The organism is Nocardia sp. NPDC050710 (assembly GCF_040654375.1).
GTDB lineage: Bacteria > Actinomycetota > Actinomycetes > Mycobacteriales > Mycobacteriaceae > Nocardia.
The window spans coordinates 1-114,458 of record NZ_JBFAHV010000009.1; the positions used below are offsets into that span (position 1 = coordinate 1).

At 66.9% G+C, this 114,458-nt stretch carries 105 protein-coding genes and 5 pseudogenes (1 of these 110 running past the window's edge); 43 read left to right on the forward strand and 67 right to left on the reverse strand.

Annotated elements, in window-relative coordinates:
• Nucleotides 1-448: 448 nt before the first annotated feature.
• From tyrS to AB0H61_RS17590, 8 genes and pseudogenes are all read right to left on the reverse strand, one after another.
• Complete coding sequence (gene tyrS, locus AB0H61_RS17555; protein WP_357305253.1) at nucleotides 449-1,738, reverse strand: tyrosine--tRNA ligase; 1,290 nt, start codon at nucleotides 1,736-1,738, stop codon at nucleotides 449-451.
• Nucleotides 1,739-2,099: 361 nt separating this feature from the next.
• On the reverse strand, nucleotides 2,100-2,519 hold the full coding sequence (locus tag AB0H61_RS17560; RefSeq protein WP_357305255.1) for a DoxX family protein: 420 nt from the start codon (nucleotides 2,517-2,519) through the stop codon (nucleotides 2,100-2,102).
• A gap of 115 nt (nucleotides 2,520-2,634) precedes the next feature.
• Nucleotides 2,635-3,258 carry a DNA-3-methyladenine glycosylase gene (locus tag AB0H61_RS17565; protein WP_357305258.1) on the reverse strand — a complete coding sequence of 208 codons (624 nt, stop codon included), beginning with the start codon at nucleotides 3,256-3,258 and terminating at the stop codon, nucleotides 2,635-2,637.
• Between the two features lie 127 nt (nucleotides 3,259-3,385).
• Entirely contained in the window at nucleotides 3,386-4,534 is a 1,149-nt protein-coding gene (locus AB0H61_RS17570) for a low temperature requirement protein A (RefSeq protein ID WP_357305261.1), read from the reverse strand.
• A 66-nt stretch (nucleotides 4,535-4,600) separates the two neighbouring features.
• Nucleotides 4,601-5,191: a sigma factor-like helix-turn-helix DNA-binding protein gene (locus AB0H61_RS17575; RefSeq protein ID WP_357305263.1), complete on the reverse strand. Its 591-nt coding sequence runs from the start codon at nucleotides 5,189-5,191 to the stop codon at nucleotides 4,601-4,603.
• A gap of 136 nt (nucleotides 5,192-5,327) precedes the next feature.
• Nucleotides 5,328-5,489, reverse strand: a pseudogene (locus tag AB0H61_RS17580) (sigma factor); the annotation flags it as partial.
• Nucleotides 5,490-5,585: 96 nt separating this feature from the next.
• Nucleotides 5,586-6,770, reverse strand: coding sequence for an FAD-dependent oxidoreductase (locus AB0H61_RS17585; RefSeq protein WP_357305265.1), 1,185 nt, complete (start codon nucleotides 6,768-6,770; stop codon nucleotides 5,586-5,588).
• 118 nt (nucleotides 6,771-6,888) lie between these two features.
• Nucleotides 6,889-7,584 (reverse strand): NAD(P)H-binding protein, encoded by a 696-nt coding sequence (locus tag AB0H61_RS17590; RefSeq protein WP_357305267.1) that lies wholly within the window; start codon nucleotides 7,582-7,584, stop codon nucleotides 6,889-6,891.
• 94 nt (nucleotides 7,585-7,678) lie between these two features.
• Here AB0H61_RS17590 and AB0H61_RS17595 point away from each other — a divergent pair, with 94 nt between their 5' ends.
• From AB0H61_RS17595 to AB0H61_RS17615, 5 genes are all read left to right on the forward strand, one after another.
• Nucleotides 7,679-8,161, forward strand: a complete 483-nt coding sequence (locus tag AB0H61_RS17595; RefSeq protein ID WP_357305269.1) for a MarR family transcriptional regulator — start codon at nucleotides 7,679-7,681, stop codon at nucleotides 8,159-8,161.
• 157 nt (nucleotides 8,162-8,318) lie between these two features.
• Nucleotides 8,319-9,839, forward strand: coding sequence for a multicopper oxidase domain-containing protein (locus AB0H61_RS17600; protein ID WP_357305270.1), 1,521 nt, complete (start codon nucleotides 8,319-8,321; stop codon nucleotides 9,837-9,839).
• A gap of 181 nt (nucleotides 9,840-10,020) precedes the next feature.
• A complete protein-coding gene (locus AB0H61_RS17605; RefSeq protein WP_357305272.1) occupies nucleotides 10,021-10,752 on the forward strand; it encodes an ABC transporter ATP-binding protein in 732 nt (243 codons plus the stop codon).
• Complete coding sequence (locus AB0H61_RS17610) at nucleotides 10,749-11,531, forward strand: ABC transporter permease (protein WP_357305275.1); 783 nt, start codon at nucleotides 10,749-10,751, stop codon at nucleotides 11,529-11,531. Before AB0H61_RS17605 ends, AB0H61_RS17610 begins: the two co-directional genes overlap by 4 nt.
• Nucleotides 11,528-12,244: a TetR family transcriptional regulator gene (locus AB0H61_RS17615; RefSeq protein ID WP_357305278.1), complete on the forward strand. Its 717-nt coding sequence runs from the start codon at nucleotides 11,528-11,530 to the stop codon at nucleotides 12,242-12,244. Before AB0H61_RS17610 ends, AB0H61_RS17615 begins: the two co-directional genes overlap by 4 nt.
• 46 nt (nucleotides 12,245-12,290) lie before the next feature.
• Here AB0H61_RS17615 and AB0H61_RS17620 read toward each other — a convergent pair whose 3' ends face one another.
• From AB0H61_RS17620 to AB0H61_RS17635, 4 genes are all read right to left on the reverse strand, one after another.
• Nucleotides 12,291-12,518, reverse strand: coding sequence for a Trm112 family protein (locus AB0H61_RS17620; RefSeq protein ID WP_357305280.1), 228 nt, complete (start codon nucleotides 12,516-12,518; stop codon nucleotides 12,291-12,293).
• A 10-nt stretch (nucleotides 12,519-12,528) separates the two neighbouring features.
• Nucleotides 12,529-13,038, reverse strand: a complete 510-nt coding sequence (locus tag AB0H61_RS17625; RefSeq protein ID WP_357305283.1) for a GtrA family protein — start codon at nucleotides 13,036-13,038, stop codon at nucleotides 12,529-12,531.
• Nucleotides 13,035-15,278 (reverse strand): hypothetical protein, encoded by a 2,244-nt coding sequence (locus AB0H61_RS17630; protein ID WP_357305857.1) that lies wholly within the window; start codon nucleotides 15,276-15,278, stop codon nucleotides 13,035-13,037. Before AB0H61_RS17630 ends, AB0H61_RS17625 begins: the two co-directional genes overlap by 4 nt.
• Nucleotides 15,279-15,372: 94 nt before the next feature.
• Complete coding sequence (locus tag AB0H61_RS17635; RefSeq protein WP_357305860.1) at nucleotides 15,373-17,577, reverse strand: hypothetical protein; 2,205 nt, start codon at nucleotides 17,575-17,577, stop codon at nucleotides 15,373-15,375.
• Nucleotides 17,578-17,867: 290 nt separating this feature from the next.
• Between AB0H61_RS17635 and AB0H61_RS17640 the strand changes: the two genes are divergently transcribed.
• Both AB0H61_RS17640 and rffA read left to right on the forward strand, forming a co-directional pair.
• A complete protein-coding gene (locus tag AB0H61_RS17640) occupies nucleotides 17,868-19,028 on the forward strand; it encodes a glycosyltransferase family 2 protein (RefSeq protein WP_357305286.1) in 1,161 nt (386 codons plus the stop codon).
• The gene (rffA, locus tag AB0H61_RS17645; RefSeq protein ID WP_357305289.1) at nucleotides 19,018-20,157 is read left to right on the forward strand and encodes a dTDP-4-amino-4,6-dideoxygalactose transaminase; all 1,140 of its coding nucleotides are present in this window, start codon (nucleotides 19,018-19,020) and stop codon (nucleotides 20,155-20,157) included. The genes AB0H61_RS17640 and rffA overlap by 11 nt, the downstream gene beginning before the upstream one ends.
• Here the strand turns inward: rffA and AB0H61_RS17650 are convergent.
• From AB0H61_RS17650 to AB0H61_RS17660, 3 genes are all read right to left on the reverse strand, one after another.
• The gene (locus AB0H61_RS17650) at nucleotides 20,154-20,753 is read right to left on the reverse strand and encodes a methionine biosynthesis protein MetW (protein ID WP_357305292.1); all 600 of its coding nucleotides are present in this window, start codon (nucleotides 20,751-20,753) and stop codon (nucleotides 20,154-20,156) included. The two genes, rffA and AB0H61_RS17650, sit on opposite strands and share 4 nt — an antisense overlap.
• A 159-nt stretch (nucleotides 20,754-20,912) precedes the next feature.
• Complete coding sequence (locus AB0H61_RS17655; RefSeq protein WP_357305295.1) at nucleotides 20,913-23,900, reverse strand: acyl-CoA synthetase; 2,988 nt, start codon at nucleotides 23,898-23,900, stop codon at nucleotides 20,913-20,915.
• Nucleotides 23,901-24,100: 200 nt separating this feature from the next.
• Nucleotides 24,101-24,889 carry a hypothetical protein gene (locus AB0H61_RS17660; RefSeq protein ID WP_357305297.1) on the reverse strand — a complete coding sequence of 263 codons (789 nt, stop codon included), beginning with the start codon at nucleotides 24,887-24,889 and terminating at the stop codon, nucleotides 24,101-24,103.
• A 369-nt stretch (nucleotides 24,890-25,258) separates the two neighbouring features.
• Between AB0H61_RS17660 and AB0H61_RS17665 the strand changes: the two genes are divergently transcribed.
• From AB0H61_RS17665 to AB0H61_RS17685, 5 genes are all read left to right on the forward strand, one after another.
• Entirely contained in the window at nucleotides 25,259-26,665 is a 1,407-nt protein-coding gene (locus tag AB0H61_RS17665) for a family 2B encapsulin nanocompartment shell protein (RefSeq protein ID WP_357305300.1), read from the forward strand.
• 15 nt (nucleotides 26,666-26,680) lie between these two features.
• Nucleotides 26,681-28,243, forward strand: coding sequence for a family 2 encapsulin nanocompartment cargo protein terpene cyclase (locus tag AB0H61_RS17670; protein ID WP_357305302.1), 1,563 nt, complete (start codon nucleotides 26,681-26,683; stop codon nucleotides 28,241-28,243).
• 30 nt (nucleotides 28,244-28,273) lie between these two features.
• Complete coding sequence (locus AB0H61_RS17675; protein ID WP_357305305.1) at nucleotides 28,274-29,146, forward strand: geranyl diphosphate 2-C-methyltransferase; 873 nt, start codon at nucleotides 28,274-28,276, stop codon at nucleotides 29,144-29,146.
• Nucleotides 29,143-29,712, forward strand: coding sequence for an isopentenyl-diphosphate Delta-isomerase (gene idi, locus AB0H61_RS17680; RefSeq protein WP_357305308.1), 570 nt, complete (start codon nucleotides 29,143-29,145; stop codon nucleotides 29,710-29,712). The genes AB0H61_RS17675 and idi overlap by 4 nt, the downstream gene beginning before the upstream one ends.
• 301 nt (nucleotides 29,713-30,013) lie before the next feature.
• Nucleotides 30,014-30,364, forward strand: coding sequence for a hypothetical protein (locus AB0H61_RS17685; protein ID WP_357305310.1), 351 nt, complete (start codon nucleotides 30,014-30,016; stop codon nucleotides 30,362-30,364).
• 29 nt (nucleotides 30,365-30,393) lie between these two features.
• Here AB0H61_RS17685 and AB0H61_RS17690 read toward each other — a convergent pair whose 3' ends face one another.
• Nucleotides 30,394-31,128 (reverse strand): GntR family transcriptional regulator, encoded by a 735-nt coding sequence (locus AB0H61_RS17690; RefSeq protein ID WP_357305313.1) that lies wholly within the window; start codon nucleotides 31,126-31,128, stop codon nucleotides 30,394-30,396.
• A gap of 141 nt (nucleotides 31,129-31,269) precedes the next feature.
• On the opposite strand from AB0H61_RS17690, the gene AB0H61_RS17695 reads away from it, so the two are divergent.
• Nucleotides 31,270-32,445 carry a serine hydrolase domain-containing protein gene (locus AB0H61_RS17695; protein ID WP_357305316.1) on the forward strand — a complete coding sequence of 392 codons (1,176 nt, stop codon included), beginning with the start codon at nucleotides 31,270-31,272 and terminating at the stop codon, nucleotides 32,443-32,445.
• Nucleotides 32,446-32,517: 72 nt separating this feature from the next.
• Entirely contained in the window at nucleotides 32,518-33,738 is a 1,221-nt protein-coding gene (ilvA, locus tag AB0H61_RS17700; protein ID WP_357305863.1) for a threonine ammonia-lyase, read from the forward strand.
• Between the two features lie 47 nt (nucleotides 33,739-33,785).
• On the opposite strand, the gene AB0H61_RS17705 is transcribed toward ilvA, so the two are convergent.
• From AB0H61_RS17705 to AB0H61_RS17725, 5 genes and pseudogenes are all read right to left on the reverse strand, one after another.
• The gene (locus AB0H61_RS17705; protein ID WP_357305318.1) at nucleotides 33,786-33,959 is read right to left on the reverse strand and encodes a hypothetical protein; all 174 of its coding nucleotides are present in this window, start codon (nucleotides 33,957-33,959) and stop codon (nucleotides 33,786-33,788) included.
• A gap of 41 nt (nucleotides 33,960-34,000) precedes the next feature.
• A pseudogene (locus AB0H61_RS17710) lies at nucleotides 34,001-34,173 on the reverse strand (ATP-binding cassette domain-containing protein); the annotation flags it as partial.
• Between the two features lie 130 nt (nucleotides 34,174-34,303).
• Nucleotides 34,304-34,627: a multidrug efflux SMR transporter gene (locus AB0H61_RS17715; protein WP_357305321.1), complete on the reverse strand. Its 324-nt coding sequence runs from the start codon at nucleotides 34,625-34,627 to the stop codon at nucleotides 34,304-34,306.
• A 149-nt stretch (nucleotides 34,628-34,776) separates the two neighbouring features.
• Nucleotides 34,777-36,216, reverse strand: a complete 1,440-nt coding sequence (gene argH, locus AB0H61_RS17720) for an argininosuccinate lyase (protein WP_357305323.1) — start codon at nucleotides 36,214-36,216, stop codon at nucleotides 34,777-34,779.
• A gap of 328 nt (nucleotides 36,217-36,544) precedes the next feature.
• Entirely contained in the window at nucleotides 36,545-37,747 is a 1,203-nt protein-coding gene (locus AB0H61_RS17725; RefSeq protein ID WP_357305326.1) for an argininosuccinate synthase, read from the reverse strand.
• Nucleotides 37,748-38,035: 288 nt separating this feature from the next.
• Here AB0H61_RS17725 and AB0H61_RS17730 point away from each other — a divergent pair, with 288 nt between their 5' ends.
• Complete coding sequence (locus AB0H61_RS17730) at nucleotides 38,036-38,188, forward strand: hypothetical protein (RefSeq protein ID WP_357305329.1); 153 nt, start codon at nucleotides 38,036-38,038, stop codon at nucleotides 38,186-38,188.
• A gap of 1 nt (nucleotide 38,189) precedes the next feature.
• Nucleotides 38,190-38,564 carry a hypothetical protein gene (locus tag AB0H61_RS17735; protein WP_357305331.1) on the forward strand — a complete coding sequence of 125 codons (375 nt, stop codon included), beginning with the start codon at nucleotides 38,190-38,192 and terminating at the stop codon, nucleotides 38,562-38,564.
• An 85-nt stretch (nucleotides 38,565-38,649) separates the two neighbouring features.
• Here AB0H61_RS17735 and AB0H61_RS17740 read toward each other — a convergent pair whose 3' ends face one another.
• From AB0H61_RS17740 to AB0H61_RS17770, 7 genes and pseudogenes are all read right to left on the reverse strand, one after another.
• The gene (locus AB0H61_RS17740) at nucleotides 38,650-39,159 is read right to left on the reverse strand and encodes an arginine repressor (RefSeq protein ID WP_357305334.1); all 510 of its coding nucleotides are present in this window, start codon (nucleotides 39,157-39,159) and stop codon (nucleotides 38,650-38,652) included.
• A gap of 235 nt (nucleotides 39,160-39,394) precedes the next feature.
• Complete coding sequence (gene argF / locus AB0H61_RS17745; RefSeq protein ID WP_357305337.1) at nucleotides 39,395-40,339, reverse strand: ornithine carbamoyltransferase; 945 nt, start codon at nucleotides 40,337-40,339, stop codon at nucleotides 39,395-39,397.
• Complete coding sequence (locus AB0H61_RS17750; RefSeq protein ID WP_357305340.1) at nucleotides 40,336-41,550, reverse strand: acetylornithine transaminase; 1,215 nt, start codon at nucleotides 41,548-41,550, stop codon at nucleotides 40,336-40,338. The genes argF and AB0H61_RS17750 overlap by 4 nt, the downstream gene beginning before the upstream one ends.
• Nucleotides 41,551-41,611: 61 nt before the next feature.
• Nucleotides 41,612-42,511 carry an acetylglutamate kinase gene (argB, locus tag AB0H61_RS17755; RefSeq protein WP_357305343.1) on the reverse strand — a complete coding sequence of 300 codons (900 nt, stop codon included), beginning with the start codon at nucleotides 42,509-42,511 and terminating at the stop codon, nucleotides 41,612-41,614.
• Nucleotides 42,508-43,725, reverse strand: coding sequence for a bifunctional glutamate N-acetyltransferase/amino-acid acetyltransferase ArgJ (gene argJ, locus AB0H61_RS17760; protein WP_357305346.1), 1,218 nt, complete (start codon nucleotides 43,723-43,725; stop codon nucleotides 42,508-42,510). The genes argB and argJ overlap by 4 nt, the downstream gene beginning before the upstream one ends.
• Nucleotides 43,722-44,780 carry an N-acetyl-gamma-glutamyl-phosphate reductase gene (argC, locus tag AB0H61_RS17765; protein WP_357305349.1) on the reverse strand — a complete coding sequence of 353 codons (1,059 nt, stop codon included), beginning with the start codon at nucleotides 44,778-44,780 and terminating at the stop codon, nucleotides 43,722-43,724. The genes argJ and argC overlap by 4 nt, the downstream gene beginning before the upstream one ends.
• Nucleotides 44,781-44,814: 34 nt before the next feature.
• A pseudogene (locus AB0H61_RS17770) lies at nucleotides 44,815-45,682 on the reverse strand (cation:proton antiporter).
• A gap of 116 nt (nucleotides 45,683-45,798) precedes the next feature.
• Here AB0H61_RS17770 and AB0H61_RS17775 point away from each other — a divergent pair.
• The gene (locus tag AB0H61_RS17775; RefSeq protein ID WP_357305352.1) at nucleotides 45,799-46,572 is read left to right on the forward strand and encodes an isocitrate lyase/phosphoenolpyruvate mutase family protein; all 774 of its coding nucleotides are present in this window, start codon (nucleotides 45,799-45,801) and stop codon (nucleotides 46,570-46,572) included.
• 262 nt (nucleotides 46,573-46,834) lie between these two features.
• Nucleotides 46,835-47,599 carry a VOC family protein gene (locus AB0H61_RS17780; protein WP_357305354.1) on the forward strand — a complete coding sequence of 255 codons (765 nt, stop codon included), beginning with the start codon at nucleotides 46,835-46,837 and terminating at the stop codon, nucleotides 47,597-47,599.
• Between the two features lie 63 nt (nucleotides 47,600-47,662).
• Here AB0H61_RS17780 and AB0H61_RS17785 read toward each other — a convergent pair whose 3' ends face one another.
• Together AB0H61_RS17785 and AB0H61_RS17790 are read right to left on the reverse strand one after the other, a co-directional pair.
• Nucleotides 47,663-51,112, reverse strand: a complete 3,450-nt coding sequence (locus AB0H61_RS17785; protein WP_357305357.1) for an aminoglycoside phosphotransferase family protein — start codon at nucleotides 51,110-51,112, stop codon at nucleotides 47,663-47,665.
• A gap of 148 nt (nucleotides 51,113-51,260) precedes the next feature.
• Nucleotides 51,261-51,752, reverse strand: a complete 492-nt coding sequence (locus tag AB0H61_RS17790; protein WP_357305360.1) for a pyridoxamine 5'-phosphate oxidase family protein — start codon at nucleotides 51,750-51,752, stop codon at nucleotides 51,261-51,263.
• A gap of 63 nt (nucleotides 51,753-51,815) precedes the next feature.
• Here AB0H61_RS17790 and AB0H61_RS17795 point away from each other — a divergent pair.
• Nucleotides 51,816-52,802 (forward strand): annotated as a pseudogene (locus tag AB0H61_RS17795) (YafY family protein).
• Between the two features lie 53 nt (nucleotides 52,803-52,855).
• Here AB0H61_RS17795 and AB0H61_RS17800 read toward each other — a convergent pair.
• On the reverse strand, nucleotides 52,856-54,124 hold the full coding sequence (locus AB0H61_RS17800) for an epoxide hydrolase (protein ID WP_357305363.1): 1,269 nt from the start codon (nucleotides 54,122-54,124) through the stop codon (nucleotides 52,856-52,858).
• Between the two features lie 62 nt (nucleotides 54,125-54,186).
• On the opposite strand from AB0H61_RS17800, the gene AB0H61_RS17805 reads away from it, so the two are divergent.
• The gene (locus tag AB0H61_RS17805; protein WP_357305365.1) at nucleotides 54,187-55,155 is read left to right on the forward strand and encodes a WYL domain-containing protein; all 969 of its coding nucleotides are present in this window, start codon (nucleotides 54,187-54,189) and stop codon (nucleotides 55,153-55,155) included.
• Between the two features lie 8 nt (nucleotides 55,156-55,163).
• Here the strand turns inward: AB0H61_RS17805 and AB0H61_RS17810 are convergent.
• From AB0H61_RS17810 to AB0H61_RS17820, 3 genes and pseudogenes are all read right to left on the reverse strand, one after another.
• Nucleotides 55,164-55,786: pseudogene (locus AB0H61_RS17810) on the reverse strand (hypothetical protein).
• Between the two features lies 1 nt (nucleotide 55,787).
• Nucleotides 55,788-55,970 (reverse strand): hypothetical protein, encoded by a 183-nt coding sequence (locus AB0H61_RS17815; protein ID WP_357305367.1) that lies wholly within the window; start codon nucleotides 55,968-55,970, stop codon nucleotides 55,788-55,790.
• 14 nt (nucleotides 55,971-55,984) lie between these two features.
• A complete protein-coding gene (locus tag AB0H61_RS17820) occupies nucleotides 55,985-57,292 on the reverse strand; it encodes an amino acid deaminase (RefSeq protein ID WP_357305369.1) in 1,308 nt (435 codons plus the stop codon).
• A 144-nt stretch (nucleotides 57,293-57,436) separates the two neighbouring features.
• Here AB0H61_RS17820 and AB0H61_RS17825 point away from each other — a divergent pair, with 144 nt between their 5' ends.
• From AB0H61_RS17825 to AB0H61_RS17835, 3 genes are read left to right on the forward strand one after another with little or no spacing between them, the layout of a single operon-like run.
• Nucleotides 57,437-58,483 carry a sugar kinase gene (locus tag AB0H61_RS17825; protein WP_357305371.1) on the forward strand — a complete coding sequence of 349 codons (1,047 nt, stop codon included), beginning with the start codon at nucleotides 57,437-57,439 and terminating at the stop codon, nucleotides 58,481-58,483.
• A gap of 40 nt (nucleotides 58,484-58,523) precedes the next feature.
• Nucleotides 58,524-59,291: an IclR family transcriptional regulator gene (locus tag AB0H61_RS17830; protein WP_357305374.1), complete on the forward strand. Its 768-nt coding sequence runs from the start codon at nucleotides 58,524-58,526 to the stop codon at nucleotides 59,289-59,291.
• A 1-nt stretch (nucleotide 59,292) separates the two neighbouring features.
• Nucleotides 59,293-59,694, forward strand: coding sequence for a RidA family protein (locus AB0H61_RS17835; RefSeq protein WP_357305377.1), 402 nt, complete (start codon nucleotides 59,293-59,295; stop codon nucleotides 59,692-59,694).
• Nucleotides 59,695-59,792: 98 nt separating this feature from the next.
• Here the strand turns inward: AB0H61_RS17835 and ppc are convergent, their stop codons facing one another.
• From ppc to AB0H61_RS17870, 7 genes are all read right to left on the reverse strand, one after another.
• Nucleotides 59,793-62,558, reverse strand: coding sequence for a phosphoenolpyruvate carboxylase (gene ppc, locus AB0H61_RS17840; RefSeq protein ID WP_357305380.1), 2,766 nt, complete (start codon nucleotides 62,556-62,558; stop codon nucleotides 59,793-59,795).
• A 128-nt stretch (nucleotides 62,559-62,686) separates the two neighbouring features.
• On the reverse strand, nucleotides 62,687-63,106 hold the full coding sequence (locus AB0H61_RS17845) for a VOC family protein (protein WP_357305383.1): 420 nt from the start codon (nucleotides 63,104-63,106) through the stop codon (nucleotides 62,687-62,689).
• A gap of 210 nt (nucleotides 63,107-63,316) precedes the next feature.
• The gene (locus tag AB0H61_RS17850) at nucleotides 63,317-63,874 is read right to left on the reverse strand and encodes a sugar O-acetyltransferase (protein WP_357305385.1); all 558 of its coding nucleotides are present in this window, start codon (nucleotides 63,872-63,874) and stop codon (nucleotides 63,317-63,319) included.
• A 94-nt stretch (nucleotides 63,875-63,968) separates the two neighbouring features.
• Nucleotides 63,969-64,541 carry an ATP/GTP-binding protein gene (locus tag AB0H61_RS17855; RefSeq protein ID WP_357305865.1) on the reverse strand — a complete coding sequence of 191 codons (573 nt, stop codon included), beginning with the start codon at nucleotides 64,539-64,541 and terminating at the stop codon, nucleotides 63,969-63,971.
• A 28-nt stretch (nucleotides 64,542-64,569) separates the two neighbouring features.
• Complete coding sequence (locus AB0H61_RS17860; RefSeq protein WP_357305387.1) at nucleotides 64,570-65,013, reverse strand: DUF742 domain-containing protein; 444 nt, start codon at nucleotides 65,011-65,013, stop codon at nucleotides 64,570-64,572.
• On the reverse strand, nucleotides 65,010-65,447 hold the full coding sequence (locus tag AB0H61_RS17865) for a roadblock/LC7 domain-containing protein (protein WP_357305390.1): 438 nt from the start codon (nucleotides 65,445-65,447) through the stop codon (nucleotides 65,010-65,012). The genes AB0H61_RS17860 and AB0H61_RS17865 overlap by 4 nt, the downstream gene beginning before the upstream one ends.
• A gap of 19 nt (nucleotides 65,448-65,466) precedes the next feature.
• Nucleotides 65,467-68,379, reverse strand: coding sequence for a nitrate- and nitrite sensing domain-containing protein (locus AB0H61_RS17870; protein ID WP_357305393.1), 2,913 nt, complete (start codon nucleotides 68,377-68,379; stop codon nucleotides 65,467-65,469).
• A 571-nt stretch (nucleotides 68,380-68,950) separates the two neighbouring features.
• On the opposite strand from AB0H61_RS17870, the gene AB0H61_RS17875 reads away from it, so the two are divergent.
• The 6 genes from AB0H61_RS17875 (at nucleotide 68,951) to AB0H61_RS17900 (ending at nucleotide 73,304) form a co-directional block, all read left to right on the forward strand.
• Nucleotides 68,951-69,595 (forward strand): DUF3558 domain-containing protein, encoded by a 645-nt coding sequence (locus AB0H61_RS17875; RefSeq protein ID WP_357305396.1) that lies wholly within the window; start codon nucleotides 68,951-68,953, stop codon nucleotides 69,593-69,595.
• A gap of 18 nt (nucleotides 69,596-69,613) precedes the next feature.
• Nucleotides 69,614-69,997 carry a hypothetical protein gene (locus AB0H61_RS17880; RefSeq protein WP_357305399.1) on the forward strand — a complete coding sequence of 128 codons (384 nt, stop codon included), beginning with the start codon at nucleotides 69,614-69,616 and terminating at the stop codon, nucleotides 69,995-69,997.
• 277 nt (nucleotides 69,998-70,274) lie between these two features.
• Nucleotides 70,275-70,781, forward strand: coding sequence for a DUF3558 domain-containing protein (locus AB0H61_RS17885; protein WP_357305868.1), 507 nt, complete (start codon nucleotides 70,275-70,277; stop codon nucleotides 70,779-70,781).
• Nucleotides 70,782-70,800: 19 nt separating this feature from the next.
• Nucleotides 70,801-71,184 (forward strand): hypothetical protein, encoded by a 384-nt coding sequence (locus tag AB0H61_RS17890; RefSeq protein WP_357305402.1) that lies wholly within the window; start codon nucleotides 70,801-70,803, stop codon nucleotides 71,182-71,184.
• Nucleotides 71,185-71,188: 4 nt separating this feature from the next.
• Nucleotides 71,189-72,505 (forward strand): hypothetical protein, encoded by a 1,317-nt coding sequence (locus AB0H61_RS17895; RefSeq protein WP_357305405.1) that lies wholly within the window; start codon nucleotides 71,189-71,191, stop codon nucleotides 72,503-72,505.
• 25 nt (nucleotides 72,506-72,530) lie between these two features.
• A complete protein-coding gene (locus AB0H61_RS17900; protein ID WP_357305408.1) occupies nucleotides 72,531-73,304 on the forward strand; it encodes an ESX secretion-associated protein EspG in 774 nt (257 codons plus the stop codon).
• A 45-nt stretch (nucleotides 73,305-73,349) separates the two neighbouring features.
• On the opposite strand, the gene AB0H61_RS17905 is transcribed toward AB0H61_RS17900, so the two are convergent.
• The 4 genes from AB0H61_RS17905 to AB0H61_RS17920 form a co-directional block, all read right to left on the reverse strand.
• On the reverse strand, nucleotides 73,350-74,369 hold the full coding sequence (locus AB0H61_RS17905; protein WP_357305411.1) for a hypothetical protein: 1,020 nt from the start codon (nucleotides 74,367-74,369) through the stop codon (nucleotides 73,350-73,352).
• A 42-nt stretch (nucleotides 74,370-74,411) separates the two neighbouring features.
• Nucleotides 74,412-74,930: a hypothetical protein gene (locus AB0H61_RS17910; RefSeq protein WP_357305414.1), complete on the reverse strand. Its 519-nt coding sequence runs from the start codon at nucleotides 74,928-74,930 to the stop codon at nucleotides 74,412-74,414.
• Nucleotides 74,931-75,005: 75 nt separating this feature from the next.
• Nucleotides 75,006-75,773, reverse strand: a complete 768-nt coding sequence (locus AB0H61_RS17915) for an alpha/beta hydrolase (RefSeq protein ID WP_357305417.1) — start codon at nucleotides 75,771-75,773, stop codon at nucleotides 75,006-75,008.
• A 108-nt stretch (nucleotides 75,774-75,881) separates the two neighbouring features.
• The gene (locus AB0H61_RS17920; RefSeq protein WP_357305420.1) at nucleotides 75,882-76,172 is read right to left on the reverse strand and encodes a DUF427 domain-containing protein; all 291 of its coding nucleotides are present in this window, start codon (nucleotides 76,170-76,172) and stop codon (nucleotides 75,882-75,884) included.
• A gap of 262 nt (nucleotides 76,173-76,434) precedes the next feature.
• Between AB0H61_RS17920 and AB0H61_RS17925 the strand changes: the two genes are divergently transcribed.
• On the forward strand, nucleotides 76,435-76,626 hold the full coding sequence (locus tag AB0H61_RS17925; protein WP_357305423.1) for a hypothetical protein: 192 nt from the start codon (nucleotides 76,435-76,437) through the stop codon (nucleotides 76,624-76,626).
• Nucleotides 76,627-76,740: 114 nt separating this feature from the next.
• On the opposite strand, the gene pheT is transcribed toward AB0H61_RS17925, so the two are convergent.
• From pheT to AB0H61_RS17950, 5 genes are all read right to left on the reverse strand, one after another.
• Nucleotides 76,741-79,275 (reverse strand): phenylalanine--tRNA ligase subunit beta, encoded by a 2,535-nt coding sequence (pheT, locus tag AB0H61_RS17930; protein ID WP_357305425.1) that lies wholly within the window; start codon nucleotides 79,273-79,275, stop codon nucleotides 76,741-76,743.
• A 31-nt stretch (nucleotides 79,276-79,306) separates the two neighbouring features.
• Nucleotides 79,307-80,371 (reverse strand): phenylalanine--tRNA ligase subunit alpha, encoded by a 1,065-nt coding sequence (pheS, locus tag AB0H61_RS17935; RefSeq protein ID WP_357305427.1) that lies wholly within the window; start codon nucleotides 80,369-80,371, stop codon nucleotides 79,307-79,309.
• Between the two features lie 633 nt (nucleotides 80,372-81,004).
• Complete coding sequence (locus tag AB0H61_RS17940; protein WP_357305430.1) at nucleotides 81,005-81,319, reverse strand: type II toxin-antitoxin system PemK/MazF family toxin; 315 nt, start codon at nucleotides 81,317-81,319, stop codon at nucleotides 81,005-81,007.
• Nucleotides 81,316-81,570 carry a hypothetical protein gene (locus AB0H61_RS17945; protein ID WP_357305433.1) on the reverse strand — a complete coding sequence of 85 codons (255 nt, stop codon included), beginning with the start codon at nucleotides 81,568-81,570 and terminating at the stop codon, nucleotides 81,316-81,318. Before AB0H61_RS17945 ends, AB0H61_RS17940 begins: the two co-directional genes overlap by 4 nt.
• A 240-nt stretch (nucleotides 81,571-81,810) precedes the next feature.
• Nucleotides 81,811-83,235, reverse strand: a complete 1,425-nt coding sequence (locus AB0H61_RS17950; RefSeq protein ID WP_357305436.1) for an MFS transporter — start codon at nucleotides 83,233-83,235, stop codon at nucleotides 81,811-81,813.
• Between the two features lie 115 nt (nucleotides 83,236-83,350).
• On the opposite strand from AB0H61_RS17950, the gene AB0H61_RS17955 reads away from it, so the two are divergent.
• Together AB0H61_RS17955 and AB0H61_RS17960 are read left to right on the forward strand one after the other, a co-directional pair.
• The gene (locus AB0H61_RS17955) at nucleotides 83,351-83,905 is read left to right on the forward strand and encodes a TetR/AcrR family transcriptional regulator (RefSeq protein WP_357305439.1); all 555 of its coding nucleotides are present in this window, start codon (nucleotides 83,351-83,353) and stop codon (nucleotides 83,903-83,905) included.
• Nucleotides 83,902-84,804 (forward strand): aminoglycoside phosphotransferase family protein, encoded by a 903-nt coding sequence (locus tag AB0H61_RS17960; protein WP_357305441.1) that lies wholly within the window; start codon nucleotides 83,902-83,904, stop codon nucleotides 84,802-84,804. The genes AB0H61_RS17955 and AB0H61_RS17960 overlap by 4 nt, the downstream gene beginning before the upstream one ends.
• 73 nt (nucleotides 84,805-84,877) lie before the next feature.
• Here the strand turns inward: AB0H61_RS17960 and AB0H61_RS17965 are convergent, their stop codons facing one another.
• The 8 genes from AB0H61_RS17965 to infC all read right to left on the reverse strand — a co-directional run bounded on the left by AB0H61_RS17965 (nucleotide 84,878) and on the right by infC (nucleotide 89,105).
• Complete coding sequence (locus AB0H61_RS17965; protein WP_357305444.1) at nucleotides 84,878-85,156, reverse strand: hypothetical protein; 279 nt, start codon at nucleotides 85,154-85,156, stop codon at nucleotides 84,878-84,880.
• Nucleotides 85,157-85,221: 65 nt separating this feature from the next.
• On the reverse strand, nucleotides 85,222-86,373 hold the full coding sequence (locus AB0H61_RS17970) for a hypothetical protein (protein ID WP_357305446.1): 1,152 nt from the start codon (nucleotides 86,371-86,373) through the stop codon (nucleotides 85,222-85,224).
• Nucleotides 86,370-86,591 (reverse strand): hypothetical protein, encoded by a 222-nt coding sequence (locus AB0H61_RS17975; protein ID WP_357305449.1) that lies wholly within the window; start codon nucleotides 86,589-86,591, stop codon nucleotides 86,370-86,372. The genes AB0H61_RS17970 and AB0H61_RS17975 overlap by 4 nt, the downstream gene beginning before the upstream one ends.
• A gap of 71 nt (nucleotides 86,592-86,662) precedes the next feature.
• Nucleotides 86,663-86,791, reverse strand: a complete 129-nt coding sequence (locus tag AB0H61_RS17980) for a hypothetical protein (protein ID WP_357305452.1) — start codon at nucleotides 86,789-86,791, stop codon at nucleotides 86,663-86,665.
• A gap of 44 nt (nucleotides 86,792-86,835) precedes the next feature.
• Complete coding sequence (locus AB0H61_RS17985; RefSeq protein ID WP_357305455.1) at nucleotides 86,836-87,633, reverse strand: RNA methyltransferase; 798 nt, start codon at nucleotides 87,631-87,633, stop codon at nucleotides 86,836-86,838.
• 41 nt (nucleotides 87,634-87,674) lie between these two features.
• Nucleotides 87,675-88,055 carry a 50S ribosomal protein L20 gene (gene rplT, locus AB0H61_RS17990; RefSeq protein WP_039797323.1) on the reverse strand — a complete coding sequence of 127 codons (381 nt, stop codon included), beginning with the start codon at nucleotides 88,053-88,055 and terminating at the stop codon, nucleotides 87,675-87,677.
• A gap of 101 nt (nucleotides 88,056-88,156) precedes the next feature.
• Nucleotides 88,157-88,351, reverse strand: coding sequence for a 50S ribosomal protein L35 (gene rpmI, locus AB0H61_RS17995; protein WP_040706116.1), 195 nt, complete (start codon nucleotides 88,349-88,351; stop codon nucleotides 88,157-88,159).
• A 58-nt stretch (nucleotides 88,352-88,409) separates the two neighbouring features.
• Nucleotides 88,410-89,105: a translation initiation factor IF-3 gene (gene infC, locus AB0H61_RS18000; RefSeq protein ID WP_357305870.1), complete on the reverse strand. Its 696-nt coding sequence runs from the start codon at nucleotides 89,103-89,105 to the stop codon at nucleotides 88,410-88,412.
• Nucleotides 89,106-89,498: 393 nt separating this feature from the next.
• Between infC and AB0H61_RS18005 the strand changes: the two genes are divergently transcribed.
• Entirely contained in the window at nucleotides 89,499-89,840 is a 342-nt protein-coding gene (locus tag AB0H61_RS18005; protein WP_357305458.1) for a DUF1844 domain-containing protein, read from the forward strand.
• Between the two features lie 234 nt (nucleotides 89,841-90,074).
• Here AB0H61_RS18005 and AB0H61_RS18010 read toward each other — a convergent pair whose 3' ends face one another.
• Nucleotides 90,075-90,320 carry a hypothetical protein gene (locus AB0H61_RS18010; RefSeq protein WP_357305459.1) on the reverse strand — a complete coding sequence of 82 codons (246 nt, stop codon included), beginning with the start codon at nucleotides 90,318-90,320 and terminating at the stop codon, nucleotides 90,075-90,077.
• A gap of 360 nt (nucleotides 90,321-90,680) precedes the next feature.
• Between AB0H61_RS18010 and AB0H61_RS18015 the strand changes: the two genes are divergently transcribed.
• Together AB0H61_RS18015 and AB0H61_RS18020 are read left to right on the forward strand one after the other, a co-directional pair.
• Nucleotides 90,681-91,388, forward strand: coding sequence for an alpha/beta hydrolase (locus AB0H61_RS18015; protein WP_357305462.1), 708 nt, complete (start codon nucleotides 90,681-90,683; stop codon nucleotides 91,386-91,388).
• A 27-nt stretch (nucleotides 91,389-91,415) separates the two neighbouring features.
• Nucleotides 91,416-92,123, forward strand: a complete 708-nt coding sequence (locus AB0H61_RS18020; protein WP_357305464.1) for an alpha/beta hydrolase — start codon at nucleotides 91,416-91,418, stop codon at nucleotides 92,121-92,123.
• Nucleotides 92,124-92,398: 275 nt separating this feature from the next.
• On the opposite strand, the gene uvrA is transcribed toward AB0H61_RS18020, so the two are convergent.
• Together uvrA and AB0H61_RS18030 are read right to left on the reverse strand one after the other, a co-directional pair.
• The gene (gene uvrA / locus AB0H61_RS18025; protein WP_357305467.1) at nucleotides 92,399-95,371 is read right to left on the reverse strand and encodes an excinuclease ABC subunit UvrA; all 2,973 of its coding nucleotides are present in this window, start codon (nucleotides 95,369-95,371) and stop codon (nucleotides 92,399-92,401) included.
• Nucleotides 95,372-95,612: 241 nt separating this feature from the next.
• Nucleotides 95,613-97,712: a glycogen debranching N-terminal domain-containing protein gene (locus tag AB0H61_RS18030; protein ID WP_357305470.1), complete on the reverse strand. Its 2,100-nt coding sequence runs from the start codon at nucleotides 97,710-97,712 to the stop codon at nucleotides 95,613-95,615.
• Between the two features lie 368 nt (nucleotides 97,713-98,080).
• On the opposite strand from AB0H61_RS18030, the gene AB0H61_RS18035 reads away from it, so the two are divergent.
• Complete coding sequence (locus AB0H61_RS18035) at nucleotides 98,081-98,713, forward strand: response regulator transcription factor (protein WP_357305873.1); 633 nt, start codon at nucleotides 98,081-98,083, stop codon at nucleotides 98,711-98,713.
• A gap of 6 nt (nucleotides 98,714-98,719) precedes the next feature.
• On the opposite strand, the gene AB0H61_RS18040 is transcribed toward AB0H61_RS18035, so the two are convergent.
• A complete protein-coding gene (locus AB0H61_RS18040) occupies nucleotides 98,720-99,505 on the reverse strand; it encodes a sigma 54 modulation/S30EA ribosomal C-terminal domain-containing protein (protein WP_357305473.1) in 786 nt (261 codons plus the stop codon).
• Between the two features lie 139 nt (nucleotides 99,506-99,644).
• Between AB0H61_RS18040 and AB0H61_RS18045 the strand changes: the two genes are divergently transcribed.
• Nucleotides 99,645-101,390, forward strand: coding sequence for a GAF domain-containing sensor histidine kinase (locus AB0H61_RS18045; RefSeq protein WP_357305476.1), 1,746 nt, complete (start codon nucleotides 99,645-99,647; stop codon nucleotides 101,388-101,390).
• 10 nt (nucleotides 101,391-101,400) lie between these two features.
• On the opposite strand, the gene AB0H61_RS18050 is transcribed toward AB0H61_RS18045, so the two are convergent.
• Nucleotides 101,401-102,546 (reverse strand): beta-ketoacyl synthase N-terminal-like domain-containing protein, encoded by a 1,146-nt coding sequence (locus tag AB0H61_RS18050; protein ID WP_357305478.1) that lies wholly within the window; start codon nucleotides 102,544-102,546, stop codon nucleotides 101,401-101,403.
• A gap of 254 nt (nucleotides 102,547-102,800) precedes the next feature.
• Here AB0H61_RS18050 and AB0H61_RS18055 point away from each other — a divergent pair, with 254 nt between their 5' ends.
• The 3 genes from AB0H61_RS18055 to AB0H61_RS18065 all read left to right on the forward strand — a co-directional run bounded on the left by AB0H61_RS18055 (nucleotide 102,801) and on the right by AB0H61_RS18065 (nucleotide 106,900).
• Nucleotides 102,801-104,144: a diguanylate cyclase gene (locus AB0H61_RS18055; protein ID WP_357305481.1), complete on the forward strand. Its 1,344-nt coding sequence runs from the start codon at nucleotides 102,801-102,803 to the stop codon at nucleotides 104,142-104,144.
• Between the two features lie 12 nt (nucleotides 104,145-104,156).
• Nucleotides 104,157-104,495: an antibiotic biosynthesis monooxygenase gene (locus tag AB0H61_RS18060; RefSeq protein ID WP_357305484.1), complete on the forward strand. Its 339-nt coding sequence runs from the start codon at nucleotides 104,157-104,159 to the stop codon at nucleotides 104,493-104,495.
• 152 nt (nucleotides 104,496-104,647) lie between these two features.
• On the forward strand, nucleotides 104,648-106,900 hold the full coding sequence (locus AB0H61_RS18065) for an ATP-binding domain-containing protein (protein ID WP_357305875.1): 2,253 nt from the start codon (nucleotides 104,648-104,650) through the stop codon (nucleotides 106,898-106,900).
• Between the two features lie 101 nt (nucleotides 106,901-107,001).
• On the opposite strand, the gene AB0H61_RS18070 is transcribed toward AB0H61_RS18065, so the two are convergent.
• Complete coding sequence (locus AB0H61_RS18070; RefSeq protein WP_357305487.1) at nucleotides 107,002-107,454, reverse strand: universal stress protein; 453 nt, start codon at nucleotides 107,452-107,454, stop codon at nucleotides 107,002-107,004.
• 325 nt (nucleotides 107,455-107,779) lie between these two features.
• Complete coding sequence (locus AB0H61_RS18075) at nucleotides 107,780-108,670, reverse strand: helix-turn-helix domain-containing protein (protein WP_357305489.1); 891 nt, start codon at nucleotides 108,668-108,670, stop codon at nucleotides 107,780-107,782.
• Between the two features lie 52 nt (nucleotides 108,671-108,722).
• Here AB0H61_RS18075 and AB0H61_RS18080 point away from each other — a divergent pair, with 52 nt between their 5' ends.
• A complete protein-coding gene (locus AB0H61_RS18080; RefSeq protein ID WP_357305492.1) occupies nucleotides 108,723-109,214 on the forward strand; it encodes a VOC family protein in 492 nt (163 codons plus the stop codon).
• Nucleotides 109,215-109,337: 123 nt separating this feature from the next.
• On the opposite strand, the gene uvrB is transcribed toward AB0H61_RS18080, so the two are convergent.
• Nucleotides 109,338-111,506, reverse strand: coding sequence for an excinuclease ABC subunit UvrB (uvrB, locus tag AB0H61_RS18085; RefSeq protein ID WP_357305495.1), 2,169 nt, complete (start codon nucleotides 111,504-111,506; stop codon nucleotides 109,338-109,340).
• Between the two features lie 193 nt (nucleotides 111,507-111,699).
• On the opposite strand from uvrB, the gene AB0H61_RS18090 reads away from it, so the two are divergent.
• Nucleotides 111,700-112,950 (forward strand): hypothetical protein, encoded by a 1,251-nt coding sequence (locus AB0H61_RS18090; RefSeq protein ID WP_357305497.1) that lies wholly within the window; start codon nucleotides 111,700-111,702, stop codon nucleotides 112,948-112,950.
• 97 nt (nucleotides 112,951-113,047) lie between these two features.
• Here AB0H61_RS18090 and AB0H61_RS18095 read toward each other — a convergent pair whose 3' ends face one another.
• Nucleotides 113,048-113,596: an AAA family ATPase gene (locus AB0H61_RS18095; protein ID WP_357305500.1), complete on the reverse strand. Its 549-nt coding sequence runs from the start codon at nucleotides 113,594-113,596 to the stop codon at nucleotides 113,048-113,050.
• Nucleotides 113,597-113,916: 320 nt separating this feature from the next.
• Between AB0H61_RS18095 and AB0H61_RS18100 the strand changes: the two genes are divergently transcribed.
• A protein-coding gene (locus AB0H61_RS18100; protein WP_357305503.1) for a DUF402 domain-containing protein crosses the window boundary here: on the forward strand, nucleotides 113,917-114,458 show its 5' portion. The gene runs 91 nt beyond the window's last position; only the first 542 of its 633 coding nucleotides appear in the window; its start codon is at nucleotides 113,917-113,919; the stop codon falls past the right edge of the window.

Genomic DNA, 114,458 nt, shown 5'->3' on the forward strand with positions numbered 1-114,458 from the left:
GACCCCTACACACGGGGAGTGAGAGGCCGGAACCAATAAATAATTGGCACTGACATTCATCGACACACTATTGAGTTCTCAAAGAACACACGCACTCACATCCGTGCCGGTTTCTACCCGGTCACTTCTCTTGAGGCAACTTTTCCAGCCTAACCGTCCGCCCTCGCGAAGTCAAGTACGCTCGGTCGTCCGAGGTCCAGCCGTGTTCTCACATATTGGTCAGGCGCTCCTCGTCCTACCTCGTTTCCCGGTCCCTCTTTCCAGCCTCTGAGCTGGGCGTTTGGGCTCCGGGTCGGTGTCCGTGTCGCTCTGACCTGGATAAAGTTACGCGGCGGGGAACGCAACGTCAAATCCGCACTACACGCCTGTAATTCCGCAGGTCAGAGGCTTGCCGGAGGGCCGAAATCGGGCTTGGGTCACGTAAATGTGACCCAAGCCACCAAGATCATCAGGATTCGGCCCGGAGGACGCCCGCGATATTCCGCTTCCCGCGACGCAGCGCCAACCAGCGTCCGTGCAGGTAGTCACCCTCTTCGGGGGTCCATTCCAGATCCGCGACCTTCTGGTTGTTCACGTACGCGCCGCCTTCGTTCACCGCCCGGCGGGCCGCGCCGCGGCTCTCGGACAGCCCGCTCGCCACCAGCAGATCGACGATCGTGTTCGGCTCCCCCGCCCGAATCTCGGCGACCGCGCCGTCGACCGCGGTTTCCCGCAGCGCGGCGCCCAGCGTCGATTCGTTCAGCTCGCGCAGCTCGCCGCGGCCGAACAATGCCTGGCTGGCCAGCTGCACGGCCGTGGTGTGCTCCTCGCCGTGCACCAATGTCGTCATTTCGGCGGCCAGCCTGCGCTGCGCCTCCCGCGCGTGCGGCCGCTCGTCGGTCGCCTGCTCCAACTCGGCCAGTTCTTCCTGCGAGAGGAAGGTGAACCAGCGCAGGTAGCGCATGACATCCGCGTCGGCGGTATTCACGAAGTACTGGTACCAGGCGTACGGGCTGGTCATCTCGGGATCCAGCCACAGGCTGCCGCCACCGGTGGACTTGCCGAATTTCTTGCCGTCGGCGGAGGTCACCAGCGGCAATGTCAGCGCGTGCACGGACTCGCCGTCCACGCGGCGGTTCAACTCGACGCCCGCGATGATGTTGCCCCACTGATCGGAGCCGCCGACCTGCAACCTGCATCCGTAGGTGCGGCGCAGCTGCACGTAGTCGTTGGCCTGCAGAAGCATGTAGCTGAACTCGGTGTAGGAGATGCCCTCACCGTCCAGCCGACGCTTGACGGTGTCGCGCGCCAGCATCACATTGACCGAGAAGTGCTTGCCGATATCGCGCAGGAAGTCGACGGTCGAGAGCGGACCGGTCCAATCCATATTGTTCGCGATGATCGCACCGGTCGGCGAGTCGTCCAGATCGACGAAGCGCTCGAGTTGCGAACGGATCCGCTGAGCCCACTCGGCCACCGTGTCGGTCGAGTTCAAGGTCCGCTCGCCGACATCGCGCGGGTCACCGATGAGTCCGGTGGCGCCGCCTGCCAGCACGATCGGCCGATGCCCGGCGCGCTGGAACCGCTTCAGCGCCAGCAACGGCACCAGATGTCCGGCGTGCAGGCTGGCCGCGGTCGGATCGAAACCCGCGTACAGGGTCAGCGGGCCGTCGGCCAGCGCCGCGCGCAGGGCATCGAGGTCGGTGGACTGTGCGAGCAGTCCGCGCCAGGTCAGTTCGTCGATGATGTCGCCGCTCACGCCCGGGCCTCGCTGCCGCTCGGCACCGGCATGCGCGAGGCGCGCCGACACGTGGTTCGCTCACTTCGTTCGCTCACGCTGTCCCATCTTTCCGCACCCGTGTCCTGCGCCGATGCGCAGGTCGCCACTGATTGTCATGGACCGCCGTACCCACGATCGAGTGGTTTTCCATGGCGGACCCGGATCGTTTCGGCGGGTCGGTACCCGCGCTGATCACCCGGTCGGCGGCCCGACCACGGGCGCCGATCGGCTGGCCGCAGAGGACGATCTCTCCCAACCCATTACCAAGTGATCGTCGCCGGAGTACCTAACGCGACGACCGGCAGTCCGGCCGCCGATCGTCGGTTGTTCATCGAACTGTTCAGCGCGAAACCAACGCTCGCAGGGCGGCGATGCTGTCGCGGCGCCGGTAGGCGATCCAGGCGAACAGCCCGGCCAGCACCAGCGGGAAGATCGCCCCGGCGGGCGAGTCGAGGATGAACGCCTGGGTAGCGGCGGCGCAGACCGTGGTGATGGACAGGCCGACCGCGGCCGCCCCGCTCAGCCGGTAGATCAATAGGCCGATGCCGCCGGCCAGCTCGACCAGACCGGTGAAGTACATGAACCACGCGCCGATGCCTATCTCGCCGAAGATGCGCACCGCATCGGCCTGGCCGACGAACTTCGGGATGGCCGAGGCGATGATGAAGAACAAGCCGAGCACGATCTGCAGGGTCCACAGCGTTCGGTCGATGGCCAGGCCGGGGCGGGCGGCGGGCGGGGTCGCGGCGATGGCGGTCATGGTGGCTCTTCCTCCGGGTCGGTCGCGCCGGGTCGGTGGCGCGTTCACCGGATAGGACGGGGCACACCGCGAGAACTCATCGCTCGCCGCCGAATTCGCTTCTACCCGGGGGATGTCACGCGGATTCCGCCGTCGCGCGAGCGGCGCGCGGGCTGCGCCGGTAGACCGAGACCGCGGGCGAGGACGGGAGCCAGAATCGCCACGGCACGTCCGCGGCGGCGCTCACGCCGACGCGCGGGCCGCTGGCGATTGCCGCGATATCGACGGCCTCGTTCAGCTCCAGCCGGATCGGTGCGGACGGGTCGAACAGCTCGGTTCCGTAGTCGCTCAACGTGATTCCCAGTGCACTGCCGAGATTGCCCGGCCCCCTTGCCAGATCCGCGTCGGAGCGGGCAGCGGCGCGCCGGGCTCGGGCCTCATCCTGTCCGGCGATCACCTCGCCGGAGCGCACCAGCACCGCACTGGCAATTCCGTCCGGCCCGCTCGTCACGTTGACACACAGGTGCGTGCCATAGCTGAGGTACACGTACAGCACCCCGGCAGGCCCGAACATCACCGCATTGCGCTTGGTGCGCCCGCGCCCCGAGTGGGAGGCGGGATCCGGCCACGGTCCCGAGGGATCCCCGCCGTATGCCTCGACCTCGACGATCCGGACCCCGACCGGACCGGACCACAGTGTCGAGCCGAGCAGTCGCCGGGCCGCGACGGGCGGTTCGACCGCGAGTTGATCGGCATGCACAGCCGATCATTGTCCTCGATGGGGCCCGCGGTGGATACGGCGGCCGGTGCCTTCGGGCGCGGTCAATTTCCCGCTCTCGGTGTCGAGGCCGGTCGCAGCCGGGTGTCCCACGGCCGCCGAGCGCCGGTCAGATGTAGCTGCTGTGATGACCGGTGCGCAGGGTGATCACATCATCGATGATCACCGCCGCGTAGCCGACCGCGACGAGTGCCGCGAGCTGCGCCCACGCCACCCACGCGATACCGATCGGAATGGTCGCGCAGACCGCGGCTGCCGCGACCAGCCGCGTCCACGGCCGTGGCAATTTCAGCACGACGCGGAAACAGAACTGTCCGGTGAAATACAGTGCGACGCCGCCGGACAACGCAGCGGCCGCCGCCATCGAGGCGGGCTCGTCGCCGTGCGCGATGCTCATTTTGATGCCCGCCGCCGCCACGATGATGCCGACCAGCAGCGGATAGAGCGCATATCCGTAGGCGAGCACGGCGGGCCGCGACCGTTCCCGGTCCGACACCGCGGACAGCGCGTGCTCACCGCGTTCGTCATCGATGCCGAAGTAGGCCCACCACAGCACATACGCCAGGCACAGGCCGAGCGCGACATTGCCGACCAGCGGCACGGTCAACTTCTCCCCGGCCAGCCCGGTGCCGATGGCGACCACCGATTCGCCGATGGCGACGATGATGACCAGGCCGTGCCGTTCACAGAAGTGAGTAGCCCGCACCACGAAGTCGCGGGTGTCGACCAGGTACGGACTCAATATCTGAACCACGAATGCGGCGGCCCAGCACAGGTATTGCCACCGGCCGTGCGCGAATCCGCCGGCCAGCACCAATGCGGCCGCGAGCGCGTTCAGTGGTGCGATGCGTTTGATCGCGTTCGTCGCGGAGGAACCTCCGCTGCTCCAGAACAGCACGGTGTGCACGCTATTGACCAGGACATAGCCGAGTCCGAACGCGATGCCGGTGCCATGGAACGCGTCGGGGATCGCGAGCGCGAGGACGAAGAACCCGAACATGCCCGTCAGCAGCAGAGTGCGCCGCTGCGAATTGTTCGGCGCCACCTCGTTGGTGAGCCAGACGTATCCGCTGTACATCCACCAGATGACACCGAAGAGCAGCACCACCTGCGCCAAGGCCTCCCACCCCGGATGGTGGGTGAATACGTGGGTCAACTGGGTGATGGTGAAGACGAAGACGAGGTCGAAGAACAGTTCCAGGGTGGAGACTCGAACCTGCCCGCCATCCACATTCGATTTCGTGGTCTGACTGGTCACGGCAGAAGCGTAGATCGGCGGCCGGGATCCAGCGCGCCGGTCACTTCGGCCTCCGATCGGTCCGGTTCATCCGAGGGTGTCGGTGCCCATGTACAGCCCCCCGAGCTTGCTCGGATTGACCTGGAAGCGCAGGTTCTGGATGCGGCCGTCGACGATGTCGTAGGTGAAGGCCGCGACCGGGTTGCCGTCGATGCTGGCCAGCGCGCCGAGTTCGCCGTTGATATGCGCGGGCGACAGGACCACGCCCGCGACCGTCGGCTTGGCCAGCACACCGAGGAGCCAGCGCGCCACATGATCGGGGCCGTACAGCGGGCGCAACGCCGCGGTGACCACGCCGCCGCCGTCGGACCAGGAGGTCACGTCGGGCGCGAGCAGACCCATCAGCGCGTTCAGGTCGCCGCCCCCGCACGCGGCCATGAACTGTTCGGTGACATGTTCGCGTTCGGCCTTGTCGGTATCGAAGCGTGGGCGTCGCGACTGCACGTGCGCGCGGGCCCGGTGCGCGATCTGCCGAACGGTGGCCTCGGGCTTGTCCAGGGTGTCCGCGATCTCGGCGTGGGAGTAGCCGAAGACCTCGCGCAACAGGAAGACCGCGCGTTCGACTGGACTCAGGGTCTCCAGCACCACCAGCATCGCGGTGGAGACGGTGTCGGCCAACTCGGTCTCCTCCGCGATATTCGGTGGTCAGCAGTGGTTCGGGGAGCCAGGGACCGACATAGGTTTCGCGGGTGGCTTTGGCGGAGGTGAGTCGGTTCAGCGACAGGTTGGTGACCGTGCGCACCAGGTAGGACTTGGGATGCTGGACCGTCGACTTATCGGTGTCGTTCCACTTCAACCAGGCGTCCTGCAGGATGTCCTCGACATCGGTGACGGTGCCCAGCATCCGGTAGGCGGTGGCGAACAGGAGCCTCCGGTGCTCGAGGAAGGGATCCTGCCCGGGCATATCGTCAACCATGCGCCCATGCTCCACAGTCGGGTCCGAATTCGGCAATCGGACGGGATGACGGCCGCGGCCGCCCGGGTGGGGCGGCGGACGGCTTCGAATCGTGCGTCACGCGGTCACGCGGGTGGCCTTGCCGCCCTTGGACAGCTGGACCGACACCGTCATCTTCTTGCTCATGGTGAAGGTCGGCACCGGGCTGCTGCTGACGGCATCCTTGTACATGACCGCCGCCTTCCCCGTCAGGTGGAGCCGGCCCGGGGTGTCGTCGGCCTTGGTGAACTGGATGACGGCGTCCTTGCGCCCGAGGCTGACCGGCTGGTGGAAGTAGCCGAAGCGGAACGGCCGCACCTTCTTCCCGCGCAACTGCCGCGCGATGACATCGGCGGTATAGGCGGCGGTCGGCAATCCCGACTGACAGGTGCCGTGGATCAGGCCCCATGCCTGGCGCACCGCGGCCGCGTCGCCGATGGCGTGGATATTCGGGTGCGAGACCGACCGCAGGGTCTGGTCCACCACGATGAGGCCGCGCTCGTCGGTGTCGATGCCCGCGCGGGTGGCCAGCGGGGAGACGCGAACGCCGGTGGTCCACAGCGTCAGGTCGGCCGGGATCAGTTCGCCGCCCGCGAGTTCCACCGCGTCGGGCAGCACCTTGGTGACGGTCTGCCCGATCTCCCCGACGATGCCGAGCCGGTCCATGGCTGTGTTCAGGTAGGCGCGCGCCTTCTGCCCCATCATCGCGCCGGGCTCGGTGCTGCTGACCAGTGTGACCGTCGATCCCGGGTGCTGCTCGGCGATTTCGGTCGCGGCCTCGATGCCGGTCAAGCCGCCGCCGCAGACCACGATATGGCCGCCGTTGGCCTCGACCACCGCGAGTCGTTCGGCGAAGCGGTGCGCGGTGCGCGGATCGTTGAGGGTCCACGCGTGATCGGCGGCACCGGGCACCTTCGAGGTGTCGGTGCCGCTGCCCAGGGCGTAGATCAGCTCGTCATAGTGCAGTGTCGCGGTGCCGTCGATGTAGACCCGCTGGGCCGCGGTGTCGATGGAGGTGGCCCAGCCCTGGACGAATTCGATGCCGGTACCGTTCAGCAGCTTCGGGATCCGATGGTCGGCGAGCTCCTGGCCCGCGGCGATCTGATGCATGCGCAGCCGCTCCGTGAACCGGTCGGACGGGTTGACCAAGGTGATCCGCACGTTCAGCTTGCGGGTCCGCCGGGCCAGCCGGATCGCGGCCAGCATGCCGGTATAACCCGCGCCGAGGACGACGATCCGGTGTTCGGTGTTGTTGGCGTTCATGGCGTTCACTCCCGTTGGTCGATGTCACCGATTCGGTTCGCCGGGTTGGTGACGACCATGGGACAAACCACCGGAGCCGGACGTGACAGCCCGGCATGGTGACCTGAGTCACATCGAATCAATGCTTGCCGAGCGCCTCTGTTCGGATCAGCTGGAACAGGCTCGGATTGTCGATCGTCGTGACGACACTGACCACCTTCCGGATGAATCGGTCCTCGTCGGCCGACCGGAGCAGCGCCGCGGCCAAGTCGACGCGGGCGGTGTAGCGCCCGTCGGCCCATCCGTCCACCATCGTGTAGTCGGTGACGGCGGGCAGTTCGTACAGTCCGCCCGGCCGCACGATGGTCCAGTCGAGATCACTCGCCTCGAGCAGTGCCTCCATCCGGCGCATATCGTCATAGAGCGACTTGCCCATGACCCGCGTGATGTACGGCTGCAGTACCCGATTGAAGAGGAACCCCGCGTCCGGATACGGCTTCGGATCGACCGCGCTGGAGGAGACCACCGAGATCCGGCGCACGTCGTACTTGCGCATCGCCGCAACGATATTGGCGACACCCGCGGAGTAGGTGGTGATCGGTTCCTTGCTGTACGGCACGCCGAGCGCGGAGAGTACGGCGTCCCCACCCGCGACCGCGGTCTCGACGGAATCCGCCCTGAGCGCGTCACCGCCGAACACGGTCAATCGGTCGTGCTCCAGCGGGAACTCCCCCGGCTTGCGAGTGACGGCGACGACGTCGTGGCCCACGGCCAGGGCTTGGCCGGTCAGCAGCCGGCCGGTGGGTCCATTGGCCCCGAAAACAATGATGCGCATGTTTCTCCTGGTCACTCGATATGCCTTCGACGCCGTTCCTTGCGGGCGTCGTATCATATGAAAACCATACCAACTAATTTGAGAGTCATACAATATGGGAGACGTAACAAAAGGCGGCCGGGCACACCGGCGCGCGGTCAACGCCGTGAAGGATTCGCTGCGCGACCTGAATATCCAGCTCTCCCTGCTGAATCGGCAGTTCGGCGCGAAGGTCGAACTCAAGGACGCGGACTGGAGCTGCCTCGACCTGATCAACCGGCACGGCCCGATCGGCCCCGGAGCCCTGGCCAAACTGGCCGGCCTGCATCCGGCGACCATGACCGGCATCCTCGACCGGCTGCAGCGCGGCGGTTGGATCACCCGTGAACGCGACCCCGAGGCCACCGACCGCCGTGCCGTGACGATCCGCGCCACCCGCGACCGCAACCCCGAGCTGTATCGGATGCTCTCCGTCATGACTACCCGAATGGACGAGCTCTGTGACCGATACTCCCAGGAGCAGCTCGAACTGATCGCGGACTTCCTGCGCCGCACCACCGAGGCGGGACAGCAGGCCACCGCCGAACTCGCCGACTGACCGCGTCCGGCGGCGAATATGCCTGGTACCGAGTAGCTTTCGCCCGGATACCCCGATGCCGAACCGTCCGGCGGCGGCGCGGAATCAGGGGTGGACCGGGGCCGAAATGGGGACGGTCCCGGATGTGGGCGGATGTCCGGCACCTTATCTTCATGCCATGTCTTCGGTTCCTCGGTCGCGTCTATGGCGGCGCTTATTACTCGGTATCGGTTCGTTGGTGGTGCTCCTGCTTGCCACGGTGGGCGGGTGCGTCACCTGGACGTACACCAGCGCGACCGTATCCACCGTCGGACGTGTGGATTTCACCGAGGAACTCACTGTTCCACCCTTGGCGACGGGCACCGTCGCGGCAGACGGCACCCGAATTTTCGAGCTCGACATGCGGACCGGCCGCACGGAGTTCCGGCCCGGAAAGTTCACCGAGACATGGGGATTCAATGGCGATTACCTCGGTCCGACGCTGCGCGCGCGGCGCGGTGAGCGGGTCGAGGTCAGGATTCGCAATGGCCTGCCCGAGGATTCGACCGTGCACTGGCACGGTATGCACCTGCCCGCCGCGATGGACGGCGGACCGCACCAGATGGTGCGGGCGGGCGGCGAGTGGACACCGCACTGGACCGTGAACCAACCCGCGGCGACGCTCTGGTATCACCCACATCCACACGGCGCCACCGAATCCCACGTTCGGCGCGGGCTGGCGGGCATGTTCCTACTCGATGACGCGATCGCCGAATCCCTGTCGCTGCCGAGCAACTACGGCGTCGACGACCTGCCGGTCATCGTGCAGGACGTGAAGTTCAACGGCACCGCATTGGACAGCTCGCACCGAATCTTCCGCAATGCCGGATTCCTCGGCGATCAGACCATGGTCAACGGCACCTTGGCCCCCTACCGTGAGGTCGGCGACGAACTGGTCCGGCTGCGAATGCTCAATGCCTCGACCGCGCGCATCTACAACTTCGGATTCGCCGACGATCGCTCGTTCGCCCTCATCGGCAGTGACGGTGGATTGATGCCGCGTCCGATCACGATGAATCGCCTCCAGTTGTCGCCGGGCGAACGCGCGGAAATCGTGGTGCGGATGCAGCCCGGTGAGCGAACCGTGTTGCGCAGCAATGAACTCGATGCCGGTCTGGATTTCTGGAACCAGCGCTTCTCGGGCGGGGACGACAGTTTCGATCTGCTCGAACTGCGCGCCGCAACCACCCTTCGTCCCTCCCCCGCACTCCCGGCGGCCTTGGCCGCCCCGTCCACCCCCGACGGATCCGATTCGGTTCAGGAGCGCCGCTTCGAGTTGAACCTGGCCGGAATCAATAAGCAGCCGATGGCCATGGACCGCATCGACCTGACCGTCACCCGCGGCAGCGCCGAGACCTGGGTGGTGCAGAACGCCGACGGTATGCCGCACAACTTCCATGTGCACGATGTGCAGTTCCGGGTACTGACCGTGAACGACGCACCGCCGCCACCGGAACTGTCCGGACCCAAGGACACCGTCTTCGTGCCGCCGAACACGACCGTCCGACTGGCCATGCGGTTCGACGGACCCGCCGATCCGAATTCGCCGTACATGTATCACTGCCATCTGCTGTGGCATGAGGACCAGGGAATGATGGGCCAATTCGTGGTGGTCGACCCGGGACAGAGTGCCGGGAAGCCTGCCCATCACGGGCACTGACCGGACTGGGCGCGGCCGGGGGTCGCGCCCGGACGGCACCTTTCGATTCATGACCGACACGCCCAGCCACCGTCGACACACCGCACCATGACGCCGATGCACGGCCACCTCTTGTCGGCACGCGCTGGGCGCGCTAAATTCATCACACAGTGAATTCAACACTCGATGAATTGAGGCGATCATGTCGCAGCCCTCGTCATCCGCTGCCGTCGAGGTACGAAACCTGACCGTCCGACGCGGCAAACGCGAAGTCCTGCACAATATTTCGCTGACCATTCCGCGCGGCTCGATCACCGGTCTGCTCGGGCCGTCCGGATGCGGCAAGACCACGCTCATGCGCAGCATCGTCGGCACCCAGATCGTGGAGTCCGGCGAGATCTCCGCACTCGGACTTGCGGCGGGCTCCCCCGAACTGCGCAGGCGCATCGGCTACGTCACCCAGGCGCCCAGCATCTACCCCGATATCAGCGTGCGCGAGAACGTCGCCTACTACGCGGCGCTCTACGGCCGCGACCGTGATGACACCGATGTCGCCATCGCCGCGGTCGGCCTGCTCGACCATGCACGTCAGCGCGGTGACGAACTCTCCGGCGGACAGATGACCCGCGCCTCACTGGCCTGTGCCCTGGTAGCCCAACCGGATCTGCTCGTCCTCGACGAACCCACCGTCGGACTCGACCCGGTGCTGCGGGTGGATTTGTGGAAGCAATTCCACGAGCTGGCCGCCAACGGAACCACACTGCTGGTCTCCAGCCACGTGATGGACGAGGCCGAACACTGCGACCGGCTGCTGCTGATGCGCGAAGGCGACCTACTGGCCGAGCTCAGCCCCGACGAACTGCGCGCCCAGACCGGTGAGCAGAACCTCGAACAGGCCTTCCTCACCCTCATCACGATGGGACCGAAAGCATGACCGCCACCCTCGCCCCCGCGCGCCCGGCTCTGCGCCCCTATCTGGCGACCACCGGACGCATTCTGCGCCAGCTGCGCAACGATCATCGCACCATCGCCATGATTCTCGTGGTCCCCGCGCTGCTCATGACGCTGCTGTACTTCATCTATCAGGACGCGCCACACGCGCCACACGGTCCCTCGCTCTTCGACCGGGTCGGCATGAGCATGCTCGGCATCCTGCCGTTCATCGTGATGTTCCTGATCACCGCGATCGCCATGCAGCGCGAACGCACGTCGGGCACCCTGGAGCGGCTGCTCACCACACCGCTGTCGAAGATCGACCTGCTGGCCGGTTACGGCACCGCCTTCTCCCTTGCCGCCGCCGCGCAGGCGTTGGTGGCGTGCCTGGTCTCCTTCGGGTTGCTCGGGCTCGATGCCGCGGGCAGCCCCGCCTGGGTGGTGCTGATCGCGGTGGTCGACGCGATCTGCGGTGTCGCGCTCGGCCTGCTGGCCAGCGCCTTCGCCCGCACCGAATTCCAGGCCGTGCAGTTCATGCCGTTGGTGGTGGCGCCGCAGATCTTCCTGTGCGGCCTACTCGTTCCGCGTGATCAGCTGCCCGACTGGTTGCAGCCGATCAGCAATGTGATGCCGTTGAGCTACGCCGTCGACGCGCTGCAACAGGTTTCGGAGAATCCGGAGCCGACCGCCGAAATGTGGCGCGATATCGCCATCGTCGCGGCCTTCGCGATCGTCGCGCTGGGACTGGGCGCGGCCACGCTACGACGGCGCACCGCATGAGCGCGGGGCCGCTCGACGAGTCCGGAGCACAACGGCGCAATGGCGTGGGCAGCGCCGGGGCGGACTCCGCCGACGACAGACCCACCCGGTCCGGGCGCAGGCCAGGGCAATCCGGTGCGCGTGCGGCCATACTCGCCGCGGCCCGCGCCCGATTCGCCCAGGGCGGATTCGACAAGACCTCGATCCGCGCGGTGGCCGCCGACGCCGGGGTCGATCCGGCGCTGGTGCACCACTACTTCGGGACCAAACAGCAGCTGTTCGCCGCGGTCGTCGAACTGCCGGTCGACCCGGAAGCGACGCTGCGAATCATCGAGGCCGCGCCATTGGAGCAGCTGGGCGAAACCATCTTGCGGACGATCGTGTCCGTCTGGGATTCGCCCGCCGGTCCGGGCATTGTCGCCATGGTACGGAGCATGCTGACGGGCGGCGATCCGGCGCTGGCGCGCACATTCGTGATGGAGGTCGTGCTCGAACGCGTCCGCCAGCGCATCACCACGCCCGACGACGACGGTCGCCTCCGGGTTTCCCTGGTGGGCTCGCAGATGATGGGAGTCCTGGTGGCCCGCAAGATCATCGGCGTCGAGCCGATCGCCTCCATGCCCATCCCCGACCTCGTCGCCATGGTCGGTCCCACCTTGCAGCGCTATCTCACCGAGCCGCTGAACATCCCGACCGAGCGAGCGGACGAGTCGCCGTTTCGGGGCCACCGCTGAACGCGGCCGCCCCGAGTCACCGGCACGATGTCACGCCGGTGCGTGCTCAGGCGCCGGTGGCGGTGAAGGCCGCGTGCTCGGCGTCGGTGACGTCGCGGCCCTCGTCGATCAGCAGGACGGGGATACCGTTCTCGATCGGGTAGGCGCGGCGCAGGCGCGGGTTGTAGAGCAGGCTGCTGCCGTCGTCGGCGCGCACCAGCAGCAGTGGACCCTTGTCCTGCGGGCAGGCGAGCAGGCTCAACAGGGTGGCGTCCAAGGCGGTTTCGTCCGGCATGACCGATAACCTACCCGGCGGACCGGGTCGGCCGGGAACCGTCCGCCGCTACCGGGGCCGGACGGTGGAACGAGATGTAGCGGTGGCCGAAGAAACTGGCCACCGCGACCAGCCCCATCACCACAACGGCCGCCGGTTTGTCCGGGAAGTGCAGCACCGTGACCGCCAGCTCGAGCAGCACCACATTCAGCAGCAGGCCACCGGAATTCACCGCGACGAAGCGCAGGAAATCGCGCATCACGTGCCCGCGCACCCGGAATACCAGCGTGCGATGCAGGACGAAGGCGACCACGATGCTGATGGCGTAGGCGAGCACCACCGCGACCGAGGGCGGCGTATGCGGGCCGAGCACCGACAGCCAGGCCACCGTCAACGTCATGCCGAGCGCGGTATTGAAGCCGCCGACCACCGCGAAGGCGAGTTCCTGCCGCCGCACCAGGCGCAGCAGCGGGCCCGGATCCTCGGTTCCGGTCGCCCCCGCGTGGGCTCCCGCCTCGCCGCCGAGATGTTGGGCGCTCACCGGATCGCGCCCGCGAGATCGGGTGCCGGGCTGTCGGCACCCGGCGAGGCGGGCGTATCACCCTCGGGCTCGTCGTCGCCTCGCCTGCCGCGTAGGTAGACCCACTGCAACGCACCGGCTCCGAGCACCCCGAGCAGTCCGGCGGCCCCACCGATCTTCCAGCCCGGTGGGTGCCAGGCCAGTTCCAGATCGCCGTTGGTGGTTCCGGCCGGAATGTCCACGGCGACGAAGGTTTTCGCGACCGCCTGGAACGGGATCTCGCGACCGTTCAGCGTCACCCGGTAGCCCGGCCAGCCCAGCCGCGCGAATACCACCCGGCCGCCGTTCTCCGACGACACCCGCACCCGACTGGTCTGGTTCGTTTCCGAAACCGAGGTCGCCGTGCCGCCCGCCACGGCGGCGACGCGGCCGTTCCGGGTGGACAGCAGCCCATCCTCGCGCTCCAGCACCGCGATGTACTTCTCATGCCCCGGGTAGGCAGCCCACTGCCAGCCCGACGGCGGGGGCTGGGTGCCCGCATCCGGGTACAGCGCCTTCTGCAGCACCACCCGGTCCACCTTCATCAGATCGACAATGGTCTTGCCGGTAGACGGCTCCACCGCGAAGGCACGGCGGTAGGCGTCCGGGCAGACGCTGGTGTCCCAGCGCATGCACAGCATCTCGCCGAACCAGTAGTGCCCGTTCGGCGTGTAGCCGCTAACGTAGGTCAGCTCCAGATCCTTGGCGTAATTGCCGAAGACCAGCGAGCCGTAGGCGCCATCCAGCGTCCGCTCCCCCGGCGGGATCAGCCCGCGGTCACCCAATTGCAATGTGGTGCCCGCGAAATCGGGGAAGGCCGCCTTCATCTCGGAGCGCCGCTCCGGCAGGTTCCAGCTCATCGGCGTCGGCTGCGCGGCACGCACCTGCAGGAACGCGATCGGGAAGGCCGAGACGATGACCAGCGCACAAGCCGCCGCGGTACCGCGACGCAGCCCGAGCCACACCACCGCCGCACCGAGCGCCGCGATGCCGACGGCCGAGACCGCATGCCACACCACTTCGTTCGGCGCCGCCGAGAAGGACCGCAGCCACAGCAACGCGATCAGCACCGCCGCCGCGATACCGCGCTGTCGCCGGTTCTGGAAGGTCGCGTAGCGCCCGAGCAATACGCAGACCAGCACCAGCAGACCCAGCGCCAGCATCGGCAGCACCCGGGCGGGCCAACGCAGCGGACCGATGGTGCCGGGGCCCGCGGTCCACATCAGCGCCATGATCGCGAAGAGCGCGATCGCGGTGAACTCCCGCCAGTTCTCACGCACCTTGCGCCAGTCGATGAAGGCCAGCGCCGGGATCAGGAACCAGGCGATGTAGACCACCGGGAGCGGTTGCACATAACCCCACCAGGAGTTGTAGGCGGGCAACGTGCTCGGCAGGCTGGCATTGAGCGACTCCGACCACGGCACGGTCAGGAATTGGTCGTTATTGATCTGGGCGGTGCCGCGCCAGGTCACCTTCGCCGACAGCATGCTGGGCAGATAGGTCGCCAGCCCGACCACCGCCGCGCAGGCCGAGACCGCGAGCAACCGCAGCGACGGCTGCCACCTGCGCTGGTAGACGAGTTCCCCGACGGCGACCGCGCCGATCATCAGACCCGCCTCCACGGCCGGGAAGATGTACTGCACCGAGATGGCCAGGTACAGGAAGACGAAGGTGGGAATCGGGCCGCCGCGTCCGCGCGCGTACCGCACGCCGGAGGCCCACGCCTGCACCATCCACGCGGTGCCGGTGAAGGCGGTGTACCAGCTGGCCTCGTCGAAGAACAGCAGCCAGCCGGTGAACGGAATCGAGATGCCGGCGACCGCGGCCCACGGCAGCGCGGCCCCGTACTCCTTGCAGATCCGGTAGACGCCCAGCCCGAGAATGATCGCGAAGATCAGTTTGATCAGGGTGGCGTAGAGCGCGACATTGTCGACCGAGGGCGCGATCAGATCGATCAGCAGCTGCGGCGGGTTCAGCAGACCCGCCTCCTCGATGGCGTAGTTGCCCGCCATCCAGTGCTCGGGAACCACCGTGGGGAACTGGCCGTCGCGCAGATTCCGGCCGAGCATCACCCATAGCGGGGCGTACTGCGATTCGGTGTCGTCGGTATAGAAATGCCGGACGTTGGCGAAGAGAACGGCGACATATCCCGCAATGACACCGAGTGCGGTTATGAGACCCCACTTGTATACATCCCGCCGGGCGGGGGCGCTGCTTTCCACCACGAGTTCCAGACCCTACAGTGCCGCACCCGATGATCGACACCACCCGATGTCTCGGCGCCCGGCGGCTCGATCCGAGCCACCGGGCCCGCGGTCACGAGACGACGTCCGCCAGTTCGCGTTCGGGCTCACCGGGCACGGGATCGTCGCCGGGCGTGTCCGTATCGCGTCGCCGCGACCGCACGTACAGCCACTGCAGCACGCCGATGCCGACCAGCCCGGCCGCCATGGTGGCGATGCCGACCTTCCAGCCCGGCGGTCGCCAGGTCAGGACCAGTTCGGCATCCGTGGTGCCCGCCGGGATATTCACGGCGACAAAGGACTTGGCCACAGTGGTGAACGAGATCGAGTCGCCGTTCAGGGTGGCCCGGTAGCCCGGCCAGCCCAGCCGCGCGAAGACGATCCGGCCGCCGTTCGAAGAGGACACGCGCACCCGGCTGGTCGTGTCGGTCTCGGAGATCGATGTCGCGGTCACATCCTTCGCGTCGGCGACGCGGCCGTTCACCGTCGAGATCGGGCCGTTCACCCGCTCCAGCACCGAGATGTACTTCTCGTGGCCCGGATAGTCGACCCACTGCCACCCGTCGGGCGCCGGCCGGGTGTGCGCGTCCGGGAACAGCGCACGCTGGAGCACCACGCGGTCCAATTTCATCAAGTCGACCAGCGCTCGCCCGGTACTCGACTCCGGTGCGAACATCCTGCGGAAGGCGTCCGGGCAGACACTGCTGTCCCAGCGCATACACAGCAGCTCACCGAAATAGAAGTGTCCGGTCGGGGTGTAGCCGTTGACGTAATTCAGTTCCAGACCTCTGGCGTAATTGCCGAAGACGAGCGAACCGTAGGCGCCGTCGAGGCTCTTGTCGCCGGGTTGCAGCAGACCGCGATCACCCAACTGGATGGTGGTGCCCGCGAAATCCGGGAAGGCGGCCTTCGCCTCGGAGCGATGGACCGGCAGATTCCACGCCATCGGGGTCGGCTGAGCGGCGCTGACCTGGAAGTAGGCGATCGGGAACATCGCGACGATGGTCAGCACGCAGGCGGTGGCGATCCCGCGGGTACGTCCCAGGTAAACCACCCCGGCGCCCAGCGCCGCGATACCGGCGGCCGCGAGCACATGCCAGAGCACGTCGTGCGGGTCGGCGGAGAATGTCCGCACCCACAGCAGCCCGATCAGTACCGCGGCGGCGATACCGCGGTTCTTCAGGTCGCGGAAGGTGCCGTAACGCCCGAGCAGTACGCAGACCAGCACCAGCGACCCGATCGCGAGCATCGGCAGCACCCGGACCGGCCAGCGCAGCGGCCCGATCGAACCGGGTCCAGCGGTCCACATCAACATCAGAATCGAGAACAGCGCGACCGCGGTGAGTTCGCGCCAGGATTCGCGCGCCCTGTCCCAGTCGATGAAGGCCAGTGCCGGGATCAGGAACCAGGCGATATAGGTGACCGGCATCGGCTGCACATAGCCCCACCACGAGGTGAACGCGGGCAATGAGCTGGGCAGGCTGGCGTTCAGCGACTCCGACCACGGCACCGTCAGGAATTGGTCGTTGATGATCTGGGCGGTGCCGCGCCAGGTCACCTTCGCCGAGAGCATGCTGGGCAGGAAGGTCAGCAGGCCGGCGAGTCCGGCGCAACCCGCGGCCACAGTCAGCCGCATCACCGGCCGCCATTTGCGTTGGTGGACAAGTTCGCCGACGGCCACCGCGAACAGCATCAGCGCGGCCTCGACCGCCGGGAAGATGTACTGGGTGGAGATGGTCAGGTAGAGGAATACGAAAACCGGGATCGGACCGCCCTGGCCGCGGGCATAGCGCACCGACGACGCCCACGCGTGCACCAGCCACGCGGTGCCGGTCAACGCCGTCATCCAGCTGGCCTCGTCGAAGAACAGGAAGAATCCGGAGAGCGGGAAGGCCACCCCGGCCACCGCGGCCCAGGACGCCCGGCCACCGTAGGCCAGGCAGATCCGGTAGACGCCGAGCGCGGCGATGATCGAGAAGATCAGCTTGACGACGGTCGCGTACAGCGCCACATTGTCCACCGACGGCGCGATCAGATCGATCAACAGCTGGGGCGGATTGAACAGCCCCGCGTCATCCATCGTGTTGTTACCCGACATCCACTGTTCGGGCACCATTACCGGAAAATTTCCGTCCCGCAGCGACCGCCCGAGTCCCACCCACAGCGAGGTGTACTGGGATTCGGTGTCGTCGGTGAAGAAATGCCTGGCATTGGCGAGCAGTACCGCGACGTATCCCGCGATCACGCCGAGCGCGGTGACCGCGCCCCACCGCAGCACCTCGCGACGCGAATCGCGTTCGGTGACATGCGGATCGGATTCGGAGGCGGTCTCCGGTGTGACCACGGAGCGGCCCGCGCGCGCGGGGGTAGGTACTGCACTATCCGTCACGAGTTCCAAACCCTACAGGGCACCGCGGTGCTTGGCAGCGATCCTGGACGCCATGATGATGGTGTGATGATCTGCTCCGGAAACGCCCATCGGCACCGTGCTAAGGTTCACGGCGGCTCGGGCTCTGCTGTCCAGCGGGGAATTCCGGCACGCACCGTCATCGAAAGTCGATCCAGCTGATGCCGATTCCCTCCACACGCCCGTACCGTTCCGCCGAGGTCGCGTCGAACGGTCGCCCGAGCAGGCCCGGCGCCGACCGGCCGCACGCGATCTCCGTCGTCGTACCGGTGTACCGGGGCGAGGACACCATCGGCGGACTGGTCGCCGAACTGCACCGGTTGACCACGAACGGTGCGACTCCCTCGGGGACCCCGTTCGTCGTGGAAGAGATCATCCTGGTACACGACAACGGGCCGGACCGGTCCGATGTGGTGCTGCAGGAACTGGAGCGGACCTACGACGAGGTGCGCACCGTCTGGCTCAGCCGCAACTTCGGCCAGGACGCGGCGACCATTGCCGGAATGTCCGCGGCCAAGGGCGATTGGATCGTCACGCTGGACGAGGACGGCCAGCACGATCCGGCGTTCATCGGCACCTTCCTGGACGCCGCGCTGGCCGAACGCGCCGATCTGGTCTATTCGAAGCCGACCAATACCCGCCCGCACGGTTTCCTGCGCAATATCACCTCGCGCGGCGCCAAATTGGTGCTCGCCACGGTCTTCGCGTTCCCGGATTCCACCCGATTCGAGAGTTACCGGCTGATCCGCGGCGATATCGGCCGCCAGCTCGCCGAAGTCGCCTCCAACGGTGTGTACCTCGACGTCGCGCTGACCTGGGTGGTCGGCCGGGTCGCCCAGGTGCCGGTGGTGCTGCGGGCCGAGGGTCGCGAGGAGTCCGGCTACAACTATCGGCGCCTGTTCTCGCTGTTCTGGAAGATGGTGCTGTGTAGCGGAACCCGCGGGCTGCGGCTGGTCAGCCTGCTGGGTGTGACGCTGGCGCTCGGCGGGGCCGTGATGGCCGGGGTGGTCGTCTACGAGGCACTGACCGCCGACGACTGGGCGCCCGAAGGCTGGGCCTCCACCATCGTGGTACTGCTGCTGTGTTCGGGCGCGATCCTGTTCTCCCTCGGCCTCATCGCCGAATACCTCGGGGTGGCGTTGCATATTCTCGTGGGCAAACCGCTCTACCTGACCGTCGAAACACCGACACCGCGCCCGGCAGGTGGCACCGGTCAGGAGGAGGTAGCCTGCGTAACCACGCAGGGCCCCGCGACCGCAGCCGAAAGCCGGGAACTGTCCACGACCGCCGCCAGCAGGGGGACCGACCCGCTTGAGCACTGACCGCGTCATCTTCAGCCGCCCGTTCCGGGCGCGCCGCGAACTCGCCAATCTGGAGGCCGTGCTGGCCTCCGACCACAGCCACGGCGACGGGCAGTTCACCGCGGCGGCGACCGCGAAACTGAAGACCATCACCGGCGCACCGCACGCACTGCTGACCACCTCGTGCACCTCGGCCCTGGAAATGGCCGGATTGTTGCTCGAGCTCGGTCCGGACGACGAAGTGATCGTGCCGAGCTTCGCGTTCACCTCGACCGCGACCGCCATGGCGCTGCGCGGGGCCACCTGTGTGTTCGCCGATATCGACCCGGAGACCGGCAATCTGGATCCGGAAGCCGTCGCGGCGGTGGTGACCGAGCGGACCAAGGCCGTGGTCGTCATCCACTACGGCGGTGTCGCCGCCGATATGGACCGGCTGCTGGCCTTGGCGAACACGCACGGTTTCGCCGTTGTCGAGGACAATGCCCACGGGCTCGGCGGCACCTGGCGCGGCCAGCGTCTCGGCACCATCGGCACCATGGGCTCGCTCAGCTTCCACGACACCAAGAACGTGCACTGCGGTGAGGGTGGCGCGCTGCTGCTCACCGACGAGATCCTGATGGCGCGCGCCGAGATCATTCGGGAAAAAGGCACCGACCGCGCCCGTTTCCTGCGCGGCGCGGTGGATAAGTACTCGTGGCAGGACATCGGCTCCAGTTACCTGCCCAGCGAGCTGAACGCCGCGGTGCTGGACGCTCAACTGGACGAGTTCGACACCATCCAGGCGGGCAGGCACCGCGTGTGGGACGCCTACGCCGCCGCGCTGCCCGACTGGGCCGCCCGCAACGATATCCGGCTCATGCGGGTGCCCGCGGACCGCGAGCACACCGCCCACCTGTACTACCTGCGCACACCCACCGAACAGCGCCGAGACGACCTGATCGCGCACCTCGGCGCCCGCGGCATCTCCGCGCCCTTCCACTACGTGCCACTGGATTCCAGCCCGGCAGGACTCAAGCTGGGCCGCACCCCGGTGCCTTGTGTGCGCAGCGCCGAGTTCTCCGGCACGGTGGTGCGGCTGCCGCTGTGGCCCGACCTGAGCGACGCGCAGGTGGCGCGGGTGGTCGAGGCTGTCACGGCCTTCACCGTCTAGGCCGTCAGGACGTACAGCTTCTCCCGCCCACCCGCGATCACCGCCCGCTGCGCCACCCGCGCGTCGTAGTCACGGAACAGGTCGTCCAAGGTGGCCTCGGTGAACCGGTGTCGCTGCGCGCCGTCGCCCGCGTCGGTGAAGCGGCGGGCGATCGCGGCGAGCACCCGGCTGTTACTGGTGGCCAGATTGCGGATGGGTTCGGAGATGATCACCTGCTTACCCGCCGCGGCCAGCATGCGATCCAGGACGTGCGCGGGCTCAGGCAGGAAGTGGTACAGGCTGGCCTGCATGATGACGTACTCCGCGGTCGGCAGCGGGGTATCGGAGTGCAGATTCCACACCCGGCCGTGTCCGCCCGCCGCGATGAGTCGTTCGACGAAACCCTCGTTGAGATCCAGGCCCGTGTAATCGACGGATTTCGCGCGCAGATAGTGGGTGTACAGCGTCGCGGGCCCGCAACACACGTCGACCACGGCGGCTCCATCCGGAACCAGTTCCGCGATGGCCCGGAACCGAGCCGCGTAGTGCCGGCCGTACAGTCCCCGCATCAGCGCCTCGTAGGTCGTCCGGTTGCGGTAGATAAGGCTTGTTCTCACAGCATCCCCGAGAGTCGGTTGGACATCGTCCACACACTCGGATGCTACGGCCAGAATCCATCTCGCACACGGCGACGCTGTTCCGCCCTGGTGAAGCCGCTACTCGGCAACACGATTCGACCGCGCCGGGACATCACCGGCGCGGCCCATCACATCGGATCAGTCGCCGAGCAGTTTCCCAGCCTCGTCCGCGGTGAGCACTTCGTAGGCGTCGGACTCGCGGTTGTACCACCAGGTGTCGTGGCCCGGCTCCGGCCTGCCCGCGGCCTGCACGGCGCGGGTCGACGGGCGGTAGGTGGAACTGCGTGGGATGCCCTCGACCACGTACACCAGATCCGGCCGCTGATCGGGATCGAGGGCGCGCAACGCCTCGGTGACATCCTTGGGCTCCAGCCGGAAGCCCGTGCGCACGCTCACCGCTGCCACCGCGAGTGTGTGCCCGCCGGCCGGCAGGCCGTAGGCGACCTCCATATCGACGGCGGTGATGTCGTTGAGCGTGTCGACGATCGGCTTGGTGTAGACCGGGCCGCGCAGCGTCTTCATCACCGTATCCGTGCGATCCACCAGCCAATAGTCGCCATCGCTGTCGCGGCGGAACAGATTCTCCGTCGGCATCCAGGAATCACCCGCGGTGAATACCCCGCGCAGGCCGCCGTCGGAGATGTCCACCCCCTCGGAGGCCCTGCCGAGCAGCAAGCCGACCTCGTTATCCGCACAGCGACGGGCGAAGCCGGATTCGTCGGTGGCAATGCGCTCGGCGAGCGGGTCGTAGGCGACGAGCTCGACCTTCGCGGTGCCGGGCACCGGCCTGCCCTTGCAACCCGCCTTCGCGCCGGTCACATTGGCCAGCACCACGTCGCCCTCGATGGAGGCGTAGAACTCCAGCACCCGAGCTGGTTCGAACTGTTCGGTGGTGCGCCGCCACAGCCCCGCGGGCATGCCGGAGCCGATGAACAACCGGATGGGATGCGCGTGCCCGGCTGGGAAGACCTCGGCGTCGAGGATGTCGCGCAGCATGGTCCAGGTGTAGGTGACCACGGTGACGCCGTAGCGGTGCACCTCCTCGGCGAACCGCTCCGGATCCATCGAGCGGGCCAGCGCGATCCGGCTGCCGCCCGCGATGGCACCGCCGAGGCTGACCAGCAGCCCGGACGAATGATGCAGCGGCGCAAGGCAGTACACCGTATCGCGACGATCCAGATCGGCTGTGGTCGCGGTGCCGAATGCGGACAGCGCCCAGCGGTGGTTGGTGATGTATTTGATCTCCAACCGGTCGCCGGTGCCGGTGACCAGCATGAAGGCGAGTTCCCGGGCCAGGCCGGGATCCGGCCGGAACCACGCGGGCAGCCGCACCTGGGTGGGATCGATCTGCTCGAGGTCGATCACCTTGTCGCTCACCGGAATATCGAGCCCGCGCGCATCCCCGCCGCCGAGTACCAGCACCCGGGCGCCGGTTGCCGCGGCATACCGCAGGTTCTCCGGATCCGCGATGACGGTATGAATGCCGGTGAGCTCCACGGCCCGATCCAGTTCGCTGCCCGGGGCCAGCAATACCGCTACCGCACCGATCCGTGACAGCGCCGCGACCGTGGCCAGCGCGCTCGGCCGGGTCTCCATCACCACGCCAATCCGGTTGGCGGGACGGATGCCGACCGATATGAGCCCGCGCACCACGTTATCGATGCGGGTCTTGACCGCGGCATTGGTGTGCACCCGGTCGTCGAAGAGGAAGCATTCGCCCTGCGGCGCGCGCTCGGCCTGCTCGGCGACCAAGCGGCCCAGCGAAATCCGGGTGTTGGGCTGGATCATGCCGAGCCGGGTCAGCCGCGGCAGGGCTCGGGCGGCCTCACCGGCCAGCTCGACCGAGCCGCGCACGGTATTACTCGCGATCCCCTCCAGCGCCTTGCCGAACCCGGTGCCCGCCTCGGCCAATGTCGCGGCGGCGTGCACCACCCGGGTGGCCGCGGTGCGCGGACCCGTGGTCGGCACATGTTCGGCCATCGGGATGATCTCCCCTGGCAGCGTCTCGTCCCGATCCATCCAGTCGATCCACTGCCGGACCAGCGGCCAGGTGTGATTGGTCGCCATGCTGCCCGCCACCAGACCGAAATGCCCGGCCACCAGACTGGCCTCGTACACCTCGGCATTGGGCGCCGCCCGCACGATACCGCGCACCGCCGCGGGCTGACCGATATCGTCGACCTCACCGACGAACGCCAGGATCGGGCACTTCAGCTCGGCCAGCGAGATCGGCTGATCGCGAATGACGAAGCCGCCCAGCATCATCCGATTGTGCGCGACGAACTGTTTGAGCAGATCCGCAGCCGCGGGCCCGGCGTAGCCGACCCAGCCGTCGCTATTGAGGAAGCGGCGCTGGCGCTCCTTGGGCAGCAGCGCCTCCCGGTCGTGCAACTGCCGGAGGAAGTCGATGCGAGACTTGGCGGTCTTGACCGGATCCAGCATCTGGAAGCCGAGACGCACCATGGAATCGGTAATCGGCAGCCGGGTCACGACGTGGTCGGCCAGGAAGTCCGCGACATCGGAGACCAGCCCATAGGGCAGCCCGAACGGCATGCCCGCGACGATGTCGACCGGGCTACCGAAGGTCACGATGCTGGACACGCCCCTGCCGTAGCGATAGGCGGCGGTCTGGTAGGCGAACATGCCGCCCTGCGAGTATCCCATCAGGTGCACGCTGGAACCGGTCGCCTCGGTGACGGTGTCGATAGCGCTGTTCACCGCGACCACGTGGTCGGCCAGATCGCGCTCCCAGCCGCCCTCTTCGGTCGCGGGTGAGCCGAAATCGACCACCCAGCAGTCGATCCCGCCGCGGTTCAGGATGCCGACCGCGCCGGCCTCACCGTTCACATCCCAGATATCGGCATTTACCATCAGCGGCGGGACGAGCAGTGCGACCGGACGGTCCGGCGCGGCATTGTCGGGGAAATAGTGGCGGAGTCGATACATGCGTCTGCGCTCGACCACCTCGAACGGCGACGCTTCGACATCATGGGTCAAACCGCCGAAGCGGATGACCTCGAGTCCGTTCTGCGCAGTAGCCATCAACCGCTGCACCGAACCGACCATATCCTTCGCACTGAACTTCACGACCGCTCCTGGCCCTACCCTGAACGTGACCCATATCATCCGCGCACTCCGCCCAGTGCGCACTTCACCGGCAACCACTTGCGCACCAAAAGCGTGCTCAGACGAGCTTCCCACATCGTGTGTCCATTATGTGTCCGGTGTGACCGGATCCATGCACCGATAGGTCTTCGCTGTGACCGCGGGATAGCGGGGCGGCCGGTCGCGCCGGCCGAGCCGCGCCGTCGGCGCCCCGCATGGAGTCACTGCCGACCCATCACGTTCACGTACATACTTTCGAACGGCTCCGGACTGACGGTCAGATCACCCCGGAACGGGTAGTCCAGCGCGGCGATCAGAAAGATCATCGCGCCGAGGAAGAAGGCGAACAGCCCGCCGAGCAACAAATGCGCCCCGCGACTCAGGCTGAACAGACACAGCAACACCAGATTGATGAGCCCGCCGACGAGAATGACGCCCCACAACACGTCGGGTATCCCGCCGGCGGTGGCGTTGATCCGATGTCGGCGGTCCTGATCGAAGCGCGCGAACTGGTCGATGGTCGCCGCATGAACGATCTCCTCGGATTTGGTCCGCGGCTCGAAGTCGAGCAGATGCCCCTGGAACCTGTTGACCAATGCGGTACCGCCCATCGGCTCCTCACCCTCACGCAGCGCGGGGAAACAGACGTTGAGCATGTTGTCGGTGTACGCGATGAGATCCTGCTGCAGCACGGACCGTTGCGGTTCCGGATAGGCGCTCACCTCTCGGTACAGCGTGCCGACCGCGGCGGCCTCGTCGGCGACGAGACCCTGTGCCATATCGGCGGTTTGGTATGTGGCGGCCGCGATCAAACCCAGTAGCAGACCGTAGAAGACGCCACCGACGGTGAGCACCATTGTGACGGTGTCGTTCTTCCCCGGCTCCGGCCCGAAGACCTTCAGCACGTAGGGATGCGCGAACCAGATTCCCGCACAGGCGATCAGCACCGCGGTGCCCGTGATGATGATGAAGTCCAGCCAGGTGGGCAGCCCATGGATCCAGGTGAACATGGAAATCCAAGATAGCTACCAGGCAGACATCCGTCCGCGAATCCGGCATTCATCCCAGGACGTTACCCGCCGTTACCTCGATCGAACGCATGTCGTGACCATCCGAATCCGATCTTGGGATTATTCGAATTCAGCTGCGCCACAGCGGCTCTGCGGCCTACCATCGATCCGGTCCGGAACGCAGTGTTGCGTAAGTCAATTCGCTCGCACCGCAAACGGAAAACGGACCGCTCCGTCTGTGCCACCCTCCATTCCGAAGCAGCATCGATCCTCAATTGCAGTGCCCCCCTCGGTAACCGCTGTCGTCAGCAAACCAGTCGTTTTGCTTTTCCTTCCGTCTCGGTGACCACCACTAGGTGAGGACCACGCATGACCATCGAAATGCCACTCCAAACGGAAAACAACGCTCGCAAGAGCCTCAGCACCGGCGCCGCGCACCAGCTCGCCACCACCACCAAGTCCGAACCGCAGATGCAGGGCATCAGTTCCCGCTGGTTGACCCGTATGCTGCCCTGGACGCAGGTCAACGGCGGCGTATACCGGGTGAACCGGCGCCTGACCCATACCGTCGGTAACGGTGAAGTCGAATTCATCGTCGACGGCTCCCAAGCCCGCGTAATTCCATTGGAATTGCAAGAACTTCCGCAGTTGCGGGACTTCGACGACGAGGAAGTGTTGAGTGCGCTCGCGCAGCGCTTCGAACAGCGCGATCTGGAACCCGGCACGGTGGTTGCCGAATTCGGCAACCCGATGAATCAGGTCATGCTCATCGTGCACGGAAAGTTGAGCAAGATCGGCTCCGGAGAATTCGGCGAGCACACGAAACTCGGAATGCTCGGCGGCGGCGAATTCTATGGCGATGCAACCCTCACCGATCCGTCCGCGATCTGGCCGGTCACCATCAAAACGGTTACCAAGACGACCATGCTGGTTTTGCCCCGGCAATCGCTCGATGAATTGCTGGAACTCACACCGGCATTGCGTGAGCAATTGTCCAGAGTCGCCGCCGCACCGGTCCGGCCGCAGAATGCCAAGGGCGAGGCCAATATCCTCATCGCCTCGGGTCACGAGGGCGAACCCCTGCTGGAAGGCACCTTCGTCGACTACGACGCTTCGCCGCGGGAGTACGAGCTCAGCCTGGCGCAGAGTGTGCTGCGGGTGCACTCCCGCGTCGCGGACTTGTTCAACGACCCGATGAATCAGGTGGAGCAGCAGTTGCGGCTCACCGTCGAAGCGCTCTACGAGCGTCGCGAGCACGACTTGGTGAACAATACCGATTTCGGGCTTTTGCATAATTGCGATCTCAAGCAGCGGATCTACACCGAGTCCGGCCCGCCCACCCCGGATGATATGGACGAGCTGCTCAGCATGCGGCGCAGCACCAAACTCTTTCTGGCGCATCCGAAAGCGATCGCCGCCTTCGGTCGCGAATGCAGCAAGCGCGGGCTGTATCCGGATCCGGTCGAGATCGACGGCCACCGGGTACCCGCGTGGCGCGGGGTGCCGATCTTTCCCTGCGGCAAGATTCCGATCAGTGGTACCCAGACCACCTCGATCCTCGCGATGCGTACCGGCGAAAAGGATCAGGGCGTTATCGGACTGCATCAGACCGGCATTCCCGACGAATACGAGCCGAGCCTGAACGTGCGCTTCAAGGGCATCGACGACCAGTCGATCATCTCCTACCTCGTCAGCTGCTACTACTCCGCCGCGGTACTGGTACCGGACGCGCTGGGCATTCTCGACAACGTCCTGGTCGCCCGGCAGGCCGACTAGACCGGGAGATCAGCGATGTCGGTGCTCTCACGCGCCGCGGCCCCCGCCGCCACGCACGATGCGGCGGCCGCGATCGCCGCGCTACTGACCGTTCTCGACACCAGCGCGCCCGCTGACCTCTTCGCCGCCGCGTCGTCCTCCGCTGAGCCGGGGGACGAGGCGGCCCGCGCGGAGCAGGTCATGCCCGCGGTCACGCGCTTACTAGGCCCGCGCGGGCTCGGCGCCGCCGCACTGCGGCTGCCCGACCCGCCGGTGGCGGTCGCTCTCCCGGAGCCCGCCGAAACCGCATCGGGGGCACCCGAACCCGTTGCGGCGCAAGCACAGTCGGTTTCGATAGGAACAACGGACAATCAAACAGCTCACGACAATCACACACGGTCCATTACAACTCCCACACCCGCAGGCTCGCCCGAGACACCCGTCGGATCGGCGCAGGGGGCCGGTCCGGCGGGGTTACCCGCGGCACGAATCCCCTCCGGTCCTACCGGGTTGGGTTCGGCCTCGGCGATCATTCGCGGCCCAGGAACACCGATCTCGGTCGGGTCGAGCCAGCGGATGGCACCTATCCAGGACGGCGGCGGGACCGCCGCCACACCGATTCCGCCGCTGTATTGCCCGCCGCCGCTGCGCGACGACCCGGTCCTGGCGGCGGAGGTCAACGAGGGCCTGATCGGCTGGGCCCGCGAGATCGGATTGTACGAGGGCCGTTTGGACGAGCTGCGGGACGCCGACTTCGGCCGGCTGATCATGCTCGCCCATCCGGACTGCGATGACGCGGACCGATTGCTGGCTGCCGCCAAGTGCGCGGTGTCGGAATGGTCGGTCGACGACTACTACTGCGAGGAAGGAGCCGATGAACGCGCCCCGGACGGGTCGCCGTCCAGCGCCACCGCCGAACTCGGGCCGCGGCTCGAACTCGCCGCCGCCGCGATAGATCCCGTCCATCTGCCGGAGCAGTACACACCGCAGCTGGAGGCGGCGATGCGAGCCGATCCGATCCTGCGTGCGTTCCGTACCTCGTTCGATCACCTGTCCCGTTACGCGACCCCGGCGCAGCTGGCTCGTCTGCGCACCGAAATCGCGGGCTGGTTCATCGCATTGAGCGCCGAGGCGGGCTGGCGGGTGGCGGGCCGGATGCCACCGGTCTGGGAGTACTTGACCAACCGCCAGCCGCACAGCTTCCTGCCGTGTATGGCGCCGATCGACGCGGTCGGCGGCTATGAGCTCAACGCCGCCGAGTACACCGATCCCCGGGTGCGCCGGGTGGTCACCACCGCCGCCCTCGCCAGCCAGATGGTCAACGACCTGTACTCGATGGCCCGCGAGGACGAGGCCGACCACGTGGAGTTCAACCTCCCGACGGTGCTCGCCGCCGAGGAGAACTGTTCCCGTCGGGAGGCGGTCGTGCGCACCGCCGCCATCCACGACGAACTGGTCCATCGGTTCGAACGGGAGGCCGGGCCGCTCGCCGCGACCGGCTCGGCCGAACTCCGCCGATTTCTGATCGGGCTGTGGTCGTGGATGGGCGGCAACCGTGCCTGGCACGCAGATAGCAAGCGCTACAACGATTCCGATTAGTCAGTACCGCAACGAGGAGGGTGATCTCGAATGACCATGCTCAACCCGGAGACCGGCACCGTACTGCGCACCAGCTATCAGAAATCCGTTGCGGAGTACTGGAACAACAACCCCAATGACGATCGGGTCAACACCAAACTCGGTGAGGTGGACGGCCTCTACCACCACCACTACGGGATCGGCGATCCGGATCTGTCGGTCCTCGAGGGTCCGGAGGACACCCGACAGGGTCGCATCGTGGAGGAACTGCATCGGCTGGAAACCGCGCAGGCCGACCTGCTGCTCGACCACCTCGGTGACGTCCGGCCCGGTGACCACCTGATGGACGGCGGATCCGGCCGCGGCGGCACCAGTTTCATGGCCAATCAGCGCTTCGGCTGCCAGGTCGATGGCGTCACCATCTCCGAATACCAGGTGGGCTTCGCCAACGAGCAGGCCCGGCATCGCGGCGTCGCGGACAAGGTGCGCTTCCACTTCCGGAATATGCTCGACACAGCCTTCGATACCGGGTCCATGCGTGGTATCTGGACCAACGAGACCACGATGTACGTGGACCTTTTCGACCTGTTCGGGGAATTCTCGCGGTTGCTGGAGCCGGGCGGACGCTACGTCTGCATCACCGGCTGCTCCAACGATGTCACCGGCGGCCGTTCGTCCTCGGTGAGCTGGATCGACGCCCATTACGGCTGCATGATCCATCCGCGCAGCGAGTACTTCCGTGCCATGGCCCAGAACAATCTGGTGCCGGTCAATGTGGTGGACCTCACCGCGGCCACCATCCCGTACTGGGAGCTGCGCACCAAATCCGAGCTCGCGACCGGCGTGGAGAAGCCCTTCCTCACCGCCTACCGGGAGGGCAGCTTCCAGTACCTGCTCATCGCCGCCGATAAGGTGGGGCGGTGACCGACACCCTGGCCGACCCGCTCACCGATCGCGAGGCCCTGCCCGTCGAGCTCGTGGACGAGGCAGGCCACGCGATCGGTGCGTGCCCGGTGTCGGAGGCGCATCGCGCGCCAGGACTGCTGCACCGCGCGTTCTCGGTGTTGCTGTTCGACCAGTACGGCCGGGTGCTGCTGCAACAGCGGGCGGCGGTGAAGACCAGGTTCCCGCTGCTCTGGGCCAATACGTGTTGCGGGCATCCCGCACCCGGGGAATCGGTGACGACGGCGGCGGCGGCGCGGCTGGCCGAGGAGCTGGGGCTGGCCACCGAACTCTTCGAGGTCGGTGTGTTCCGGTATCAGGCCGAGGATTCGCGGACCGGACGGGTCGAACACGAATGGGACCACGTACTCGTCGGACAGCTGGACGGGGAGGAACCGCGTCCGGATCCCGCCGAAGTCGCCGACTTCGCGTGGGTACAACCGGAAGCGCTCCGCGCGGCGCTCTCCGCCGATCCCGCCAGTTACTCCCCCTGGCTCGGGGCCGTCCTGGAAATCGCCGACGAGGCGTATCCGCACAGCGAAAGGTAATGCCACCGGCCCGGCCGATTCGTGGTCGGGCCCGGGGCGATCCTCCTTGTGCTTTTGTTCCGGTGTGCGCGGGTGAGGGAAGCGGCAAATCCTGAGGGAATTACATGTCTCAATGCGCATATCTACGTATTCACATGTGTATTCGATGCCGCAATCCTGGCCTCCACGGGGATGGAACCGCACGTCACGGCGCCACCGCCGCGCAGAACCTTGGCGAAATCACAGGAACGCCTAAGCCTCACACCAGGCGTGGCGGCCATGCTGCTGGAGTACTGAGTTTCGAATGCTTGTGAGGTGCGCCATGGTCGAGGTCGAAGTCACAGACGACAAGGTGACGGTGAATGTGCTCGGCATGGACCGCCTACTGGCACTGCGGGAGCAGGTGACCGTCGACGTCGCCGACATCACCGAGATCGCCATCGCCGAGGTCGATCTGCGCCCGCCGTGGGTGCGCGCTCCCGGCACCTTCTTCCCCGGTGTCATCGCCGCCGGAACGTACCGCGGCCGGCATCGAAAGGAATTCTGGGACACCCGATTCGGCGGTCGCGCCATCCGGATCGACCTGGCCGGGCCCGGCTACACACGCATCGTCGTCGATGTGGCCGACCCCGACGCCGCGCTGGAGGAGCTGACCACGGCCGTCGCGGCATAGCGGCGCGGACGCCGAAATCGCCGGTGCGGTTATTGCCCGGCTATCGCACGAGAAATATCTTCCGTGGGGGCCAGCGGCCCGGTGTCGGTCGGCAGGGTTGCGATAACCGTCTCCAGCCTGCGGTGATGCCGCTCGGCGAGGAGCACCAACCGATCCACATCGCGGGACAGGAAGGCTTCCAGCATCAGCGCGTGGTCGGTATGGAGGCGCACCCGATCGGCGCGGCAGATATGCACCATCGACTGCACCGGCTCCGTCACATTCCACGTCGACTCCAGCATGTGCAGCAGCCGGAACATGCGCGAGGGCCGCGTCAGCGCCACGTGGAACTGGCGGGACCGGCGGTGGTAAGCGGCCGGGTCATCGTCCCGGATCGCCTGCTCCAGCAGGGCATTGACCTCCAGCAGCTCCGCACGATCGGCATCGGTCGCGTTCAGGGTCGCGGCCGCCAGCGACGCGGTCTCCAAAGTTTGCCGCACGACATACATTTCGCGCAGTTCGTCGGCCGTCAGCTGGGCGACGATGTAGCCGCCGGACGGCTGGTGGATGACAAGCCCCTCCCCCATCAGGGTTTTCAACGCCTCGCGCACGGGAATGTGGCTGACACCGAATAATTCGGCCACCTCGCGCAGCGGGATCACCGTGCTGGGCGGCACGGCTCCGTCGACAATCAGCCGGCGCAATTCGCCGAGAATCACCTGTGGCCTGCCCGGTTCGTCGACAACCAACCTCGCGAGCAGGGCCGAGCGTCTCCGTGGAGGCATGACGACCACGGTAGGGCAGCGGTGTTGCGATTTCGGTCCCGGATGTGACGCTCAGGAAAACGCACTGTCACGCGACGCGGCCGGTGAGGTGTCGCCGAATGGACCCCTTACGCTGTACCAGACGGAAGGCGAGTATCAACGATGACCACTATTCCGACAGCACAAACCGTGGACCGGCGCTTCGTGAGTCTGGTCGCCGAATTCGACCGGCTCTTCCGGCGTCCCGACGACGGCGGCGGCGCGCTCACGGTATACCTGCACGGTGAGCCGATCGTGGATGTCTGGGCCGGATACGCCCGCCCCGGCGAACTCTGGCAGCACGACACCGTCGCCATGGCCTACTCGACCGGCAAAGGTGTGGCCTCGACGCTGCTGCACCGGTTCGCCGACCGCGGACTGCTCGACTACGACGCGCCCGTCGCCGAGTACTGGCCGGAGTTCGCGGTCGCGGGTAAGGACCGCATCACCGTCCGCGAAATGCTCACGCACCGGGCCGGGTTGCACCGGCTGCGCGGGCTACTGCCCGGACCGGCCGAACGCTTCCTCGACGACCACGCGGTAACCGCGGCGCTGGCGGCCGCGGCCCCGGATCCCCGGCACCGGGTGACCAGCGGTTACCACGGCATCAGCTTCGGGCACCTGGTCGCCGAGCTGGTGCGCCGGGTCGGCGGCGCCGACTTCACCGAGCTGCTCCGCACCGAGATCTCCGAACCTCTCGGCGCCGAGGAACTATGGTTCCGAGTCCCCGCGTCGGAGCGGGACCGCATCGCCCCCAACTTTCCCCGCCTTACGGTCGCCGGCCTGAGTTGGGAAGGCGGTGCCCGACTGATGGGGCGCACCCGTTTCGCGGCCGCCGCCGACACCACCCCGGCGGGCTTCGCCGACCTGGTATCCGATCCGCGCCTGCACGATTCGGTGATGCCGGGCGTGAACGGTGTTTTCTCCGCCCGCGCGCTGGCCCGCATGTACGGCGCGCTCGCCAACGGGGGCAGCCTCGACGGATACCAGCTGCTGCGGCCGGAGACCATCGCGGCGATCACCACCCGACAGGTCTTCACCCCCGATTACGTCCTCGCCTTCCGCATTCCCTGGGGCCTCGGATACCACGGTGTTCCAATGAAACCCTCCAAAGCGGAACCGATTTCGGCCTTCGGTCATTTCGGTCTCGGGGGCTCGGGCGCCTTCGCCGACCCCGAGACCGGGATGTCGCTCGGCTTCGTCACCAACCGTCTGGGCGGCAAGCTGACGCCGCTGGGCGATGCCCGCCTGGCTCGTCTCGGTGCTCTCGCGCACAACCTGGCCAAACAGGTGTCGTGACCTGCGTCTGCCGTTTCGTGTGACAAACCACCAATGGTGGGACGAATGGTATTCGGCTGGCAGCATGGCGGCATGGAGTTGGTCGGGCTGGAGCAGATCGAAGCGGCGGCGGAACTGCTTGCGCCGGTAATGAGGAAGACCCCGATGGTGGCATCGCGGGTGCTGTCCGAACTGTCGAGTACGGATGTCTGGTTGAAGTGCGAGAACCTGCAGCGGACGGGGTCGTTCAAACCGCGCGGGGCCTACAACCGGATCGCCCATCTGCCGGCGTCGGACGGGGCGCGCGGCGTGGTCGCGGCGAGCGCGGGCAATCACGCGCAGGGAGTCGCCTGGGCGGCATCCTCGCTGGGCATCGAGTCGACGGTATTCATGCCCATCGGCGCGTCACTGCCGAAGCTGGCGGCGACCAAGGCCTACGGGGCCCGGGTGAAGCAGGTCGGTGAAACCATCGACGACGCGTTGGACGCGGCACTGGAGTTCGCCGAGCGGACCGGGGCCACGCTGATCCATCCCTTCGACCACGCCGATATCGTGGCCGGTCAGGCGACCGTGGCGCTGGAGATCCTGGAGCAGCTGCCCGAGGTGGGCACGGTGCTGGTGCCGACCGGCGGGGGCGGCCTGCTGGCGGGCGTGGCCATCGCGCTGCGTCATCTCGCTCCGCGGGTGCGGGTGGTCGGCGTGCAGGCGGCCGAGGCCGCCGCATGGCCCGGATCGCTGAGCGCGGGCAGGCCGGTGCGTGCGACGCGGATGTCGACCATGGCCGACGGCATCGCGGTCGGGCTGCCGGGCGCGGTGCCGTTCGCACACGTCGCCGCGCATGCGCCCACCGTCTTGACGGTGGACGAGGACGCACTGTCGAAGGCATTGCTGCTGTGCCTGGAACGGGCGAAGTTGATCGTCGAACCGGCCGGGGCCGCCGCCGTCGCCGCCTTGATGAGTTGCACCGCCGAGGAACTCGATCTACGCGGGCCGGTATGCGCGATCCTGTCCGGCGGCAATATCGACCCGCTGCTGCTGACCCGTTTGATCGGACACGGGCTCAGTGCGGCAGGGCGCTATCTCGCACTACGCGTGACGATTTCGGATCGGCCCGGTGGACTCAGCAGTCTGCTCACGGTCGTCGGGAAGACCGGGGCCAGCGTGGTCGACGTCGCGCATTCGCGCACCGGGACCTGGCTGGCGGTCGACGAGGTCGAGGTATCGCTGACCTTGGAGACCCGCGGACCGGACCATCGCGACGAGGTACTCGAGGCATTGACCGGTGCGGGTTACTCAGTGCGCGTGCAGGATTAGCGCGCAGGCTCGATGTCGGCCCCGGTGGGTCGCACTCTCGGCACCGCTCAGCATCTGCGCTTGTAGAAGTACCGGGAATTGGCATCCATATCGGCTCGGGTGATGGCGACCATATCGGTCCGGATGGTGCGGGTTACCGGTTTACCCTCGAGTGCCGCGGCGGCTTGGTCCACTCCCGCCGCGCCGATGCCCGCCGGATCCTGGGCGATAAGAGCTTGCACGGTACCGGCTTTCAGATCCTCGACCTGTTTGGGGCTGGCATCACCAGTGTCGATTTGCCCGCACCGTTATCCCCGATCAGTGCGACGACCTCGCCCGCCCTGACCTGAAAATTGACGCCCGCAACGCCTCGACGCCACCGTAGCGTTTGACCAGCCCGGCCGCCTCGAGCACCACCGCACCGCCGGTCGCGGCGCGCGGGCAATCATCCGACATCATCGTCCGCACCCCGTGGACCTCGCTGAGCAAACGTCCAGTCCATCGCCCGATGGTACGTTCGGGCCGGTACGGCCCGGGACCTAATCATCAAAATGCACAAGGCGCAACGGGGTCGCCACGACCGCGATCAGTGCACCCCACCGAGCTCCAGCGCGAGCACACCGAGAATCACCAAGGCGATGCCGCCCACCTGGACCAGTGTCAGCTTCTCGTCCAGGAAGAGCGCTCCGATGGCGGCGACCGCGGCCACGCCGATCGCCGACCAGACCCCGTAGGCGACGCCGATGGCCATGCCACGCTTCAGGGCCTGGGACAGGAAGAAGAAGGCGGCGCAGTAGCCGATCACCACGATGATCGAGGGAATCACCTTGCTGAACCCGTCCGAGAGCTTCAACGAAATGGTTGCCGAGATCTCGGAGACGATCGCCAACGCAAGGTACAGGAAGGTCATTGCGGCAGAATAGCGATGCGCCGGTCGCGGCTGCCGGGCAAGAACAACCGCGGCATCGGATCAACGTTCGCCCGGCTGCTACGGGTCGCCGACCTCCTCGGCCGCGCGGCACCGTATACCGGGCAACTGTGGGTGCGGTGAACGGCTGATCAGCGCAGCCAGTCGCGCCGTTCGGCCGCCGACCGGCGGATCTCATCGAGCTGCGCCGCGACCTGCACGCCGGCGGTGCCACCGCGGGCGTTGCGGGAGGCGATGGAACCCTGCACCGTGAGCACCTCGCGGACCTGCGGGGTGAGGGCCGGGTCGATGGCCCCGAATTCCGAATCGGTGAGTTCGTCGAGTCCGACGCCGCGGGCTTCGGCGGCGCGGACGCAGGCGCCCGCCGCCTCGTGCGCAACCCGGAACGGAACACCCTGGCGGACAAGCCATTCGGCGATATCGGTGGCCAAAGTGAAACCGGCGGGGGCGAGTTCGGCCATGCGGTCGGTGTGGAAGGTAAGGGTGGAGACCAGCCCGGCGATAGCGGGCAGCAGCAGCTCCAGCTGAGCGACCGAATCGAACAGGGGCTCCTTGTCCTCCTGCAGATCCCGGTTGTAAGCCAGCGGCTGCGCTTTCAGGGTGGCGAGCAAACCGGTGAGGTTGCCGATGAGGCGGCCCGCCTTGCCGCGGGTGAGTTCGGAGACGTCCGGATTCTTCTTCTGCGGCATGATCGAGGAACCGGTGGACCAGGCGTCGGCGAGGGTGATGTAGCCGAATTCCGGTGTGCTCCAGATGATGACCTCTTCGGCCATCCGACTCAGGTCGACGCCGATCATGGCGAGCACGAAGGCCGCCTCCGCCGCGAAGTCACGCGAAGAGGTGGCGTCGATCGAATTCGCCGCCGAGGCAGTGAAATCCAGCTCCGCCGCGATCTGTTCCGGATCCAGTCCGAGTGAGGACCCGGCCAGCGCACCGGAACCATAGGGCGAGATCGCCGCGCGCTTGTCGAAATCGCGCAACCGGTCGATATCGCGCAGCAGCGGGTGCGCATGCGCGAGCAGGTGGTGCGCCAGCAGCACCGGCTGCGCGGCCTGCAGGTGGGTCTTGCCCGGCATCACCGCGTCGGGGTGCGCGGCGGCCTGCGCGACCAGGGCGTCGACCACCTCGAGCAGGCCGAAGGCGACCCGGCGCACCGCGTCGCGCAGCCACATGCGGAAGAGAGTCGCGACCTGGTCGTTGCGCGAACGCCCGGCCCGCAGCCGACCGCCCAGTTCGGTGCCGACCCGGTCGATGAGTCCGCGCTCCAGCGCACCGTGTACGTCCTCGTCGGAATCGAGCGGGCCGAACACACCCGACTCCACATCCGCGGCCAGCCGATCCAGCCCGGCAAGCATTCCGGACAGGTCGGCGTCCGACAGCAGTCCGGCCTTGTGCAGCACCCGCGCGTGCGCCTTCGACGCGCGAATGTCGTAGGGAGCCAGCGCCCAGTCGAAGTGCGTCGACTTGCTCAGCGCCGCCATGGCGGCCGCGGGCCCGGACGCGAAACGACCACCCCAGAGCGCACCCTCGTTCGTGCCGTGCTGAGTCGATTGCTCGCCGCTCGATGTCATGGTGTGCGTTCTCCTCCTGGGTCGGGTGCGGTCATCGGTTCGTGTCGGCCGTCTGCACGCGCTGCGCGAGCACTCGCACGGGCGACCGACGAGTGCCTCGACCGGGTCGGCGTCAACTGCCCAGCCGTATCTATCGAACCAGTCGATCGGATGGCCGCCGTAGTCGGATCGGCCGGATGCGGGCACCGGAGACGACCGGCGGGCGCCGCGCACCTCCGTCGGGGTGCGCAGATGCCCGGCCGGACGACTGCGCTCACGGATGCCCCGCCCCGTGCGCGGCTCGGATCACCGGCGGTATCGGCCGCCGGTGTCCGTTGCTCGGCCGCGCTTACTTCTGGTTCAGATCCCGGCGCGCGGCGACCTTGGAGGACAGGCCGTGGATCTGCACGAAGCCCTTGGCCAACGACTGGTCGAAGGTGTCGCCCTCGTCGTAGGTGGCCAGGTTGAAGTCGTACAGCGATTGCTCCGAGCGGCGGCCGTTGACGACGGCCGAGCCGCCGTGCAGCACCATCCGGATGTCGCCGGTGACGTGCTGCTGGGTGTCCTGCACGAAGGCATCCAGCGCGCGCTTGAGCGGGGAGAACCACAGGCCGTCGTAAGCCAGCTCGCCCCAGCGCTGCTCGACCTGCCGCTTGTAGCGACCCAGCTCGCGCTCGATGGTGACGTTCTCCAGCGCCTGGTGCGCGGTGATCAGTGCGATGGCGCCCGGCGCCTCGTAGATCTCGCGGCTCTTGATGCCGACGAGCCGGTCCTCGACCATATCCAGGCGGCCGACGCCCTGGCGGCCCGCCCGGTTGTTCAGCTCGACGATGGCCTCGAGCACGCTGACCTGGCGGCCGTCGATGGCGACCGGCACACCCTTGTCGAAGGTGATGATGAGCTCGTCGGGCGCCTCGAAGTTGACGGTCGGGTCGGCGGTGTAGTCGTAGACGTCCTTGGTCGGGGCGTTCCACAGATCCTCGAGGAAGCCGGTCTCGACCGCGCGGCCCCACACGTTCTGGTCGATGGAGAACGGCGACTTCTTGGTGACGTTGATCGGGAGCTTGTTCTCCTCGGCGAACGCGATGGCCTTCTCGCGGGTCCAGGCGTAGTCGCGGACCGGGGCGATCACATTCAGGTCGGGCGCGAGCGCGCCGATGCCGACCTCGAAGCGGACCTGGTCGTTGCCCTTACCGGTGCAGCCATGCGCGACAGTGCTGGCGCCGTGGAACTTGGCGGCCTCCACCAGATGCTTCACGATCAGCGGGCGGCTGATGGCGGAGACCAACGGGTACTGACCCATGTACATCGCGTTGGCCTGGATGGTGGGCAGGCAGTATTCGTCGGCGAACTCGTCGCGGGCATCGACCACGATCGCCTCGACAGCGCCGCAGTCCAGCGCGCGCTGACGCACCACATTCATGTCCTCGCCGCCCTGGCCCAGGTCGATGGCGACGGCCACCACCTCGGCGCCGGTCTCCTTGCCGATCCAGCTGATGGCGACGGAGGTGTCAAGCCCACCGGAGTAGGCGAGTACGACGCGATCGGACATGTCTGTGTGCTCCTCGGTTCTGTTCGTGTCTCAGCATTATGGTGCCCGTGTCGGCGAGCGGTGAGCGCAGCCCAGGCCCGGCGCATCGGGACCCACTTCAGCCGGCCCGCGCCGTCATGCAAATGATTATGCACGATGATGCAATCCCATTCATAATCACCCCCTCGCGAATCGACCGGACAAGACCGTTCAGTACGGTAAGGCGTTGTCTTTCAGAGGGATTGGCGGCACCTCGCCGGTATGCGACCCTGATACGGCAATGTTCGAGCCGGGCAGAAGGACGGACCAATGCTTCAATCGATCGCACAGGAGTTCTCCACCCTCGGCAATGCTGTCCTGGATGTCGGCCGCGCCGTCATCGACCTCGTCCAGGACATCATCGATGTCACCACACCCAAGGGCGGACCGTCCGGTCCCGGCGGCCAGTTCCCCTTCAACTGAGGTGACAACGCATCCGGCCGTGGATCCGGCGGCTTTCAGGGAACTGGCGCTCGCCGCCATCGCCGACGAGATCTGCGACACGAGCCTGCTTGCCATGATCGACAGTGGCTGCACGATCGACTCCGGGCTTGTACAGACCATGAGTCTGCTGCAGACGTACACCAGGAGATTGCGCTACACGGGCGGCAATACGGTGCTGTTGCATCAGACGGGACAACTCGTCGCGTTCTTGCGCGCCTATCCGAACGAGTGGCTGTCCATGGTCCACGTGCGGTCGGAGGACGGCAGAAACAGGACGCTCATCGCGGATTCGGAGAAACCCGAGATCCTGTTCTGGATGCGGATGCTCGACCTACCGCGTCCGGACTGGAAGTGAGCATCGGTCTGCGCGGACAGTTTCGGGGCCAATCACCAGGTTTCGGGCGATATCGGGCGAGAATGTCCGTTCAGACCAGTCCCCCTCAGGCGAGTTCCTCGATCTTGGCGGCCAGTTGGGCGCCGGTGAGGGGTTCGCGGGCGATGACGGCGATGGTGTCGTCTCCGGCGATCGTGCCGACGATGAAGGGAAGGGCGGCGCGGTCGAGGGCGCTGGCGAGGTAGTGGGCGGCGCCGGGTGGGGTGCGCAGGACGGCGATATTGCCGCTGGCGTCGGTGGAGACCAGCAGGTCGCCGAGGAGTTTGGAGAGGCGGTCGGTGCCGCCGGTGACGCCGCGGACGGGACTACCGTCCTCGGGGACGATATAGACGCCCGCACCACCATCGGCGGCGCGCAATTTCACGGCGCCGAGTTCATCGAGATCGCGGGAAAGGGTGGCCTGCGTGGTTTCGATGCCCTCGGCTGCGAGCAGGGCCGCGAGTTCGGTTTGGCTGCGGACCGAATGGGCGGAGAGCAGTTCGATAATGCGGGATTGGCGGCCCGCGCGGGTGCGGGCGATCGCCGCACCCTTGCCGGTCTGAGGTTGTACGGTCACGACGGCACCTCGCCGACGATCCGGCTACCGAGAACGTCTGTCGCACCGAAATCCGTTATCACGCCACGCCCCACCCGGGTTTGCTCGCTGAACCCGCTCACGACCCCGCCCCGCCGACCATCGTGCCAGCGGCGGCCGAGACGCCCGACGACTCCCCCACCGAGCCCGCTCCTGCCGCGGAGAACGCACTGTGGCGCAACCGAAGAGACCGCGCCGCCGGTTCGCTCGCCCTCACTCACAATGCCTCACCACTTCTCTTGGCCAACAGCCACACGAGGAGCGCCTTCTGCGCGTGCAGCCGGTTCTCGGCCTCGTCCCAGACCACGCTGTGCGGACCGTCGAGCACCTCGTCGGTGATCTCCTCCCCGCGGTGCGCCGGAAGGCAGTGCAGCACAACGGCGTCGGGCTGCGCCTCGGCCAGCAGGTCGGCGTTGAGCTGGAACGGACGGAAGGGACCGACCCGGTCCAGTCCGTCGTTCTCCTGGCCCATGGAGGTCCAGGTATCGGTGACCAGGGCATCCGCACCCGAGGCGGCGGCCACCGGATCGCCGGTGAGAGTGATGGTGGCGCCGGTTTCGGCGGCTCGCTTGCGCGCGGCCTCCAGAATCCACGGCAGCGGCTCGAAACCGGTTGGCGCGGCGATGGTCACATTCAGGCCCGCGGTGACGCCACCGAGCAGCAGCGAATGCGCCATATTGTTGGCGCCGTCACCGAAGTAGGTGAGATTGCGGCCGGTGAGATCGCCCTTGCGCTCCTTCAGCGTCAGCAGATCCGCGAGCACCTGGCAGGGGTGGAATTCATTGGAGAGCGCGTTGACCACCGGAACCGTTGCCGCCACGGACATTTCATCGAGGCGCACCTGTTCGAAGGTGCGCCAGACGATGGCGTCGACGTAGCGCGAGAGCACCCGGCCGGTATCGCCGAGGGTTTCCTCACGACCCAGCTGGGTGTCGCGGCCGTCGACGACGACCGCATGTCCACCGAGTTGCGCGATACCCATTTCGAAGGAGAAACGGGTGCGGGTGGAGTTCTTCTCGAAGATCACCCCGATACCGCGTGGACCCCGTAGTGGCTGCCGCGCGAACGGCGACTGCTTGAGTTCGGCTGCCAGCGCGAGGATCTCGGCCTGTTCGGCCGGGGATACATCGTCGTCGCGCAGGAAGTGCCGTAGCTCGGTCATCTTTGGGTTCCCTTCGCATCGTCGGCCGCACCGTCCAGAATCTCCGGCAGATCGGCGACGAAGTTGTCGGACTGGGTCTCGGTGAGGACCAGCGGCGGCGCCAACCGGATCACATTCGGCTTGGGCGCGTTCACCAGATAGCCCGCCTCCCTGGCCCGGGCCTCGACCTCCGCCGAAATATCTTCGGTGAGTACGATTCCCAGCAACAAACCGGCTCCGCGCACATGGTCGACGAGCGGATGCTGCAACAGCTCGATGCCGTCGCTGAGCCGCTTGCCGAGCGATTCGACGTGCGCGAGCAACCCCTCCTCGTCGAGGGTCCGCAGCACCGCCAGCGCGGCCGCGGCGCAGACGGCATTGCCGCCGAAGGTGGTGCCGTGCAGACCCGGGGTGAGCAGATCGGCGGCGGGGCCGGTGGCCAGCACCGCGCCGATCGGCAGGCCGCCGCCGAGTCCCTTGGCGAGGGTGATCACATCGGGCACGATGCCGAAGGCCTGGTGCGCATAGAACTTTCCGGTACGGCCGATGCCGGTCTGCACCTCGTCGAGCACCAGCATGGCGCCGTGCCGCGCGGTGATTTCGCGGGCCTTGACCAGGTAGTCCATCGGCGGCACCACGACACCGCTCTCCCCCAGGATGGGTTCGAGGAATACCGCGGCCGTCTCGTCGTCGACCATCGCTTCCAGGGCCGCCGCGTCACCGTAGGGCACGTGCACGACGCCGGGCGGCATCGGCTCGAACGGCGTGCGCTTGGACGGCTGCCCGGTGAGCGCGAGCGCGCCCATGGTGCGGCCGTGGAATGCCTCCTCGCAGGCGATGATCTTGCGCCGGCCGGTGAGCCGCGCCATTTTGAACGCGGCCTCGTTGGCCTCGGTGCCGGAGTTGCAGAAGAACGCGCGACCGTGGCCGTCGCCGAATTCCCCGTCGCCGAAATGCGCGAGCAGCCGCTCGGCGAGTTCGACGACCGGTTCGTTGACGTAGAGGTTGGAGGTGTGCCCGAGGGTGCCGAGCTGGTTGGTCACGGCTTCCAGGATCGCGGGATGCCCGTGGCCCAGGCTGTTGACCGCGATGCCGCCGAGGAAGTCGACGTAGCGCTTGCCGTCCGCGTCGTAGACCACCGCGCCGGCGCCGCGCACCAGTGCGACCTTCGGGGTGCCGTAGTTCTTCATCATCGCGGCGGACCACCGCTGCTGTAGATCTGTTGTATTCATTCGTCGACTCCGTGTTCGCTCAGGTCCCCGACCCTGCGGTGTACATCGCTGACAGGTGCTTTCATGGCTGCGCCCCCGGTGTCACCATGGTGCCGATCCCCTCACCGGTGAACAGCTCCAACAGCACCGAATGCGGGACGCGCCCGTCGATGACGTGCGCGGTCGGCACACCACCTTCGACGGCGCGCAAGCAGGCTTCCATCTTGGGCACCATGCCCGCATCGAGGCGCGGGAGCAACTTCGCGAGCTCGTCGGTATCGATGCGGGTGGCGAGCGAGGAACGGTCCGGCCAGTCGGTGTAGAGGCCCTCGACGTCGGTGAGTATCACCAGCTTCTCGGCGCCGATACCCTCGGCGAGTGCGGCCGCGGCGGTGTCCGCGTTGATGTTGTGCACCACGCCGTCGATATCGGGGGCGATGGTCGAAACCACCGGGATGCGCCCGGCGTCGATCAGGTCGAGTACCGCGTCCGGGTTCACCTCGGTGACATCGCCGACGAGACCGATATCGGTCGGTTCGCCGTCCACGTCGACGGTGCGCCGGGTCGCGGTGAACAGCCTCGCGTCCTCACCGGAGATGCCGACCGCGTACGGGCCGTGCGCGTTGATCAATCCGACCAGCTCGCGGCCGACCTGACCGAACAGCACCATCCGCACCACATCCATCACCTCGGGTGTGGTTACCCGGAAACCGCCGCGGAATTCCCCTTGCAGGCCAAGCTTTTTCAGCATGGCGCTGATCTGCGGGCCGCCACCGTGCACCACTACCGGATGCACGCCGACGGTGCGCAGGAACGCCATATCGGCGGCGAAGGCGCGCTTGAGCTCATCGTCGATCATGGCGTTGCCGCCGTACTTCACGACCACGATCTTGTCGCGGAACTTCTGCAGCCAGGGCAGCGCGTCGGCGAGCACGTGCGCCTTGTCCAGGGCCGAGAGTTCGTGCAGCAGTGGGTGACTCATGAGCTGTAGGCCGAATTCTCTTCGACGTACCCGTGCGAGAGGTCGGTGGTGCGGATCATCGCGGTGCCGTCACCGACGTTCAGCTCGATCAGCACATCGATGTCCATACCGGACAGGTCGACCTGCCTGGCGCCCGGCGCCCCGACACTGTCGACGCAGACCGGATTCCCGTTGAACGACACCGAGATCCGATTCGGGTCCAGGGTGATCGGCGCAATACCCACCGCGGCGAGCACCCGGCCCCAGTTCGGGTCGGAACCGAAAAGCGCCGTCTTGACCAGGGAGTCGCGTGCGACCGCGCGCGCGGCGATGACGGCCTCCGCCTCGCTGACCGCGCCCGTGACGGTGACCCGCACCCGCTTGGTGACGCCCTCCGCGTCGGCCATCAGCTGCGCGGCCAGGTCGTCGCAGACCGCGAGCACCGCGGCGTCGAGTTCCTCCTGCGACGGGGTGACCTCGCTGGCGCCGTTGGCCAGCAGCAGCACGGTGTCGTTGGTGGAGCAGGATCCGTCGACGTCGAGCCGGTCGAAGGTGAGCCGGGTGGCGTTGCGCAGCGCGCGATCCAGCTGTTCGGCGGAGGCGGAGGCGTCGGTGGTCAGCACCACCAGCATGGTCGCCAATGACGGCGCGAGCATGCCCGCACCCTTCGCCATACCGCCGACATTCCACTTGTTCCGATGATGGAATGCCGCTTCCTTGGGCACCGTATCGGTGGTCATGATGGCGTGGGCCGCGTCGAGCCCGCCGGAGAGTCCGCCGCCCATCTCGTGCACGATCTCGGTGACGGCGGGAATCAGCTTATCCATCGGCAGCCGGTCACCGATCAAACCGGTGGAGCAGACCGCGATTTCGCCCGCGCCGGTCTCGGTGCCCCAATTGCTCAGTGCGGCGGCGAGTTCCTCGGCGGTCTGGTGGGTGTCCTGGAAGCCGCCGGGGCCGGTGCAGGCGTTGGCGCCGCCGGAATTCAGAATGACCGCGCGCAACCGGCCCGAGGTCAGCACCTGCTGCGACCACAGCACGGGGGCGGCCTTCACCTGGTTGCGGGTGAACACACCCGCCGCCGCGTACTCCGGGCCCTCGTTGAACACCAGCGCCAGATCGGGTTTCCCGCTGACCTTGATACCCGCCGCGATGCCCGCCGCACGGAAGCCGAGCGGGGCGGTGACGCCCTGGGTCCGAACCAGCTTGCCGCTCTCGCTCTCAATGGTTGTCACGGTGCCACTCCTACGGTGGAAAGTCCTTCGGTCTCGTCGAATCCGACGGCCAGGTTCATGGATTGCACCGCGGCGCCCGCGGTGCCCTTGGTCAGGTTGTCGATCGCGCCGATCACCACCAGCAGGCCCGCGTCGGCATCCACCGCCACCTGCAGGGTGACCGCGTTGGAGCCGAGGACCGAACCCGTCTGCGGCAGTACCCCTTCCGGCAGCAGGTGCACGAAAGGTTCGTCGGCGTAAGCCTTTTCATAGACGGCACGAGCCTCGGCGGCGTCGACCTTGATGGGTGCCGTGCAGGTCGCGAGGATGCCGCGCGGCATCGGCGCGAGCACCGGGGTGAACGAGACGGTGACCTCGGCGCCGCCCGCCGCGCCCAGATTCTGCGCGATTTCGGGGGTGTGCCGGTGCGCGCCCGCGATGCCGTAGGCGCGGACCGAGCCCATTACTTCCGAGCCGAGCAGGCTCACATCCAGTTTGCGCCCGGCGCCCGAGGTGCCGCTGACCGCGACCACGGTCACCGTGGGTTCGACGATTCCGGCCGCGATGGCGGGCGCCAGCGCCAGGCTGGCCACCGTCGGGTAGCAGCCCGGGACCGCGATCCGGCGCGCGCCGCGCAGCCGTTCGCGACCGCCGGGGAGCTCCGGCAGACCGTAGGGCCAGCTGCCCGCGTGGGCGCTGCCGTAGTATTTGGTCCACGCCGCCGCGTCCCGCAACCGGAAATCGGCACCGCAGTCGATGATCACCGTCGACTCCGGCAGGGCCTCGGCGATGGCCGCGGACTGGCCGTGCGGCAGGCCGAGGAAGACGACGTCGTGTCCGGCCAATTCCTCGACGGTAGTCGGTGCCAGCACCCGATCCGCCAGCGGCAGCAAATGTGGCTGGTGCTCGCCCAGCGTGCTGCCTGCGTTCGAGCCCGCGGTCAGGGCGCCGATCTCGAGGCGACCCGCGCGGTATCGGGGATGACCGAGCAGCAGGCGCAGCACTTCGCCGCCCGCGTATCCGCTGGCACCGGCAACGGCGACCCGCAAGGTGGGTCCATCCGACGAATCAACCATGAAATGATTATGCACGACTATGCAAGCCCATTCATCACGCGGGTGAGGACTGCGGTGCCCGCTCCCGCGCACCACTGCCGATCAGACAGGCGACCAGCGGGAATACCAGCACGGTCGTCGCACCGGCCGCGACCAGCGTCGAAGCGATATCCTCCGCCATCAGCCCGGCCCCGGTCGCCACCTGGGTGACGGCCACGACGATCGGCAGCCCGGTGGCCGCATACAGTGCGAGCTGGGCCCGCTCCCGCGGCGAGGGCAGGTTCGCCCCGTGCGGAACATAGCGCTCGCTCAACCACACCGGCAGACCTCGCGCGATGGCGATGGAGACCACGAACGACAGCCACCGCAGCGATGACATTGCGACTGCTCAACAGCACAGACATCGCGATGATCGGAGCCGGTTCACCCACCGCGCCGTGCGCCAGTACCGCGCGGCCGAGCGGTTGCTCGAGCACACCCTCCTGCTTGACGATCGGCAGGAGCGTGCCGAGCGCCGTCGAGGTCATGGCGATGGCCACCGCGATCCGGGTGATGGGATCGACGTCCCAGGCGACCAGGGTCAGCAGACCGAGCGCGAACAGCAGGCATACACCCCACACCGCCCAGGCGGTGCGCCCCGGCTTGCCCCGCAACAACGCCGGATCCAGCTCGTATCCGGCAAGGAGGAACAACATGCCGAGGCCGAGTTCGCTCAGCAGATCGACACCGCCGGCGGACCCGGCCCAACCCAGCGCATTCGGGCCCAACACCATGCCGAATACCAGCAGGAACACCACATCCGGCACGTAGCCACGTGATAACCGAGCGGCGGTCGGAGCAAGCATCGCGAACAGCGCTATCCAGAACTTGGACACGATCGGCGACGGCGACGACTCGGTGGCGGCCACGGCGAGCGGGTCCATTCAGCAATCCTGACATACGGCCGCCGATCCGATGGGCGCATGAACGATCTGGTTGCTACGAGATAGCTATCTATTCTCGACGACTCCCGCACCGCATCGGAGGATACGGTCGAGGTATGAACAAGGCGAAGGTCTTCCGCGAGCTGCACCATCGCGATACCCCGCTGGTCCTGCCGAACGCATGGGACTTCGGATCCGCCGCCCTACTGGCGGCCGAGGGATTCCCCGCCATCGGCACCACCAGCCTCGGCGTGGCGGCAGGCGCGGGGCTTCCCGACGGCACCGGCGTCACCCGCGACGAAACGCTGACCCTGGCGACCCGACTGGCGCGGCTGGCGGTGCCGGTGACCGTCGATATCGAGGGCGGTTTCAGCGACGACCCCGATATGGTCGCCGACTACGTCGCGCGGCTGGTCGAGCTCGGCATCGCCGGGGTGAATCTGGAGGACGGACGCGACGAGACGACACTCGCCGTCCCCGGGCAGCAGGCCGAGCTGATCGCGGCGATCAAGGCGCGTACGCCGGAGGTATTCGTCAACGCGCGGATCGACACGCACTGGCTGGAGGTGGATCGTGAATCCACGCTGCTGCGCGCGGCGACATACGAGCGCGCCGGTGCGGACGGCATCTTCGTGCCGGGACTGATCGATCCGGCGGATATCGCCCGAGTGGTCGAGGCGGTGCCGCTGCCGGTCAACATCCTCTACCTGACGGCCGGGCCGACGGTATCCGAACTCACCGCGCTGGGTGTGCGGCGGATCAGCACCGGATCGTTGCTCTACCGGGCGGCACTGGCGGCGACGGTGGATATCGCGCTCGCGGTGCGCGATGGCGCGCCGGTGGCGGGCGGCATTCCGAGCTACCGCGATGTGCAGAACCGCGCCCTATAGATTTCGGCGTCACTGCCGAGGCGTCCGCCGCCTACGACGCGGCCATCGAGAACGCCGTCGAACAGGCATTCCTGGTCGGCCGTCGCGAGACGCGCTGTGAGCAATCGTCCGGGCGGCGCGGCACCCCGGTTATCGCCGAATACATGGGTCCTCCCATCCCGGATATCCGCCGCGCCGAAGTGCGGGAATCAGCCACGCCTGGCGGCATGCGGGTCGAGGATAGGGGCGGTGAACGTCACCGCACGTCACAAAGGAGCGACCCATGGCAGAGATCACGCAGGCCCCGCCGAACGGTACTCCCACCTGGGTGGACCTCGGCATTCCCGATCACCGACGCGCGATGGAGTTCTACAGGGCGGTGTTCGGCTGGGAATTCGAGGAAGGGCCGCCGGAAACGGGTAGCTACACGATGTGTCTGGTGCGCGGCAAACCCGTCGCCGCGCTGATGAAGAACCCCGACCCGGACGCCACCGACTTCTGGTGGAATATGTACTTCGCCACCGACGACTGCGACGGCGCCGTCAAACGCGTCACCGATGCGGGTGGCCAGATCCCGATGGCGCCGATGGACGTCATGGACCAGGGCCGGATGGCGATCGGTATCGACCCGGCGGGCGGTCAGTTCGGACTATGGGAGGGCCGGGCGCATATCGGCGCACGGATCGTCAACGAGCCGGGCGCGATGGTCTGGAACGAACTCGTCACCGCCGAGCCGAAGGCGGCACGCGACTTCTACACCTCCGTCTTCGAATTCACCCTCGAACCGATGGCGGGCTTCGACTACACCGTGCTGCATCGTCCCGACGAGCGACCCATCGGCGGCATCCAGGGCGAGCCGTCCGCACCCAAATCCGCCTGGCTGACCTATTTCGACGTCGACGATGCCGACGCCGCCGTGGCGCGTGGCACCGACGCGGGCGCCGTGGTGACGCTGGCCCCCCAGGACACGCCGTTCGGCCGCATGGCGGGGCTGCGCGACCCGTTCGGCGCGGACTTCCGCATCATCAAATCCACCCAGCCGTCCTGATCCGGCCGGCGTGCCACCGGGATACGCGGTGGCACGCCGCCGCTGGATCGGCCGGGCCGAGGATCAGTACACCGCCCGCAGCGCGGCCTCCACCTCGGCCTCGTCGATCAGCTCGTCCTGACCCCACACCTCCCGTGCGGCGCGAAGCTTCCCGGCCAAGCTGGTCACCAGCGCCCGCTGCGCGTCCGCGGTCGCCAGCCCCTGGGCCAATACCTTGGCGTATCGAACCGAGTCGACGATGACCGATTTGACCCGTTCATGCCGCAGATATGTCCGCAGGTCGCGCTCCCACGCCCCGACCGCGGCGGTCGGCTCGGCGGCTACCCATTCGGTCAGAAAGGTCTCGGATTCCGCCGGGAGATACCCCATCTTGTGCAGGTGGGTCGCTACGTCATAGAGGGGATCTCCGTAAAGTGCCAGCTCCCAGTCGATGAAGACGACGCGGTCATCGCGAATGATCATATTCTTGCGATGCACGTCGGCATGAACTATGCGAAACGGCCTCGCCTCCAACGTGTTCCACGCCGCGACAACACCTTCGAGCGGCTGCTCCGGCAGGCCGAGACGGCGGTACAACGCACCGAAGGTTCCACTGCTCTCGCGGTACACCCGCGCGGTGATGCCGGATAACCGCCGGGCGAATGCCGCGGGGTCGTCGCCGGACCCGCCTACCACCCGGGGCAGCAATTCCCTCGGAATGCCCGACAGGTCAGCGAAGAATGCGGCGACATCATGGGGCACGTGCGGGGGAACCGCCATGCCGCGCGGCGCGATCCGATCCAGCAGCGCGCCGTCGATGTAATCGTGCAGTTGGAATCCGGGTTCGGTCGAATCCCAGCGCAGCCGAGGAGCGGCGCCGACGAACGGCTCGATAGCCCGCAATACCGCGGCCTCCGGCCATTCCCGCAAATCCATCATGTCGGCACCTGCCACGGCGATCCGCACATTGACCACGCCCAAGACACCGTCGACACGAACATTGTGGTTGTAGTACCCCGCCGACGTTTCCGGCCGCAGTCGCGCTTCCCGGTAATAGGCGTACGCGTCGACCCCGAGCACCCGGGCAATCAGCCGCTGGGCGTCCCGATCCATATCGCGATCCGGCGTCGGCGCCTGGATCCGCAGGCGAGCGCCCGCGGCAGCCAAGGCGACATCCGGTTCGATCCACCCGAACAACGCCAGCACCGCCCGTGCAACGAGTACCAGCCCGGGATACACATTCGCCGCCTCGAATTCAGAGATCGCCCAGCGAACGCTGCGGACGGCGTCATCCCGACGCCCGCGCCGGGCGAACACTCCGCCGCGGAACAGCTCGGCCCTGGCCCGGCCGGATCGGTACCCCGCGCGCTCCAGCGTTTCACAGGCATCGGCGAATGCCGCCTCGGCCGCATCCAGCTCACCCAATGACAGCCGCGCCAAACCCAGTGCGGTGTAGGCCTTTCCGAGTTCATGCAAGGCACCGAGCTCGCGTTGACGCTGAATCGCGCCGCCAGCGGCGGCGATCGCCTCGGCGGGGTCGGTCAGTGCGAGCGTTTCGGCTCGATTGGTCGCGATATTCGCCTGGCCGACGACGCTGCCCGCGGCGCGATAGTACGCGTCGGCCTCGCCGAGATAGCGCGCCGCCGCCTCGGTGTCGAAGGCCAACCGATAGGTCAGATGCCGAAGCCGCGCCACATCCCCGAGAAATTCGCGATCGTCGCTGTCCGCGAGAGTGACGAGTTCGTCGCAGAGGTCGAGTGCCTGGCCGAAACGCCCCTGGCACATATGCAGATCGGCCGCCCACTGACCGGCCTGTAACCGAGCTCGACCCGAGCCCTGTGCCCACACCGACGAATAGATGGCCAAGGCATCGTCGGTGTCGCCGAGTATGCGCCGGGCATGCGCCGCGGCGACGGCGAGCCTCTCGGCGATCGGGCCGGTTCGGTTCAGCGCGACGTCACGGGTCAGGCGGTCGGCCTGTTTGGCATCACCGAGCAGTACCGCCGCCTCTGCTTCCAGGCACCGCGTGAGTTCGGACAGCTCCGCCATATCTGTCAGATTCTCATGCGGCTCACGCAAAAAGCCGTCGAGATCGCCGATTACTCCACCGATTCCCTGATTTCCGCCCGCGGCTTCGATCCGATCGACATATTCGAGCAGTGCGACCGCGCTCAGGATGCCCGCGCGAATCCCGTGATAGCCCGCCTCGCGCAGCGCATGTACCCGGCCGCCGGGCGTCTCAGCTCGCGTGCGCCAGATATCGTGCAGCACACGGTGCAGCGTTGCCCGGACCTCGGCATCCAGGCGACGGCGCAGCGCCGTCACCATCAGCTGGTGCAGCTGATAGCGCTGCGCGCCGTCGCTCTCCTGCGCCGCGTACACGAACGAGTACGCGACCAACGACTTCCACGCCGTACCGTGTCCGGGCAGCTCGAATTGCCTTGCCACACCCTGGAAGATCTCGCGGTCGAAGGTCCGCGGCAGGCTGAGCAGTTCCAGCATCCGGACCTCCTCCGGACGCACGTGCTGCAGAAAGCGTTCGAGAATCGCTTCTGGCGAGACGAGTTCGGTAGGCATGACCGAACCCGCGCGGCCGCGAGCGTCGATCGCCAGATGCAGATAGAAGGGAACTCCGGCGCTCGATACCGCGATGGCAGCGCGCTCGGCGGGGTCGTCGACGCCGGAAGAATCGAGCAGCTCGTATCGGGCATCCATGGGCAGGTCATCGACCCGCAACTCCCGCATTCGGGTAGCCCACTCCGGATCGTGTCGTTCCCATCCGAGCGGTTCCCGGCTGGCGATCACCACCAGCCCGGTGTCCAACTGCGCGACGACGTCTCGTAACCACGCATCCGAGGCGGCCGCGCGGCCCTCGCGATCGGTGCCGCCCATCAACGCTTCGTAGGCATCCAGGAACACCACATACGGTCCCTTACCCGCCGTACCGACCTTGAGATCCTCCGCGAACAGGTAGGACACGGCGGCTTCCAGATTGCCCAAACTCAGCTGATCGAGTTCCTGCAATACAGCGTCGTGCCGGATTCGGTGCGTCCGTATGACCCGCCGGGCGCCGGTGTCGAGCAGCCGAGTGGCCGTACCGAAGACCGGAATTCCGGTGGCGTCATTGAGGACTTCGGTCAGTATTTCGCTGTGTTGCGCCAGGGCCAGCGATTCGAAACCCAGCCGCAGATGCGGATGCATGCGCTGCCACAGCACCGCGCAGGCGATATCGAAACGATGGAATTTGATCTTCTGAGTACCGAATTGGACCCGCAGTACGGCCAAGCCGTCGGCCGCTTGGCGATGGCTCGGCACCTGTAAATCGAGCACCGCGGCCGGATTCTTCTTCGCCACTCGCGACCGCAATTCGGCGATGAGGCGCGATTTGCCGATACCGCCGACGCCGCTCAGCAACAACACTCGCGGATGGTTCGCGGCCTCGGCCAGCAATTCGTCGAATCCGGCGAGTACCTGCGCGCGATCCACGAACGGACGTCGAGTGGCCCCGGGCTGAAAACGTGCGGTCAACACCATGGTGTGGTCCCCCTCGTGACGAGCACGCCACGATTCTGTCAGACAGTCGGGGATTGCGCCTCCAAGAAATGCCGACCACGCCCGTATCGGGCGGCGGCGCAGGCGGTATCGGCGTGGCGCGGCCGAAACCGCGCCCTCGGTGTGCGGCTCAGTTCTTCCGCACGACTCGCTCACCTTCGCCCGGCTTCCAGATGGTGATCAGGAGTTCATCCTCGGCCACTTCGACGGTCGACGCGCCGGTCAGATCCGCGACGAAGAAGTGATCGAATTCCTGGCCGCGGATATCGAATCCGCTTTCGTCGAACAGGTCTTGCGCGAAGCGCCGGTGAACCTCCTTGTCCTGCAGATCGATGACGGTGCCGAAGAGTTTCGCATCGCCGTCGCCGACCATGGTGTCGACCGTCGCGGTGTGCAGGCAGAACCGCGGGTCACGCGCCAGATCCTTGAATTTGGTGGTGTTGGGCATACCGGCGATGACGAGCATGCCGTCGAAGATGCGTGGTTCGACCGGACTGATTCGCGGGGAACCATCGGCGCGCAGCGTACCGAGCATGCAGAGGTTACCCGTCGCCTTGTGCCGACGGGTGAAGACGGTCGCGATCTTCGGTGCTTCTTCGGTGAACTCGGTCCATTGGGTCATGAGAAGGACGATACGGATCAACCTTGACATCTTCTGTCAGGTTTCAATGACTAATCTCGGACGATGCGCGCGAGTCGATTGGTCCAACTGCTGCTGCTATTGCAGACCCGGAGCCGCATCACTGCGCCCGAACTCGCCGCCGAACTGGAGGTGTCGGTGCGGACCGTGTATCGCGACGTCGAGGCGCTGGCCGCGGCGGGCGTACCGGTGTACAGCGAGCCGGGCCGGGCGGGCGGGGTGCGGCTGGTGGACGGGTACCGCACCCGACTGACCGGGCTGACCTCCGAGGAGGCCGACGCCGTGCTGCTGGCCGGGCTCCCGGACGCCGCCGCCGATCTCGGACTCGGCACGGTCATGGCGACCGCCCAGCTGAAGGTGCTGGCCGCATTGCCTCCGGAACTGCGCGGACGCGCCACCCGCATCGCGGAGCGCGTCCACATCGACGCCCCCGGTTGGTTCCACCGTCCCGACGAAACCCCGACCCTGGCCGCCATCGCCGATGCGCTCTGGCACGACCGCAGGGTGCAGGTGCGCTACGGCCGCAAGGACCGCACCGTCGAACGCCTGCTCGATCCGCTCGGCCTGGTACTCAAGGCGGGCACCTGGTACCTGGTGGCCGGGCACCGCACCGATATCCGCTCGTACCGGGTGAGCCGCATCGAGGCGGCGACGCCGACCGACGAATTCTTCACCCGCCCGTATGATTTCGACCTTTCGACGCACTGGACCGAATCCCAGGAGGACTTCGCCCGGTCCATGCTGCGAGTCCGCGCCCGCTGCCGCATCGATGCGGCGCAGCTGCGGCTGCTGCGCCTGGGCTTCGAACCGGCCGCGGTCACCGAAGCTTTCGCATCGATGACCGAACCCGATGCCGAGGGATGAGTCGAAGTCACCCTCGCCTCCGAATCGTATCCGGTTCTCCTGCACGGTATTCTGCAGCTCGGCGACCATGCGGAGATCCTCGGCCCGCCGGAGCTGCGGGAGCAGATGTCGGCGATCGCCACCGCGATGGCGGAGCGCTATCGCGGCCCCGGGCCCGCCGACGCCTGACACCCACGTGCCACTTCGTTTCGCGCGCAACGGAATCCCGTCGGAACGCCGAATTACCGCAGCGGACGGAAGAATTCGCGAATATCCTGAGTCAGTAGATCCGGCGCCTCCATCGCGGCGAAATGCCCACCGCGGTCGTATTCGGTCCAGCGCACAATGGTGTGCTGATCTTCGGCGATCTTGCGGATGGACAGATCGCCAGGGAATATCGCGGCGCCGGTGGGGACGCCGGAATTCTTCAATGCCGCACCCCACGCCTCGGATTCGCTGTAGAGGCGAATGGAGGAGGCGAAGGTCTTGGTGAACCAATAGAGGCTGACATTGGTGAGCAGCGCGTCGCGGTCCACGGCGTCCTCGGGCAGTTCTATGGCCGGGTTGGTCCAGCGCTGGAACATGTCGACAAGCCAGGAGAGCAGGCCCGCGGGCGAATCGTGCATGCCGATCGCCAGGGTCTGCGGCCGACCGGCCTGCACCATCGCGTACCCGAAACGGGTGTAACTCTCCGGCCCGATCATGGCCGCGAGCTTTGCCTGATCCTCCGGGCTGTACTCGGATTCACCACCGCCCCAGGGCTGTTCGTCGCCCCGCGCCTGCCCTGTATCCACACCGGACCCGGCGGCCGGGTACTGTTCACCCCATCCTTGTTCGCCTTCATCGGAATCCGCACCCCACGATTGTTCATCCCACGCGGGCACGGTGATCGGCCCGTTCACGTGAATCCCGGCGAGATGATCGGCCGCGATGCGCCCCAATTCGGTCGCGGTGAAGAACCCCGCGTCGCCGCCCTGCGCCCCGTACCGGTCGTAGCCGAGTCGCGCCATCAATTGCGCGACGACCCGCGCGTAGTGCTCGGTGGACCCGGCCCCGGCCTCGGGACCGACCCCGGAGAACGCGAATCCGGGCAGCGACGGAATCACCAGGTGGAACGCATCGGCCGGATCGCCACCGTGCGCCCGCGGATCACTCAACGGCCCGATCACATCCAGGAATTCGACGAACGACACGGGCCAGCCGTGGTTCAACACCAGCGCGAGCGCATCCGGTTCCGGCGAGCGCACATGCAGGAAATGCACCCGCTGCCCGTCGATCTCGGTGACGAATTGCGGCAGTTCGTTCAACCGCGCCTCCACGACGCGCCAATCGAATCCGGTGCGCCAGTACTCGGCCAGCGGCTTCAGGTACGAGACCGGCATGCCCTTGTCCCAGCCGACGCCGGACATGTCCTCCGGCCAGAGCGTATTCGCCAGACGGGCGTGCAGATCGTCGAGTTGCGCCTGCGGGATGTCGATGTGGAAGGGCAGGATGTCCTCTTCATTGCTCATGAAATCCACGCTAGAGCGCCCTTAGGACAGCTTCCTTCCTAATTTTCTGCGATGCTGAATTCATGGTGGAAACCTCCGCTCGCCTGCTGAAGCTGCTCGCGTTGTTGCAGACGCACCGCGATTGGAGCGGCGCCGAACTCGCCGACCGGCTCGGTGTCACCGGCAGGACCGTACGCCGCGATGTGGAGCGACTGCGTGAACTCGGCTATCCGGTACACGCCACCCAGGGCGCCGCGGGCTATCGGCTGGGCGCGGGCGCCGCACTGCCTCCGCTGCTACTGGACGACGAGGAGGCGGTGGCGGTCGCGGTGAGCCTGCGCAGCGCCTCGGATGGCAGCGTCGGCGGTATCGAGGAGGCCGCACTGCGCGCCCTGTCCAAGCTGGAGCAGGTGCTGCCGCCGCGACTGCGGCACCGGGTGTCCACGCTGCGCGGTGCGACGGTTCGGGTCGGCACCCCGGCGGCACGGGTGGATCCGGATACCCTGATGACGATCGCCGAGACCTGTCAGCGTCACGAACAGTTGCGCTTCGACTATCACGCGCACGACGGCGCGACCGGCATCCGAAAGACGGAGCCGCACAGCCTCGTTCACTTCAGCAGGCACTGGTATCTGGTGGCCTGGGACGTGGATCGCGACGACTGGCGCACCTTCCGCGTCGACCGAATCACCCCGCGAATCCCCACCGGCCCCCGTTTCACACCGCGCGAGCTACCGGAAGGCGATGCCGCGGCGTATCTCTCGCGCCGACTGTCCCAACGCGCCTGGCCGCACCAGGCCACCGCGACGCTGCATGCCGCCGCCGAAACCGCCGCCGCCCGGATCTGGCCGGGCATGGGGGTCGTCGAGACGGTCGACGAGCACACCTGCCGCCTCCATATCGGCGCGGAAAGTCCGGAGGCCCTGGTGTGGATGATCACCGCGATCGACCTCGATTTCACGCTGCTCACCGGCCCACCCGAACTCGTCGCGGCGCTCCGAGCTCAATCCACCCGCTGTGACCGCGCCCTGCGCGACTTTCCACAGGCGTAATGCGATCCTCAGCTGACGATGGTGAACAGCGTCGCCGCCACCGCGAAGCTCACCACCGACAGCACCGTCTCCAGCACCGTCCAGGTCTGCAGGGTCTGCTTCGCCGTCAGGTTGAAATATTTCGAGATGATCCAGAACCCGCCGTCGTTGACGTGGCTGAGAATGATCGACCCCGCCGCGATCGACATGGCGATCAACGCGATCGACATCTGCGAGTACCCCTGGTTCGCGACCAGCGGCGCCACGATGCCGCCGGTGGTGACGATCGCGACGCGGACGAGCCCTGGGCGATGCGCAGTCCGCAGCGGATCTCGTCGGCGGTCGCCGCGCGCTGTTCGCTGCCGACAACAAGCAGCCGCAGCGTGCCCTGCGGAACCAGGTAGGCGGTGTTCGGTGTGATGCCACGGTCCAGCCGGGCCAGGTATTCGGCGACGCTGCGCCAGGAGAAGTCCAGATCGGCTGGATTGCCGTTCCAGCCCGCGATCTGGCGGCGCAGCACCGCCAGCGTCGGCTCGTCGATCGGCGCATAGGACAGGCCGTCCTGGCCGATCACCTCCGTGGTGATGCCCTGGCTGATCTTCGGGAAGTGCCCGGGTTCGGTGAGCAGATGCAGGTCCGAATGGGCGTGCATATCAATGAAGCCCGGGGCCAGCACGGCGCCGGGCGAGGGATCGATGATGGCGTGCGCCGTCGGTCAGCGCGCCGGGGGCGGTGATCCGGCTGATGCGGCCCCGGTCGATCGCGACATCGCCGCGGAAATGCGGTGCGCCGGTGCCGTCGATGATGTCGACATCGCGAATCACTAAGTCCGTCATCGGCCGTCGATTCGTCAGAAGAAGGTGTGCAGTAGATCGACGACGCGGGGGCGCTCGGCGTTCGCGTCATCGATGACCGGGATCAGTCGCCATTTGTCGAAGGCCGTGCACGGATGTGACAGACCGAGCCGGACGACCGAGCCGACGGGTACTTCGTCTGCGGTGCCGCCCGGCAGCCGCAGGAAGGCGTGCTGATCATTGAGCGCGCCGATGGTGGCACCCGAGCGCAGCGGCACGGAAACATCCTTTCCCGTAATACATTGCGGTACTGGAAGCCCCAGATCGTAGGGCACATCACGCTTGCCCGCGTCCAGCAACGCGAGCTCCGGTTCCGGACGGGAAACGGTGCGCGCCCACCCGTGCATCGCCGACCGCAGCGGCCGCTCGGTGCGCGCGGGCGTCAACGGCGAGATACCGGCGTAGAAGCCGTCGTCGTGAATGACGTACGCACCGGAGCGCAATACGACCGTGGTCGGAATACCCTGTGTGCCTTGTTCGTCCGCGAGACGGGCCAGATGTTCGACGACCAGGTCCTGGTAGGCACTGCCGCCCGCGGTGATGATCGCGGTGTCGCGGTACGACCCGGCGGGGGCGAGTTCCCGGTGCAGGCGACCGAGTTCATCCAGGTAATGATGTACGGCCGCGAGCGCGTCCGGCGTTCGGTCATGCGCGAGGGCGGCCTCGTATCCGCCGACACCGGCCAGTTCCAGACGCTCGCAGCGCCGCACTGCTCGGGCGATGGCGTGCGCGTCCTCGACGCGGCGCGCACCGGTGCGGCCGTGCGGCCCACCGAGTTCCACGACCACCCGTACCACCGCCGTGCCGGGGGCCGAGCGCAGGTGCCGATCCATGAGTTCGACCGTCGCGACGCTGTCCACCCAGCTGATGAACTCGAATTCCGGATCGCGCTCCAATTCCGCTGCGAGCCAGTGCAATCCGATCGGATCGACGAGGGCATTGGCCAATACGATGCGGCCGACGCCGAAGGAGCGCGCGACCTGCACCTGCCACCCGGTGGCGAAGGTGATGCCCCAGCAGCCGGCCACCAGCTGCTGTGCCCACAGCTGGGGCGCCATCGTGGTCTTGCCGTGCGGGGCCAGCCGCACCCCGGCGGTCTCCGCCCAGTCCCCCATCACCGCGATATTGACGGCCACCGCGGCCCGATCGATGGTCAGCAGGGGTGTTTGGAAGTCATCGAGATAAGGCGCTGTGGCCAGGAAGTCCCGGACCGTGCGACCCCACGCCGCGGGCGGTAGACCCTTGTGCTCCGGTCCGAGCCTCCGATCCGCTAGCGCTGCAACGGCTTTCTCATCGATCGCCACGGCGTTCCTTCCCGCGAGCCCGCATCCTCACGCATTCATATCCCGCATGCATTGCATATTTTGCAACATTGGTTGCATATCGTGTTTTGCCTGGTTATTGTGCACGTGATGGCCTGTGGCCGCAAGCACGGGAAGGGGATCGATGTGACGTGGCCTACGCCGGCCCGCCCACGGGCGGTGACCGTCGGCGAGGGGCTCGCCGTACTGGTGGCCCGGCCCGGACCGCTGGAGGACTCGGAGAGCTTCGAGCGCACCGCGGGTGGCGCAGAGGCGAATGTGGCCACGGTGCTCGCCCAGTTGGGGGTCGATGCCGCATGGATCTCCCGGGTCGGCGCCGACGGGTTCGGGCGGTATCTGGTGGACCACCTCGCGCGGCGCGGCGTCGATGTCTCCGCCGTAGTCACCGATCCGGCCCGCCCGACCGGGCTGTATGTGAAGGAGCCTGGCGCGGGCTCGGGCCGGGCAACCGACCTGGCGGCGAGCGCGAGCCGAATGCTGTACTACCGCAACGGTTCCGCGGCCAGCGCCCTCTCCCCCGCCGACCTCGCCGAGCCCGCCGCCGCCGAACTGCTCGAGCGCTGCGACCTGGTGCACTGCACCGGCATCACGGTGGCGCTGTCGGAGTCGGCGACCGCGCTGACCGAATCGCTGATGGCGCGACCTCGGCGCGATCGGCTGGTCTGCTTCGATCTGAACTACCGGCCCGCGCTGTGGGCCGGACGCGTCGAACGGGCACCGGAGGTGCTGGCTCGGCATGTGCGCGGCAGCGATGTGGTGTTCCTCGGCGCGGACGAGGCGAACGAGGTGTTCGGCACCGGTGACGCCGATCGCATGCGCGTGCTGTTCCCGGAGCCCAGCCATCTGATCGTGAAGAACGACGGCAACTCCGTCACCGGGTTCTCCGGCACCGACCGGGCCGAGATCCCCGCGCTGTGCATCGATGTCACCGAGCGGATCGGTGCGGGCGATGCCTTCGCGGGCGGTTATCTCGGGGCGCTGCTGCAGGGCAGGCCGCTCGACCAGCGCCTGCGCTTCGGGCACCTGTGTGCCGCGGCCACGCTGACCGGAACCGGCGATGTCGCCGAGCTCCCGCGCGCCGCCGTACTCGAGCAGCTGGCGACCTTGGACGAATCCGAGTGGGCGCGTGTGGATTACCTCGCGTCGACAATGGCAGAGAATGTGCGGTCATGAGTCAACGCAGCGAACGAATCACCGGTAGGAAGGCACAGTCATGAGTCAGAGTTTGTCGCGCGCGTTGACCATCCTCGTATCGCTCGGGGAGGATTCACGATCGCTGGATCAGCTCGCGACACAACTCGGCGTCCATAAATCGACGGTGCTGCGGCTGCTCCAGACCATGGAGGCACAGCGTTTCGTCACCCATGACAGCCAGCACCGGTATGTGCTGGGCTCGCGGCTGTTCGAGCTGGCCAACCACGCGCTCGAGCAGCGGGACGTCCGCACCTTGGCCCGGCCGCACCTGACCGCGCTGAATGCCGCCACCGCGCAGACGATTCACCTCGCCACCTACGAATCCGGTGAGGCGATCTATATCGACAAGCTGGACGCGACCCAGAGTTTGCGCATGTACTCGCGGGTGGGCAGGCCCGCCCCATTGCACTGCACGGCGGTGGGCAAGGTGCTGGTCGCCGCGCAGCCGCGCTCCGAATGGCGCGCGATCGCGGAGCGGCTGGACTATCGCGCCTTCACCGACCGCACCATCCGGACCCCCGAGCATTATCTGGCCGAACTGGAAGTCGTTGCCGCCCAGGACTATGCGGAGGACCACGAGGAGCACGAAAGCTTCGTCAACTGCATCGGGGTTCCGGTACGCAACGGCACCGGCGCGGTGGTCGCGGCGGTGTCCATGTCGGTGCCGGACATGCTGCTCGACCACGATCAAGTGCTCGCCGAGCTGCCGCGGGTGCGCGCCGCCGCCGACGCCATCTCCACCGAACTCGGCTGGACTTCCGGCCGTTCCACGTCGATGAAAGGCTGAGATGAAGATTGCCGTCCGCACCACCGACGCCCCCGCGCCCGCCCACACCTTCTCCCAAGGTGTGCGCAAGGGTCCCTTCGTCCAGGTCTCCGGCCAGGGCCCGGTGGACCCCGCCACCGGCGAATACCTGTACCCGGGTGACGTTGCCGCCCAAACCATCCGGACCTTGCAGAACGTCAAGGCGATCGTCGAGGCGAGCGGCGCCACCTTCGACGACGTGGTGATGCTGCGCGTCTATCTGACCGACCGCGAGAACTTCGCCGTCATGAACGACGCCTACGGCGCATTCGTCACCGCGAACACCACCGGCGACGTCCTGCCCAGCCGCACCACGGTATTCACCGGACTGCCCCGCGAAGAGATGCTGGTGGAAATCGACGCCGTCGCCATTGTCGCGGAATAGGCCACCCCGCAGCACCTTCGCACCACGGCGGCGGACTCAGTGGCAGCGACCAAGCGACTTCCGAGACCGCTGAACTACCCGCGAAGGGTTCGACCGCGCTAGCCCGAGTTGCGCAGGGCGGTGGCGAGACCGTTCATGGTGAGCAGGATGCCGCGTTTGACCAGTTCGGAGTCTTCGCCCGCGCGCAGGCGGCGTAGCAATTCGACCTGCATCTGGTTGAGCGGCTCCAGGTACGGGAAGCGATTGTGGATGGACTCGGCCAGCGACGGGTTGTCGGCGAGCAGGTGGTCGTTACCCGTGATGGCGGCGTGCATGCGGATGGTGCGGGCGTGCTCGTCGCGAATCATGCCGAAGATGGTGTCGCGCAGGGCCGTATCCTCGACCAACTCGGCGTAGTGGGCCGCGATGTCGAGATCGCTCTTGGCCATCACCTGGGCCAGATTGGACAGCACAGTGCGGAAGAACGGCCACCGCCGGTAGAGATTCGAGAGGGTGGCCAGGCGCTCGGCGTCACCACCGACCCACTCCTCCAACGCCGTTCCGGTGCCGTACCAGCCGGGCAGCATCACCCGGGCTTGGCTCCAGGACATCACCCAGGGGATGGCGCGCAGATCCGACACCGAGTTGGTGGGCTTACGGGAGGCGGGCCTGCTGCCGATATTGAGGTCGCCGACCTCGGCGACCGGGGTCGACTGACGGAAATACTCCACGAATCCCGGAGTTTCGTGCACCAGCCGGGAGTAAGCGGCGCGAGCGCGAGCCGCCAGCTCGTCCATGAGTTCGTAGGAAGGTTCGGCGTCGGAGCCGAGTCCCTCCACATCCAGCAATGTCGATTCCAGGGTGCCCGCGATCAGCGACTCCAGATTGCGGTGCGCCGCACCGGGTTCGGCGTACTTGGCGGCGATGACCTCACCCTGCTCGGTGAGGCGCAGCGAACCGCGCACCGCACCCGCGGGCTGGGCGAGGATGGCGTCGTAGCTGCGGCCGCCGCCGCGACCGACCGTGCCGCCGCGACCGTGGAACAGCCGCAACCGAATTCCGGTCTTGCGCACCACCTCGGCCAGATCGAGTTCGGCCCGGTACAGCGCCCAGTTCGCGGCCAGATATCCGCCGTCCTTATTGGAGTCGGAGTAGCCGAGCATTACTTCCTGCCGCATACCCTTGGCGGCCACCAGTTCCCGATATACCGGCACCTCCAGCGCCGCCGCCAGGGTCGCCGCGCCGGCACCCAGATCCTCGATGGTTTCGAACAGCGGCACGATGCCCACCGTGCAGTGCGGCGGGCCGTCCGGTTCGCCCGGATCGAGCAGCCCGCCCTCCTTGAGCAGCAGCGCGGCCTCCAACATATCGCTGACCGAGGTGCACATGCTGATGATGTAGTTCGGCACCGTCTCGGCACCCAAGGTGTCGACGACTTCCCGTGCGGCACGGATGATTCCGAGCTCCTTGGCGGCGAGCTCGCTGAGCCGGGCGTGCGGGCCGAGCAGCGGCCGGCGAGTACGCAGTTCGGCGGCGAGCAACTCCACCCGCTGGTGCTCGGACAGACTCGTGTAGTCCTGATGCACCCCCGACCAGGCCAGCAGTTCGGCGACGACCTGCTCGTGCACCTCCGAGTTCTGCCGCATATCCAGACTCTGCAGGTGGAAGCCGAAGGTCTCGATCGCGTGCCGCAGCGCCGCCAACCGGTCGTCGGCGAGCAGATCGTCACCGCTGGCACGCATCGAAGCGTCGATCGCGTCGAGATCGTCGAGCACCGCCTGCGGGGTCGCGTACGGTGGAGCGGCGGAATCGTCGACGACCGCCCCACCCAGCGCCCGCGCGGCGGTTGCCGACAGCCTGGTCCGAATCCCGTGCAGTGCACGGCGATACGGTTCGTCGGCGTGCGAGGCCGGATCCGGATATCCGGAGGCCGCGAGCTCGGCCACGCGTTCGGTCACCGGCACCAGCCGGGCCGACTGCGACAGCGACTTCTCCAGCTCCTCCAACTCCCGCAGATAGCGGCCGAACGCCACCTCCGCCGCCTGATTCGCCGCTTGGCGCACTACATCCGCTGTGACATAGGGGTTTCCGTCGCGATCGCCACCGATCCACGAGCCCGGCCGCAGCATGGGCCGCGGCAGCAGTTCGACACCTGGCCACCGTGAGCGAAGGGCCGCGCGAAGCTCGGCGTTGATCGCCGGGATCACCTCGAACAGGGTGAGCTCGTAATACCGCAGACCGACCGCGATTTCGTCCTGAATACGCAAACGCTGCAACCGAATCAGCGCCGTCCGCCACAGCGCCAGCACCTGACGGCGGATCTGCAATTCGAAATCGGCGCGCTCGCGCTCGGTTTCGGTGTAGCGCTGCCTGCGCCGCATGAGTTCGGTGATGCGGGTCTGCACGTCGAAGACGGTCCGCCTGCGGGTCTCGGTGGGGTGCGCGGTGATCACCGGGGAGACCAGCGCGTCGGCCAGCAGGTCGGCGACGTCGGTGCCGTCCAGTGCCGCCGCGTCCAGCTTGCGGTAGGTGGCGGCCAGCGAGGAATCCTGCGGCGGCTCCCCCGCCGCCTCGTGCGCGGCCCGGCGCCGGTCACGCTGCAGGTCCTCGGCCAGATTGGCCAGCAGAACGAAGTAGCTGAAGGCCCGGATCAATGGCAGCGCCACCGCGATATCCACGCCTTGCAACATCTGCGCTACCGCGCTGCGCCCGACCTCCTCGCGCCGCACCCGGAAGGCCTCGATGCGCACCCGCTCGATCAGGTCGAATACTTCGGGGCCCTCGTGATCCCGGATGGTGTCGCCGAGCACGCCTCCGAGAAACCGGATGTCGTCGCGCAGCGGCCGGATGGCGTCCTGTTCCGTCTCGATCCGCGGTTCGGTCATGGGTCCGACACTACTGCCGGAACCGCCCGAGCAAACGCTCGGACCCGCTCAGATCACATTCGCCGGAACTCCGGTCCGACGCCGCCGCGGCGTCACGATGGCCGCGGCGGCATGGCTGTCGGCCGGTCTCAGCCGAGCAGCTGCGAGAAGCGCAGGGCATTGCCCCACGGATCGCGGAAACCGCAGTCCCGCACACCGTACGGCTGGCTGATCGGCTCCTGGGTCACCGTGACGCCCGCGTCGCGCAACCGGGCGAAGGTGGCGTCCACGTCCTCGGTGGTGAAGATCAGGGTGCCCTGTGCGCCGCTGGCGAGCCTGCCACGGGCGGCCTCCTGCAGCTCCGGCATCGGGACCATCTCCGGGTGTTCGAGAATGAACTCGATGCCGGGCTGCGCCGCGGGCCCGACGGTCAGCCACCGACCCCCGGCGAACGGCATATCCTGGCGGACCTCCAGGCCGATAACGTCCCGGTAGAACTCCAGGGCCTGTTCCTGGTCGGCGACCAACAGGGACACGTGGGTCAGCGCGAGGTCTTTGCCGATGCTCATGGATTTCTTCTCTCTGTCTCTCAGCCGAGGGGGTCGGTCGTAATGACGGAAGGTCAGCGTCAAACTAATCGGCCTCTTCGGAGAATTCCGAGCGAACCGCGCGGCGATCGGCGATCCGGCCGATGCCGGGCGGGTTCGTTCAGCGGTCCATGACCGGCGACGGCTGCGATACGCCCCGAGGCCGACGGACGACACCGCGGCGATCCGGGTCTACAGCTGCCGGATGACTCTCGCCGGATTACCCGCGGCGAAGACACGGTCGGGCAGGTCCCGGGTGACCACGCTGCCCGCGCCGACGACGGTGTTGTCACCGATGGTGACGCCGGGGCAGACGATGACACCGCCGCCGAACCAGACATTGTCGCCGATGCGGATCGGTGCCGCGGATTCCCAGCGCCGCCTGCGCATCTCGTGATCCTCCATGGGGTGCAACGCGGTCAGCAGCTGGCAGCGGGGACCGATGGAGACGTCGTCGCCGATGCTGATCGGCGCACAGTCCAGCAGGATCGCGTCATAGTTCAGGAAGCTGTTCGCTCCGATCTCGATGAGATAGCCGTAGTCGCATTGGAATCGGGGCATGATCCACGAGCCCTCGCCCAGCTTGCCCAGAAGCTGCCGCAGCACCGTGTCGCGCCGCTCGGTCTCGTCCGGAGCGGTGCGGTTGAACTCGTCGCAGAGGGTCTGGGCCTGCCGCCGCTGCGCGACCAATTCCGGATCACTATCCCGGTACAGCTCCCCGCGCAGCATCCGTTCCTTGTGCTCACCCATGCGGCCAGCGTACGGCGGCGTCGGTCAGCGCTCGGCCGGATGCGGCCGAGCCGCCACACCGATACGGAACCTGTGCGACGGAAGCCACGGGGACTCAGCCCGCCGACCGAACCCTCAGGTGCGGGGCCGAAAGACGATGCAGCAGAACCTGTTCCAGCAGTGCGACCAGCACGTCCTTGACCGACTCACGTTGCCGCGCGTCGCATTCCAGCACCGGGATCCACTCGTCGAGTTCGAGCGCCTCACGCACCTCGTCCAATTCGAAGACCGCCCCGTTCTCGAAGCGGTTGACCACCACCACGAACGGCGTGTTGTGCTCCTCGAAGTAATCCAGCACCGGATAGCAGTCCTCGACCCGGCCGGTGTCCAGCACGATCACCGCACCGAGCGCACCGTCCACCAGGTCGTCCCAGAGGAATACGAAACGGTCCTGGCCGGGAGTCCCGAACAGGTACAGGATCAGCGAGCTATCCAGCGTGATACGGCCGAAGTCGAGCGCGACGGTGGTCTGGGTCTTATCCGCGTGGCCGGGATCGTCGACACCGAGCGCCACTTCGGTCATCGCGGCCTCGGTGACCAGTGGCTCTATTTCGGAGATGGCGCTGATGAAGGTGGTCTTACCGACGCCGAAGCCGCCGCTGATCACGATCTTCACCGACGAAGGAATGGGTTGCTCGGCGGTCGATGTACGCAGTTCAGAGTGCCCGTACAAGGTCCCTGATCCTCTCAATGGCGGCGGTGGACAGTTCAGGGGCATCGCGCACGGTGACGTGGCCTTGGGTTGCGAGGTCGCTCACGATGACCTTCGCGACCCCCACCGGCACCCGCAGCGCGGTCCCGATCTCGGCGATGGAATGCGGTGCCTGACACAGTTGTACGACAGTGCGCTGCTCGAAACGCAGGGGCGCCGAGAGCGCGGCGGGTGGGGCTTGCACCAGGGTTTCGATGCGTAATCCGTCCAGCAGCGGGGTGGTGCGACCCGAGGTCATGACGAAGGGTCGCACGAAGGTTTCGTCGCTGTCGACGGTGGTTTCGGCCGGACGGGCAGGGCCGGGGCGGTTCGGAGCGAACCACCCTTGGGACCGTGCCACCGGGATCATCCGCGGGTCCGGCAGCCGCGGCCGGTCTGGATCTCTCATCTGCGCAACGTCTCTCGCAGTTGGGTGATGAGGGCGGGATCGAGCAGCGCGCCCGCCCGCTCGGCCAGCACCGCCATCTCGTAGCCGACCAGGCCGACATCGCAACCGCCGTCGGCGATGACGCCGAGGCAGCTGCCGTCGCCGAGCGCGGAAACCAGTAGGAAGCCGCGCTTCATCTCGATCATGATCAGCTTCAGGCCGTCGAACGCGTAACTGCGCGAAGCACTTCTGGCCAGACTCGCCAATCCGGAGACCATGGCGGCGAGGCGGTCGCCGTCCGTGCGGTCCAGTCCTTCCGACATGGCGATGAGCAGACCATCGGAGGAGACGGCGACGGTGTCGCGGACGCCGTCGGTGTCGCGGACGAAGTTCGCCAGCAGCCAGTTGAAGGCGTGCGGGTCGGTGTTCGTCGCGGGCTGCAGGTGTGTGGTCACAAACTCCCCTTTGCGGTACTCAGTGATCGAGCGGGTTCTGCGCCAGATCGGTGGCGCGCGTGCCGGATTCGGTGGATCCGGCTACGGCTTGTCGCGTGGGCGACGCGGGTGCGGGTGGCAGAGCGTGCGCGCGCGGCGCGGCCTCCAGCGACAGTGACGTCCGGGAGGGCAACGCCGTCATGGGCGGCAGTGCCGGTGCGGGCACCGGCGGCTGTGCCGATGCCGACCGCGGGGGCTGCGGGAGTGCCGGTGCGGGTGGCGGCATTGCGGGCGACTGTCCATTCGTGGGACCGCCGCGCTGATGCCCGGTGCGGAACGCCGACAGCATGCCGCGCACCTCCTCCGGGGAACGTTCCGGTACGGGAGTATTCGGCGGCCGCGGAGGCATCGGGCGGGCCCCGGCGGCGCTGTCGGCGGATCGACCTCGCTTGTTGCGCTTGACGAGTCCGTTGCGGGTGCGCTGCACGGCGGCGGGTGTGGTGGATTCGGCTGCGGGAGACTCATATTCGGGTACGCGCCACCACATCGACGGAGTAGGGTCGGCGGCGTCCGCTGCGGGGAACGCGAACGAGCCGGTGGGCGCGGCGGCCGAATTCGGTCCGTCGATGCGGTTGGCGGATCCGCCCGGCCCCATCATTGCCCCATCGCGCCCATTTCGCCCGGGATCCTTTGATGTATGGCGGATTTCGTCGCCACGACCTCGGGGCAGCGACTCTCCGGGTGCGCGCCCGATTTGCCCGGTACGGCCGTTGCGCACGGGATCGCCGGAGGCTCTCTCGTCGGTGCGGCCGTAGCCCCCGGTCTCCCCGAGCTTCTCTGCGCGACCGGGGCTGCCCGCCGCGTGCGCGGGTCCCGGACCGGCCCAGCCATTGCGGGCGACATCGACGGGGAGACCGAATCCTTCTCCATCGGGCGCGGAGTGCGCCGGACGATTCCTTCCGGATACGCCATCGAAGGACGGCTCATCGCTCGGGCCGTTCGGGCCGACTTCGGCGGCGCCGGAAACGATTCCGCCATCTGGTTCGGTGAAGCCGAACAGCGATACCTCGTTCCCCTGCGCCGAGGTATTCGCCGATTCGGCGGCACTCCCCTTGCCGCTGTTCTGCTTACCGCGTTCGCCACCGAGGAGTTCCAGTGGTAGCACCAACCTCGCCACGATGCCGCTGACCGGCGAGGTGTTCAGCTCCACGTCCACGTCCAACCGCTGAGCCAGCCGGCCGACGACGTAATGCCCCAGGTATCGCGTCGGCGCGACCAGGAAGTCACGTTCCCCGCGGAGCCGGGCATTGGCCTCGGACAGCTGGCCGGCGGGCATGCCGACACCGTGGTCCACCACCGCGAGCAGATAGCCGCCGGGCAATTTGCGGCCGTAGATCTCCACCTCCAGATCCGGTGGGGAGAAGGCCAATCCGTTCTCGATCAGCTCGGCCAGCATATGCGCGAGCTCGCTGACCACCGCGCCCGTGATCGACACCTCATCGATGCGGCGCAGCACCACTCGGCGGTAATCGTCGACCTCCGACAGACCGGCGCGGATCACGTCGGTGAGCGGGATCGGCTCGGCCCAGCGCCGCGGGCTGGCCTCACCGACCAGTACCAGCAGGCTTTCCGCGTTGCGGCGCATACGGGTAGCGAGATGGTCGAGCTCGAAGAGATTCGACAGCGCCTTCGGATCCAGTTCCTCCCGCTCGAATTCGCTGATCAGACCCAGCTGGCGGCGGACCAGATTCTGGTTGCGCCGGGCCAGATTCGACATCGACTCGGTGCTGTTGCGGCGCATCACCGCCTGTTCCGAGGCAAGTTCGAAGGCGGTGGCCTGCACGCGGTCCAGAGCGCCCGCCACCGCGGCGATTTCGGCGCTCGCGCCCGCCGGTGTGCGCACCGGCGCGGGTGGATCCGGCTGGGTATCGCCAGCGGTATGCCAGGCGGCGATCACCTCGGGCAGGCGGTGGCTCGCGACCTCATCGGCCTCGGCGGCCAGGGTGGCCAGCGGCCGCACAATGGCCCGCAGGCTCGCGACGACCAATGCGACCTCCGCGGCGATGGCGAGCAGCGCGGCGAGCAGGAAGCCGCCGAGGGTGAGCGTGGCGTCCCAGCGCAGTTGCGCGGCGCGGTCACGGACCGCGTCGCCGACCGCCTGCTGCACCGCACGTTCCTCGTCGATGACCGCGGTCATCTGCGACCACCAGGTGACCGGGTCCACCGAGCGCACCAGCGGCCCCACCGTGGACGTGATGGCGACGTTCTCGGATTCGGCCGCCCGCATGGCGTTTTCGCTGCGCAGCGCGGCGTCGAGCAGCGCCTGCTGGTTGGGGGTGGCGTCGCGCGCGAAGGCGGCCAGACCGGCCGTCTTGGCGGCGCGGATATCGAGGAACTGCACGTATTCACCGGGGCCGAATTCGTCGGCCGCGAAAACACCATTGAGGAATCCGCGTTCCTTGGCGGTCTGTTCCTTCGCCTCGCCCAGCGCGTACAGCGCCTGCAGCCCGTGCCGGACCTCGGGGTCGTTCGCCTGATCCAGGCCCAGCCGCAGGTGATTCAACGCGTCGATGCCGTCGGTATAGAACTGGAAGGCGGCGGGGCGAGCGATGCGCCGCGCGTCGATCTGATCGCGGGTCGCGGCCAATGTGGTGAACCGCCCCACCGCGGCGCGCACCTGCGTCGCACCTGGCGCTTCGCCTGCCAGTGCCTGCTCGAGCGCTCGCAATGCCCGGTCGGTATTGCCGCGCTGATCGACCACCGAATTCCGCAGTCGGCCATCGCCGCCGAGCCAGCCATTGCTCAGGCCGCGTTCCCGCTGCACCTCGTGCAGCACGTCCTGCACCGCCAGCGTGAGCGTCACCGCATCCACGGTGTCGCCACTGTGCCGGTAGGTCTGCACCTCGCGGGCGATCGTCACCCCGAGCAGCGCCAGTACCAGGGTCAAGGACACCAATAGAATTCGCGCCAATTGCCCACGAATTGTGCGTGGCCGAACTAAACTTCCTCCAGCAGTGTGATGTGCGCCGTAAGGCTCACTCTGGCTCTGGATATGCGCGGGCGCGACAGTCGTTGTATCGCCGGATATTTCCGGTCCAGAACGTGAACGCACCACCCTGCTCCTCCGAACGCTGGCCGTGACCGCTCCACGGCGAGCGCACGGAAAGTCAGGAGCACGCTCCCACAGGGGCTACCCCTAGTCAATGCGAAAATCGGACAATTCGGACATGCGGGGAGTTTGTATACATGCTGGTAATCAATGGGTTCCGGTGTGTCCATCCGCTCACAGAGCGGCACTGATCCATGTGACTTTTCAACGCTTTTCAATAGGCCCGACAGGTGCAAAGTGAGCACGCGCACACGGGCGTAGGCAATGATGTCGAACGTAGGTTATCGGTGCGGCACGACACACCCGTGAGTACGGGGGAAGCCCTCGAGACGGCGAGTCTGCCGGAAGCCCAGTGCCGATGTTCCAGTGGGACAAGAAACGTCGGGCAGCCAACCTCGAAACTCAGGGTTCGCGTATGACTTCGGCCGCGGGACCGGCACTGTCCGGTACAGTCGCCCCGCATCAAGATCAGCCCCGGTTCGGTCTGATAAAGTCAGGAAATCTGGAGTCATCGCAGGTCGAGAGGGTGGGGATGGCGCACCGATTGAAGTTGATGCTGGTCGCGGCCGCAATCGTGCCCGGCTTGGTCGCATGCGGGGGTTCGACAAGCGGGAATCCGACGGCCAGCACCAGTTCTGCGCCCGTGACGCTGTTCGATCCGTGCACAGGGATTCCCGATGATGCGCTCATCGCAGCGGGAATCAAGCCCTCGACCGAAGAAAGCGGGATCGCAGGAGTACATCAGTCAGGGTGGGAGATCTGCGCCTGGGACGGACCGAAGTACGGGATCACAGTCTTCTCGACCGGACGCACCATGAGCGAATTCGAGAACAAACCGGGCAATGTCCAGTTCCAGGACGTAACGATCGCCAGTCGCAAAGGTCGCCAGTTCCGCATCGAAGGCGCCTCACACGATCTCATGTGTGACGTCGCCTTTCCCGCCGCTCAAGGCGCAGTCACAATCAAGCTGAGCAACCATGCATCCCTCGATAACCCCGAGGAACCATGCGGGCTGTTGCGCCGCGTCGGTGAGTCGATTGTGCCAACTTTGCCGAATTGATTGAAAGAGGGGGAACAAATGAGCGATTCGGAAGTAGCACAATGGCAGAAGTTCGCCGAGCAGGCTAAATCCGGAGAACTGTACTTGGACAGCGAGGAAGCTGCTCGCCAGTGCCTGGACGCATGCGACAAGCGAATCACAGAACTCGACGGCCTGCTCCGCCTCGCTCAGCAGGCGCAGTTCGTCTCCGGTTTCGGCGATTTCAACATGGCCAACGATTTGGTCAAACAGTTCAAGGGCCAGGCCAGCGGTGAGGCCAACTCGATCGACAAGATCATTCTCGAACATATCGAGGTCGTCAAGGATATGGGTGAGATCATGGCGCTCTCGGTGAAGCGCATCTCCGGACAAGACGTCATCAACACCGTGCACTTCAACACCAACACCGGATCGATGGGATAGCCCGTGGCATTCGGAATGTTCAATGGGAGCGGAGTCGTTCTCGGCTCCGCCGTACTCGATGGCCTCGCCGACAATCCGAGCCCGATGTCCTTGTGAGACAAGAACATCGGGCAGACGGCCTCGAAACCTCACGTCCGCTCATGACTTCGACCGCGTGACCAGCGCTGTCCCGCCAGCCGCCCCGCATCAAGATCAGCCCCGGTTCGGTCTGATAAAGTCGGGAAATCTGGAGTCATCGCAGGTCGAGAGGGTGGGGATGGCGCACCGATTGAAGTTGATGCTGGTCGCGGCCGCAATCGCGCCCGGCTTGGTCGCATGCGGGGGTTCGACCAGCGGGAATCCGACAGCCAGCACCAGTTCTGCGCCAGTGAAGCTCTTCGACCCATGCACGCAGATCTCGGATGATGCACTCATCGCTGCAGGAGCGCAGCCAGCATCCAAAGAGACCGGAATCGCCGGAGTGCACCAGTCGGGTTGGGAGATCTGCACTTGGAGGGGGCAGAAGTACTCCCTCGGTATCTTCTCCACGGGCCGAACGGTGGATGAATTCGAACGCAAGGATGGCAACGTCGAGTTCCAGGACGTCGCGATCGCCGGCCGCAATGGTCGCCAATACAAAGTCGAAGGTGCATCCAAAGACCTCCGCTGTGACGTGGTCTTTTCAGCTACTCAGGGCGCACTGCAACTGATGCTCATCAACAACGCAGTCCTGAGGAACCCAGAAGACCCGTGCGTTCTGCTGCGCCGGGCCGGAGAGTCGATAGTCCCAGTTCTACCGAAGTAACAATGGGAGGGGTATTGGTATGAGCGGAGAGGAAGCAGCTCAGTGGCGGCGGTACGCCGATCAAGCTCGGGCTGGTGCGTTGTACCTGGATGACGAAGCTGCGGCACGAGAATGCTTGACAGCCTGCGATAACCGTATTACCGAGCTTCAAGACATGCTCACGTTTGCAAACGCTGCCCAGAGCGTCTCCGGATTCGGAGACTTCAACATGGCCAATGACCTCGTCGGTATGTTCAAGAAGCAAGCGAGCGGCGAGAACAACTCGGTCGACAAGATCATCCTTGAGCACGTCGAAGTCGTGAGAGACATGGGCGAGATCATGGCACTCTCGGTCAAGCGCATAACCGGCCAGGACGTCACGAACACGGTGCACTTCAACACCAACACCGGATCGATGGGATAGCACCATGGCATTCGGTATGTTCAATTGGAGCGCAGGTGATCTCGGCTCCGCGATGCTCGAGACGATGACGAACTGGATCGCGGGCGAGGAGCGCAAGTCGGGAGTTGATCCCGCGTCGGTCCAGAACCAGTACAACCAGCAGCGCAACGATGTCCGCAGCAAGGTTTCGAATATCGGATTCCAGGGCGAGTACCGACCTCATTCGGTGAACGGCCAGGACGACTTCGACAAGCCATCGACCAAAGAGCTGCGCGACAAGGTCGACAAGATCGATATCACCGCCGTCGACAATCTCGCGAACGCGTGGACGCAGATCGGTACCCGCGCCGAGACCTCGTTGACCAACTTCACCAACGCCATGAAGCGCGCCACAGACGAAGGCATTTGGAGCGGTGCCTCGCGCAATGCGGTTGCCAAGGCCGTCAGCGACTACGGCACCGAAGCGGTGCAGCTGGCCAACGCCGCCAAGCTAACTGCCAACAAAGTACTCGAGCTCAAGACCGGCCTGGAGCCCACCAAGGCTCTGGTCCCCCACGCTCCGGAACTGCGCTCGAATGTCGAGAATGCACGGCATTGGATCGCGGGCCGCGGGTGGCGAAACAATGACGAGGCGGAGAACACCGCTCACGCCGAAGCCGTGCGCGTATTGAAGACGGTCTACGCCCCGGTTATCAAGGAGTCCGACACCAACGTCCCGGTCATCCCCAAGCCGACGAACCCGACTTCGAACAACCCGACCGACGAGCCCACCGGCGGTACCCCGACACCGTCGTCGAGCAAGAATCCGTCCACGAACCAACCGTCGAACCAGCCCACCGATACGGATCCGCAGAACCAGAATCCGTCCGAGAATCCGAGTACAAATCCGCAGAGCACGCAGCAGGATTCATCGACTTCACCGCAGTCGACGAGTACCGGTTCGCAGCAGCAGAACAGTAAGACGGATTCGCCCGCGACCAATCCCGCCGGGACGAATCCGTCCTCGGCCAACCCGAGTTCGGGCACACCGCGTTCGGGCACCCCGCGCAGCGGGAGTCCCGGTTCCGGCAGTCCGGGTTCCGGCAGTCCGTCCGCGGGCCGTTCGGTGGCGGCTTCCCCGGTGGCCGCTGGTGTGTCGGCGGGCTCCGGGACGAGTGCGTCCGCGGCGAACGCGGGCCGTAATGGCATGGGCGGTATGGGCTCACCCGGTTCCCGTGGTGGCGGCAAGGACGACGAATCCACCAAGGGCATACCCGATTATCTGATCAACCAGCAGAACGGCGAGGAGCTCACCGGCCTCGACTCGATGCCGGGCACCGTGCCGCCGGTCATCGGCGAGTGAGCACAGAGAACGACAGGAACATCGCATGACAGCCCTGCGGCGGTGGCGTTTCACCGCGCTCGAATTCCGGGTGCTCTGGGAGTCCACCGGACGGGATGTGCTCCCCTATCCCCTTCGACACCGCTCCACCTGTGAGTATCAGGAGGATTTCGACCGCCTGCGGCGGGCCGCCGCGCAGGTGGTGGTTCCGCAACTCGATGAGGATCTGGTGCGGGCCGTCGAGGTGCTGCTGATGCCGGAGGCACGGGTGGAGGTCGCCGGATTCCTCGGCCCCCGCCAGGAGCGGAAGATCCGCGCGCACGGCGGCGCGCATTTCCAGCATGCCGCGGTCGCCGTGCAGGAGCCGGGCCCCGATCACGATCACGGCGGGGATGTGGAACTGCTGTTCCTGAACGCCGAGGATCTCGCGCCGGTGGTGGTCGGGGTACTGCCGGAATGCCGTGCGGGACAGGGTAAGCCGATGCAGGTCCCGGTCGAGGAGTTGGAGAAGCCGCCGCCGGTGGTGCGGGATGCGTGGCGGCCGACGGTGCGCGAGGAGTTCGACAAGTTCTTCCGTCGCCCCACCTCGGCCAGCACCCACGTCGGGGTGTATCCGCTGGGCAGTGTCGACAATCGGCATATCAAGGGCCGCAAGGACTTCCAGATCACCGATTTCGAGAACGACGGCCGGTACGTGAGTTTCGGCAGTCGCATGGTCATCGTGAAGCCGACCGACCTCCAGCGCATTACGGCGACGATGCGGGAAATGATCAACCGCACCGTCGAAGAGGTGCGCAACGGCGAGCACCAGCTACGCTGAGATGTCGCCGCGGCCCGGTCGGATGCCGCGGCGACCGAAAGCCGGTCAGCCGGCGAGGATCGCGAGCACCGAGTCCGAGGTGTAGAACGGCGCCAACCGTTCCCGGATCAGCTCGGCCAGCACGCCGTTCTTCTTGGCGCCCTCGATCACGGCGGGTCCGTAGCGCAGGATCTCGGTGGCGATATCCTCGCCGGACAGCCCGAGTTCCGGCAGCATGGCGGCGAGGGTGTAATCGCCGTACTTCTGGTAGAACACCTCGACGCACTCGTCGACGAGCAGACCGAAGTACTCCTTCTCGCGGGTGGTGACCGCGATCTCGTAGCAGATCAGCACCAGTTCGTTGAGGTCCTTCTGGGTCAGGTACTCACGCAGGCCGCTGACCGGCTCGTCGGCGTGCAGGTCCCAGAACTCCATGGCGGCCGAGTGCACGGGGGCATCGCGGAGCATTTCGCGAATGGCGTTATTAGTGCGCTTGAGCGCGAACAGAGCACCTTTGCCCGCGAGATCCCCGACGAAGGTGCCGTCGGCGACCTTCTTGGCGCGATTGGCGGCGGACTGGCCCAGCGACATGAGCGAGGAGACGCCCGGGATCTTCTCGGCGCGTTCCCGGTTGGCGGCCATGAAGTCGTTGATCAGCTTGTCCACGAACTTCGAGGCGACGGTGGCGACCAGCGGGCTCTCGGTGAGCCGGTCCAGGATGCGCTCCTGGGCCTGGTGCATGCCGAAGATCTTCTCCAGCAGCGCTTCGACCGGTTCCCGTTCCACCACTTGGCCGAGGGTGTATTCGTTGTTCTCGGCGATATTGTCGTAGATCGAATCCGCGAAGACGCCCACCATATCGGCGATGACGGGACTGCCACCGATCAGATCGATGATGATGCGGACCGTCTGTTTGGCCTGGTCGAGCTCGACGATATCGCGGAAGACCAGGGTGTCGGCGACCCCGATCACGGCCTCGACATCGCGGCCGATCACCTCCGTGAACCGGTCGCCGGTTACCTCCGCAAGCAGGAATTCCACCTGGGCATCGAGTAGCCGTTCGGCGATCTCACGCGGCTCGCTCATCGAGTTCCACCCATATCTCTCATCCGGTGCGCCGGGGTCGGATTACGGATCGCGCGTGTCGGCATCGTTGCCGTGCAACGATTTCCGTATCTCATCCAGTCGCTTGCGCGCGGCCTTCTCGCGCGCCTGAAATTGTTCGTCGGCACTGCGGCCCGCCGGGGTCTGCCGGTCGAGTTCGCCCATCCCCTGGGCGGTTCCGAAGCGCTGCTCGACCTTATCGCGAACAGACTCGAAGCTCGGCACTCCGGACGGCGAATATCCGCCGATCGTGGGCGTCGTCGGCATACCAACCGGCGGTACCGGTACCGCGGGTACCGGAATACCCGTTCCGACCTGCCCCGATGTACCGCCACCCTGCCTCGGTTCATGCGTCGCCGACTCCGCGGTGGTGGGACTCACATCGGTCAGGGATTCCGCATGACCGACCCCCGCCAGCTCATCGAGAGCGTTGCGCAGCGGCCACAGGGCGGGCCGACCGGCCACCACGGACCGCAGGAACGCCACCAATTCGCTGTCCGACAGCACCGCCAGCCGCGCGGTGAGGTCACTGTTATCACTCATAGAGCCAGGCTACGCAGCCCGGACGGGGGCCGCGGCCCGCCACAAGAAGCGCTGTCGCCCCACCCGATCGGCCGATCAGGTCTTCAGCACTCCCCGGGCCCACTCGCTCACCAATTTCATCCACGCCGACCCGGCGACGGCGATGAGGTCGTTGTGACCGGCTCCGCGGAACACCTCGAGATGCTTCGGCTCCGGCGCGGCCGCGTAGAGGCGTTGGGCGTGCCGCAGTGGGAGCAGTTCGTCCTGGTCGCCGTGCATGATGAGGACCGGGGCGGTCAACGTGCGTATCCGGCGCAGGTTGGGATAGGCGTCGGGGATCAGCGGGCCGGGCAGAAACGGGTAGACCGACCGGGCCGCATCGCGGAGTCCGGTGAAGGTGGACATCAGCATCAGGCCCGCGGGCGGATGCTCGGTGCACAGTTCCAGCATGACGCCACCGCCGAGCGACTTCCCCAGATACAGCACGCGCTCGGGGTCCACACCCGGCTGTTCGAGCAGCGTCTGCCGAGCCGCCCGCGCATCGAGGTAGGTGCCGTGCTCGGTGGGCCGCCCGGTGCTGCGGCCGTATCCCCGGTAATCGAACGCGAGCACATCGAATCCGAGCTCGGTGAGCAGCGCGAAGATCGGCACCCGATCCCCGATGGTGCCCGCATTGCCGTGTGCGAACAGGATGTGCCCGATGGAGCGCGGCGCGGGCATCCACCAGCCGTGCACCGTCTCACCATCCGAGGTGCGAATGGACAGATCGGTGTAGGCCATGCCGAGGATGGCGGGCGTCTGCAGGATCTGCCGATCCGGCATGAACGTCAGCGCATTGAGTATCGGGCCTGCCGGGTGTCGCATGCCCTCGTTCATACTCGACATCGGGTTCGTACGACACCGCGCCACCCCGATTCGCGCAAGCGACGCGGCCGGGGCCGCTCACAGCCCCGGCGGACCAGCCTCCGGGATCTAGTTTTCTACGACGTCGACGCCACGCCAGAAGGCCACCCGGTCACGGATCTGCTCGGCCTCGGGCTTCGGCTCCGGGTAATACCAGGCGGCGTCGGCGTTCGTCCGGTCGTCGACGGTAATGCTGTAGTAGGAGGCGGTGCCCTTCCACGGACACACCGTGTGGGTGTCGCTCACCGCGAAGTACTCCTTGTTGATCGCCTCCGCCGGGAAGTAGTGGTTGCCTTCCACCACCACCGTGTCATCACTCTCGGCCAGGACCACGTCGTTCCATACTGCTCGTACGCTCATCGGACCTCCAATGTCGTCGTGACAGCCGCATCGATCACGCTACCGGCGCGTGCGCGGCCGCCGAGCTCACCGGAACCAACAGGGGCCATCATCCGCGCATTCCCGATCCGGCCGGACGCAGTTGTGACAGAGCGGTATTCGCCCGCCGAAGCGAATAGCGCCCCAGGCCGCAGGGCTGCACGACGATCACCTCTCGTGGCCGACATTCTGCGCAGACTGCGGACCCTGCTCGACACCGTGGAAAACCACCGACGCGGATTCGATGAGGCGGGAACTCGACGGCTTCACCGCCATCCTCGAATCGCATTTCCAGTGGGAGGAGCGCAGAATCACCCGGGCGCTCGACGAGCTGGAGGATCGGACGCATACCGGCGAACAGCTCTTCGGTATCACCCTCTCGCGACCCGGATCACACGGCGCACGCTGTCAATTCGCGATAGGGCAGCCGGTGTGACGGCGCGGGATGATCGTGTGCCCTGTCCCCGGCGCGACCGAATCCGACGCAGACGATCCGGAAAAGCCGATGCCCCCACCGTTCGGCGGGGGCATCGGCTCGGCGTATCCGGAACTATCCGCGCAGCACCGCACCGACGGATTCGGCGGCCGCCGCGACGGCGGCATCGCGGGCCGCACTGGCCTCGTCCTCGGTGAGAGTGCGGTCGGCGGCGCGGAAGCGCAGGGCGTAGGTGAGGGATTTGCGGCCCTCACCCGCCTGGGCGCCCTCGTAGACGTCGAACAGTGCGATGTCCTCGAGTAGTTCGCCGCCACCGGTGCGCAGCGCCGTCTCGACCGAGGTGGCCGGCACGGACTTCTCGACGCTCACCGATACGTCCTGCAGCACCGCCGGGAACGGCGAAACCACCGGGACCGGTCGGGATTCCACCAGCGGCAGCGCGTCCAGGTCGAGTTCGACGGCGCAGGTGCGCGGCGGCAGCCCCGCGCGCTCGAGCACCGCCGGATGCAGTTCACCCGCGTGACCGACGACCACACCGTCGACCAGCAGTTCGGCGCAGCGACCCGGATGCCACGGCAGGTGGGCCGCGGCCCGGCGCTCGATGGTCACGCCCGCCGCGTCGGCGACCGCGTCCGCGAGGGCGAACGCGTCGGCGGCCTCGGCCTGCCTGCCCTGGCCCCACGGTCCGCGCGGTTCGCGGCGACCCGTCAGCACGGCCGCGACATGCACCGGCTGTGCGGGCAGCGAGTCGAGCAGTTCGGTGATCTGCTCGTCGGAAGGACGGCGATCCACCGACAACACGTCGACCGGCCGGGTGTTCGGGCCGGGCAGCACGACCTGCGCGATGCCGTAGATGGTGAGGTCGCGGGCGCCGCGCGAGATATTGCGGACGGCCACCTCCAGCAGGCCGGGCAGCAGCGTGGTGGCCAGTTCGGCGCGCTCCACATCGAGCGGGTTCAGCACCCGGGTGGTGTTGCGACGCGGATCGTCGGCGTCCAGACCCCAGACGTCGAAGACGTCGGCTGCCAGGAACGGCGGCGCGGGCACCTCGACCGCTCCGGTGAAGGCCAGCGCCCGGCTGACCGCGCGACGACGGCGCTGCAATGCGGTGAGCCCGCGCCCGGCCGGGGCGGTCGGCAGCACCGACGGAATCTGCTCGAGCCCCTCCAGCCGCAGCACCTCCTCCACCAGGTCGGCGGGCTGCGCCAGATCCGGCCGCCAGCTCGGCGGGGTGACCACGAGCTGGCCGTGTCCGGTCCGCTCGTCGACGGAAACCTCGACGGTACAACCGATCTGAGCCAGGCGACGGGCCGAGGTGCCGGTCGGGTACACGACTCCGGCGACCCGGTCTGCCAAGTCGATGTCGATACGGATCGGCTCGGCGGCAGGCACCGGGACCCGCATATCGGTGAGTTCGGATTCGATGGTGCCACCGGCGATTTCGGCCAGCAGGGTGGCGGCACGATCCAGCGCGGCCACATTGATCTCGGGGTCGACGACCCGCTCGTAACGCTTGCCCGCCTCGGAGACCAGCTTATGCCTGCGCGCGGTGCGGTAGATCAGCAGCGGGTTCCAGGTCGCGGCCTCGAGCACCACATCCGTGGTCCCCGCGCCGACCTCGGTGGTCGCGCCGCCCATCACACCGGCCAGCGAGATGACGCCGGAATCGTCGGCGATGATCACATCCTCGCTGTCCAGCACCCGCTCGACCTCGTCGAGGGTGCGCAGCGTCTCACCCTTGTTGGCCGTGCGCACCACCAGGCCGCCGTTCAGCTTGGCGGCGTCGAAGGCGTGCAGCGGCTGGCCGAGTTCGAGCATGACGTAGTTGGTCACGTCGACGGCCGGGGAGATCGGGCGTACGCCAGCCAGCAGGAGGCGACGCTGCAGCCACCAGGGGCTCACCGCGTTCGGGTCGATACCGGTGACCCGTCGCACCGCGAAGCGGGTGCATTTGGACGCCGGTTCCAGCTTGACCGACCAGGCGTCCTTCTCGTCCTGCGGCAGGGTCCGCACCGCGGGGTCGGCGTACTCCAGGTCGAAGCCGCAGGCCAGTTCGCGGGCCAGGCCGCGGACCGAGAAGCAGTAGCCGCGGTCCGGGGTGATGTTCAGCTCGATGACGGTGTCGTCCAGGCCGAGCAGCTCATTCGCATCGGTGCCCGGCTCGGCGGTGCCCGGCTCCAGCACGAGGATGCCGCTGTGGTCCTTGCCGATGCCGAGTTCGGCGACCGAACAGATCATGCCGTTGGATACATGGCCGTAGGTCTTGCGCGAGGAGATCGCGAAGCCGCCGGGCAGGACACCACCCGGCAGCACCACGACGACCAGATCGCCGACGGCGAAGTTGCTGGCGCCACAGACGATCTCCTGCAAGTCCGCGGTGTCCGATCCCCCCTCGCTGCGCTCGCCCCGGCCGACATCGACCTTGCAGAACCGGATCGGCTTCTTGAATTCGGTCAGCTCGGTGATTTCCGCGACCCGGCCGACCACCAAGGGCTTATCGATATCACCGGTCACCGGGTGGAGCTTGTCGACCTCCTCGACCTCCAGGCCGACGCGGACGAACCCGGCATCCAGTTCCTCGGGCGTCACCGACCACCCGGGGGTGGTGCGCTGGATGATGTCGGTCAGCCAGGACTGCGCTACTCGCACTTGACGTTTCGCTCTCTCGATCGAAGGAGGGTCAGGACCGGATACCGAAGGGCAGCGTGAACCGCGCGTCGCCCTCGACGATGTCCCGCATGTCCGGGATGCCATTGCGGAACTGGAGGGTCCGCTCCAGCCCCATACCGAACGCGAACCCGCTGTACACCTCGGGATCGATCCCGCTGGCGATCAGCACCTTCGGGTTCACCATGCCGCAGCCGCCCCACTCGACCCAGCCCGCGCCGCCCTTCTTGTCCGGGAACCACACGTCGACCTCGGCGGAGGGCTCGGTGAACGGGAAGTAGTTCGGGCGCATACGGGTGCGCGTCTCCGGGCCGAACAAGGCGCGCGCGAAGGCGTCGAGGGTGCCGCGCAGGTGCGCCATGGTCAGGCCCTTGTCCACGGCCAGGCCCTCGACCTGGGAGAAGACCGGAGTGTGCGTGGCGTCCAGCTCGTCGGTGCGGAAGGTACGGCCCGGGCACACCACGTAGATGGGCAGGTCGCGCTCCAGCATCGACCGCACCTGCACCGGAGAGGTGTGGGTGCGCAGCACCTGACGCGAACCCTCCGGCGCGATATGGAAGGTGTCCTGCATGGTGCGGGCCGGGTGATCCGGGAGGAAGTTGAGCGCGTCGAAGTTGAAGTGCTCGGTTTCCACCTCGGGTCCCTCGGCCACCTCCCAGCCCATCCCGACGAAGACGTCGGCGATCTGCTCGGAAATGACCGTGATCGGATGCCGGGCGCCGACCGACTGCCGCCGCGCGGGCAGCGTCACATCGATCGCCTCGGCCACCAGCACCGCCGCGTCGCGCTCGGCGAGCAGTACCGTGCGCCGCGCCTCGAACGCCTCCGAGACGCGCGCCCTGGCCACATTCACCCGCTTGCCCGCATCGGCCTTCTCCGACTTCGGCAGGCTGCCCAGCGCCCGCTGCGCCAGTGCCAGCGGCGCCTTACCGCCGAGATGCTCGGTCTTGGCGACCGCGAGCGCATCCAGATCGGTGGCGGCAGCGAACGCCTTCTCGGCCGCCGCCGCGGCAGCGGCCAGCGACTCCTCGGTCAGCGCGGCAGTCTGCTCGGCTGCGTCATTCGTGTCGTCGGCCACGATCGTTCGTCTCTCCCCTGGGGATCGGTTCACGGGGTTCGGCTCGGTGCCGGCCCACATTGCTGCTGGTGGAATCCTATGGGATGCGACATATCAGATTCACATGGATTACCCCGCGGTCCCGCCGCCGAGGCTGTATCAGCGCGGATGACCGGTGGTGAAGTCGCCGCATCCCCGGCCCGGACTGCTGGCATCCGCCCTGGACACCCGCGGTATTCCGCCATATCCACCATGCACCGCGCTCGCGCCGGTGAGCCCCGAGGATCTGGCTCCGCGCACCACGGTCGACCGAATTGGAACCAGCTACCTGGCTGCATTTCGCCAATCGCACGCAATCCGGGTACGGCGCCGTCGGCGGCCACCTGTACCCGGCCGAAACCAGGCTGCTGTTCGAACCGAACCACCTCGACGCCCTTCTCCGCGGCCGGTCCCGGTCGGCCCCGCTGAGAGCGATTACCGAGGTCGGTACCGAGACCCGGACCGGTCACCCGCTCAACGGCGACCTCGGAACCCGCCTGCGGCTGATCTCACCGACTATTCGTCGTGCACCGCCTCGACGAGGTCGTCACTCTCCGCGAGACGGAGACCGAGGCCGCCCGGCGGGAGCGCGGGCTCTGCGTTGGGTAGGACCACTCAGCGGGCGCCGCGCAGGACGCGGCAGCTCGCGTCCACCACGCGGCGGGTGAGGTCCGGGTCCAGTACGTCGAAGCGCTCCCCCACGTGGGTGCGGGGCAGCCACAGCAGGCGGTCGGCCAGTGCCACACCGAACGGGGTCTCCACCGCTGTACCGAAAGGTGTTGCCCGGAAACGGGTTCCGGTCTCGATCTCGACCACCGCCACGGTCGGGCCCGCGGCGTGGTTGTACTCGTCACTCGACACGATGAGATACAGCTCGCGTGCGCCCGTCAGCGGTGAAGGCTCGGAGATGTAGACGTCGCCCTGCTTCACGCCGCCCCGCTGGAGTGATCCTGCTTCCACCGTGACAGGCCGTCGCGCACGGCGCGCGATTTCCGGGACAGGCGATCGGGATCCTCGGCCTCGGCCAGCATGCGAGCGTGGTCGGCGAACTCCCGGCGCAGCACTTCCGCCTCGATCGCCCGCGTGGCGAAGGCCGTGAGCGTGATGCCCTCACGGTCGGCGACCTGCTTGGCCGCCTCGACGAGCTCACACGGGAGCCGCATATTGACCGGTTTCGTCACGTCATCCACGGTACAACCGCAGACACAGAATGTACGGACAATGTGCTTTACAGTTGCGCGCACAGGTCGACCCCTGCGAGTACATCGAGCGCGGTGGCCGGACCCGATCTCGACCCCGGTGCGGCAAATCCTCGGCGACGACCACCATCGGCCATGCCACCGATGGGCGGAGATCGGCGGATAGTCACACGATCGGCCGCGCGGGTCCGGTCGGCGAACCCGGACGACCGCGGCGCGAGATCAGTGACCCGGGTCGATCCGGCTCGGCAGCAGCAGCGAGACCACGGCGCCTACGGCGACGATGGCCGCGCCCACCCACATCGCGGGGACGAGACCGTCAACGTAGGACTGCGCTGACATGTAGGAGCCGTGCGAGGCGAAAACCGAGGCCAGGACCGCGACGCCCATGGCGACACCGACCTCACGGATGGTGCTGTTGGTACCCGATGCCATGGCGCGATCTTCGGGGGCGGCACTGGCCATGACAACGGTCGAGCCCGGCGCGAAGGTGAGGCCCATACCGATGCCACCGAGCAGGAACGGGCCGACGAAGGCGGCATAGCCGACATCGATGGTCGTGATGGCGGCCATCCAGGCCAGGGCTACGGCCAGCAGCCCTTGACCGGTGGTGAGCAGGCTGCGGGCGCCGACACGGTCGACGACGAGGCCGGCGATCGGGGCGACGACCATGGGCGCCAGGGTCCAGGGCATGGTTCGGATTCCGGCTTCGAGCGGGTTGTAGCCCTGCACGACCTGGAAGTACTGGGCCAGCAGGAAGATCGAGCCGAAAACGCCGACCGAGAAGGTGAATCCGGTGGTATTGCTGACCCGGAAGGCGCGGGAGCGGAACAGGCGCAGCGGCAGCATGGGATGCGGGGTACGCAGTTCCCAGAAGATCAGCGCCGCAAGCAGTGTCGCGCCGCCGATGAAGGAGCCGAGCACACCGGCCGAGGTCCAGCCGTCCTCGGCGCCGTGGATTACGCCCCACACCGGCGCGAGTACACCACCGGCCGCGAACACCAACCCGAGCGGATCGAGTCGCCTACTGCCGCCGAAGGATTCGTCGAGCATCCGGACCGCGAACGGCAGCGCGAGCAGGCCGATGGGCACATTCACCCAGAAGATCCACTGCCAATTCAGGCCTTCCACCACCGCACCGCCGACCAGCGGGCCGACCGCGACGCCGAGGCCGGAGATACCGCCCCAGATGCCGATGGCGGCGCTGCGCATCCGTTCCGGCACCGCGGCCGAGAGCAGCGTCAGCGACAGCGGCATGACGCCTGCCGCGCCGAGTCCCTGAATTGCCCTGGCGGCGATCAGCATCCATGGCTCGGTGGCGAGGGCGCAGGCGGCCGAGGCGAGGGTGAACAGTGCGATGCCCGCCAGGAAGACGCGGCGGCGGCCGAGCCGGTCGCCGATGGCGGCGGCGGTGAGCAATAGCGACGCGAAGGAGAGCGTGTAGGCGTTCACGAACCACTGCAGATCGCTCAGCGAGGCGCCGAGCTCGGTGCGAATGATCGGCAACGCATTCGTGACCACGAGGTTGTCGAGCGTCACCATGAACATCGGGATGCCGACGGCGGCCAGTACCGCGGCGAGCGGGCGCCGCTTCGATGCCGTCGGTGCGACCGCGGCGGTGGCCCCGGGGTCGAGGATTTCGGTCATGTCCAGCCTTTGTTGTTATTCACTGATAACTATTGGCTCGAAGAGTATGCATTGACTGATAACATGTCAAAGGCCCAGCGAGAGGAGCACCATGGCGGGCTCGACCCGATCCCGGATGACCGCAACCGAACGCAGCGCCGAGGTGCTGACCGCGGCCGTTGCCGCCTTCGCCGAATCCGGTTACGCCGCAACGAAAACCGATGACATCGCGCGGAGCGCGGGGGTATCCCAGCCCTATGTCATTCGCCTCTTCGGCACCAAACAGCAACTCTTCCTGTCCGCCGTCCATCGGGTCTGCGATCGGATCGAGGCGATCTTCCGGGAGGCGGCTCACGACATTCCGCCGGACACGCCGCCGGACGAGGCATTCCGCATACTCGGCGGCGGCTACCGGGTCTTCCTGTCCGAACGCGAGCTCCTGCTGGTCCTCATGCACGGCTTCGCCGCCAGCGCCGACCCGGTCATCGGCGACGAGGTGCGCGACCGTTTCGGACGCATCTACGCACTGATCCGCGAACTGACCGGCGTCTCGACCACCGACGCCCGCCGCTTCCTGTCCACCGGCATGTTGCTCACCGTCATGACCGCCATGCAGGTCGCCGGGCCCAACGCCGTCCCAACCGCGTGGGCCACTGAAATCCTCGACGACCTGAGAGCGGTCGGCGATTGACGATATTCGAGCCCGCCGCGATAGACGCGCGCCTGGCGCAAGGGCTCGTCGCCCGGCAATTCCCGCGCTTGGCGCACCTCCCGGTCGTCCCAGTGTCCCGCCAGGGTGTCGACAATCGAACCTTTCGCCTCGGCGATCGCCTGTCGGTGCGGCTGCCGGCCGGGGACCGGTACGCACTGGCGGTCGAGAAGGAACACCGGTGGCTGCCTCGTTTGGCGCCCGGTCTGCCACTGCCCATCCCGCAACCGGTCGCCCAGGGCATGCCTGCCCGGGAATACCCGTACCCGTGGTCGATCTACCGATGGCTCGACGGCAGCCCGGTCACCGACACCGCCGTCTGCGACCGAATCGCGTTCGCCACCGCGCTGGGTGAATTCCTGGCCGCGCTCCGGCGTCAAGACCCGGCCGATGCGCCACTCCCAGGCCCGCACAGCTGGTTTCGCGGTGCCCCGGTATCCACCTACGCCGCGGAAACCCATCGCGCCCTCGACGCCCTCGGGGTCGAAATCAACCGCGCCGATGTCGAACGAGTGTGGGACGACGCGCAACGATCGACCTGGACCGGCGCGCCCGTGTGGTTCCACGGCGATATCGCCACCGGCAATCTGCTGGTCGAGCACGGACGGCTCAGCGCGGTCATCGATTTCGGGACGTGCGGTGTCGGCGACCCCGCCTGCGATACGACCATCGCCTGGACTTACCTCGCCGACGACAGTCGCGCCGCATTCCGCGCGGCGCTCGGAGTCGATGCCGCGACCTGGTCGCGCGGTCGCGGGTGGGTCGTATGGAAGACGCTGATCACGCTTGTCGGAGAGCTCGAACGCGACGACCGGTCCGGGGCCCGCCGGTCCCGCGCGGTCCTCGATCGTGTGGTGGCTGAGCACCGAGGCGACCGCTGACTTCAGGGCTGGCAGGGGCGATTTCGAGATCCTGATGGAAACCACCACGCGCCCGCCCTGGGCACGCCGTGAACTACGTGATGCGTTCCCAGGTGGCGTCTTTCAGGACGTAATGCCTGCCGAGGCCGTGCCGGGGGCGGCCGTCGCTCGCGCGGAGGTCGGCATCGTCACCTTCGGCGACGAGGTGTCCGGTGACTTCGAAGGCGGCGTCCAGCTCGTCGTCGGCCCATCGGGGAAGACCACCGATGTATACGTGCGTGTTCGGACCGCACCGGAGGATCGCACCCGCCGCGGCATTCTCGGCGAGACCGAACAGAGTGGCGGTGTCGTCGACGTAGTCGGCCAGATCCATGAATTCATCCTAACGTCACGCGCGGTCGTCCGATCACGCGTATCTGTTGACGAAACCGATGCAGATCACCGAGCTGTCGAAGTCCTTGTAGCCGCCGAAGAACTTTTCCGGCGTGCTCTGATATACGAACATCGGGTCGTCCGGATCATTGGTCTCTCCGTGATTCGCATGCCACCAATCGCCTGGCCTGCGGATCGAACAGCCCGTAGTCGAAATTGACGTGTCCGGGTTTGCGCTGACCGAAATCCTGCGACATATCCGATTACGCCGCCGATCTGTCCACGAAGCCGATACAGATCACCGAGCTGTCGAAGTCCTGGTAGCTGCCGAAGAACGTGTTCGAACTGCTCTGGTAGATCTTCATCGGCCGCTCCGGATCGTTCAAACTCCCCATTGTTTGCATGCCACCAGTTCCCGGTGTGCGGATCGAAGAATCCGTAGTCGAAATTGACGAATCCGGGTTTGGGCTGGGACTGGTCGCGCGCCATATCCACTTGCCCGGTCGACGGATCGGGTTTGAAACCGTCAGGATTGGGCGTGTCAGTCGAATTGAAGGTTACGTTCCCGTCCGCATCGAAGACCAGGTTCCCGTTCACATCATGCGTCAGCTCTTGCCCGGACCAGAAATGTTTTGAATAGACGACCACTTCCCAATCGGATGGGTTCCCGGAGGGCAATTCATGGAATACATTCTTCAGCGCGGACAATTCCGGATCGGCGTTGACACGACGGATGAAATCGGACTTGTCCACCGGTCCCGCCGCGATGATCTCCTCGAACTTTGCCGCATGACCGAGAACCCTGTCGAAGGTTCGCTGATCACCTTCGATTTTCGCCTCCTGTCTGCTTTTTTCAGCTTCGCCCCGCTGCTCCTTCGATATCCGGGACCACACCACCGTCGCCTCGGCACGCGCCCTCTCGAGACTCGTTTCATAGGCCTTGACGTATTTCAGGGCACTATCGGCGTCCCGGTCGTTTCCCGCAGCCCGGGCTTCCTCCAGCTTGCGCCGCGCCTTCCTCAGTTCTCGTTGGTAGTTCACCACGGCTTTACTGGCGATTTCGCCCCGGGCCAGTCGCTCTTCCCTCGGTGCAATCGTGCGCTGTGCGCGCGCATCACCGAAGGCAAGATTCATCGGCGGCCGTCGGCTGCGACCGAGTTCCAGCAGTGTCACACCGACACAGCCGAGATCCAGGGTGTCGCGTTCCTCCTGAGTCATCGGCCTGCCCCGGCCTCCCACAGGCTGATGAACTCTTCCTTGGTATAGACGCGCTGGTCCTCGGGGCCATCACCCGGATCGGCGCCACGCCCTCGTCTGAGCGGTGACGCGGCGGAAAGCCCCGAAATCCGCTGGGCGAGCTCATTGTCGACGCTTCCGAACTCGTACAACCCGGCACGAATATTGCCGAATACGCCCCGGTACGCGCCATTCGCCATGGGGTCGGCGACTCGTAGACCGCCCCTACCCAGGCGTTGGGCAACGGCGCGAAGCAATCGCGCGACCGCACTCATACGCCACCCGCGACGATCGAATGCGCAATCCCTTCCGGCAGTAGTGGTTCCGCCATCGCCGACCGCCCGATCGTGGCGTCGTCACCGCGCGTCGAGAGATACGGCAAACTTTTAGCGACGGTCACGATCGGACCATAACCCACGACGGCGACTCGGTCGCGTTGTAGCTCTAACCGCCGTAGCGGACGCGGGAGTTGGCGTAGAGGCAGATGGCGGCGGCGGTGGCGAGGTTGAGGGATTCGGCGCGGCCACGGATGGGGACGCGGATGCGGTGGTGGGCTCGGGCGGCGACAGCTGGGTCCAAACCATGGGCCTCGTTGCCGAAGAGCCAAGCCACCGGGGTGGTGAAGAGGTGGTCGGCGGCGTCGAGGTCGATTTCGCCGTCGGCTGCGGTCGCGAGGATTGTGATGCCTTGCCCCGCAATCGAATCCAGAGTTTCGGTGACGTCGCGGCTGCGGGCGACGGGGACGTGGAACAGGCTGCCCGCGCTGGAGCGGACACATTTTCCGTTGTGCGGGTCGACGGTATCCCCCGCGAGCACCACGCCCTCGGCCCCGACGGCGTCGGCGACCCGGATGAGGGTGCCCGCATTGCCCGGTTCGGCGATTTCCACCGGCACGGCCAGCATGCGCGGACGCTTCGCCAGCACGTCGATCAGTGGCACGTCGATCAGGTCGCAGACGGCCACCAGCCCCGGCGCGGTGACGGTTTCCCCGAGGTGCTGGGCGGCGCGATCGCTGACCAGCGTCGCACGCACACCGGAGGCTGCGGCGCCCGCGACGAGTTCATGCTCCCGGGTCGCGGCCGCGGCCGAATAGAACAGCTCGCGCACCCGCCCGGTTTCCAGTGCCGCGGCCACGGAGTTCGCGCCCTCGGCGAGGAACAGCCCGGTTTTGCGGCGTTGCGGGGCGCGATGGAGCTTGACAGCGGAAACGACCCGCGGATTGCGCTCGGAGAGCGGATCCACGGGTCGTTCCGAAAGATGTCCCTGCTGGGTCAACGAACGGCTCAGGCAGCCGGAGCGTTGACGTCCTGCGGGAGGGCGGCCTTCGCGACCGCGACCAGGCCGGCGAACGCCTCGGCGTCGGAGACGGCGAGCTCGGCGAGGATCTTGCGGTCAACCTCGACACCGGCGGCCTTCAGGCCCTGGATGAAGCGGTTGTAGGTGATGTCGTTGATGCGCGCCGCGGCGTTGATGCGGGCGATCCACAGCTTGCGGAAGTCACCCTTGCGCGCCCGGCGGTCCCGGTAGGCGTAGGTGAGCGAGTGCAGCTGCTGTTCCTTGGCCTTGCGGTAAAGCCGTGAGCGCTGGCCCCGGTAGCCCTTGGAGGCCTCGAGGATGGAACGGCGCTTCTTCTGAGCGTTGACGGCCCTTTTGACGCGTGCCACTGGTCAGTCCTGTCGAAGTTGGGGGCGCGTAGGTCGCGCCCGGAGTTGGTCGGGTTGGCGCCGGAGAACCTCCGGTCGCGATGTGCTGCGGACAGCGGGCGTCAGATACCCAGCAGCTTCTTCACGCGACGGACGTCGGCAGCCGCGACGACCTCCGTGCCGTCCAGACGACGAGTCCGGCGGGTGGGCTTGTGCTCGAACAGGTGGCGACGGTTCGCCTGCTGGCGCAGCAGCTTGCCTTTGCCGGACACCTTGAATCGCTTCGAGGCGCCGCTGTGGCTCTTCATCTTCGGCATGGATTCCTCTATCTGTCTCGTGCCGGTGGTCCTTTCGGACCACCGGTTCTGATCGGTGTTACTGCGGGCCGGCCGATGGCGCCTGTTCCGCGGCGGGTGCGGCCGGTTCGGCGGCGGCGGGCGCGGCGGGCTGCTCGGAAGCAGCCTGCTGCGGCCGGGGGGCCGACGATTCCTGCTGGGCCTTCACTCGCGTCTTCGCACCCTTGTGGGGCGCGAGGACCATGGTCATATTGCGACCGTCCTGCTTGGCAGAGGTCTCGACGAAACCCAACTCGGCGACGTCGGAGGCAAGGCGCTGCAACAACCGGAAGCCCAGTTCCGGACGCGACTGCTCGCGACCACGGAACATGATCGTCACCTTGACCTTCGAACCCGCTTCGAGGAAGCGAACGACGTTGCGCTTCTTGGTCTCGTAGTCGTGGTCGTCGATCTTGGGGCGGAGCTTCTGCTCCTTGATCACGGTCTGCACTTGATTCTTCCGAGACTCGCGCGCCTTCTGCGCCGTCTCGTACTTGAACTTGCCGTAGTCCATGATCTTGCAGACCGGCGGACGGGCATCCGGGGCCACCTCGACCAGGTCGAGGTCGGCTTCGAGAGCGACGCGTAGTGCATCTTCAACACGCACGATCCCAACCTGCTCGCCGCCAGGTCCGATGAGTCGGACTTCGGGAACACGGATGCGATCGTTGATGCGGGTCTCAGTGCTGATGGGGCCTCCTAGGTCAAGCGGTGTTGTCTGACGACCGCGCGCAATAACTGCAACCCCTTGTTCAACACAAAGGCCCCCTGGCGATATTTCGCCACGGGGCCCGAGTCGACCGATCACCGACGCGCACGAATCTCGCGTCGACCCTCATGCGTGAGACGGCTCTCCGCATAAGAAACCCGCCCTCTGCGGGACGGGTGACCGGACCGTTTGGCCTGTACGATTGCTCGCCGGCAACGGTGGGAGTCGGGCTCCACTTATCAGCCCCGAGGCAAGCCCGGGGCGGTCGTCGGCAGCAAGTCTAACATTCCCAAACGCTATCGCCGAATCGCACACGCCCGCGGCCGGGATTCGGTCCGCCACCTGCCGAGATGCCGGTACGCACCGTACACGGCGGAGGCGATTGACTCCCCGCCACAACCGACGCCTAGCCTGTGTGCCATGACTGAACAGCCCGACACGTTCGTTCGCGAGCTAGCCGACATCCCCGCGGTGGAGGTGATCAGCCGAGCCGCCGTGATGCTGATGAGCTCGGCGGCCGAGAAGCTCGGGCTCGCCGATGAGGATCCGGACACCAGTTCCCGCCGCGACCTGGACGAGGCGCGTCGTGTGATCACCGCTCTCGCGGGCCTGGTCACGGCGTCGGTCGAATACCTCGGCCCGCACGCGGGACCGATCCGGGAGGGTCTGCAATCGCTACAGCGCGCCTTCCGTGAGGCGTCGGCCCACCCCGACGAGCCAGGCAAGGGGCCCGGCGAGAAGTACACCGGCCCGGTCTACTGAGTCACCGAGCCGGCCGCGGGCGACTGTCGAGCCGTGTCCGCCGCGTCAGTAGCCTGAGCCGAGGAGAGCAAACTCGGCCGCACCACGCGGTGCGGAGAGCGCCAAACCTTCTTCCGGCACCTGCCGGATCCCACGGACCGGAGCCTGAGCCGCACCGAGGCCGAGCGCGGTCGGCGTAGAGCGCTTTCGGCGGACTCACTCGCCGCCACCGCCGCCCCCGATGCCGCCCGCGCTCTACGAGGCACCCTCGTCACCAATGCCCCAGCCGGTGCTCTCGACGGCGACGTCAAGCAGCAGCAGCCCGGTGCCGAGTGCCAGTTCTGCGCCCAGGTCGAGCGCCACCGTGCGGGCGAGCAACTCGCGATCCCAACCAGGGAGGTCATGCGGTTCGTCGGAGGCTTCGGCCGGGCGCGCCGCGACACCGGCCCGTTCGGAAGCCGAGGCCGCCAGTTCGCGCCGCCGCACCTGCCGCAGCCGCACACGGGTGCGCCAACCGGCGATGGTGCCGCGCGGCCGGAGCGGCAGTGCCGCCCCGGCGAGGAATACGACAGCGAGCCATCACCTCCCCTTGATTCGCCCGTGGATACCCACTGTGCAAGCGCAGGAAAGCCTGCGCCACAGCGTTGTTCGGCGCAATAGAACCGAAACCGACGCCGTCCCGGAGCGGCTGAGCACTGGTCGCCGGACGGCGGACCGACGCCGCGCACCTGACGGGCCGAAGAACATTGCCGAACTCGGCAGGCTCCAGGTGACGTAGCCGGTCCGAAACCGCGAGCGGCGTCACGGGATGGTTCCGTAGGCTCGGCCACACAACGGCAGGCGCGAAATACGGAGGGCGACATGACGGCTCGCATCGTTCTGGTTCCCGGGTTCTGGCTCGGCGCATGGGCGTGGGAGGACGTGGTCGACGATCTGCGCCATCGCGGTGACGAGGTCACCGCGATCACCTTGCCGGGGCTGGATTCCGACGACCCCGACCGGCTCTCGGTGACGCACGAGGAGCAGGCCGCTGCGATCATCGAGGCGGCGGGGGACGAACCCGTGGTGCTCGTGCTGCACAGCGGCGCGAGCACCAGCGGTTATCTCGCGACCGATCTCGCACCGGAACGATTCGAACGAGTCGTCTATGTGGATACCGCGCCCGCACCCCGGGGGTTCGCGGTGAATCCGGATCTGGATCCCGCATTGCGTGAATGGGAACTCCCGGCGTGGGAGGAATTCCGGGCGTCGCCGCTCGATCTGCTGGCAGGTCTGGACGCGGCGGCGCTCGATCAGTTCCGGGCGCGCGCGGTCTCGGAGCCCGCCACCATCGCGGCGGTCGGACTGAAGATCGGTGATCGGCCCGAACGACTGTCGATTCCCTCGACGGTGATCTGCTGCAGCTTCTCCGCGGAACAGGGCAAACAGGCGCGGGACGGGGGCGAATTCATGTTCGCCGAACTGCGGCGAGTCGACGCCGACTATGTCGATCTGCCCACCGGACATTGGCCGATGTGGTCGCGGCCGAAGGAACTCGCGGGGCTGATCCACGCCATCGCCGGGAGCTGAATGTCCGCGTAGGGCATGCTGGGAAACATGGCGACTCGGATTCTGCTGGTTCCCGGTTTCTGGCTCGGCGCGTGGGCGTGGGATGCGGTCGCCGAGGAGCTGCGGTCCCGGGGCCACGATGTGCGGGCGCTGACATTGCCGGGGCTGGATCCCGCCGATGACGATCGCCTGGAGGCGACGCTGGAGGACCAGGCACATACGATCGTCGATGCCGTCGACGCGACCGAAAGCGTGGTGCTGGTAGCGCATTCCGGTGGCGCGGTGCCCGCCTATCTCGCCACCGATCTGGCGCCCGAGCGGTTCCGCCATGCCATCTACGTGGACAGCGCGCCGATCCCGAACGGGTTCGTCCTGCGCGACGATCTGGGTTCGGCGCGCGAATTCGCGCTGCCCTCCTGGGCCGAACTGGAGGCGGAGGGAAACAGCCTGACCGGGCTGGACGATGGTGCGCTGGCGCGCTTCCGGGAACGCGCGGTATCGCAGCCGGCGAGCATCGCTGGCGCACCATTGAACCTGAGCGATTCGCCTGCGCGCCTTGCCATTCCGACCACGGTGGTGTGCACCAGCATCTCGGCCGAACTGGTCGGGCAGTTGAGCACCAGCGGCGAAGCGCCGATTTTCTCCGAGATCCCACACCTCGATGCCGATTTGGTGGATCTGCCGACCGGGCATTGGCCCATGTGGTCGGAACCGAAGCGATTGGCCGAGCTCATTCACGCCGTCGCCGACGCCTGAGCGGGACTGCGGCGGGGACGGGACCGGCCGCGCGCCGGCCCCGTCTCATCCTCACTGCCCGGGGGTGACCGAGATGGAGGAGCCGGTGCTGATCAGCTTGGCCAGGGCCTCGAAGAGTGCGCCGAAGCCCGCGCTTCCGGTGTCCATAGTCTGAATCCTTTCGAGGCCGCGCTCAGGTGCCCGGTTTTCGGCCAACCGTCGAAACACCAAACGGTCGCGCCATACGCACTGGGTACGTACGGCGCGACCGTTTCGGTTATCCGGGTATCAGGCAGTTACCGCAGCGCGGCCGCCTTACGAGCCAGGCGCTTGGCCGCAGCGGGTTCGGCGGGCGCCTTCTTCGCGGCGGCCTTCTTCGCCGCCTTCTTCGCGGGCGCCTTCCGGGGTGCGGCCGGAGCGGCCAGCACCGCCTTCAGGAACTGACCGGTGTAGCTGTCGGCCACGGCCGCGACATCTTCCGGAGTGCCCTCGGCGACCACCGTGCCGCCGCCGGAACCTCCCTCCGGACCCATATCGACCACCCAGTCGGAGGTCTTGATGACATCCAGGTTGTGTTCGATGACGATCACCGAATTGCCCTTGTCCACCAGGCCATTGATCACGCCGAGCAGTTTGCGGATGTCCTCGAAGTGCAGACCGGTGGTCGGCTCATCCAGAATGTAGATCGTCCGCCCGGTCGAACGCTTCTGCAACTCCGCGGCGAGCTTGACGCGCTGCGCCTCACCTCCGGACAGGGTGGGCGCGCTCTGGCCGAGTCGCACATAGCCGAGACCCACGTCCACCAGCGTCTTCAGGTAGCGGTGGATGGAGGTGACCGGCTCGAAGAATTCGGCCGCCTCGTCGATCGGCATATCCAGGACCTCGGCGATGGTCTTGCCCTTGTAGTGCACCTCGAGGGTTTCCCGGTTGTAGCGGGCGCCGTGGCAGACCTCGCACGGGACGTACACATCCGGCAGGAAGTTCATCTCGATCTTCAGGGTGCCGTCGCCCGAGCACGCCTCGCAGCGACCACCCTTGACGTTGAAGGAGAAGCGGCCCGGCTGGTAGCCGCGCACCTTCGCCTCCGTCGTGGCCGCGAAGAGGGTGCGGATCTTGTCGAAGACGCCGGTGTAGGTGGCCGGGTTGGAGCGCGGGGTGCGGCCGATCGGCGACTGGTCCACCTGCACCAGTTTGTCCAGGTGATCCAGCCCGTTGACCCGGGTGTGCCTGCCCGGCACCTGCCGCGCGCCATTGAGCTTGTTCGCCAGCACCGTCGCCAGAATGTCGTTCACCAGCGTCGACTTGCCGGAGCCGGAAACACCGGTGACCGAGGTCAGCACGCCCAACGGGAAGGCCACATCGATGTTCTGCAAGTTGTGCTCGGTCGCGCCGACCACGGTGAGTCTGCGCTTCTTGTCGACCGGACGCCGCACCATCGGCACCTCGATCCGCTCCCGGCCCGAAAGGTAGGCGCCGGTCAGCGAATTAGGGTCGGTGAGCAGCTCCAGGTATGGACCGCTGTGCACCACCCGGCCGCCGTGCTCGCCGGCCAGCGGGCCGATATCGACCACCCAGTCCGAGGCCCGGATGGTGTCCTCGTCGTGCTCGACCACGATCAGCGTATTGCCGAGATTACGCAGCCGGGTAAGGGTTTCGATGAGTCGCCGATTGTCGCGCTGGTGCAGGCCGATGGAGGGTTCGTCGAGCACGTACAGCACGCCGACCAGGCCGGAGCCGATCTGGGTGGCGAGCCGGATCCGCTGTGCCTCACCGCCGGAGAGGGTGGCGGCGGCGCGGGACAGCGATAGGTACTGGAGGCCGACGTCGAGCAGGAAGCCCAGGCGCGCCTGCACCTCCTTGAGCACCTGCCCCGCGATGGCGGCCTCGCGCTCCCCCAGGGTCAGCGAGTTGAGGAACGTCGAGCAGTCCGCGATGGACAACTCGCTGACATCGGCGATGGACTTGCGGTCCCCGTTCGCGTTGATGGTGACCGCGAGGATCTCCGGCCGCAGTCGGGCACCATCGCAGACCGGGCACGGCACATCGCGCATGTACCCGTCGTAGTGCTCCTTCATCTGCTCGGATTCGGTGTTCTCCATGCGCCGCTGCAGGAACGGCATCACACCCTCGAAATCGGCGTAGTACGAGCGCTTGCGACCGTAACGGTTGGTGTAGGAGACGTGCACCTGGTCGGCGCTGCCCTCCAGTACCGCCTTACGCGCCTTGAGCGGCAGATCCTTCCACGGGGTGTCCATGGAGAAGCCGACGGATTCGGCGAGTCCGGACAGCAGCCGGGTGAAGTATTCGGCGGTCTGCCCGCGCGACCACGGCGCGATGGCGCCCCCGTTCAGGCTCAGCTCCGGATCCGGCACCACCAGATCGGGGTCGACCTCCTTGCGGATGCCGAGGCCGGTGCAGTCCGGGCAGGCGCCGTAGGGCGAGTTGAACGAGAACGACCGCGGCTCCAGATCCTCGATATCGAGCGGATGCCCGTTCGGGCAGGCCAGTCGCTCGGAGAAGCGGCGCTCACGATCGTGCGCGTGCTCGTCGCGATCCACGAAGTCCAGCACGACGATGCCGTCGGCCAGCCGCAGCGCGGTCTCGATGGAATCGGTGAGGCGTTGTTTGGAGTTGGGCTTGACCGCGAGCCGGTCGACGACCACCTCGACGTCGTGTTTCTCCTGCTTCTTCAGCTTCGGCGGATCGGTCAGCGGGTAGACCACGCCGTCGACGCGCACGCGCGAATAGCCCTGGGAGTTCAGCTGGTCGAACAGGTCGACGAATTCGCCCTTCCGGGTCCGCACCACGGGTGCGAGCACCTGGAACTTGATGCCCGGTTCCATGGCGAGCACCTGGTCGACGATCTGCTGCGGGGTCTGCTTTTCGATCAGTTCACCGCAGACCGGGCAGTGCGGGGTGCCGGCGCGGGCGTAGAGCAGGCGCAGGTAGTCGTAGACCTCGGTGATGGTGCCGACGGTCGAGCGAGGGTTGCGGTTGGTCGACTTCTGGTCAATCGACACCGCGGGCGACAGCCCCTCGATGAAATCGACGTCCGGCTTGTCCATCTGTCCGAGGAACTGACGGGCGTATGCCGACAGCGATTCCACATATCGGCGCTGGCCCTCGGCGAAGATAGTGTCGAAGGCGAGGCTGGATTTGCCGGAGCCGGACAGACCGGTGAACACGATGAGACTGTCGCGGGGCAGGTCGAGATCCACTCCCTTCAGATTGTGCTCCCGAGCTCCGCGCACAGTGAGGCGTTCCGCCACCAGGTGAGTCCCTTCTCGATCGTGTCGGCGTTCGTACAAATCGCGGTGTCCGGACGCGTCTGCTGACCCGCGCAGCAACGCCCAGACGTACCCCGCCGTCATGCTAGGCCCGACCACCGACAAGTTTCGTTGCGCGATCGGACCCCGCCCCGCGCCTCCCTGTTCACCCAGGATGACGCAGATCAGCATTCCGCGCCGGTACGCCGCGAGCCGCGCCAGAACCCCAGCCTATCCCGCCAGCTCAGCGACGTGATTGCCGGAGCGCCCCATTGGCGTCGCGCAGTTCCCAGCCCGCGCGATCGACGGTGACGGTCACCACATCGGAACCCACCCGCATCCCGCGCACCCGCATCGGAAGGTACCGCTCGGGCACCGCGGGCTCCACCGTCGGCCGCCCGTCCCCCGGCTCCAGCCGCAGCAGGCTGCGCAGCAACAGCAGCGGCGCGGCAGCGGCCCAGGCCTGGGGCGAGCACGAGGTCGGGTACGGCACCGGTGCGGCGAACTCGGCCCGGTCGAAGCCGCAGAACAGCTCCGGCAGCCGGTACCCGAAGCGGGTCGAGGCGTCCAGCGTCGCCTCGATTACCCGGGTGGCGTGTTCGGTGCAGCCGTAGCGCATGAGGCCCGCGGCACAGATGGCGTTGTCGTGCGGCCAGACCGAACCGTTGTGGTAACTGACCGGGTTGTAGGCGCCCATGGTGGTGGCCAGCGTGCGAATCCCCCAGCCACTGAACATCTCCGGGGCGAGCAGTCGATCGGCGACCAGTGGCGCCTTGTCCGCGTCGACGATCCCGGTCCACAGGCAATGGCCCATATTGGAGGTGAGCGCATCGATCGGGCGCTTGTCGCGATCCAGACCGATGGCATACCAGCCGCGTTCGGGCAGCCAGAACTGTTCGTTGAACGCGATCTTGAGCCGCGCCGCCTTGGCACGCAGCCGATCGGCGGTGGCGGCATCACCGGTATCGGCCGCGAGCTCGGCCCGCGCCAGATAGGCGGCGTACACATAGCCCTGCACCTCGGCCAGCGCGATCGGCGCCTCGGCGAGGCCGCCGTCGGCGAAGTTCACCCCGTCCCAGGAGTCCTTCCAGCCCTGGTTCGCCAGGCCGTGCTCGGCGGCGCGCCGATATTCGACGAAGCCGTCGCCGTCCACGTCGCCGAACTGCTCGATCCATTCCAGCGCGCGATCGGCGTGCGGTAGTAGCTCGTCGCGGGTTTCGGCATCCAGCCCCCAGCGATGTAGCTCGCCGAGCAGCATGACGAACAACGGGGTCGCGTCGGCGGTGCCGTAGTACACGGTGTCGCCGCCGAGCAGATCGGTCGCGGCCCGGCCGAAACGCACCTCGTGCGGAATCCGGCCCGGCTCCTCCTCGGTCGCCGGTCGGGTCTGCTTGCCCTGCATGCCCGCGAGACTTTGCAGCGTCCCGACCGCGAGCGTTCGATCCAGCGGCAGCACCATCCATGACGTGAGCAGCGAGTCGCGCCCGAACAGCGCCATGAACCAGGGCGCGCCCGCGGCGACCACCGCCCGCTCCGGATGACTCGGATCGAAGATGCGCAGGGCGCCGAGATCGGTGAGGGCGCGCTGCAATACCGCGGCGAGGGTTTTATCGGCGGTCCGCACGGTCGGCGAGTTCTCGTACCATTCGCGCAGCCGCTGGGCGGGCGTGCTGCGCGCGACCGGAATGCCGCAGGCATAGCTCGGCGGCACCGGCTCCGCACCGAGCTGTGGGCGGTACTGGATACAGGCGCTCCATTCACCACGCCCGGGAAGCCGGACCTGCCAGTGCAATTCGCGCCCACGCACGGTGGCGCCGGCGGCCTCGACCATGACCGCCAGCCGCAGATCGGCACGGCCGATCTCCAATGCCCCCGGCCGGACCAGGCTGTCGGTGACCACGCCCTGGCCGATACGCCCCTCCTTGACCTCGAACAAGTCCGCGAAGTCGGCGTCGACCCCGAGCACCACATCGCAGACGATCGGATCACCGGAGAGATTGCGCAACACCAGGTCCTCGCGCATCCCGTCACCGACGTGGCGTCCGACGATCACCAGCGCGGAGCTGTCGGCGCGTCCCGGCGGCGGCGGCGTCCGTGCCAGCAGGGTGGCACTGTACGGATCGGCGTATTGGACAGTGAGCGGCTCCGGCGGCTGTCCGTCGACGGTCAGCCGCCAGTGCGAGAGCACCCTGGTGTCCCGGACGAACAGTCCCTCCGGGCGATTCGGGCTGATGACGCCGCCGGTTTCGCTGAGGCAGAAGGTGGAGCCCTCGACGAGCGTGACCCCGGCACCGAGCGCCCGCGGGTCGCTGCCGCCCGCTCCGTCACCCCATGCAGTGTTCACGACTCGGCCTCGTTTCGCCGGGTCACGACGCCGGTGCGGGCATCACCGCCCGGTTGGTCCGGTTTCCGGTCGGTATGCGACGGTTGCGCCGCTCGTGGTCACGGGCCATGCGCAGCAGGCTAATCCGTCGCCCGACCCGCGTGCGGCAAAACCGATGATCGAGGCCGTCGGCCCGGCGCGTCCTCCGCGCCCGGGCCTGCCGCCGCACCGGAATCTGGTTCGGCCGCAACGATCGTCGGACGCCGTCCCGGGCCGGATGCACACTCCGGCAGACGACCCGACATTCCGCGACCGGTCCGTAGCCGCGGACCGTGCGACGGGTTACCTTGGCCTGGTACACGTTCGGCTGCACCCAGCAGGAGGCCGCGGTGATCAAGGTGTTCCTGGTCGACGATCACGAGATCGTGCGGCGTGGGCTGATCGATCTGCTGAACAGCGATCCGGAACTCAGCGTGATCGGCGAGGCGGGGGATGTCGCCCAGGCCATGGAGGGCATCCGCGAGTTGCGACCCGATGTCGCCGTGCTCGATGTCCGGCTGCCCGACGGCAACGGCATCGAACTCTGCCGCGATCTGCTCGCGGATCTGGAAGGCCTGCGCTGCCTGATCCTCACCTCCTACACCGATGAGCACGCGATGCTCGACGCGATCCTGGCGGGCGCCAGCGGGTACGTGGTGAAGAACATCAAGGGTATGGAGTTGGCGGAGGCGATCAAGGCGGTCGGCTCGGGGCGCTCGCTGCTGGACAATCGCGCGGCGGCGGCGCTCAAGGCGCGGTTGCGCAGCAGCACCGAGAACGACGGGCCGCTGGCCGGTCTCACCGAGCAGGAGCGCAGGCTGCTGGCGTTATTGGGCGAGGGGCTGACCAATCGGCAGATCGCCGCACGAATGTTCCTGGCGGAGAAGACGGTGAAGAATTACGTGTCCCGGTTACTGGCGAAGCTGGGTATGGAGCGTCGCACCCAGGCCGCCGTGCTGGCGTCCAAGCTGCGGGAGTCCTGACGCGAATCAGGTGGGCACCACGACCGTGAGGTTCCCGTCGTAGCGGCGGTACAGCAGTGCGCCACGGCCGGTCTGCTCATCGGTGAAGAACAGGAACGGCAGCCCGGCCCGGCACAGCCAGGTCGCCGCTTCGTCTTCGGTCAGGTTGGGCGTCGGAGCCGGCTGCACCAGCATGGGTAGCGAGTGCGTCGTCAAGGGCTGGTCCGGGCGCGTGGCGGGCGGGATGGTCGACCGTTGCCTGGCCAGTACCACGCCGATCGCGTCGGCCCAGTGCACGATGGCGTCCTCACCGGTCTCCGCGTCGGTGAAAAGGTAGGCGTCGTAATCCATCGCGTCCATTACTGCGGCCGCCTCCGCCGGGGTGCCGGTCAGCAGCGCGCACTCCTTGCGGCGGATGATCGGCCGCGGTTCGGTGACCGCGGCCAGTGGCGGACGCGCCGGATCCGGCCAGGCCCGTGACTGATTCGCGGCCAGCCGGGTGATCTGGCGGTCCAGCCGCTCGACGGCGAAGGTGACCGCGAAACCGCGCGGTCCCGTCACCTGCACCCGGGTCGGGGTGTCGTGCATCCGGATATTGGCCTGCACGAGCGTCGGCTGGTCGATATCCTCGGGAGCGGTGACCCGCACGCGCGCAGGCACATTGAGATGATGCCGGCGCAGCACGCGCCCGATGGCGCGCACCGCCCTGGTCACGTCGGCGGGCGGAACCGCCCCGCGGGTGGTCACCGCGAGGTCCGGGTCGGCCGCAGTGGTCCACTGCTCCGACAAGTACAACGGCTGCGACGAATTCATAGGACACCCCTACTCTCTATTCATCCGATCCGCCCATCCCACCTCCGCAACGCCGCCGCGAACAGGGCCGAAAGTCCCCGATCCAGGAATTAGACTGACTGAAGCGCCGTTAAATGCGCCCACCAGGACGGGATCCCAGATGACGGATGACAGCGCAGGTGACCTGTATTCGGTGCGCGACACACTGTCGCAACTGCGCCTGCGGGAACTCCTCAGCGAGGTCAAGGAGCGGGTCGAGCTGATCATCGACTCGCGGGACCGGATGGACGGCCTGGTGGAGGCCATGCTCACGGTCACTTCCGGCCTCGATCTGGACGATACGCTGCGCGCCATCGTGCGCACCGCCACCAGTCTGGTCGATGCCCGCTTCGGCGCGCTTGCGGTGCGCGGTCACGACCAACAGGTGACCCAGTTCATCGATGAGGGTATGGACGAGGTGACCCGCGAGCGCATCGGCACGCTGCCCGCCGGGCACGGGGTGCTCGGCGTGGTGTTCAACCGTCCGAAGCCGCTGCGGCTCGACGATCTGACGAAACATCCCGAATCCGTTGGCCTTCCGCCCGGCCACCCGCCGATGCACACCTTCCTCGGCGTCCCGGTGCGGATTCGCAACGAGGTCTTCGGCAGCCTGTACCTGACCGAGAAGGCGGGCGGCCAGCCCTTCACCGAGGACGACGATGTGCTGGTACAGGCGCTGGCGGCGGCCGCGGGTATCGCGGTGGACAATGCGCGGCTCTACGAATCCGCGCGTACCAGGCAAGCCTGGATCGAGGCGACCCGCGATATCGCGACCGAGTTCCTCGCCGGCACCGAATCCGATCGAGTGCTCGCGCACGTCGTCGACCACGCACGCACCCTCACCGGATCGCACCGTTCCTTCCTCGCGGGCGCGGTGGGCAAACACAACGGCGAGGCGACCGAGTTGATGCTGACCCAGTGGTCCGGCCCCGGCGCGGGACACCAGGGCTGGCTCGTGCTGACGGAGGGCACCGCGCTCGGTGAGGCATTCAGCCGCCGCACCCCGCTACGTTTCGACGACGCGGCGCAGATCGATCTGGGGGTTCCCCTCGCCGATGTCGGCCCCGCGCTGATCCTGCCGCTGTGCACTCCGGACTCCACTCTCGGCGTGCTGGTCACGGTCCGGCCCACGGGCTCGGCGCCCTACGCCGACGAACTCGTGGAACTGACCGCCGCCTTCACCGATCAGGCCGCGCTGGCCATGCAGTTGGCGGGCACCCAGCGGCGGATGCGGGAACTGGACATCCTCGCCGACCGCGACCGCATCGCGCGGGATCTGCACGACCATGTCATCCAGCGGCTCTTCGCGATCGGGCTCACATTGCAGGGCGCGGTGCCCAAGGCACGGGTTCCCGAAGTGCGGCAACGACTCTCGACGGTCGTCAGCGACCTGCAGGAGGTGGTGCAGGAGATCCGCACCTCGATCTTCGACCTGCACGGCGGCGACGGGGACAGTACCCGCCTGCAACAGCGCATCGAGCAGGCGGTGCGCCAGCAGACCACCGACGCGCAGTTGCGTGCCACGGTGCAGGTGACCGGGCCGCTGTCGGTGCTGGAGGCCGAATTGGCCGATCACGCGGAGGCGGTGGTGCGCGAGGCGGTCAGCAATGCGGTCCGGCATTCGGGCGCGGACACCGTCGCGGTGGAGATCAGCGTCGACGACAACCTGACCATTGTCGTGACCGACAACGGCTGGGGCATTCCGAATCACGTCATCCGCAGCGGCTTGCGCAATCTGGAGCAGCGTGCGGAGAAATCCGATGGCGAGTTCATCATCGGGCCCGCGGGCCGCCCGGCCGACGATCCGCACGGCGCCGGACTGCCCGGCACCCGGTTGTGCTGGTCGGTCCCGCTGCCGACCGGTTGACGCGCCGGATTCAGCCCGCTGGTCCGAGCACGAGCATCGAATTGTGTCCGCCCATGCCGAGCGACAGCTTCGCGGTGATACCTCCCGCGAAGGGCGTCGGCCCGTCGAGCAGTCGCTCATAGGCGGGTGCGACGATCGGTGCGGCGGGCACGATGCCGCGTTCGTACCCCAGCGCCGCGGCGGCGATCTCGACGCCGGCGGCGGCGCCCTGGCAATGACCGGTCAGCGGTTTGATCGCATACACGTCAGGGCGGTCGCCGAATATGCGCCCCAGCAATTCCCGTTCGGCCATATCGCATTGCCGGGTGCCGGTGCCGTGCGCGTTGAAATACCGCACCTCCGCGGGGGTGATGTTCGCGGCGGCGAGCGCACGTCGCGCACAATCGAATATCTGTGTGTGCGTGGGCTCCACCGAGACCACGTGATATCCATCATTCGTCATCCCGCCGCCGAGCACCGCCGCGTAGGGGCGTTCGACGGATCGGCTCAACACGAAGGCCACCGAGGCCTCCCCCATGCTGAAACCGCGGCTGTCCTCCTGGAAGGGCCGCGAACCCTCGAGCGGCTCGATATCGGTCACCGCAGCGCCGAGATGGACGAAATGTTCGACCATATCCGGCGTCGCCGACATATCGGTCGCGACGCAAACGACATCGTCGGCAACCCCGCTGTCCAGCCACATCTTGGCGGTGATCAGCGCGACATTGGCCGAACTGCATGCGGCGGAGACATTCATGGACGGGCCGTGGAAGCCGAATTCCTGCATCAGCACCGAGATCGGCGTCGAGGGCAGTAGTCGCATGTAGTCGCGGGAGCGGCGACGGCCCTCGTCGACGAGATAGAAATCGCGCCAGTTCACCACGTCGCCGAGCACGATCGCATGCACCAGCCCGACCGTGCGCCCCGGCCGCCAGCCGTGCTCGGTCGCGTCGGCGATGGCCTCACGCGCCGACTCGTGCATGGCACGGCCGTAGCGACTGTTGCTGATGGCCGGATCGCCGCCGTCCGGCACCAGCGCCACCCAGGCCTGCTCATCCCGGCTCGGGCCGTATCCTGGTTGCAGGGTGGCCGCCGATTCACCACTCGACAAACCGTCCCACAGCACCTCGCGACCCCAGCCGTACCCGGTGACCGCGCCGACCCCGGCAATCGCCATATGATCTCGAGACTGCTCTACGGTTGTGGGGGTGGCGCCCGGCATAAGTATCGCTCCTCTGACCGGTTTCTCCGGGCTGATGCCCGGCTATTCAGAAAGAAACCGGCTTCTGTAATGATCACCAGATAGACCCCGATAAAGTGCCCGCACTGTGATCGAAGCAACAGCGACGACGACGTGATCATGTACACGTCGGGATCAGAACAATCCCATGCTCCAATGGCCATGAATCGGTCGATGATCGGGGGTTTCGAGTGGGTGAGGACAGGGCAGCACAGAGCTCGGCCGACGCCGAGCAGCTCGCCCAGCGGTACCGGTCCCTGGTCGAGCACACCCCGGATGGGATCTGTGTGCACGAACACGGCACGATCGTCTACGTCAATCAGGCCACCGTCCGGTTACTCGCGGCGCGCAGCGCCGACGAACTCGTCGGCCAGCCGCTGATCCGCTTCGTCCACCCCGACTCCGTCCCCTCGATGCTGAACCGGATCAGCCACCTCGACACCGCGGGCGCCGCCTCCGATCCCACCGAGATGACTCTGCTGCGCTTCGACGGCGACACCGTCCAGGTCGCGACGGTCTCGGTGCTCACCCCCTGGTACGACCACTTCGCCTACCAGGTGGTCATCCACGATCTCACCGCGCAGCGGGCCGCCGAGGCGGCACAGCGTCGGGCCGAGCAGTACTTCACCACCGTGGTCTCCCAGTTGGAGGAGGGCGTGGTGGTGATCGATCGCAACGGCCGCATCGAATCGGCCAATCCCGCGGCCAGACGCATTTTCGGCACCGACGAACGCACCGACATGGTGGGTTCGACCATCGACGAATTGTCGATGGTGCTCCTCGACGCCAACGCGCAACCGCTCCAGCCCACTCGCCACCCGGTGGCGCGCACCCTGGAGACCGGCGAAACGATCACCGGCTACATCTTCGGCGTCGATCGCTCGGATGGGCAACGCCGCTGGCTCTCCGGCAGCAGCAGACTGCTCAATCCGGGCGATCCGGACTCCGCGGCCGTCTCCTCCTTCGCGGATATCACCGAATTCCGGGCCAGCCGAAGGCAATTGGAGTATCAGGCGACGCACGATTCGCTGACCGGGCTGGCCAATCGCTCACTGATCCTGTCCCAGCTCGCCGGCGCCCTGGCCACCAGCGAGGACCTTCCGGTCGCCACCGTGCTCTTCATCGACCTGGACGGTTTCAAGGCCATCAACGACACGCTCGGCCACGCTATCGGCGACACCGTGCTGCAGATCGTCGCGCAACGGCTCCAGCGCGCGCTGCGCGCCGACGATCTGGTCGGGCGGCTCGGCGGCGACGAATTCCTGGTGTTGCTCTCCGGCCGGACCCGGCTCAGCGATCTGGACGGCTTGGTGAACCGGCTGCGCTCGACCATGGCCGAACCGATCATCGCGCGCGGCCACCGCATAGAGGTGAACGCGTCGATCGGCGTCACCTGCCTGAATCCCGGCGACCACCGGACCCCCGAAGCGGTACTGCACGACGCCGATCTCGCCATGTACCAAGCAAAGCCCTCCGGGCACCGCGAGGGTACGGTAACCAAGGGCCGCAGGCCGAACAACACCCACGCTTCCTGAAGGTCTGCTCGTTTGATCATCGAACACGCACTACTGCCCGTCCGTCCCGGCCTGACCGTGGAATTCGAGGCCGCCTTCGCCGAAGCCAGGCCGATCATCGCGTCGATGCCCGGATTCCGCGCGCTGTCGCTGTCGCACTGTCTCGAGTCGCCCGGCACCTATCTGCTGCTGGTTACCTGGGACCGTCTGGAAGATCACACCGAGGGGTTCCGCGCATCGCCGGAATACCAGCGCTGGAAGGATCTGCTGCACCACTTCTACGACCCGTTCCCGGCGGTGTGGCACTTCGATCCGGTGCCGGACACAGGGTCCCCACCTGCGGTTGCGGCGAGCACACCCGAACCGCAGTAGACTCGACAACTCTGTTTTCGCCCGCGCGCGGGCACCTATTCGCGCGCGGCCCCCCGGCTCATCGCGGTGACAAGGAGTTCAGTTTGCCCGACCGCCTCACACAGGACCGTGCCGAGCGCGACGGCGCACCCGAGCGGAACCGCGAGTTCGAAATCGAACAGGAACAGGCTTACCTGTCGGTGCTGTACGACCGCCTCGACGGAATGCGTCAATACGCCAAGAACCGGCTCAAGACCGTGCTGCTGGAGACCGGTGGCACGCCGCAGGCCAGGACCGAACGCGAATCCTTCAGTCAGCTCTACAACGAGGATCTGACTAAATACGACGCCGCCGAACACGGGCTGTGCTTCGGGCGGATCGATCTCGACGGGGTAGATCCCGAGGTGGCCGAGGGCGAGTACCGCTACATCGGCAGGCTCGGCATTCTCGACGAGAAGGACGATTACGCGACGCTGCTGCTGGATTGGCGCGCCCCGCTGGCTCGACCTTTCTACCTGGCGACCACCGCCGCCCCGGACGGGGTGACCCGGCGCAGGCATATTCGCTCGCGCAATCGCAAGGTCACCACGATCAACGACGAATATCTGGATCTCGACGCCGCCCAGCGCGCCGGGATGGTCGAGGCCGACGGCGGCGTGGGCAGCGAGAGCGCGCTGCTCTCGGCACTGAACGCGGCCCGTACCGGCCACATGAACGACATCGTCGAGACCATTCAGAGCGAGCAGGACGCGATCATCCGCTCCGAGCACAAGAGCGTGCTGGTGGTGCAGGGCGGTCCCGGCACCGGCAAGACCGCGGTGGCGCTGCACCGCGCCGCCTACCTGCTCTACACCTACCGCCAGCAGCTGGCCAAGAGCGGCGTGCTGATCATCGGCCCGAACGCCACCTTCCTCGACTACATCGGTCAGGTGCTGCCCTCACTCGGCGAGACCGGCGTGCTGCTGTCCACCATCGGCGACCTCTACCCGGGGGTGAAGGCCACCCGGGAGGATTCGCTGCGGGCCGGTGAGATCAAGGGCTCCCTGGCGATCCTCGAGGTGCTCAAACAGGCGGTGCGGGACCGGCAGCAGATCCCGGCCGACCCGATCCGGCTCGCCTTCGACGGCTACCCGGTGACCTTGGACCGCAAGATCGCCACCCGGGCCCGCGGCCGCGCCCGCTCGTCGCGGCGCCCGCACAACCTGGCACGCCCGATCTTCGCGAGCTCGGTGATCGACGCGCTCACCGAACAGCTGGCCCAGACCATGGGCGCCGACCTCTCCGGCGGCCAAAGCCTGCTCAGCCGAACCGATCTCGCCGAGATCCGGGACGAGATGAAATCCGATCCCGAGGTGCAGGCGGCGATCGGGCGGCTGTGGCCGATCCTATCCCCGCAGGATGTACTCGCCGACCTGCTTGCCGACCCGACGCGGTTGGACCGGGTCGCGGGCTCGCTGGATCCCGCCGACCGGGCCGAGCTCATCCGTTCGGACGACGGTGAATTCAGCGCCGCCGACGCACCGTTGCTGGACGAACTCGCCGAGTTGCTCGGTGTCGACGACACCGAGGAGCGCGAACGCGCCCGCCGCCGCTGGCGGGCCCAGCTGGCCGAGGCGCAGGACGCGCTCGACATCCTGACCGGTTCGGCGCCCCAGGATCTCGAGGATGAGCTCGATCCCGAGATCCTGATGGCCTACGACCTGATCGATGCCGGCCAGCTCGCCGAACGCCAGGATGTGCGGGCCAGGCAGACCACCGCGGAACGCGCCGCGGGCGACCGCACCTGGACCTACGGGCATGTGATCGTGGACGAGGCGCAGGAGCTGTCCGAGATGGCCTGGCGCATGGTGATGCGGCGCATCCCGAACCGCTGGATCACGGTGGTCGGCGATGTGGCGCAGACCGGCGACCCGGCGGGCGCCTCGTCCTGGCACTCCATGCTGGAACCGTATGTGGCGCAACGATGGAAGCTGACCGAGCTCACCGTGAACTACCGGACGCCCGCGGAGATCATGGCGATCGCCGCCGATGTGCTCGCCGCCATCGATCCCGGCGTCGCGGTGCCGCGTTCGGTGCGCGAAACCGGCAATCCGCCGCGGGCACACCGGGTCACGGCGAGCGAATTGCCCGGCACGCTGGCGGCTTTGGTGGACGCGGAGCGCGGGCCGGGGACCACCGCGGTGATCACGCCGCACGACGTGATCACCGAATTGTCGGCGCTGGCCGGGGAATCGGTACGGGTGCTGACCGTGCACGACGTGAAGGGTCTGGAATTCGACTCGGTGTACCTGGTCGAACCGCAGCGGATCCTGGACGAATCGCCGCGCGGACTCAACGACCTGTACGTCGCGCTGACCCGCGCCACCCAGCGACTGACCGTGGTACACACCGCGGATCTCCCGCCCGTCCTCGGGGCGCTCAGCTAAGCCGCGTCGCGGGTTGGCGGGGATGCCGCACGGCCGCCTCGGATGCGCGAAAGCTCCGCATCGCGCCGGATGTGGGCGATACGGAGCTTTCGGGCCGGGAGTCAGCGAACGGTATGGACGATCAGGACGTCGGAGTGGGATTTGCGGGCCACATCCGAAGGGACGGAGCCGAGCAGGCGGCCTGTCAGGGTGTTCAGGCCTCGGTTACCGACGACAAGCAGGTCGGCCTGGACCTCCTTGACGAGTGCGAGCAGCGAATCGACGGGCTCGCCGACCACGGCGCGCTCGACGATCTCCGTCGCGCCCGCGGCGATGGCGCGATCCCGGGCGGTGCGCAGGATCTCATTGGTCGGTGCGGACCCACGCACCTGGTAGGCCTCGTCCTTCAGCACATCGGCGGCGGCGGCAACGTCACGATCGTCGGTCGGGTAGTAGGCGCAGGCCACGACGAGGGTCGAGCCCGCGGCGCCGGCCAGCGAGGCGGCCTTTTCGACGGCGACGTACGACGAGTCCGAGCCATCGGTACCGACAACAATGGTCCGGTAGGCGGTCATGTGTCCTCCAACTATGTGGGTCGGGTGCCTGCATCCGGCGCTACCCAGGTCAGTCGGGGCACCGGTGCGGCGACTGCGCTCGACCATAGCGGCAAATCAGCCGGAAATATCAGAAATCGCAACACATCACACTTGCCGGTGTTGCGATATTCGGGCCGTGTTGCCACCACACAAAGTCACCGGGCCAGAGCTACCAGGGCGGATTCAATTCTCCGGCCCGAATTCTGTGATCTGTCACAACAATGTCGAACCCGCTTGTGGCCCTGGGAGATTCATCACATAGGCCCAGCTCCGAGCCTAGATCGTGCCCGCCGACGGGTCGGCGCTACCTTCCGGTCGGAAAGACTTTCGCGGTGACCTCGTTACGTGAGCGTAGCGAATTCTTCGCGTATTCCAACGGCGCCATTCCGACCTCGGCGGTGAACTCGCGGGAGAAATGTGCCTGATCGAAGTAGCCGAGCTCGGCGGCGAGAGCGGCCAGATCCTCGATTCGGCCACGGGCCAGCAGGTCGGCGCCGTCTTGCAGCCGGTAGCGGCGCAGCACCCATTTCGGCCCCGCCCCGACGTAGCGGCGGAACATCCGCTGCAAAGTCCGGATCGGCACGCCGAACCGGTCGGTGACCTGATCGACCCGGGTCAGTTCCTGGTCGTGTTCCATCGCCTCGACAATGTGCAGCACCAACCGGTAGGTCGGGTCGTCCGGGGCCGATCGGGCGCCGAAGAATTCCTCGACGATGGTGCGGCGCTGGTGGTTCGAGTGCGCGGCGAGTACTCGTTCGGTGAGGCCCGCGGCATCCGGCAATACCTCGGTCAGCGCGACGCTGGCATCCCGGAACGAGCCGACATCCAATCCGGTATAGGCGCCGAAGCCGCCCGCGCGGAATCGAATGCCGAATGTCTCACCGGCGCCGCGGAGTTCGCGAATGTATTTGGTGGTGCTGACGCCGTTGACGAATCCGCCGGTACGGGTCTCGGAGCGTTCGAAGGTGACATTCACACACGGGTAGGGCAGCACCTCGGCGAAATAGGGCGGACGCCCGCGCAGATCCCACCGCACCGACCAATACCACTCCACGAATCGGTCGACCGCGGATCCGGCGGGCAGCCGCGACAGTGTTCGGTGCCGGGCCTGCTCGTCGGGGTGCAGGATGCCCTTGACATTGTCCGGGTCCGGCATCCGAGCCTTGCCGAGACCGGATTCGACGTGCTCAGCCATGGTGTCGCTTTCTTACAAGACCCTCGCGCCGCCATCGACCAGGGTGGTGTTCATGAGCGAAACAGCAACTTCGAACAGCAGCGTGAACCCGATCCCCGAGGGCTACCACTCGATCACCTGCTTCCTCGCCGTCCCCGACGGACAGCGGGCGATCGACTTCTACGGCAAGGTCTTCGGCGCCGAGGTGGTCAGCCGCAACGATATGCCGGACGGCCAGCCCGCCCACGCCGAGCTGAAGATCGGCGACTCGACCCTGCAACTGGGCATGCCCATCCCCGATAACGGCGTGCTGGCGCCGAACGGCGAGTGGGTGCACACCTCGATCGTGCACTACTGCCCCGATGTCGATGCCGTCATCGCGCGCGCCATCGAATACGGCGCGCGCAGCGCCGAGCAGCCGCAGACCTTCGTCACCGGCGACCGGTTCGGCGTGGTGATCGACCCGTTCGGTCATCGCTGGGCCGTCATGACCAAGGTCGAGGACGTCCCGCGCGAGGAGGCGGAGCGCCGCGTCAACGAATGGATGGCGACCCAGGGCAGCTGAATACCGGCCGGGACGCCGCCGATCTCCGGATCGGCGGCTCCCGCGAACCGGTCGGTGCGGGTAGGGCATGAGCGGCATCCTGCCCCAGGGGTCCGACACCGCGCCCCGGGCGGGCATTCGACCTCAGCTCAGTCCGGCGGCATCCATGCCGCGCAACTCCTTCTTCAGGTCGGCGATTTCGTCGCGAAGTCGACCGGCCAGCTCGAACTGCAGTTCGCGGGCCGCATTCATCATTTGCGCGGTGAGTTCCTTGACCAGGTCGGCGAGTTCGGCGCGCGGCATCGACTTGATATCGCGTCCCTCGTACACCCCGGCACTGACGGCCCGGCCCGGCTCGCCCTGCGCGCGCCTGCCACGGCTGACATTGCGGCCCGAGCCGCCGACCGCGACCTCGTCGTCGGCCTCCTGATACACCTGATCCAGGATGTCGGCGATCTTCTTGCGCAATGGTTGCGGGTCGATGCCCATATCCGCGTTGTAGGCGACCTGCTTGGCGCGGCGACGTTCGGTCTCATCGATGGCGTGCCGCATCGAGTCGGTGACCTTGTCGGCGTACATATGCACTTCGCCGGAGACATTGCGGGCCGCGCGGCCGATGGTCTGGATGAGGCTGGTGCTGCTGCGCAGGAAGCCCTCCTTATCCGCGTCGAGGATCGCCACCAGCGATACCTCGGGCAGGTCGAGGCCCTCGCGTAGCAGGTTGATGCCGACCAGCACGTCGTACTCGCCGAGCCGCAGCTGTCGCAGCAGCTCCACCCGGCGCAGCGTGTCGATTTCCGAGTGCAGGTATCGCACCCGCACGCCGAGGCCGAGTAGATAGTCGGTGAGATCCTCGGCCATCTTCTTGGTCAGCGTGGTCACCAGGACCCGCTCGTCCCGTTCGGTGCGGAGCCGGATTTCGTGTACCAGATCGTCGATCTGCCCCTTGGTCGGCTTCACCACCACATGCGGGTCGACCAAGCCGGTCGGGCGGATCACCTGTTCGACCACCTCACCACCGGCCTGCCCCAGCTCGTACGGGCCCGGCGTCGCCGACAGGTAGACCGTCTGGCCGATCCGATCGGCGAACTCCTCCCAGGTGAGCGGGCGGTTATCGATCGCCGATGGCAGCCGGAAGCCGTATTCGACCAGGTTCCGCTTGCGCGACATATCGCCTTCGTACATGCCGCCGATCTGCGGGACGGTCACATGCGACTCATCAATGACGAGCAGGAAATCCTCCGGGAAGTAATCGAGCAGGGTCGCGGGCGCGGAACCCGCCGGGCGTCCGTCGATATGGCGCGAGTAGTTCTCGATGCCGGAGCAGAACCCGACCTGGCGGATCATCTCCAGGTCGTATTGGGTGCGCATGCGCAGCCGCTGGGCCTCCAGCAGTTTGCCCTGACGCTCCAGCTCGGCGAGCCGCTGCTCCAACTCGGACTCGATATCGGTGACCGCGCGCTCCATTCGATCCGGACCCGCCACATAGTGGGTGGCCGGGAAGATGCGCACCATATCGACTTGGCGCACCACGTCACCGGTCAGCGGATGCAGGTAGTACAGCGCCTCGATCTCGTCACCGAAGAACTCGATGCGGACCGCGAGCTCCTCGTAGGACGGGATGATCTCGACGGTGTCGCCGCGCACCCGGAAGGAACCGCGCACGAAGGACATATCGTTGCGGGTGTACTGCACATCGACGAGCAGTCGCAGCAATGCGTCACGGTCGATCTCGGTACCGACCTCCAACTGCACCGACCGATCCAGATAGGACTGCGGCGTGCCGAGGCCGTAGATGCAGGAGACCGAGGCGACCACCACCACATCGCGCCGCGAGAGCAGGCTCGAGGTGGCCGAGTGGCGCAGCCGCTCGACGTCGTCGTTGATCGAACTGTCCTTCTCGATATAGGTATCGGTCTGCGCGATATACGCCTCGGGCTGGTAGTAGTCGTAGTACGAGACGAAGTACTCCACGGCATTGTTGGGGAGCATTTCCCGCAGCTCATTGGCGAGCTGCGCGGCGAGCGTCTTGTTCGGCGCCATCAATAGCGTCGGACGCTGTAGCTTCTCGATCAGCCAGGCCGTGGTGGCCGACTTACCGGTACCGGTGGCGCCCAGCAGGACGACATCGCGCTCCCCCGCCTTGATCCGGCGTTCCAGTTCGGCGATGGCGGAGGGCTGGTCACCGGCGGGCTTATGCTCGCTGACTACCTGGAACCGGCCATCGACGCGCTCGATCGAGCCGACGGGACGGAACTCCGAACGCGCGAGCGGCGTCTCACCTTCGGCGGGGATCTCGGTTGCGAAAGCCATGCCAACCAGCGTAGGCGCAGGCACCGACAGAATTGCCGCCGAGAAGCCTCGTTCGCAGGGACGGAGCGAAATGATCACACCCCGAAGAAATGTCTTTAGGCTATGAATGGGCCGCGCGCTTGCGCAGGCGTGAGTGCACGGCCTTTTTGTCCAGTGAATCCGCGCGTCAATCGACCAGTTGAGGAGCAGGACAATGCCAGTTGTGAACATTTGGGGTTCGCTCAGTCCCACAACCCGTGCCGCGTATCCCACCCCGCCCGAACCGCACGAAGAGTGGCCCCTGAAGGGCGGGGCCGGGACGGCATGGATTTACTACAGCCCGTTGAACCGGCACCAACTCATCAAACCGGTCATCCTGGCCGACGGGTTTTCGGGGGGCGCCAGTGACCTCGGAGAGCTCTGGGCCGGCCTGGAGGAGAACGGACGATTCCGGTTCATCAGCGAGTTGCATGCGCTGGGCCGGGATGTGATCGTGCTGGGCTACCGCGATCGGACGGCGTCGATCCTGGACAACGCCGACACCGCGATCGAGTGCATCCGGACCGCCATCCGCGAGCGCATCGGTAACGCGAGACTGGTGGTGGGTGGATTCAGTATGGGCGGCATGGTCACCCGCTACGCGTTGGCCAAGATGCAGCGCGATCCGAATCTGCCCGATCCCGAGACCAGCATCTATCTGTCCTATGACACCCCGCATCACGGTGCGTGGCTACCGATTTCGATGCAGGCGTTCGCACACTTCCTCAAGGACAACTGGGGCGGAGCCTCGCCCATCTTCAGCCAGTTCTCCGATCTGATCAACAGCCCCGCCGCCCGGCAGATGGCTCGCTGGCATATCGGCAAGATCGGCGACGAACCCGGCCAGGCCTCGGAACGAAACATCTTCCTGGACAGATTGGAGGCGGTGGGCGGATGGCCGAGCGGCATCCGCAAGATCGGTGTCGCCAACGGTGTCAGGACCGGCATCGGAAACGGTATCGACCCGGCACTGACGGCGGTGAGCGGTCGCGGCGAAATATTGCTCGACGCCACCCTGCGCACCCAGGCCATGGGTGAGCAGATCGTGGCCACCCTGCACAGGGCCGAACAGCCCCCGATCGAGGTTCCCACCAGCGGACTGCCCGATATCGACGGCGCGCCCGGCGGCCTGTTCCCCGAGAGCCCGGTATTGCCGGGCAACCCCGGCAGTTTCGGAATGGCCGCGATGCTCATGGGATTGCTCGGCTCCGAGGTCGACCTGCAGTTCAACACCTCCTGTTTCATCCCCGCCATCAGCGCCGTCGCCGCGGGCAGGATCGACAACCGTAACGCGCTGTACAGCGAGATCGGCATCGACGACAGCGAACTCGACGCTTTCGCCTGCGCCAGCAAGAACGAGGGACACACCCTCATGACCCGGGAACTGGGCGAATGGATCGTGAACGAAATCGACTCGCACTCGTGATGGCACGGTGAGCAGACCCACTCACCGCTCAACGGGACAGCCGCACCGTTTCGTATGACGGTGCGGCTGCCCTACCCCGCAGCAAGTGGTAGCCCATCTATCTTTCATCCGACAAGCACGAGAAACCTCTTGCTGCGAGCTGGATTTGCTGAGCGAGCTCGACGCAGTCAACTGGTCGGGTTGTGTCGACCACGACGGTAGGGGTGAGTCCGAGTGGCGCGGCTTGCTCGACCCACGCGTCCCAGTCGTTGGCCAGATGTTGCCGGTCCTGGTAAAGCTCAGCTCGACGCCTGCTGGCATATCGGGCGTTCGCTACCTCGGCAGGGACGTCGCACCATACTTCCACCGCCCGGTCGGCGCCGGTTTTCTCGATGCCGGCTACGGCATATTGCAGGTCGCGTGGTTTGAACCACCACGAGTCGATGACAACCGCTGTCGGTGTCGACCGGGCCAAAACCCAGACGGTGTCCATCGCGATTCCGCCCAATGCGGGGATGGCAACTGGGTCGTCGACACAGGCCGCAAGGGCTTCCTTGACGGCATCCTTCGATAAGAACTGCGCACTCAACGCCGCAGCCAAGGACCGCCCCAATGTCGACTTGCCTGAACCCGGCAATCCGTTGACCAGCACCAAGAGTTTGTCCACCGAACGATCATGACCGATCGCTGCCCCGGAGCTCGCTCGATGACAATGTCACGCGGGGCCTCGGAATGTTCTGCGGTATGCCGACGGAGTGGTGTCGAGAGTCCGCCAGAATTGCTCGCAGGTGCACCCCCACGATCTATCGAGTGTTCACCGCCCGGCACTTGGAACGAACGGAAGCGAGACCATCCGGATTCGCATGCTTGCCCGAAATGTCCGTCGTGGCAACCCGATTGGCCATCCAATGGCAACACAACCGGAACGTGGGCGCGGGCAGCCGGGTGTAGCCTGATCTGGTTGTCCGACCGGCCGAAAGGGTCGTCATGAGCGCTCTGGTTCCATTGCTCGTCGCCGCGCCGACTGTGACCGGATTCGCCGGTTACCTAGCCAGGGATATTCGTAGCGGACTCATACGCCAGTCGGATCGGATCGAGACCACGCCGCCACGCAACAGCACGCATCGGTCGATGGTCGAGTATTTCGACCTGGGCGATCTGACCACCACCGACCACCGGGGCTATGTCCGGTCGGTCGAGCGGACCCATCGCGAACCGTGGGGCGTCTATGTGATGAGTACCGCCACCCATCCGACGATGTGCTACCGGGAAACCTGGCTGCTGCCCGCGCTCGGCATCCGGGTCACGCTGGAGCATGCGCGCCCTGGTCACCATCCCACCCGCGACTACCGCCTGGATATCGGCGAGTTCACCGAGATCGCGCCGAAGCGCTGGCGAGCGGTCGATCTCTACCTCGATGTCGTGGTGCGACAAGGTCGTTCGGCCGAACTGCGTGGTGTCGATATGTTGCTCGGCGCACACGCCGCCGGCCTGGTCGACTCCGCGCAGGTGCGCTTCGCCTTCGATCG

Bases quoted from the DNA above. Each gene is read 5' to 3' on its own strand.
- AB0H61_RS18045 (WP_357305476.1), top strand. From the start codon at position 99,645: ATGACGGATGACAGCGCAGGTGACCTGTATTCGGTGCGCGACACACTG.
- AB0H61_RS17730 (WP_357305329.1), top strand. From the start codon at position 38,036: ATGCTTCAATCGATCGCACAGGAGTTCTCCACCCTCGGCAATGCTGTC.
- AB0H61_RS17605 (WP_357305272.1), top strand. From the start codon at position 10,021: ATGTCGCAGCCCTCGTCATCCGCTGCCGTCGAGGTACGAAACCTGACC.
- argB (WP_357305343.1), bottom strand. From the start codon at position 42,511: ATGAGTCACCCACTGCTGCACGAACTCTCGGCCCTGGACAAGGCGCAC.
- AB0H61_RS17875 (WP_357305396.1), top strand. From the start codon at position 68,951: ATGACTTCGGCCGCGGGACCGGCACTGTCCGGTACAGTCGCCCCGCAT.
- AB0H61_RS18015 (WP_357305462.1), top strand. From the start codon at position 90,681: ATGACGGCTCGCATCGTTCTGGTTCCCGGGTTCTGGCTCGGCGCATGG.
- AB0H61_RS17695 (WP_357305316.1), top strand. From the start codon at position 31,270: ATGACCACTATTCCGACAGCACAAACCGTGGACCGGCGCTTCGTGAGT.
- AB0H61_RS17660 (WP_357305297.1), bottom strand. From the start codon at position 24,889: ATGTTCACCTGGATCCATGGGCTGCCCACCTGGCTGGACTTCATCATC.
- AB0H61_RS17780 (WP_357305354.1), top strand. From the start codon at position 46,835: ATGGCAGAGATCACGCAGGCCCCGCCGAACGGTACTCCCACCTGGGTG.
- AB0H61_RS17860 (WP_357305387.1), bottom strand. From the start codon at position 65,013: ATGAGAGATCCAGACCGGCCGCGGCTGCCGGACCCGCGGATGATCCCG.
- AB0H61_RS17640 (WP_357305286.1), top strand. From the start codon at position 17,868: ATGCCGATTCCCTCCACACGCCCGTACCGTTCCGCCGAGGTCGCGTCG.
- AB0H61_RS17915 (WP_357305417.1), bottom strand. From the start codon at position 75,773: ATGCGACACCCGGCAGGCCCGATACTCAATGCGCTGACGTTCATGCCG.
- AB0H61_RS17880 (WP_357305399.1), top strand. From the start codon at position 69,614: ATGAGCGATTCGGAAGTAGCACAATGGCAGAAGTTCGCCGAGCAGGCT.
- AB0H61_RS17585 (WP_357305265.1), bottom strand. From the start codon at position 6,770: ATGAACGCCAACAACACCGAACACCGGATCGTCGTCCTCGGCGCGGGT.
- AB0H61_RS17975 (WP_357305449.1), bottom strand. From the start codon at position 86,591: ATGGCGAATGGCGCGTACCGGGGCGTATTCGGCAATATTCGTGCCGGG.
- AB0H61_RS17845 (WP_357305383.1), bottom strand. From the start codon at position 63,106: ATGAGCATCGGCAAAGACCTCGCGCTGACCCACGTGTCCCTGTTGGTC.
- AB0H61_RS17835 (WP_357305377.1), top strand. From the start codon at position 59,293: ATGAAGATTGCCGTCCGCACCACCGACGCCCCCGCGCCCGCCCACACC.
- AB0H61_RS18005 (WP_357305458.1), top strand. From the start codon at position 89,499: ATGACTGAACAGCCCGACACGTTCGTTCGCGAGCTAGCCGACATCCCC.
- AB0H61_RS17560 (WP_357305255.1), bottom strand. From the start codon at position 2,519: ATGACCGCCATCGCCGCGACCCCGCCCGCCGCCCGCCCCGGCCTGGCC.
- AB0H61_RS17785 (WP_357305357.1), bottom strand. From the start codon at position 51,112: ATGGTGTTGACCGCACGTTTTCAGCCCGGGGCCACTCGACGTCCGTTC.
- AB0H61_RS17715 (WP_357305321.1), bottom strand. From the start codon at position 34,627: ATGACCTTCCTGTACCTTGCGTTGGCGATCGTCTCCGAGATCTCGGCA.
- AB0H61_RS17595 (WP_357305269.1), top strand. From the start codon at position 7,679: ATGGGAGACGTAACAAAAGGCGGCCGGGCACACCGGCGCGCGGTCAAC.
- AB0H61_RS17920 (WP_357305420.1), bottom strand. From the start codon at position 76,172: ATGAGCGTACGAGCAGTATGGAACGACGTGGTCCTGGCCGAGAGTGAT.
- AB0H61_RS17815 (WP_357305367.1), bottom strand. From the start codon at position 55,970: ATGACGGACTTAGTGATTCGCGATGTCGACATCATCGACGGCACCGGC.
- AB0H61_RS17665 (WP_357305300.1), top strand. From the start codon at position 25,259: ATGACCATCGAAATGCCACTCCAAACGGAAAACAACGCTCGCAAGAGC.
- AB0H61_RS17910 (WP_357305414.1), bottom strand. From the start codon at position 74,930: ATGAGTGATAACAGTGACCTCACCGCGCGGCTGGCGGTGCTGTCGGAC.
- AB0H61_RS17830 (WP_357305374.1), top strand. From the start codon at position 58,524: ATGAGTCAGAGTTTGTCGCGCGCGTTGACCATCCTCGTATCGCTCGGG.
- AB0H61_RS17925 (WP_357305423.1), top strand. From the start codon at position 76,435: ATGAGGCGGGAACTCGACGGCTTCACCGCCATCCTCGAATCGCATTTC.
- AB0H61_RS17610 (WP_357305275.1), top strand. From the start codon at position 10,749: ATGACCGCCACCCTCGCCCCCGCGCGCCCGGCTCTGCGCCCCTATCTG.
- AB0H61_RS17800 (WP_357305363.1), bottom strand. From the start codon at position 54,124: ATGAGCAATGAAGAGGACATCCTGCCCTTCCACATCGACATCCCGCAG.
- AB0H61_RS17970 (WP_357305446.1), bottom strand. From the start codon at position 86,373: ATGACTCAGGAGGAACGCGACACCCTGGATCTCGGCTGTGTCGGTGTG.
- AB0H61_RS18075 (WP_357305489.1), bottom strand. From the start codon at position 108,670: ATGGCTGAGCACGTCGAATCCGGTCTCGGCAAGGCTCGGATGCCGGAC.
- AB0H61_RS17690 (WP_357305313.1), bottom strand. From the start codon at position 31,128: ATGCCTCCACGGAGACGCTCGGCCCTGCTCGCGAGGTTGGTTGTCGAC.
- AB0H61_RS17775 (WP_357305352.1), top strand. From the start codon at position 45,799: ATGAACAAGGCGAAGGTCTTCCGCGAGCTGCACCATCGCGATACCCCG.
- AB0H61_RS17600 (WP_357305270.1), top strand. From the start codon at position 8,319: ATGTCTTCGGTTCCTCGGTCGCGTCTATGGCGGCGCTTATTACTCGGT.
- AB0H61_RS18080 (WP_357305492.1), top strand. From the start codon at position 108,723: ATGAGCGAAACAGCAACTTCGAACAGCAGCGTGAACCCGATCCCCGAG.
- argF (WP_357305337.1), bottom strand. From the start codon at position 40,339: ATGACCGAGCTACGGCACTTCCTGCGCGACGACGATGTATCCCCGGCC.
- AB0H61_RS18070 (WP_357305487.1), bottom strand. From the start codon at position 107,454: ATGACCGCCTACCGGACCATTGTTGTCGGTACCGATGGCTCGGACTCG.
- argC (WP_357305349.1), bottom strand. From the start codon at position 44,780: ATGGTTGATTCGTCGGATGGACCCACCTTGCGGGTCGCCGTTGCCGGT.
- AB0H61_RS18040 (WP_357305473.1), bottom strand. From the start codon at position 99,505: ATGAATTCGTCGCAGCCGTTGTACTTGTCGGAGCAGTGGACCACTGCG.
- AB0H61_RS18020 (WP_357305464.1), top strand. From the start codon at position 91,416: ATGGCGACTCGGATTCTGCTGGTTCCCGGTTTCTGGCTCGGCGCGTGG.
- AB0H61_RS17675 (WP_357305305.1), top strand. From the start codon at position 28,274: ATGACCATGCTCAACCCGGAGACCGGCACCGTACTGCGCACCAGCTAT.
- argH (WP_357305323.1), bottom strand. From the start codon at position 36,216: ATGACATCGAGCGGCGAGCAATCGACTCAGCACGGCACGAACGAGGGT.
- AB0H61_RS17655 (WP_357305295.1), bottom strand. From the start codon at position 23,900: ATGATATGGGTCACGTTCAGGGTAGGGCCAGGAGCGGTCGTGAAGTTC.
- uvrB (WP_357305495.1), bottom strand. From the start codon at position 111,506: ATGGCTTTCGCAACCGAGATCCCCGCCGAAGGTGAGACGCCGCTCGCG.
- AB0H61_RS17905 (WP_357305411.1), bottom strand. From the start codon at position 74,369: ATGAGCGAGCCGCGTGAGATCGCCGAACGGCTACTCGATGCCCAGGTG.
- AB0H61_RS17950 (WP_357305436.1), bottom strand. From the start codon at position 83,235: ATGACCGAAATCCTCGACCCCGGGGCCACCGCCGCGGTCGCACCGACG.
- AB0H61_RS17895 (WP_357305405.1), top strand. From the start codon at position 71,189: ATGGCATTCGGTATGTTCAATTGGAGCGCAGGTGATCTCGGCTCCGCG.
- AB0H61_RS18090 (WP_357305497.1), top strand. From the start codon at position 111,700: ATGCCAGTTGTGAACATTTGGGGTTCGCTCAGTCCCACAACCCGTGCC.
- AB0H61_RS17590 (WP_357305267.1), bottom strand. From the start codon at position 7,584: ATGCGCATCATTGTTTTCGGGGCCAATGGACCCACCGGCCGGCTGCTG.
- AB0H61_RS17900 (WP_357305408.1), top strand. From the start codon at position 72,531: ATGACAGCCCTGCGGCGGTGGCGTTTCACCGCGCTCGAATTCCGGGTG.
- AB0H61_RS17955 (WP_357305439.1), top strand. From the start codon at position 83,351: ATGACCGCAACCGAACGCAGCGCCGAGGTGCTGACCGCGGCCGTTGCC.
- AB0H61_RS17885 (WP_357305868.1), top strand. From the start codon at position 70,275: ATGCTGGTCGCGGCCGCAATCGCGCCCGGCTTGGTCGCATGCGGGGGT.
- AB0H61_RS17620 (WP_357305280.1), bottom strand. From the start codon at position 12,518: ATGCCGGACGAAACCGCCTTGGACGCCACCCTGTTGAGCCTGCTCGCC.
- AB0H61_RS17890 (WP_357305402.1), top strand. From the start codon at position 70,801: ATGAGCGGAGAGGAAGCAGCTCAGTGGCGGCGGTACGCCGATCAAGCT.
- AB0H61_RS17805 (WP_357305365.1), top strand. From the start codon at position 54,187: ATGGTGGAAACCTCCGCTCGCCTGCTGAAGCTGCTCGCGTTGTTGCAG.
- ilvA (WP_357305863.1), top strand. From the start codon at position 32,518: ATGGAGTTGGTCGGGCTGGAGCAGATCGAAGCGGCGGCGGAACTGCTT.
- AB0H61_RS17850 (WP_357305385.1), bottom strand. From the start codon at position 63,874: ATGGGTGAGCACAAGGAACGGATGCTGCGCGGGGAGCTGTACCGGGAT.
- rpmI (WP_040706116.1), bottom strand. From the start codon at position 88,351: ATGCCGAAGATGAAGAGCCACAGCGGCGCCTCGAAGCGATTCAAGGTG.
- AB0H61_RS18050 (WP_357305478.1), bottom strand. From the start codon at position 102,546: ATGGCGATTGCCGGGGTCGGCGCGGTCACCGGGTACGGCTGGGGTCGC.
- ppc (WP_357305380.1), bottom strand. From the start codon at position 62,558: ATGACCGAACCGCGGATCGAGACGGAACAGGACGCCATCCGGCCGCTG.
- AB0H61_RS17670 (WP_357305302.1), top strand. From the start codon at position 26,681: ATGTCGGTGCTCTCACGCGCCGCGGCCCCCGCCGCCACGCACGATGCG.
- AB0H61_RS17750 (WP_357305340.1), bottom strand. From the start codon at position 41,550: ATGAATACAACAGATCTACAGCAGCGGTGGTCCGCCGCGATGATGAAG.
- AB0H61_RS17615 (WP_357305278.1), top strand. From the start codon at position 11,528: ATGAGCGCGGGGCCGCTCGACGAGTCCGGAGCACAACGGCGCAATGGC.
- AB0H61_RS17685 (WP_357305310.1), top strand. From the start codon at position 30,014: ATGGTCGAGGTCGAAGTCACAGACGACAAGGTGACGGTGAATGTGCTC.
- AB0H61_RS17965 (WP_357305444.1), bottom strand. From the start codon at position 85,156: ATGGATCTGGCCGACTACGTCGACGACACCGCCACTCTGTTCGGTCTC.
- AB0H61_RS17790 (WP_357305360.1), bottom strand. From the start codon at position 51,752: ATGACCCAATGGACCGAGTTCACCGAAGAAGCACCGAAGATCGCGACC.
- AB0H61_RS17725 (WP_357305326.1), bottom strand. From the start codon at position 37,747: ATGTCCGATCGCGTCGTACTCGCCTACTCCGGTGGGCTTGACACCTCC.